Annotated in this window: 96 protein-coding genes and 2 pseudogenes (2 of these 98 cut by a window edge); 67 read left to right on the forward strand and 31 right to left on the reverse strand. The window is 66.6% G+C overall.

All coding sequences use genetic code 11. The features are described 5' to 3' along the window. Together BKG60_RS11340 and BKG60_RS32445 are read left to right on the forward strand one after the other, a co-directional pair. Positions 1-835, forward strand: partial view of an ABC-F family ATP-binding cassette domain-containing protein gene (locus BKG60_RS11340; RefSeq protein ID WP_070943675.1) — the 3' portion only. Its footprint begins 794 nt before the window's first position; only the last 835 of its 1,629 coding nucleotides appear in the window; its start codon lies beyond the left edge, outside the window; it ends in the stop codon at positions 833-835. A 141-nt stretch (positions 836-976) separates the two neighbouring features. Further along, positions 977-1,162: a helix-turn-helix domain-containing protein gene (locus BKG60_RS32445; RefSeq protein WP_371725685.1), complete on the forward strand. Its 186-nt coding sequence runs from the start codon at positions 977-979 to the stop codon at positions 1,160-1,162. Between the two features lie 29 nt (positions 1,163-1,191). Here BKG60_RS32445 and BKG60_RS11350 read toward each other — a convergent pair whose 3' ends face one another. Next, a complete protein-coding gene (locus tag BKG60_RS11350) occupies positions 1,192-1,770 on the reverse strand; it encodes a TetR/AcrR family transcriptional regulator (RefSeq protein ID WP_070185999.1) in 579 nt (192 codons plus the stop codon). Between the two features lie 68 nt (positions 1,771-1,838). Next, a complete protein-coding gene (locus BKG60_RS11355) occupies positions 1,839-4,667 on the reverse strand; it encodes an aconitate hydratase (protein WP_070943676.1) in 2,829 nt (942 codons plus the stop codon). A 305-nt stretch (positions 4,668-4,972) separates the two neighbouring features. Between BKG60_RS11355 and BKG60_RS11360 the strand changes: the two genes are divergently transcribed. The 9 genes from BKG60_RS11360 (at position 4,973) to BKG60_RS11400 (ending at position 14,131) form a co-directional block, all read left to right on the forward strand. Further along, positions 4,973-5,557, forward strand: coding sequence for an Rv1476 family membrane protein (locus tag BKG60_RS11360; protein ID WP_070943677.1), 585 nt, complete (start codon positions 4,973-4,975; stop codon positions 5,555-5,557). A 278-nt stretch (positions 5,558-5,835) separates the two neighbouring features. Further along, a complete protein-coding gene (ripA, locus tag BKG60_RS11365; RefSeq protein WP_070186002.1) occupies positions 5,836-7,257 on the forward strand; it encodes an NlpC/P60 family peptidoglycan endopeptidase RipA in 1,422 nt (473 codons plus the stop codon). 10 nt (positions 7,258-7,267) lie between these two features. After that, entirely contained in the window at positions 7,268-7,963 is a 696-nt protein-coding gene (ripB, locus tag BKG60_RS11370) for an NlpC/P60 family peptidoglycan endopeptidase RipB (RefSeq protein WP_070186003.1), read from the forward strand. Between the two features lie 135 nt (positions 7,964-8,098). Then, positions 8,099-9,262 carry a chaperone MoxR1 gene (gene moxR1 / locus BKG60_RS11375; RefSeq protein WP_070186004.1) on the forward strand — a complete coding sequence of 388 codons (1,164 nt, stop codon included), beginning with the start codon at positions 8,099-8,101 and terminating at the stop codon, positions 9,260-9,262. Then, positions 9,259-10,206: a DUF58 domain-containing protein gene (locus BKG60_RS11380; protein WP_070186005.1), complete on the forward strand. Its 948-nt coding sequence runs from the start codon at positions 9,259-9,261 to the stop codon at positions 10,204-10,206. Before moxR1 ends, BKG60_RS11380 begins: the two co-directional genes overlap by 4 nt. A 41-nt stretch (positions 10,207-10,247) precedes the next feature. Then, positions 10,248-11,255 carry a VWA domain-containing protein gene (locus BKG60_RS11385; protein WP_070186006.1) on the forward strand — a complete coding sequence of 336 codons (1,008 nt, stop codon included), beginning with the start codon at positions 10,248-10,250 and terminating at the stop codon, positions 11,253-11,255. 85 nt (positions 11,256-11,340) lie between these two features. Then, positions 11,341-12,117 carry a 3-oxoacyl-ACP reductase FabG1 gene (fabG1, locus tag BKG60_RS11390; RefSeq protein WP_070186007.1) on the forward strand — a complete coding sequence of 259 codons (777 nt, stop codon included), beginning with the start codon at positions 11,341-11,343 and terminating at the stop codon, positions 12,115-12,117. 61 nt (positions 12,118-12,178) lie between these two features. Further along, a complete protein-coding gene (inhA, locus tag BKG60_RS11395; RefSeq protein ID WP_070186008.1) occupies positions 12,179-12,988 on the forward strand; it encodes an NADH-dependent enoyl-ACP reductase InhA in 810 nt (269 codons plus the stop codon). An 87-nt stretch (positions 12,989-13,075) separates the two neighbouring features. Next, the gene (locus BKG60_RS11400; RefSeq protein WP_070943678.1) at positions 13,076-14,131 is read left to right on the forward strand and encodes a ferrochelatase; all 1,056 of its coding nucleotides are present in this window, start codon (positions 13,076-13,078) and stop codon (positions 14,129-14,131) included. Here the strand turns inward: BKG60_RS11400 and BKG60_RS11405 are convergent. Next, on the reverse strand, positions 14,128-14,985 hold the full coding sequence (locus BKG60_RS11405; RefSeq protein ID WP_070186010.1) for a hypothetical protein: 858 nt from the start codon (positions 14,983-14,985) through the stop codon (positions 14,128-14,130). The genes BKG60_RS11400 and BKG60_RS11405 overlap by 4 nt on opposite strands. 57 nt (positions 14,986-15,042) lie before the next feature. Between BKG60_RS11405 and BKG60_RS11410 the strand changes: the two genes are divergently transcribed. Next, complete coding sequence (locus tag BKG60_RS11410) at positions 15,043-15,477, forward strand: NfeD family protein (protein WP_070186011.1); 435 nt, start codon at positions 15,043-15,045, stop codon at positions 15,475-15,477. 36 nt (positions 15,478-15,513) lie between these two features. Further along, the gene (locus tag BKG60_RS11415) at positions 15,514-16,704 is read left to right on the forward strand and encodes an SPFH domain-containing protein (RefSeq protein WP_070186012.1); all 1,191 of its coding nucleotides are present in this window, start codon (positions 15,514-15,516) and stop codon (positions 16,702-16,704) included. Between the two features lie 31 nt (positions 16,705-16,735). On the opposite strand, the gene BKG60_RS11420 is transcribed toward BKG60_RS11415, so the two are convergent. Beyond that, a complete protein-coding gene (locus tag BKG60_RS11420; RefSeq protein ID WP_200806100.1) occupies positions 16,736-17,497 on the reverse strand; it encodes a TVP38/TMEM64 family protein in 762 nt (253 codons plus the stop codon). Between the two features lie 138 nt (positions 17,498-17,635). Here BKG60_RS11420 and mutA point away from each other — a divergent pair, with 138 nt between their 5' ends. The 11 genes and pseudogenes from mutA (at position 17,636) to BKG60_RS11475 (ending at position 39,012) form a co-directional block, all read left to right on the forward strand. Further along, a complete protein-coding gene (gene mutA, locus BKG60_RS11425; protein WP_165617730.1) occupies positions 17,636-19,534 on the forward strand; it encodes a methylmalonyl-CoA mutase small subunit in 1,899 nt (632 codons plus the stop codon). Position 19,535: 1 nt separating this feature from the next. After that, on the forward strand, positions 19,536-21,791 hold the full coding sequence (gene scpA / locus BKG60_RS11430; protein WP_070186014.1) for a methylmalonyl-CoA mutase: 2,256 nt from the start codon (positions 19,536-19,538) through the stop codon (positions 21,789-21,791). Continuing rightward, positions 21,791-22,765, forward strand: coding sequence for a methylmalonyl Co-A mutase-associated GTPase MeaB (meaB, locus tag BKG60_RS11435; protein WP_070186015.1), 975 nt, complete (start codon positions 21,791-21,793; stop codon positions 22,763-22,765). The genes scpA and meaB overlap by 1 nt, the downstream gene beginning before the upstream one ends. 66 nt (positions 22,766-22,831) lie before the next feature. Beyond that, positions 22,832-23,173 carry a DUF4333 domain-containing protein gene (locus BKG60_RS11440; RefSeq protein WP_070186016.1) on the forward strand — a complete coding sequence of 114 codons (342 nt, stop codon included), beginning with the start codon at positions 22,832-22,834 and terminating at the stop codon, positions 23,171-23,173. A gap of 76 nt (positions 23,174-23,249) precedes the next feature. Continuing rightward, positions 23,250-24,515, forward strand: coding sequence for an esterase/beta-lactamase LipL (gene lipL, locus BKG60_RS11445; RefSeq protein WP_070943679.1), 1,266 nt, complete (start codon positions 23,250-23,252; stop codon positions 24,513-24,515). A 994-nt stretch (positions 24,516-25,509) separates the two neighbouring features. After that, positions 25,510-31,614 (forward strand): annotated as a pseudogene (gene pks2 / locus BKG60_RS11450) (sulfolipid-1 biosynthesis phthioceranic/hydroxyphthioceranic acid synthase). A 52-nt stretch (positions 31,615-31,666) separates the two neighbouring features. After that, entirely contained in the window at positions 31,667-33,115 is a 1,449-nt protein-coding gene (locus BKG60_RS11455) for a condensation domain-containing protein (RefSeq protein ID WP_083284083.1), read from the forward strand. A gap of 28 nt (positions 33,116-33,143) precedes the next feature. After that, positions 33,144-34,505, forward strand: coding sequence for a wax ester/triacylglycerol synthase domain-containing protein (locus BKG60_RS11460; protein ID WP_070943680.1), 1,362 nt, complete (start codon positions 33,144-33,146; stop codon positions 34,503-34,505). A 4-nt stretch (positions 34,506-34,509) separates the two neighbouring features. After that, complete coding sequence (locus tag BKG60_RS11465) at positions 34,510-35,901, forward strand: hypothetical protein (protein ID WP_070943681.1); 1,392 nt, start codon at positions 34,510-34,512, stop codon at positions 35,899-35,901. Between the two features lie 14 nt (positions 35,902-35,915). Further along, complete coding sequence (locus BKG60_RS11470; protein ID WP_070943682.1) at positions 35,916-37,667, forward strand: AMP-binding protein; 1,752 nt, start codon at positions 35,916-35,918, stop codon at positions 37,665-37,667. Between the two features lie 88 nt (positions 37,668-37,755). Continuing rightward, the gene (locus BKG60_RS11475) at positions 37,756-39,012 is read left to right on the forward strand and encodes a hypothetical protein (RefSeq protein WP_239253188.1); all 1,257 of its coding nucleotides are present in this window, start codon (positions 37,756-37,758) and stop codon (positions 39,010-39,012) included. A 3-nt stretch (positions 39,013-39,015) separates the two neighbouring features. Here BKG60_RS11475 and BKG60_RS11480 read toward each other — a convergent pair whose 3' ends face one another. Both BKG60_RS11480 and BKG60_RS11485 read right to left on the reverse strand, forming a co-directional pair. Further along, the gene (locus BKG60_RS11480; RefSeq protein ID WP_070186024.1) at positions 39,016-39,720 is read right to left on the reverse strand and encodes a GAP family protein; all 705 of its coding nucleotides are present in this window, start codon (positions 39,718-39,720) and stop codon (positions 39,016-39,018) included. An 11-nt stretch (positions 39,721-39,731) separates the two neighbouring features. Further along, a complete protein-coding gene (locus BKG60_RS11485; protein ID WP_070943684.1) occupies positions 39,732-40,973 on the reverse strand; it encodes a glycosyltransferase in 1,242 nt (413 codons plus the stop codon). 161 nt (positions 40,974-41,134) lie between these two features. Between BKG60_RS11485 and BKG60_RS11490 the strand changes: the two genes are divergently transcribed. Beyond that, positions 41,135-44,236, forward strand: coding sequence for an MMPL/RND family transporter (locus BKG60_RS11490; protein WP_070943685.1), 3,102 nt, complete (start codon positions 41,135-41,137; stop codon positions 44,234-44,236). A 25-nt stretch (positions 44,237-44,261) separates the two neighbouring features. On the opposite strand, the gene BKG60_RS11495 is transcribed toward BKG60_RS11490, so the two are convergent. Both BKG60_RS11495 and BKG60_RS11500 read right to left on the reverse strand, forming a co-directional pair. Continuing rightward, positions 44,262-44,996, reverse strand: a complete 735-nt coding sequence (locus BKG60_RS11495; protein WP_070186027.1) for a hypothetical protein — start codon at positions 44,994-44,996, stop codon at positions 44,262-44,264. A 46-nt stretch (positions 44,997-45,042) separates the two neighbouring features. Beyond that, positions 45,043-45,411 (reverse strand): transcriptional regulator, encoded by a 369-nt coding sequence (locus BKG60_RS11500; protein ID WP_070943749.1) that lies wholly within the window; start codon positions 45,409-45,411, stop codon positions 45,043-45,045. Between the two features lie 136 nt (positions 45,412-45,547). On the opposite strand from BKG60_RS11500, the gene BKG60_RS31450 reads away from it, so the two are divergent. Both BKG60_RS31450 and ileS read left to right on the forward strand, forming a co-directional pair. Beyond that, positions 45,548-46,114, forward strand: a complete 567-nt coding sequence (locus BKG60_RS31450; RefSeq protein WP_070943686.1) for a hypothetical protein — start codon at positions 45,548-45,550, stop codon at positions 46,112-46,114. 242 nt (positions 46,115-46,356) lie between these two features. Beyond that, positions 46,357-49,545: an isoleucine--tRNA ligase gene (gene ileS, locus BKG60_RS11510; protein WP_165617731.1), complete on the forward strand. Its 3,189-nt coding sequence runs from the start codon at positions 46,357-46,359 to the stop codon at positions 49,543-49,545. Between the two features lie 10 nt (positions 49,546-49,555). On the opposite strand, the gene BKG60_RS11515 is transcribed toward ileS, so the two are convergent. Next, complete coding sequence (locus tag BKG60_RS11515; protein ID WP_070943688.1) at positions 49,556-49,774, reverse strand: RNA-binding S4 domain-containing protein; 219 nt, start codon at positions 49,772-49,774, stop codon at positions 49,556-49,558. 33 nt (positions 49,775-49,807) lie between these two features. Here BKG60_RS11515 and BKG60_RS11520 point away from each other — a divergent pair, with 33 nt between their 5' ends. Beyond that, complete coding sequence (locus BKG60_RS11520) at positions 49,808-51,190, forward strand: DNA polymerase IV (RefSeq protein WP_070188860.1); 1,383 nt, start codon at positions 49,808-49,810, stop codon at positions 51,188-51,190. Here BKG60_RS11520 and BKG60_RS11525 read toward each other — a convergent pair. The 3 genes from BKG60_RS11525 to BKG60_RS11535 are packed head-to-tail and all read right to left on the reverse strand — an operon-like array spanning position 51,172 to position 53,122. Next, a complete protein-coding gene (locus BKG60_RS11525) occupies positions 51,172-51,630 on the reverse strand; it encodes a hypothetical protein (protein WP_110765182.1) in 459 nt (152 codons plus the stop codon). The two genes, BKG60_RS11520 and BKG60_RS11525, sit on opposite strands and share 19 nt — an antisense overlap. Before the next feature lie 38 nt (positions 51,631-51,668). Further along, on the reverse strand, positions 51,669-52,139 hold the full coding sequence (locus BKG60_RS11530; protein ID WP_070943690.1) for a hypothetical protein: 471 nt from the start codon (positions 52,137-52,139) through the stop codon (positions 51,669-51,671). 23 nt (positions 52,140-52,162) lie between these two features. Beyond that, positions 52,163-53,122, reverse strand: coding sequence for an asparaginase (locus BKG60_RS11535; protein ID WP_070943691.1), 960 nt, complete (start codon positions 53,120-53,122; stop codon positions 52,163-52,165). Positions 53,123-53,164: 42 nt separating this feature from the next. Between BKG60_RS11535 and lspA the strand changes: the two genes are divergently transcribed. The 5 genes from lspA (at position 53,165) to dnaE (ending at position 60,249) form a co-directional block, all read left to right on the forward strand. After that, positions 53,165-53,848 (forward strand): signal peptidase II, encoded by a 684-nt coding sequence (lspA, locus tag BKG60_RS11540; protein WP_075909644.1) that lies wholly within the window; start codon positions 53,165-53,167, stop codon positions 53,846-53,848. Next, positions 53,848-54,771: an RluA family pseudouridine synthase gene (locus BKG60_RS11545; RefSeq protein ID WP_070188856.1), complete on the forward strand. Its 924-nt coding sequence runs from the start codon at positions 53,848-53,850 to the stop codon at positions 54,769-54,771. Before lspA ends, BKG60_RS11545 begins: the two co-directional genes overlap by 1 nt. Positions 54,772-54,821: 50 nt before the next feature. Further along, complete coding sequence (rarD, locus tag BKG60_RS11550; protein WP_070943750.1) at positions 54,822-55,721, forward strand: EamA family transporter RarD; 900 nt, start codon at positions 54,822-54,824, stop codon at positions 55,719-55,721. Between the two features lie 316 nt (positions 55,722-56,037). Beyond that, positions 56,038-56,691: a TetR/AcrR family transcriptional regulator gene (locus BKG60_RS11555; RefSeq protein WP_165617732.1), complete on the forward strand. Its 654-nt coding sequence runs from the start codon at positions 56,038-56,040 to the stop codon at positions 56,689-56,691. Between the two features lie 12 nt (positions 56,692-56,703). After that, positions 56,704-60,249: a DNA polymerase III subunit alpha gene (dnaE, locus tag BKG60_RS11560; protein ID WP_070943693.1), complete on the forward strand. Its 3,546-nt coding sequence runs from the start codon at positions 56,704-56,706 to the stop codon at positions 60,247-60,249. Here dnaE and BKG60_RS11565 read toward each other — a convergent pair. Further along, positions 60,215-60,697 (reverse strand): PPOX class F420-dependent oxidoreductase, encoded by a 483-nt coding sequence (locus BKG60_RS11565; protein WP_070943694.1) that lies wholly within the window; start codon positions 60,695-60,697, stop codon positions 60,215-60,217. The two genes, dnaE and BKG60_RS11565, sit on opposite strands and share 35 nt — an antisense overlap. 56 nt (positions 60,698-60,753) lie before the next feature. Here BKG60_RS11565 and BKG60_RS11570 point away from each other — a divergent pair, with 56 nt between their 5' ends. Continuing rightward, a complete protein-coding gene (locus BKG60_RS11570) occupies positions 60,754-61,143 on the forward strand; it encodes a MerR family transcriptional regulator (RefSeq protein WP_070943695.1) in 390 nt (129 codons plus the stop codon). Positions 61,144-61,154: 11 nt separating this feature from the next. Here BKG60_RS11570 and BKG60_RS11575 read toward each other — a convergent pair whose 3' ends face one another. Further along, positions 61,155-61,988: a class I SAM-dependent methyltransferase gene (locus BKG60_RS11575; protein WP_070943696.1), complete on the reverse strand. Its 834-nt coding sequence runs from the start codon at positions 61,986-61,988 to the stop codon at positions 61,155-61,157. 137 nt (positions 61,989-62,125) lie between these two features. Between BKG60_RS11575 and BKG60_RS11580 the strand changes: the two genes are divergently transcribed. Continuing rightward, on the forward strand, positions 62,126-62,530 hold the full coding sequence (locus tag BKG60_RS11580) for an SRPBCC family protein (RefSeq protein ID WP_070943751.1): 405 nt from the start codon (positions 62,126-62,128) through the stop codon (positions 62,528-62,530). Here BKG60_RS11580 and BKG60_RS11585 read toward each other — a convergent pair. Both BKG60_RS11585 and BKG60_RS11590 read right to left on the reverse strand, forming a co-directional pair. Beyond that, entirely contained in the window at positions 62,524-62,754 is a 231-nt protein-coding gene (locus tag BKG60_RS11585) for a hypothetical protein (protein WP_070943697.1), read from the reverse strand. The two genes, BKG60_RS11580 and BKG60_RS11585, sit on opposite strands and share 7 nt — an antisense overlap. A 74-nt stretch (positions 62,755-62,828) precedes the next feature. Next, positions 62,829-63,266, reverse strand: a complete 438-nt coding sequence (locus BKG60_RS11590) for a lipoprotein LpqH (RefSeq protein ID WP_070188849.1) — start codon at positions 63,264-63,266, stop codon at positions 62,829-62,831. 137 nt (positions 63,267-63,403) lie between these two features. On the opposite strand from BKG60_RS11590, the gene ilvA reads away from it, so the two are divergent. Then, positions 63,404-64,696, forward strand: coding sequence for a threonine ammonia-lyase IlvA (gene ilvA, locus BKG60_RS11595; RefSeq protein WP_070188848.1), 1,293 nt, complete (start codon positions 63,404-63,406; stop codon positions 64,694-64,696). 226 nt (positions 64,697-64,922) lie between these two features. Here ilvA and BKG60_RS11600 read toward each other — a convergent pair. Then, positions 64,923-65,885: pseudogene (locus tag BKG60_RS11600) on the reverse strand (MFS transporter); the annotation flags it as partial. A gap of 51 nt (positions 65,886-65,936) precedes the next feature. Here BKG60_RS11600 and BKG60_RS11605 point away from each other — a divergent pair. Beyond that, positions 65,937-66,425, forward strand: coding sequence for a winged helix-turn-helix transcriptional regulator (locus BKG60_RS11605; RefSeq protein ID WP_374244031.1), 489 nt, complete (start codon positions 65,937-65,939; stop codon positions 66,423-66,425). A gap of 4 nt (positions 66,426-66,429) precedes the next feature. On the opposite strand, the gene treZ is transcribed toward BKG60_RS11605, so the two are convergent. The 4 genes from treZ to BKG60_RS11625 are packed head-to-tail and all read right to left on the reverse strand — an operon-like array spanning position 66,430 to position 74,763. After that, positions 66,430-68,154, reverse strand: coding sequence for a malto-oligosyltrehalose trehalohydrolase (gene treZ, locus BKG60_RS11610; RefSeq protein ID WP_070943698.1), 1,725 nt, complete (start codon positions 68,152-68,154; stop codon positions 66,430-66,432). Continuing rightward, positions 68,147-70,414 (reverse strand): malto-oligosyltrehalose synthase, encoded by a 2,268-nt coding sequence (treY, locus tag BKG60_RS11615; RefSeq protein WP_070943699.1) that lies wholly within the window; start codon positions 70,412-70,414, stop codon positions 68,147-68,149. The genes treZ and treY overlap by 8 nt, the downstream gene beginning before the upstream one ends. A 1-nt stretch (position 70,415) precedes the next feature. After that, positions 70,416-72,581, reverse strand: coding sequence for a glycogen debranching protein GlgX (glgX, locus tag BKG60_RS11620; RefSeq protein ID WP_070188844.1), 2,166 nt, complete (start codon positions 72,579-72,581; stop codon positions 70,416-70,418). A 4-nt stretch (positions 72,582-72,585) separates the two neighbouring features. Further along, positions 72,586-74,763 carry an acyltransferase family protein gene (locus BKG60_RS11625; RefSeq protein WP_070943700.1) on the reverse strand — a complete coding sequence of 726 codons (2,178 nt, stop codon included), beginning with the start codon at positions 74,761-74,763 and terminating at the stop codon, positions 72,586-72,588. Between the two features lie 91 nt (positions 74,764-74,854). Here BKG60_RS11625 and BKG60_RS11630 point away from each other — a divergent pair, with 91 nt between their 5' ends. The 4 genes from BKG60_RS11630 to BKG60_RS11645 are packed head-to-tail and all read left to right on the forward strand — an operon-like array spanning position 74,855 to position 78,540. Beyond that, positions 74,855-76,153 carry an adenosylmethionine--8-amino-7-oxononanoate transaminase gene (locus tag BKG60_RS11630; protein ID WP_070943701.1) on the forward strand — a complete coding sequence of 433 codons (1,299 nt, stop codon included), beginning with the start codon at positions 74,855-74,857 and terminating at the stop codon, positions 76,151-76,153. A gap of 53 nt (positions 76,154-76,206) precedes the next feature. Then, on the forward strand, positions 76,207-77,355 hold the full coding sequence (locus BKG60_RS11635; protein WP_070943702.1) for an 8-amino-7-oxononanoate synthase: 1,149 nt from the start codon (positions 76,207-76,209) through the stop codon (positions 77,353-77,355). Next, a complete protein-coding gene (gene bioD / locus BKG60_RS11640; protein ID WP_070943703.1) occupies positions 77,352-78,029 on the forward strand; it encodes a dethiobiotin synthase in 678 nt (225 codons plus the stop codon). Before BKG60_RS11635 ends, bioD begins: the two co-directional genes overlap by 4 nt. 1 nt (position 78,030) lies before the next feature. Beyond that, positions 78,031-78,540 (forward strand): 2'-5' RNA ligase family protein, encoded by a 510-nt coding sequence (locus tag BKG60_RS11645; protein WP_070943704.1) that lies wholly within the window; start codon positions 78,031-78,033, stop codon positions 78,538-78,540. Positions 78,541-78,551: 11 nt separating this feature from the next. On the opposite strand, the gene BKG60_RS11650 is transcribed toward BKG60_RS11645, so the two are convergent. Next, on the reverse strand, positions 78,552-79,169 hold the full coding sequence (locus tag BKG60_RS11650; RefSeq protein WP_070188838.1) for a TetR family transcriptional regulator: 618 nt from the start codon (positions 79,167-79,169) through the stop codon (positions 78,552-78,554). A gap of 95 nt (positions 79,170-79,264) precedes the next feature. Here BKG60_RS11650 and bioB point away from each other — a divergent pair, with 95 nt between their 5' ends. From bioB to BKG60_RS11665, 3 genes are read left to right on the forward strand one after another with little or no spacing between them, the layout of a single operon-like run. Continuing rightward, the gene (bioB, locus tag BKG60_RS11655) at positions 79,265-80,272 is read left to right on the forward strand and encodes a biotin synthase BioB (protein ID WP_070943705.1); all 1,008 of its coding nucleotides are present in this window, start codon (positions 79,265-79,267) and stop codon (positions 80,270-80,272) included. Between the two features lie 13 nt (positions 80,273-80,285). Next, positions 80,286-80,534: a biotin synthase auxiliary protein BsaP gene (gene bsaP, locus BKG60_RS11660; RefSeq protein WP_083284515.1), complete on the forward strand. Its 249-nt coding sequence runs from the start codon at positions 80,286-80,288 to the stop codon at positions 80,532-80,534. Between the two features lie 29 nt (positions 80,535-80,563). Further along, on the forward strand, positions 80,564-81,238 hold the full coding sequence (locus BKG60_RS11665; protein ID WP_070943753.1) for a DUF2567 domain-containing protein: 675 nt from the start codon (positions 80,564-80,566) through the stop codon (positions 81,236-81,238). Here BKG60_RS11665 and BKG60_RS11670 read toward each other — a convergent pair. From BKG60_RS11670 to BKG60_RS11685, 4 genes are read right to left on the reverse strand one after another with little or no spacing between them, the layout of a single operon-like run. Beyond that, positions 81,219-81,629, reverse strand: a complete 411-nt coding sequence (locus tag BKG60_RS11670; RefSeq protein WP_070943706.1) for a VOC family protein — start codon at positions 81,627-81,629, stop codon at positions 81,219-81,221. The genes BKG60_RS11665 and BKG60_RS11670 overlap by 20 nt on opposite strands. Positions 81,630-81,677: 48 nt before the next feature. After that, positions 81,678-82,496 (reverse strand): DUF6597 domain-containing transcriptional factor, encoded by an 819-nt coding sequence (locus tag BKG60_RS11675; protein ID WP_070943707.1) that lies wholly within the window; start codon positions 82,494-82,496, stop codon positions 81,678-81,680. A 29-nt stretch (positions 82,497-82,525) separates the two neighbouring features. Beyond that, the gene (locus BKG60_RS11680; protein WP_070943708.1) at positions 82,526-83,857 is read right to left on the reverse strand and encodes a lipase family protein; all 1,332 of its coding nucleotides are present in this window, start codon (positions 83,855-83,857) and stop codon (positions 82,526-82,528) included. A 42-nt stretch (positions 83,858-83,899) separates the two neighbouring features. Beyond that, positions 83,900-84,592, reverse strand: a complete 693-nt coding sequence (locus tag BKG60_RS11685) for an NUDIX hydrolase (protein WP_070188834.1) — start codon at positions 84,590-84,592, stop codon at positions 83,900-83,902. Between the two features lie 46 nt (positions 84,593-84,638). Between BKG60_RS11685 and nadA the strand changes: the two genes are divergently transcribed. The 3 genes from nadA to nadC are packed head-to-tail and all read left to right on the forward strand — an operon-like array spanning position 84,639 to position 88,137. Next, complete coding sequence (gene nadA, locus BKG60_RS11690; RefSeq protein ID WP_070188865.1) at positions 84,639-85,682, forward strand: quinolinate synthase NadA; 1,044 nt, start codon at positions 84,639-84,641, stop codon at positions 85,680-85,682. Further along, on the forward strand, positions 85,679-87,280 hold the full coding sequence (locus BKG60_RS11695; protein WP_070943709.1) for an L-aspartate oxidase: 1,602 nt from the start codon (positions 85,679-85,681) through the stop codon (positions 87,278-87,280). Before nadA ends, BKG60_RS11695 begins: the two co-directional genes overlap by 4 nt. Then, positions 87,280-88,137 carry a carboxylating nicotinate-nucleotide diphosphorylase gene (gene nadC, locus BKG60_RS11700; protein ID WP_070943754.1) on the forward strand — a complete coding sequence of 286 codons (858 nt, stop codon included), beginning with the start codon at positions 87,280-87,282 and terminating at the stop codon, positions 88,135-88,137. Before BKG60_RS11695 ends, nadC begins: the two co-directional genes overlap by 1 nt. Before the next feature lie 135 nt (positions 88,138-88,272). On the opposite strand, the gene rhtB is transcribed toward nadC, so the two are convergent. Both rhtB and BKG60_RS11710 read right to left on the reverse strand, forming a co-directional pair. Then, complete coding sequence (gene rhtB / locus BKG60_RS11705; protein ID WP_070943710.1) at positions 88,273-88,908, reverse strand: homoserine/homoserine lactone efflux protein; 636 nt, start codon at positions 88,906-88,908, stop codon at positions 88,273-88,275. 21 nt (positions 88,909-88,929) lie between these two features. Then, complete coding sequence (locus tag BKG60_RS11710) at positions 88,930-89,340, reverse strand: nitroreductase family deazaflavin-dependent oxidoreductase (protein ID WP_070188831.1); 411 nt, start codon at positions 89,338-89,340, stop codon at positions 88,930-88,932. 104 nt (positions 89,341-89,444) lie between these two features. On the opposite strand from BKG60_RS11710, the gene hisD reads away from it, so the two are divergent. The 10 genes from hisD (at position 89,445) to BKG60_RS11760 (ending at position 98,689) form a co-directional block, all read left to right on the forward strand. Next, on the forward strand, positions 89,445-90,773 hold the full coding sequence (gene hisD, locus BKG60_RS11715; protein WP_070943711.1) for a histidinol dehydrogenase: 1,329 nt from the start codon (positions 89,445-89,447) through the stop codon (positions 90,771-90,773). After that, positions 90,770-91,909 (forward strand): histidinol-phosphate transaminase, encoded by a 1,140-nt coding sequence (locus tag BKG60_RS11720; protein ID WP_070943712.1) that lies wholly within the window; start codon positions 90,770-90,772, stop codon positions 91,907-91,909. Before hisD ends, BKG60_RS11720 begins: the two co-directional genes overlap by 4 nt. Then, entirely contained in the window at positions 91,906-92,514 is a 609-nt protein-coding gene (gene hisB, locus BKG60_RS11725; RefSeq protein ID WP_070943713.1) for an imidazoleglycerol-phosphate dehydratase HisB, read from the forward strand. The genes BKG60_RS11720 and hisB overlap by 4 nt, the downstream gene beginning before the upstream one ends. Further along, a complete protein-coding gene (gene hisH, locus BKG60_RS11730) occupies positions 92,511-93,140 on the forward strand; it encodes an imidazole glycerol phosphate synthase subunit HisH (protein WP_070943714.1) in 630 nt (209 codons plus the stop codon). The genes hisB and hisH overlap by 4 nt, the downstream gene beginning before the upstream one ends. Next, the gene (gene priA, locus BKG60_RS11735; RefSeq protein ID WP_070943715.1) at positions 93,137-93,871 is read left to right on the forward strand and encodes a bifunctional 1-(5-phosphoribosyl)-5-((5-phosphoribosylamino)methylideneamino)imidazole-4-carboxamide isomerase/phosphoribosylanthranilate isomerase PriA; all 735 of its coding nucleotides are present in this window, start codon (positions 93,137-93,139) and stop codon (positions 93,869-93,871) included. Before hisH ends, priA begins: the two co-directional genes overlap by 4 nt. 5 nt (positions 93,872-93,876) lie before the next feature. Beyond that, on the forward strand, positions 93,877-94,698 hold the full coding sequence (locus BKG60_RS11740; RefSeq protein WP_374243259.1) for an inositol monophosphatase family protein: 822 nt from the start codon (positions 93,877-93,879) through the stop codon (positions 94,696-94,698). After that, positions 94,695-95,480 (forward strand): imidazole glycerol phosphate synthase subunit HisF, encoded by a 786-nt coding sequence (gene hisF / locus BKG60_RS11745; protein ID WP_070188824.1) that lies wholly within the window; start codon positions 94,695-94,697, stop codon positions 95,478-95,480. The genes BKG60_RS11740 and hisF overlap by 4 nt, the downstream gene beginning before the upstream one ends. Beyond that, complete coding sequence (gene hisI / locus BKG60_RS11750; protein ID WP_070943716.1) at positions 95,477-95,824, forward strand: phosphoribosyl-AMP cyclohydrolase; 348 nt, start codon at positions 95,477-95,479, stop codon at positions 95,822-95,824. Before hisF ends, hisI begins: the two co-directional genes overlap by 4 nt. Positions 95,825-96,069: 245 nt before the next feature. Beyond that, positions 96,070-97,692 carry an N-6 DNA methylase gene (locus BKG60_RS11755; RefSeq protein WP_207549537.1) on the forward strand — a complete coding sequence of 541 codons (1,623 nt, stop codon included), beginning with the start codon at positions 96,070-96,072 and terminating at the stop codon, positions 97,690-97,692. Beyond that, positions 97,682-98,689 carry a hypothetical protein gene (locus BKG60_RS11760; RefSeq protein ID WP_070943717.1) on the forward strand — a complete coding sequence of 336 codons (1,008 nt, stop codon included), beginning with the start codon at positions 97,682-97,684 and terminating at the stop codon, positions 98,687-98,689. Before BKG60_RS11755 ends, BKG60_RS11760 begins: the two co-directional genes overlap by 11 nt. Here BKG60_RS11760 and BKG60_RS11765 read toward each other — a convergent pair. Together BKG60_RS11765 and BKG60_RS11770 are read right to left on the reverse strand one after the other, a co-directional pair. Then, positions 98,686-99,483, reverse strand: coding sequence for an ABC transporter ATP-binding protein (locus BKG60_RS11765; protein ID WP_070943718.1), 798 nt, complete (start codon positions 99,481-99,483; stop codon positions 98,686-98,688). The two genes, BKG60_RS11760 and BKG60_RS11765, sit on opposite strands and share 4 nt — an antisense overlap. Beyond that, positions 99,480-100,151 carry a FadR/GntR family transcriptional regulator gene (locus tag BKG60_RS11770; protein ID WP_070943719.1) on the reverse strand — a complete coding sequence of 224 codons (672 nt, stop codon included), beginning with the start codon at positions 100,149-100,151 and terminating at the stop codon, positions 99,480-99,482. The genes BKG60_RS11765 and BKG60_RS11770 overlap by 4 nt, the downstream gene beginning before the upstream one ends. 247 nt (positions 100,152-100,398) lie before the next feature. Between BKG60_RS11770 and BKG60_RS11775 the strand changes: the two genes are divergently transcribed. Further along, complete coding sequence (locus BKG60_RS11775) at positions 100,399-102,057, forward strand: 2-isopropylmalate synthase (RefSeq protein ID WP_070943757.1); 1,659 nt, start codon at positions 100,399-100,401, stop codon at positions 102,055-102,057. Here BKG60_RS11775 and BKG60_RS11780 read toward each other — a convergent pair. After that, a complete protein-coding gene (locus BKG60_RS11780) occupies positions 102,044-102,499 on the reverse strand; it encodes a peroxiredoxin (RefSeq protein ID WP_165617741.1) in 456 nt (151 codons plus the stop codon). The genes BKG60_RS11775 and BKG60_RS11780 overlap by 14 nt on opposite strands. Before the next feature lie 72 nt (positions 102,500-102,571). On the opposite strand from BKG60_RS11780, the gene BKG60_RS11785 reads away from it, so the two are divergent. From BKG60_RS11785 to gltB, 9 genes are all read left to right on the forward strand, one after another. Further along, on the forward strand, positions 102,572-104,131 hold the full coding sequence (locus BKG60_RS11785) for an anthranilate synthase component I (RefSeq protein WP_070943720.1): 1,560 nt from the start codon (positions 102,572-102,574) through the stop codon (positions 104,129-104,131). Then, positions 104,128-104,736, forward strand: a complete 609-nt coding sequence (locus BKG60_RS11790; RefSeq protein WP_070188816.1) for a TIGR02234 family membrane protein — start codon at positions 104,128-104,130, stop codon at positions 104,734-104,736. Before BKG60_RS11785 ends, BKG60_RS11790 begins: the two co-directional genes overlap by 4 nt. Positions 104,737-104,819: 83 nt before the next feature. Further along, positions 104,820-105,638, forward strand: coding sequence for an indole-3-glycerol phosphate synthase TrpC (gene trpC / locus BKG60_RS11795; protein ID WP_070943721.1), 819 nt, complete (start codon positions 104,820-104,822; stop codon positions 105,636-105,638). Positions 105,639-105,675: 37 nt separating this feature from the next. Continuing rightward, positions 105,676-106,941, forward strand: coding sequence for a tryptophan synthase subunit beta (gene trpB / locus BKG60_RS11800; protein ID WP_070188814.1), 1,266 nt, complete (start codon positions 105,676-105,678; stop codon positions 106,939-106,941). Next, positions 106,938-107,726 carry a tryptophan synthase subunit alpha gene (trpA, locus tag BKG60_RS11805; RefSeq protein WP_070188813.1) on the forward strand — a complete coding sequence of 263 codons (789 nt, stop codon included), beginning with the start codon at positions 106,938-106,940 and terminating at the stop codon, positions 107,724-107,726. The genes trpB and trpA overlap by 4 nt, the downstream gene beginning before the upstream one ends. Then, complete coding sequence (gene lgt / locus BKG60_RS11810) at positions 107,723-110,209, forward strand: prolipoprotein diacylglyceryl transferase (protein WP_070943722.1); 2,487 nt, start codon at positions 107,723-107,725, stop codon at positions 110,207-110,209. The genes trpA and lgt overlap by 4 nt, the downstream gene beginning before the upstream one ends. 27 nt (positions 110,210-110,236) lie before the next feature. Next, positions 110,237-110,650, forward strand: a complete 414-nt coding sequence (locus tag BKG60_RS11815; protein WP_070943723.1) for an NINE protein — start codon at positions 110,237-110,239, stop codon at positions 110,648-110,650. After that, on the forward strand, positions 110,640-111,053 hold the full coding sequence (locus tag BKG60_RS11820) for a DUF2752 domain-containing protein (RefSeq protein ID WP_070943724.1): 414 nt from the start codon (positions 110,640-110,642) through the stop codon (positions 111,051-111,053). The genes BKG60_RS11815 and BKG60_RS11820 overlap by 11 nt, the downstream gene beginning before the upstream one ends. 85 nt (positions 111,054-111,138) lie before the next feature. Further along, on the forward strand, positions 111,139-115,343 hold the 5' portion of the coding sequence (gltB, locus tag BKG60_RS11825; RefSeq protein ID WP_070943725.1) for a glutamate synthase large subunit. Its footprint extends 364 nt past the window's final position; only the first 4,205 of its 4,569 coding nucleotides appear in the window; its start codon is at positions 111,139-111,141; its stop codon lies off the right edge, out of view.

Consider the following 115,343-nt stretch of genomic DNA (forward strand, 5'->3'; position numbering starts at 1 on the left):
TCGCCGCCGCGAACGTGCCAATGCCGAGAAGAAGGCAGGTGCGTTGCGGGCTCAGGCCGCCAAAATGGGCGCCAAGGCCACCAAAGCCGTTGCCGCACAGAACATGTTGCGTCGTGCCGAGCGCATGATCGCTGAGCTCGATGCCGAGCGGGTGGCCGACAAGGTAGCCCGCATCAAGTTCCCCACCCCGGCCGCGTGCGGCAAAACCCCGCTGGTGGCCAAAGGGCTGACCAAGACGTACGGATCGTTGGAGATCTTCACGGGCGTGGATCTGGCCATCGACCGCGGTTCTCGGGTGGTGGTTCTCGGCCTCAACGGTGCGGGTAAGACGACCCTGCTGCGGCTGCTTGCAGGTGCCGAGAGCGCCGACGCCGGAGTTTTGGAACCCGGCCACGGCTGCAAGATCGGGTACTTCGCCCAGGAACACGACACCCTCGACAATGAGTCGACGGTGTGGGAGAACATCCGCCACGCCGCGCCCGACACCGGCGAACAGGATCTTCGAGGCCTGTTGGGCGCGTTCATGTTCACCGGCCCGCAGTTGGAACAGCCCGCGGGCACCCTGTCCGGTGGCGAGAAGACCCGCCTGGCGCTGGCCGGTCTGGTTGCGTCGACGGCCAATGTGTTGTTGCTCGACGAGCCGACCAACAACCTCGATCCAGCCTCGCGAGAGCAGGTTCTCGACGCGTTGCGCAGCTATCAGGGCGCCGTGGTGTTGGTCACCCACGATCCGGGTGCGGCCGAGGCTCTCGATCCCCAGCGTGTCGTGCTGCTTCCGGACGGCACAGAGGACTTCTGGTCCACCGAGTACCGGGACCTCATCGAGCTCGCCTGATCGCGAATTCCCAAGAACCGTCGCATCTTCGAGAACGTCAATTTAAGACGTTGGACAAATCGCCCCGGCGGTGTGTGGGCGCTTCCTACTCTGGGTATGCGTCGGGGCATCACAAGCGGGGAGATGTCGATGAGGGAAACTATGAACAAGAATCGCGGCGAACTGCTGGCTGAACTTCGCAAGGAGTACGAGGGGGGTGCCAGCATTCGATCGCTTGTGGCGAAGACCGGACGTTCGTACGGCTCGATTCACAGCTTGTTGCGGGAGTCAGGCACGACTATGCGCAGTCGCGGCGGCCCCAATCACCGCACCCGGTCAAGGGTGTGACGGGCACAACCGCTGCGCGGTAGCCGAATTCAACCGTCAGCCGCCGCCTGCTGGCGCACGCTGTCCTCGACGAGGTCCAGTACGGCCGTGAGGTTCTTCGGGTCCTCGCCGGAGGCGATCCTGGCCACCAGGCCATCGAGGACCAGATCGAGATAGATGTGCAGGACCGCACTCGGCACATCGTCGCGGAGCCGTCCGGCCTGCTTCTGCCGGCGTAGGCGTTCGGTGATCGCGGCGTCCAACTCGGCCGACCGTTCCGCCCAACCTTGATGAAAGGCCGGATCGTTGCGTAACTTTCGGGCGATTTCGAGCCGGGTGGCCAGCCAGTCGAACTGTTCGGGTGCTGCGAGCATGTTCCGCATCACCTGGATCAAGCCTTCGCGGGCGGCCACGTCGGCCATCCGTTCGGCGTCCTCGCGAGCCAGCTCGAAGAACAAGGTGTCCTTGTCCTTGAAGTGGTGAAAGATTGCGCCGCGCGACAGCCCGATGGTTTCTTCGAGCCGCCGCACGGTCGCACTCTCGTAGCCGTACTGGCCGAAGCAGCGCCTGGCGCCGTCGAGAATCTGACGGCGCCGGGCGGCGAGATGGTCGTCGGTTACCCGCGGCATTCAGACCACTCCTCGCGCGAGCGCCGGTTGGCGCTGTCCCTTACCTGCTTCGGTCAGTCTGGACAGAATTACTTCGACTTCAGCATGTTGCGCAGCACGTACTGCAGGATGCCGCCGTTGCGGTAGTAGTCGGCCTCGCCGGGGGTGTCGATGCGGACCACCGCGTCGAACTCCACCTTGGAACCATCTTCCTTGGTGGCGGTCACCTTCACCGTCTTCGGCGTCTTGCCCTCGTTGAGCGCCTCGATGCCGGTGATGTCGTAGGTCTCGGTGCCGTCGAGCTTGAGGCTCGCGGCCGACTCACCCGCCGGGAACTGCAGCGGGATCACGCCCATGCCGATCAGGTTCGAGCGGTGGATGCGCTCGAAGGACTCGGTGATGACGGCCTTCACGCCGAGCAGCACGGTGCCCTTGGCCGCCCAGTCACGCGACGATCCGGAGCCATATTCCTTGCCACCCAGGACGACCAGCGGGATGCCGGCTTCCTTGTAGTTGACCGAGGCGTCGTAGATGAACGCCTGCGGCCCACCATCCTGGGTGAAGTCGCGGGTGTAGCCGCCGGAGACATCGTCGAGCAGCTGGTTGCGCAGCCGGATGTTGGCGAAGGTGCCGCGGATCATCACCTCGTGGTTGCCGCGTCGCGACCCCAGCGAGTTGTAGTCCTTGCGCTCGACGCCATTGGCGTCGAGGTACTGCGCGGCCGGGGTGCCGGGCTTGATCGAGCCGGCCGGGCTGATGTGGTCGGTGGTCACCGAATCGCCAAGCAGGGCAAGGACTCTGGCGCCCTTGATGTCGCCGACCGGCTCCGGCTCGGCGGGCATGCCGTCGAAGTACGGGGCCTTGCGCACATAGGTGGAGGCGTCGTCCCACTCGAAGGTGTTGCCCTCCGGCGTGGCCAACGAGCGCCAGCGGTCGTCGCCCTTGAACACGTCGGCGTAGGAATCGGTGAACATCTCCCGGTTGATCGAGGACGCGATGGTCTCCTCGATTTCCTGGGCAGACGGCCAGATGTCCTTGAGGAAGACGTCGTTGCCGTCCTGATCCTGGCCGAGCGGGTCGGTCTCGAAATCGAAGTCCATGGTTCCCGCGATGCCGTAGGCGATCACCAGCGGCGGGGACGCCAGGTAGTTCATCTTGACGTCGGGCGAGATGCGGCCCTCGAAGTTGCGGTTACCCGAGAGCACCGCGGTCACCGACAGGTCGTTGTCGTTGATGGCCTTGCTGATCTCGTCGGGCAGGGGCCCGGTGTTGCCGATGCACGTGGTGCAGCCGTAGCCGCCCAGGTAGTAGCCCAGCTTCTCCAGGTACGGCCAGAGATTGGCCTTGTTGTAGTAGTCGGTGACGACCTGTGAGCCCGGCGCCATGTTGGTCTTGACCCACGGCTTGGTGCTCAGGCCCTTCTCGACGGCCTTCTTGGCGAGCAGCGCCGCACCGAGCATGACCGACGGGTTGGAAGTGTTGGTGCAGGAGGTGATTCCGGCAACGACGACCGCGCCGTGGTCCAGCACGAAGTCGCCGCGTTCGTCGGAGCGCACGGTGACGGGCTTGGTCGGCCGGCCCTCGGCACCGTTGGCGGCGGACGGACGGACGTCCACCGCGCCGTCGTCGGCGAACGACAGTTTGGCCGGGTCGGAAGCCGGGAACGACTCCTCGACCGCCTCGTCGAGCTGCGTGTGCGGGGTCGGCAGGTTCTCCTCGACGTAGTTGTGGATGTCCTTGCGGAACGCGTTCTTGGCGTCGGTCAGCTCGATGCGGTCCTGGGGGCGCTTCGGGCCGGAGATCGACGGCACGACGGTGGACAGGTCCAGCTCCAGGTACTCGGAGAAGACCGGCTCCTTGTCCGGGTTGTGCCACATGCCCTGCGCCTTGGCATAGGCCTCGACGAGCGCCAGCTGCTGTTCGCTGCGCCCGGTCAGCCGCAGGTAGTTGATGGTCTCTTCGTCGATCGGGAAGATCGCTGCGGTGGAACCGAATTCGGGGCTCATGTTGCCCAGGGTGGCGCGGTTGGCCAGCGGCACCTCGGCCACGCCCTTGCCGTAGAACTCGACGAACTTGCCGACCACGCCGTGCTTGCGGAGCATGTCGGTGACGGTGAGCACGACGTCGGTGGCGGTGACGCCGGGCTTGATCTCACCGGTCAGCTTGAAGCCGACGACGCGGGGGATGAGCATCGAGACGGGCTGGCCCAGCATGGCGGCCTCGGCCTCGATACCGCCGACGCCCCAGCCCAGCACGCCCAGACCGTTCTCCATGGTGGTGTGGCTGTCGGTGCCCACGCAGGTGTCCGGGTAAGCCTTGCCGTCGCGGACCATGACAACGCGGGCGAGGTACTCGATGTTGACCTGGTGCACGATGCCGGTGCCCGGGGGGACGACCTTGAAGTCGTCGAACGCGCCCTGGCCCCAGCGCAGGAACTGGTAGCGCTCGGAGTTGCGCTCGTATTCGAGTTCGACGTTGCGCTCGAAGGCGCCGGCGTTGCCGAAGACGTCGAGGATGACGGAGTGGTCGATGACCATCTCGGCGGGGGACAGCGGGTTGACCTTGTTCGGGTCGCCGCCGAGGGCGGCCACGGCCTCGCGCATGGTGGCCAGGTCGACGATGCACGGCACACCGGTGAAGTCCTGCATCAGCACGCGGGCCGGGGTGAACTGGATCTCGATGCTGGGCTCGGCCGAGGGATCCCAGTTGGCGATGGCCTGGATGTGATCCTTGGTGATGTTGGCGCCGTCCTCGGTGCGCAACAGGTTCTCCGCAAGCACCTTGAGGCTGTACGGAAGCTTCTCGGTACCGGGTACCGCGTCGAGTCGATAGATCTCGTAGTTCTGGTCCCCGACAGTCAATGTGTCGCGGGCATCAAATGAGTTAAGGGACGAATTTTCCGTATTCTCGCTGCTCACATCAACTCCCGGCTAGATCTCACCGCGACGGGCTGTGTCGGCGGCGTTCCGATGTTAACAGTACGCTTGTCCTGCAAGCCCGAGTGGGCCGGGGTCCAGTCTTCCCTTGTCGGATGCGCGTTTCTACCCAGTCAGCCTGATCTGTCCCATCTCGCCGCCTCGCTGCGGCCGCGCCGGTCTCCCGTTGTCACGTTGGAGTGGCTCCGCACGGCGGGCGTCACGCTGGTGTGACGCACGGCAGTCGATGCGGTGTCGATTCCTGTGTCGCTTCGCGGCGCAGCCCAGGCTCGGCGTACCGTGCCCCTGTGACCGGACCTCATGTCATCCCGTTCCTGCCGGCCTACATCCCGGTCGAGGTATGCGACACAGTCGGCATGGATCCGGCGCAACCCGACGGCGTGACCAAGTGCATGGCGGCCGTGCAGGCCGACGTGCGCGACGACGGGGTGAGCGCACCGCAGGCCGATGTCGAGGGCCTCCGGCAGGTCGTCAACGATGCCCGCCAGGAAGGCGTCGACCTCAAGGTCGTGGTGCTGCCGGCCAACCCCGCGATCGATACGCCGTTGCGTGACATCGCTACCGAGGTCGGTGAGGCCAATCCGGGCGCGACCGTGCTCGCGTTGAGTCCGTCGTTCGCCGGTACCTACAGTCCGACCATCGACCGGGTGACTTTGGAAGCCGGACAAGACGTGGCCAAGACCGGTAATGCGGTTTTGTCGGCGAAGAATTTCGTGGGGGAGATTTCGACCCCGGACTTTCCCTGGACTGCGCTCGCAATCGTGCTGACGCTCGGCGTCGCCGCGGCGGCCGTGCTCACTCGCGTTCTTCAGGTGCGCAGCAAACGATTGGCCGGGTCAGGGGCCTCGAGCGTCGACTCTGCGGAGTCCTGAAAATCCTGTCGAACATTCGTTCGTAATACCGCTCAATATCACCAATTGGTCACACTATTCGCAATTACATTCTTGTAATTTGTGACTAAAGTTTCTTTGGCGTCAGATGTGACGTACGGTGCAATCGGTACCCATTGTTGCAGTTGTGCTTCATGTGACTTCTGTGCAAAGGCCCGGAGCAAACGCCGGTACGCCGACGTTGAGCCATAGGAGACTTGAGTCGAATGAGACGCACCGTTGGCGTCCCGCGTACGCGAGGAGCAGATCGGGTTCCGCGCATGCGAGGAGCAGGCCGCGACGCGAAGTGGCGTCGCAGCGGCCGGTTCTGGGCGCTGCCGCTGACCGCGGCGATGCTGTTGGGTACGGCGTTGTCCGGTGGAGTCCCGGCCGCGGCGGAACCCGGTGCGCCCGATCAGATCGCCACACTCGTGGCTGCGGTGGCCACCGCAGACCAGAAGCTGCAGGAGCTCGGCGCCGCCATCCAGACCCAGCAGGAAGCCGTCAACAAGGCCATCGTCGGAGTACAAGACGCCCGCGACGCGGCCGCGACGGCGCAGCAGGAGGTCGAGGCCAGCCGGCAAGGCATCGCTGACGCCAATCGCGCCATCGCCGAGGCACAGAAACGCTTCGACACCTTCGCGGCGGCCACTTACGTCAGCGGACCGTCGGACTCGTATCTGACCGCGTCCGACCCCGCCGACATCGCGCGCACCGCGGCGACCGGTCAGACCCTGGCCGCAAGCACCGACAAGGTGATCGCCGATCTGCAGCGGGCCCGCACCGAGCAGGTCAACCGCGAGTCGGCGGCCCGGCTGGCCAAACAGAACGCCGACCAGGCCGCGGCCAACGCTCAGTCCAGTCAGGACAATGCGGTCGCGGCGCTGCAACAGGCGCAGCAGACATTCAACGCGCAGCGGGGTGAGCTGGACCGGCTGACCGCCGAGCGGAAAGCCGCCGCGGCCCAACTCGCTCAGGTTCACAAGGCATCGGCATCAAGTGCGCCGGCAGCGCCGGCACAGGGACAGACGCCGCAGGTCGCGGCGGGGGACTGGGATCGTGCGCCGGGCGCACCGGTGCAAGCGGGTCAGAAGTGGGACACCGCATGGGATCCCACGCTCCCGGCGATCCCCAGCGCGTTCGTCAGCGGTGACCCGGTCGCGATCATCAACACCGTGCTGGGGATCTCGGCGACCTCCGCCCAAGTCACCCAGAACATGGGGCGGCAGTTCCTGCAGAAGCTGGGCATCCTGCCCACCCCGACCGGCTACACCAACGGAGCGATCCCGCGGGTGTACGGCAGGCAGGCATCCGAGTACGTCATCCAGCGGGCCGGATCGCAGATGGGCGTTCCGTATTCCTGGGGCGGTGGCAACGCCGCCGGGCCGAGCCGCGGTATCGATTCGGGCGCCAACACCGTCGGGTTCGACTGTTCGGGCCTGATCCTCTACGCGTTCGCCGGTGTCGGCATCAAATTGCCGCACTACTCGGGCTCCCAGTACAACGCCGGCCGCAAGATCCCGTCCTCGCAGATGCGTCGCGGCGACGTGATCTTCTACGGCCCCGGTGGCAGCCAGCACGTGACGCTCTACCTAGGCAACGGTCAGATGCTCGAAGCGCCCTACACGGGTTCGCACGTCAAGATCTCGCCGGTCCGCACCAGCGGGATGACCCCGTACGTCGTTCGCTACATCGAATACTGATGGGAAAACATTGCGCTCCTTCGCCTTACGGTGCCTGACCCTGATCGCCGCAACTTTGTTCGCGGCGATCAGCCTGGTGACGCCGGCCAACGCCGCACCCGACGACGGGCAATGGGATCCCACCCTCCCGAAGATCGTCAGCTCCGGGGCGCCCGGCGACCCGGTGGCCATCGCCAACGCTTCGTTCCAGGTGAGCCAGATCGCGCTGCAGACCACCCAGAACCTCGGTCAGCAGTTCCTGCAATCCATCGGCCTGGCCCCCAAACAGGCCGCCTCGACATTCCCGGGCGGTCGCGTCCGCGGCCCACAAGCCATCGAATACGTGATCCGGCGCGGAGGCTCGCAGATGGGGGTGCCCTACTCGTGGGGCGGTGGCACGCTGACCGGTCCCGGCCCCGGCGTGGATTACGACGCCGGCAAGGTCGGCTACGACTGCTCGGGCTTCACCCGGTACGCGTTCGCCGGCGTGGGTGTGCAGATTCCGAAGTATTCGGGTGATCAGTACAAGACCGGCCGCCGGGTGCCGGTGGCTCAGGCGAAGCGCGGTGACCTGCTGTTCTGGGGCCCCGGCGGTAGCCAGCACGTGGCGATGTACCTCGGCGGCGGCAAGATGCTGGAGGCATCGGGCAGTGCTGAGCGCGTCACGGTGAGCCCGGTCCGCACCGCGGGCATCCAGCCCTATGCGGCCCGCATCATCGAATCCTGAGGGGAACCTGAACTCTTCCGGGCAGCGTCGACGGATCTCGAAGTGCCTGGAATAGTTGTCGGCGGGCACCCGATTGCCCGCTAGAACAATGAGCTAGACCAGCGTTTTGTAGTCGAACACCGTGGGAGGAAGTTGATGACGTCACCGAGTGGACCGCCGCAGGGCGCCGGAGGTTATCCCGGTTCGAGCCCGGCGCCGGGCTTCCCGCCCGGGTCGACCGGCTCCCACGCCGCGCCGGCTGCCCCGCAGGCCGCGCCCAACGGCAGCCTGCAGGCCGAGGTGCACACCCTCGAACGCGCCGTCTTCGAGGTCAAGCGGATCATCGTCGGCCAGGACCAGCTCGTCGAGCGGATGCTCGTCGGCCTGCTCGCCAAGGGGCATGTGCTGCTCGAAGGCGTGCCCGGGGTGGCCAAGACGCTGGCCGTCGAGACGTTCGCCAAGGTGGTCGGCGGCACGTTCGCCCGCATCCAGTTCACCCCGGACCTGGTGCCCACCGACATCATCGGTACCCGCATCTACCGGCAGGGCAAGGAAGACTTCGACATCGAGTTGGGCCCGGTGGTGGTCAACTTCCTGCTCGCCGACGAGATCAACCGCGCGCCGGCCAAGGTGCAGTCCGCACTGCTGGAGGTGATGGCCGAGCGCAAGATCTCGATCGGCGGCAAGACCTTCCCGTTGCCCAGCCCGTTCTTGGTGATGGCCACCCAGAACCCGATCGAGCAGGAAGGCGTCTACGCGCTTCCCGAGGCCCAGCGGGACCGCTTCCTGTTCAAGCTCAACGTCGACTACCCGACGCCGGAGGAAGAGCGCGAGATCATCTACCGGATGGGTGTCAAGCCCCCGGAGCCCAAGCAGATCCTGAACACCGGTGACCTGCTGCGCTTGCAGGAGCTGGCCGCCAACACCTTCGTGCACCACGCGTTGGTGGACTATGTGGTGCGCATCGTCACCGCCACGCGTGAACCCGAGAAGTTCGGCATGCCCGACGCGAAGGCGTGGATCGCCTACGGCGCATCGCCGCGTGCCTCGCTCGGCATCATCTCGGCGGCCCGCGCGCTGGCGTTGGTGCGCGGCCGTGACTACGTCATCCCGCAGGATGTCGTCGAGGTGATTCCGGATGTGTTGCGTCACCGCCTGGTGCTGACCTACGACGCGCTGGCCGACGAGGTCTCGGCAGAGACCGTGGTCAACCGGATCTTGCAGACGGTGGCCCTGCCCCAGGTGAATGCACTTCCGCAGCAAGGGCATTCGGTTGCGCCCGCCGTTCCCGCCGGGGCCGGCGCGGCGGGTGGTCGGTGACCACTTCCCGACGCACCGTAGACCTGCCGTCCCTGAAGCGCGGGGAGATCCGGGACCCCGCCTTGACGGCGGCGTTGCGCAAGCTCGAGTTGACGGTGCGGCGCAAGCTCGACGGGGTTCTGCACGGCGACCACCTCGGTCTGATCCCGGGTCCGGGATCAGAGCCGGGGGACTCGCGGATCTACCAGCCCGGTGACGACGTGCGCCGGATGGACTGGTCGGTGACGGCGCGGACCCAGACGCCGCACGTGCGACAGATGATCGCCGACCGCGAACTGGAGACCTGGCTGGTCGTGGACATGTCGGCCAGCCTGGACTTCGGTACCACGACCTGTGAGAAGCGGGATCTGGCAGTGGCCGCCGCGGCGGCGATCGCGTTTCTCAACAGCGGTGGCGGCAACCGGATCGGCGCGATCATCGCCAACGGTGACACCGTGCGCCGGGTTCCGGCATTGAGCGGGCGGGTGCACGAGCAGGAGTTGCTGCGGGCGATCGCCACCACGCCCAAGGCCCCGACCGGGGTGCGCGGGGATCTGGCGGCCGCCATCGATGCCTTGCGTCGTCCCGAGCGCCGGCGCGGCATGGCGGTGATCATCAGCGACTTCCTCGGGCCGATCAACTGGATGCGCCCGTTGCGGGCCATCGCTGGGCGCCACGAGGTGCTGGGCATCGAGATCCTCGATCCGCGCGACGTCGAGTTGCCCCCTGTCGGCGATGTGGTGCTGCAGGACACCGAGACCGGTGTCACCCGGGAGTTCACCATCGACGAACAACTTCGCAGCGATTTCGAGCGGGCGGCCGCGGCACACCGCGAGGAGGTGGCCCGCACCTTGCGCCGTTGTGACGCACCGCTGCTGAGTCTGCGCACCGACCGGGACTGGATCGCCGACGTGGTGCGGTTCGTGGCGAACCGGCGGCGCGGCGCCCTGGCCGGCCAGCGGTAGAGAAAGCTTGATCAGCAATCAACCGAAATGACTTCTAGCACATGACATTACCGATTCTCGGTCCGATGAGCCTGACGGGCTTTGCGCACGCGTGGTGGTTCCTGTTCCTGTTCGTCGTGCTCGGTCTGATCGCGTACTACGTATTCGTCCAGCGCGCACGCAAGCAGCGGATCCTGCGGTTCGCCAACATGGAGTTGCTCGAAAGCGTGGCGCCCAAGCAACCCACCCGCTGGCGGCATCTGCCCGCGGCCCTGCTGGCGGTGTCGCTCGTTCTCCTGACGGTGGCGATGGCCGGACCCACCCACGATGTGCGGATTCCGCGCAACCGCGCAGTGGTGATGCTGGTGGTCGACGTGTCGCAGTCGATGCGTGCGACCGACGTCGCGCCCAGCCGGTTGGCCGCCGCGCAGGAAGCTGCCAAACAGTTCGCCGACCAGCTCACGCCGGGGATCAACCTCGGCCTCATCGCCTACGCCGGCACCGCGACCGTGCTGGTGCAGCCGACCACCAACCGTGAGGCCACCAAGAACGGTCTGGACAAGCTGCAGCTGGCCGACCGGACCGCCACCGGTGAGGGCATCTTCACGGCGCTGCAGGCGATCGCCACCGTCGGTGCCGTGATCGGAGGCGGTGACGAGAGGCCGCCCGCGCGCATCGTGCTGATGTCCGACGGCAAGGAGACCGTGCCGTCGAACCCGGACAACCCCAAGGGCGCATACACCGCGGCGCGCACCGCCAAGGACCAGGGAGTTCCGATCTCCACGGTGTCCTTCGGCACTCCCTACGGCTACGTCGAGATCAACGACCAGCGCCAGCCGGTGCCGGTCGACGACGAGATGCTCGGCAAGATCGCCAAGCTGTCGGGCGGCGACGCGTTCACCGCGTCCAGCCTCGAACAGCTCAAGCAGGTGTTCACGTCCCTGCAGCAGCAGATCGGCTACGAGACCATCAAGGGTGACGCCAGCCTCGGCTGGCTGCGGCTCGGCGCGTTGGTGCTCGCCGTCGCCGGTGTGGCAGCCCTGTTGATCAACCGCAGACTGCCTGGCTAGGTGGCCCGTCCCGTCCCCGCGCATCGCGCTCAACGCGGGTGATGCGATTTTCAGACGCTGCCGGTGAGGAGATAAGTTGACGGGCATGAGTGACGCTGCTGTCTCGAACGCCGACACCGAAGCCACCACCGCTGAATCCGGCGGTCGACCGGCTTTCGTTCCCCGTTCCGTATTGGTCACCGGTGGAAACCGGGGGATCGGCCTGGCGATCGCGCAGCGCCTGGCCGCCGATGGGCACAAGGTCGCCGTCACCCACCGTGGATCGGGAGCGCCCGAGGGGCTGTTCGGCGTCGTGTGCGACGTGACCGACAACGCAGCCGTGGACCGGGCCTTCAAAGAGGTCGAAGAGCACCAAGGGCCGGTCGAGGTGCTGGTGTCCAACGCCGGCATCTCCCAGGATGCGTTCCTCATGCGGATGACCGAGGAGCGCTTCGAGAACGTCATCAACGCCAACCTCACCGGGGCGTTCCGGGTGGCCCAGCGCGCGTCGCGCAGCATGCAGCGCAAGCGCTTCGGCCGGATCATCTTCATCGGCTCGGTTTCGGGGATGTGGGGAATCGGCAACCAGGCCAACTATGCGGCCGCCAAGGCCGGCCTGATCGGGATGGCCCGGTCGATCTCCCGGGAGCTGTCGAAGGCCGGTGTCACCGCGAACGTGGTGGCGCCCGGCTATATCGACACCGAGATGACCCGAGCCCTGGATGAGCGCATCCAGGCCGGCGCCCTGGATTTCATCCCGGCCAAGCGGGTCGGCACTGCCGAGGAGGTCGCCGGGGCGGTCAGCTTCCTGGCTTCCGAGGATGCCGGCTACATCGCCGGTGCGGTGATCCCCGTCGACGGCGGTATGGGTATGGGGCACTGATCCAAAACCCCTGGATCGCAAAAACTTTCAACAACTCTTCACCGAAGTAGGAGTCAGGACAATGGCAGGTTTGCTCGAAGGCAAGCGCATTCTGGTCACCGGGATCATCACGGACTCGTCGATCGCGTTCCACATCGCCAAGGTGGCCCAGGAGGCCGGCGCTGAACTGGTGCTCACCGGGTTCGACCGGATGAAACTGATCCAGCGCATCTGTGACAGACTTCCGAGCTCGGCTCCCTTATTGGAACTCGACGTGCAGAACGAGGAGCACCTGGCGAGCCTGGCGGACCGGGTCACCGAAGCCATCGGCGCGGGCAACAAGCTCGACGGCGTGGTGCACTCGATCGGCTTCATGCCGCAGAGCGGCATGGGCGTCAACCCGTTCTTCGATGCTCCCTACGAGGACGTCGCCAAGGGCATCCACATCTCGGCTTACTCGTACGCCTCGCTGGCCAAGGCCCTGCTTCCGGTCATGAATTCCGGTGGCGGCATCGTCGGCATGGACTTCGACCCGACCCGGGCGATGCCGGCCTACAACTGGATGACGGTGGCCAAGAGTGCCCTGGAGTCGGTCAACCGGTTCGTGGCGCGCGAGGCCGGTCCGTTCGGCGTGCGGTCGAACCTTGTCGCGGCGGGTCCGATCCGGACGCTGGCCATGAGCGCGATCGTCGGTGGCGCCCTGGGCGACGAGGCCGGTCAGCAGATGCAGCTCCTCGAAGAGGGCTGGGATCAGCGCGCTCCGATCGGCTGGAACATGAAGGACCCGACCCCGGTGGCCAAGACGGTGTGTGCGTTGCTGTCCGACTGGCTGCCCGCCACCACCGGATCGATCATCTACGCCGACGGCGGCGCCAGCACCCAGCTGCTCTGATGAGCTCTGCCGAAACCGCATTCCGGCACACGTGCACTCGCACAAACCCGGCCGGAATGCGGTTTCGCCGTCTAGAGAGGCGCAATCATGGCGATCGATGAACCAGGCTTCGACGCCGTTCTGCTGTTGTCTTTCGGGGGGCCGGAGGCGCCCGATGAGGTGATGCCGTTCTTGGAGAACGTCACCCGTGGCCGCGGTATCCCGGCCGAGCGGTTGGTCGACGTCGCCGAGCACTACCTGCATTTCGGCGGGGTGTCACCGATCAACGGGATCAACCGGGCCCTGATCGAGCAATTGCGGGTGCAGTTGCCCGACCTGCCGGTGTACTTCGGTAACCGGAACTGGCAGCCGTATGTCGAAGACACGGTTGTGGCCATGCGGGACAACGGTATTCGACGAGCCGCGGTGTTCACCACATCGGCCTGGGGCGGATACTCCAGCTGTACCCAGTACGTCGAGGACATCGCCCGGGCGCGGGCCGCGGCCGGCGACGATGCCCCGGAGCTGGTCAAGTTGCGGCACTACTTCGACCATCCGCTGCTGGTGGAGATGTTCGCCGAGGCGATCTCGGCAGCGGCCGCCACCCTCCCGGCGGACCTTCGCGATGAGGCACGGCTGGTGTTCACCGCGCACTCGATACCCATCGCGGCCGACGAAAAGCACGGGCCTCGGCTCTACAGCCGGCAGGTCGGCTATGCGACCCGGTTGGTGGCCGCCGCCGCGGGTTATCCGGATTTCGACCAGGTATGGCAGTCGCGATCGGGCCCGGCCCGGATCCCGTGGCTGGAGCCCGACGTGGCCGATCACCTGGCGGCCTTGGGGCAGAAGGGGACTCGCGCGGTCATCGTGTGCCCGATCGGGTTCGTCGCCGACCACATCGAGGTGGTGTGGGATCTCGATTACGAGCTGCGGCTGCAGGCCGAGAACGCGGGAATCGCCTTCGCACGCGCCCGCACACCCAATGCAGACCCGCGTTTCGCCCGGTTGGCCGCAGGCTTGATCCAGGAGTTGCGCACCGGGTCGGAGCCCGCGCGGGTGGTCGGTCCCGATCCGGTTCCCGGCTACGGATGCAGTGTCAACGGTGAGCCCTGCTCACCGCACTGCTGCGGCGCTGCCTCGTTGGGCCGGCAAGCGAAAAGCTAGTCCCGCCAGGCGGATTGCAGGATGGCTTCGAGTGCGGCCAGCCGAGCCGAGCGCACCACCTGGGCCAACGGCCGCATGGCATCGCCGGCGATCTGCACCTCCGAGGAGCTCTGCAGACCGATCGGCATGAGCCCCGAGCTCACCGAGATGATCGCCTCCACGTGGGCGGCGTTCTCCAGCACCCGCACCGCCCGGGCCGGGGCGTGGTCGGGGATCGGATGCATCCGGCCGGCCTCGAGGATGTCTTCCACCATGCCGCGGGGATCATCGACACCGATACCGACGCCGGCCCGCAGCGCGATCAGGGTGTCGGCGGCCGACCGCACCGCCGAGCGCAACTCGTACTCGGCCTCACCCAGGTCGTAGTGCTGCGGTGGCGCCAACAGCGGCAGCGAGTACACGGTCCACGACAGGGCCCGCGGCTCGGGCTCGAAGGTGGATTGGGTTTCGGCGTCATCGAATTCGAAGTACTCGAATTCCGGTACCAGCCCGACGCCGTCCAATTCGTCATGGGTCACCAGCACCGCTTCGCCGACCGTCAACGCATCCCGCTGGAACTGCGAGCCCGCAGGCAATCCGCGGACGTCGCCGGGGACCGGCAAGGCCACCCTGATCGAGGGCCTCGTGCCCGATCTGCCGACGGAAGTACGCAGGGTCTGTAGCAGCGACACTGAACCGGAGTCCTCCAACTCGGGCCAGGGCAGTCCGGTGCGGACCGCGGCCTGCGAGTCGTAGGCGGTCACAGAATGCATTGGTGCCCATTGGGATAACGCGTCGAGGACGTCGTCGGGCGCGGCTGCGCCGGCGAGCCAGGCGTTGGCCCACATCGAAAGCGTTGCACTTGGACACCACATGATCTTGGCAGTGTAATTGTCGGCCGCCGATCAAGCCGGATTCGCTAGGGTGGGCGCATGCCGCTACCGCTGATCTGGCTCATCCTGGCGCTGGGACTCGCCGGGGCAGAAGCGCTGACGGGCGACATGTTCTTGCTGATGCTGGCAGGCGGTGCGCTGGCCGCGAGCGGGTCCAGTTGGCTGTTCGACCTGCCGTTGTGGGCCGACGGTGTGGTGTTCCTGGTGGTTTCGGTGCTCTTGTTGGTGTTGGTGCGGCCGGCGCTGCGCCGCCGGTTCGAGCTCGGCCGAGGGCTTCCCGAGCCGGTCAAGGCACTCGAAGGCAAGTCGGCCCTGGTGCTGGACCGGGTCACCCAGCATGAGGGGCAGGTCAAGCTCGATGGAGAGGTCTGGACGGCGCGCCCTCTCAACGACCACGATGTGTACGAACCCGGTGACCAGGTGACCGTGGTGAGGATCGACGGCGCGACCGCGGTGGTCTTCAAAACGATGTAGCGCTTCAAATCGACGTAGTACCAGAAAGGATTCACCATGGAAGGTGCTGTAGCCGGGCTGGTCTTGCTGCTCGTCCTTGTCGTGTTCGCGATCATCGTCGTGGCCAAATCGGTTGCGCTGATTCCCCAGGCCGAGGCCGCGGTGATCGAGCGCCTCGGCCGCTACAGCCGCACGGTGAGCGGTCAGCTGACGTTGTTGGTGCCGTTCATCGATCGGATCCGGGCCCGGGTGGACCTGCGTGAGCGCGTGGTGTCCTTCCCGCCGCAGCCGGTGATCACCGAGGACAACCTGACGCTCAACATCGACACCGTCGTCTATTTCCAGGTGACCAACCCACAGGCGGCGGTCTACCAGATCAGCAACTACATCGTCGGTGTCGAGCAGTTGACCACCACCACGCTGCGCAACGTGGTCGGTGGCATGACCCTGGAACAGACGCTGACCTCCCGCGACTCGATCAACGCTCAGTTGCGCGGTGTACTCGACGAGGCGACCGGCCGGTGGGGCCTGCGGGTGGCGCGAGTCGAGCTGCGCAGCATCGACCCGCCGCCGTCGATCCAGGAGTCGATGGAAAAGCAGATGAAGGCCGATCGCGACAAGCGGGCCATGATTCTGACCGCCGAGGGTGTGCGGGAGTCGTCGATCAAGCAGGCCGAAGGGCAGAAGCAGTCGCAGATCCTGGCCGCCGAGGGTGCCAAACAGGCCGCGATCCTGGCCGCCGAGGCCGACCGTCAGTCCCGGATGTTGCGCGCCCAGGGCGAGCGGGCCGCACAGTACCTGCAGGCGCAGGGGCAGGCCAAGGCCATCGAGAAGACCTTCGCCGCGATCAAGGCCGGCCGGCCCACCCCGGAGATGCTGGCATACCAGTATCTGCAGACGCTGCCGCAGATGGCCAAGGGCGAGGCCAACAAGGTCTGGCTGGTGCCCAGCGACTTCGGTTCGGCACTGCAGGGTTTCACCAAGATGCTCGGTGCGCCCGGTGAAGACGGCGTGTTCAGGTACACCCCGTCGCCCGTCGACGAGGATCTGCCCAAGCCCGAGGACGACAGCGAGGAGGTCGCCGACTGGTTCTCCACCGAGACCGATCCGGCGATCGCTCAGGCCGTGGCCAAGGCCGAGGCTGAGGCGCGGGCGACCACTCCGCCACTGAATGCCACGCCGACCCTGTCGTCATTGGAGCATCCGGCGCCCAACGAACTCGGCGGTGGCACCCACCGGGCCCCCTAGAACACGGGTCAACTGCTGGTCGAGGACCTGTTCACGGTTCGGTGAGCGTGGGTGAGATTCCCACCGACGGCAGCGCATCGGCATCGGCCTGCAGCCGGGCGCGCTCGCGGCGGTGCAGGCGCATCTCATAGACCAGTCCGGCGACGCCGAGTCCGGCAGTGCTCAGCGACACCAGGATCAGCGCCGGGCTGATGTTCCCGGTCAACGCGTCACCCAAGATCACCACGGCAGCCGTGCCCGGGAACAGCCCCACCAGCGTCGCCAGCGTGTAGGGCACGACCCGCACGGCCGACGCCCCGGCCGCGTAGTTCAGTACCGAGAACGGCACCGCCGGGATCAACCGCATGGACAGCACCACCGGCCAGCCGCGGCGGCGCAGCCGGGTATCCAATGAGTCGATCCGGGGATGGGGCACCAGGCGGTTGAGCTGCCAGCCCGCCGCGCGGATCAGGAACAGGGCGAGCACCGCGCTGACCGCACTGGCCACCACGGCGATCACCACCCCCAGCATGGGACCGAACAGCAGGCCGGCGGCCAGGGTGAACGCCGTGCGGGGGAATGGGAAGACGGTCACCAGGATGTGGGCGCCGAGGAACGCCAGCGGGAACCAGGGCCCTACCGAGGTGGCCCAATCCCGCATCTGCATGGCAGTTGGCAACGGAACCAGTACGGCCACTGCGACAAGAATCACAATGCCGGCCAGCAGGCCCACGATCCGCCGGGGCGGCAATTGGGAAGCCGTCGCGATGACCGCGGCGCGCACCATGCGCAGGGTTCTGACGACGGGTTTCACGTTTTACAACAGTACGGGCCGGCGGCCTCGGGCACCGTTGGGTGTAACCGCGAGTCCGCCCACCAGCGGTCAGCGTCGTGATGGCGATCATTTAGCCTGATGGGCAAGTGGGTAGGTCACACGCTGCGATAACAGGAGATGCGGGTGTCGTTACAGGGGAGTAGTGCGGTCGAGTCGGACCGTCAGCAGTGGCGGACGGCCGTCGCCGGTGTGCTGGCCAAGAGCAGTCGGCGCGACGTTGCCGATCTGCCTGCCGAGCCGGAGCGCCTGCTGGATTCGCAGACCTACGAGGGTTTCGCGATCCGGCCGCTTTACACGAGCCTGGACGCACATCCGGAGACCAGTCTGCCGGGTCAGTGGCCGTTCGTGCGCGGGGGCGACGCCCTTCGTGACGTGAAGTCCGGCTGGAGGGTCGTCGAGAGTTTCCCCGCTGTCGCAGGGAGCGCGGCGGGAACGGTCAACGGTGCGGTGCTGGTGGCTTTGACCGAGGGCGCCAGCGCCCTGGCGCTGCGGGTCGGTGGTCAGGGCGGTATCGCCCTGGGCGAGCTGGACCGGCTGCTCGACGGCGTGTTCCTGGATCTGGTGCCGGTGATCTTCGAAGGCGTCGGGGCTGCCGGAGCGGACCTGGCGACCGCTGCCGACGCGGTGTTGCCCCTGCTCGAAGACCTCGATGACGACCAGCGGTCGCGGCTGGCGATCGACCTCGGTGCCGACCCGCTGACCGCGCCGCTGTCCGGGCGGCCCACCGTCGGCGGAGCCGACAATTCAGCTACGGCCGATGACTCGGACTTGCTCGCGACCGTCCCGAAGCTCACCGCGCACGCCGGTGGCGTCCGCGCGATCACCGTCGACGGCCCGGCTTTCCACAACCTGGGCGCCAGTGCGGCCTGGGAGCTCGCCGGTTCGATCGCCGCCGCGGTTGCCTACCTGCGGATCCTCGGCGACGGTGGGGTGGCGACACCGGATGCGTTGCGGCAGATCAGTTTCCGCTACGCCGCCGATGACGATCAGTTCATGACCATCGCCAAGCTGCGCGTGGCGCGGCAGCTGTGGGCGCGGGTCGCCGAGGTGGTCGGCGTGCCCGACGCCGGTGCCGCCCGAATCCATGCGGTGACCTCGCTGCCGATGATGACCCAGCGCGACCCGTGGGTGAACATGCTGCGCACCACGCTGGCGGCGTTCTCCGCGGGCGTCGGGGGAGCCGACACCGTGCAGGTGCATCCGTTCGACGCGGCGATTCCCGAGGGCTTGGACGGGACGTCGACCAGCTTCGCCCGCCGTATCGCCCGCAACACCCAGCTGCTGCTGCTGGAGGAGTCGCACATCGGTCAGGTGCTGGACCCTGCCGGTGGCTCGTGGTTTGTCGAGGACCTGACCGCTGAACTTGCCGAGCAGGCCTGGGCGCACTTCCAGGACATCGAGGCGCGGGGCGGGTTTGTCGCGGCACGCGACTACGTCGCCGCCCAGATCGCCGAGGTCGCGGCGCGACGCAGTGATGACATCGCGCACCGCCGCACCGCCGTCACTGGTGTGAACGAATTCCCGAACTTGGACGAAAAACCGCTACCGCAGGGCGTTTCGGCCCCGTCGATCGCTCGGTACGCCGCTGGGTTCGAGGCCCTGCGCGACCGCTCGGATGCGTTCCTGGCCGCCACCGGTTCCCGCCCCAAGGTTCTGCTACTGCCGTTGGGGCCGTTGGCCGAGCACAACATCCGCACCACATTCGCGTCGAACCTGCTGGCTTCCGGCGGGATCGAGGCGATCAATCCGGGCACCGTCGACACCGCCGCGATCGCGGGAGTCGTCGCTGAAGCCGGATCGCCGACGGTGGCGGTGCTCTGCGGCACCGACGCGCGCTATGGCGCCGAGGCCTCCGGTGCAGTGGCGGCCGCCCACGCCGCCGGTGTCCGCGAGGTGTTGCTGGCCGGCCCGGAAAAGGCCGTGGCCGAAGCCGATTCGAAACCTGACGGGTACCTGACCGCCAAAATCGATGCCGTCCAAGCTTTGTCGAACCTGCTCACCGGACTGGGGGCCTGAGATGACTGCCACAACAGGATCAGAGATCCGTAGTTTCGCCGACGTCCCACTGCACGGGGATGCCCCGGCCCAGCCGGCGACCCCGGAGGCCGTCGAGAAGCATGTCGCGGCGGCCGCGGCGGCGCACGGCTACACCCCCGACCAGTTGACCTGGGCGACACCCGAGGGCATCGACGTCAAGCCCGTGTACATCGCTGCCGACCGCGACGAGGTTGCCGAGGCCGGTTATCCGCTCGACAGTTTCCCCGGCGCGCCGCCTTTCGTGCGCGGGCCGTACCCGACCATGTACGTCAACCAGCCGTGGACCATCCGGCAGTACGCCGGGTTCTCCACCGCTGCCGAATCCAACGCGTTCTACCGGCGCAACCTGGCCGCCGGTCAGAAGGGGTTGTCGGTGGCTTTCGACCTGGCCACCCACCGCGGGTACGACTCGGACCATCCGCGCGTTCAGGGTGACGTCGGAATGGCCGGTGTGGCAATCGATTCCATCCTCGACATGCGGCAGTTGTTCGACGGCATCGACCTGTCCACAGTCAGTGTGTCGATGACGATGAACGGCGCGGTGCTGCCCATCCTGGCGCTTTACGTCGTCGCCGCTGAGGAACAGGGTGTGCCGCCGGAGAAGCTCGCCGGGACCATCCAGAACGACATCCTCAAAGAGTTCATGGTCCGCAACACCTACATCTATCCGCCCAAGGCGTCGATGCGGATCATCTCGGATATCTTCGGCTACACCAGCGCCAAGATGCCGAAGTTCAACTCGATTTCGATTTCGGGCTACCACATCCAAGAGGCCGGGGCGACAGCCGATCTGGAGCTGGCCTACACGCTGGCCGACGGTGTCGAGTACATCAAGGCGGGCCTGGACGCCGGCCTGGACATCGACAAATTCGCACCCCGGCTGAGCTTCTTCTGGGGTATCGGGATGAACTTCTTCATGGAGGTGGCCAAGCTGCGTGCCGGCCGCCTGCTGTGGAGTGAACTGGTAGCCCAGTTCGACCCCAAGAACGACAAGTCGCTGTCGCTGCGGACCCATTCACAGACCTCGGGATGGTCGCTGACCGCGCAGGACGTGTTCAACAACGTGGCGCGCACCTGCATCGAGGCGATGGCCGCCACCCAGGGCCACACCCAGTCGCTGCACACCAACGCCCTGGATGAGGCGCTGGCACTGCCCACCGACTTCTCGGCCCGCATCGCACGCAACACGCAGTTGTTGCTGCAGCAGGAATCGGGCACTACGCGGCCCATCGACCCGTGGGGCGGTTCGTATTACGTCGAGTGGCTGACGCATCAGTTGGCCGACCGCGCGCGGGCCCACATCAAGGAGGTCGCCGAACACGGCGGGATGGCGCAGGCCATCAGCGATGGCATCCCCAAGCTTCGTATCGAAGAGGCTGCCGCCCGCACCCAGGCCCGGATCGATTCCGGTGCGCAGCCGCTGATCGGCGTCAACAAGTACCAGGTGGAAGAGGACCAAGAGATCGAGGTCCTCAAGGTCGAGAACAGCCGTGTGCGGGCCGAACAGCTGGCCAAGTTGCAGCAGCTGCGGGCCGAGCGCGACGAGTCGGCGACCCAGGCTGCGCTGGCGGAGCTGACCCGGGCCGCCGAGGCCAGCGGCACGGCGGGTGAGGACGGGCTGGGTAACAACCTGCTGGCGCTGGCCATCGACGCCGCCCGCGCCAAGGCCACTCTCGGTGAGATCTCGGATGCTCTGGAGAAGGTGTACGGACGCCACCAGGCCGAGATCCGTACGATTTCGGGCGTCTACCGCGACGAGGTTGGAAAGGGCAGCAACATCGCTACCGCGACGGACCTGGTGGGTAAGTTCGCCGAGGCCGACGGCCGACGGCCACGCATCCTGGTGGCCAAGATGGGCCAGGACGGGCACGACCGCGGGCAGAAGGTGATCGCAACGGCCTTTGCCGACATCGGCTTCGACGTCGACGTGGGCTCGCTGTTCTCCACCCCCGAGGAGGTGGCCCGTCAGGCCGCCGACAACGACGTGCACGTGGTCGGGGTGTCCTCGCTGGCCGCGGGGCATCTCACCCTGGTGCCCGCGCTGCGTGACGCGTTGGCCGAGGTGGGCCGCCCCGACATCATGATCGTCGTCGGCGGGGTCATCCCGCCCGGGGATTTCGACGAGCTGTACGAGGCCGGGGCGACCGCGATCTTCCCGCCGGGCACCGTGATCGCCGAAGCGGCGATCGGTTTGCTTCAGAAACTGGCGGACCGGCTCGGGTACCAGCTGGGCTAGTGGCTGTCTCAGTTCAGGAACTGGCCGCGGCCATCCGCAGTGGTGACCGCGCGGCCCTGGCACGGGCCATCACCATGGTCGAGTCCACTCGGTCAGACCATCGTGACCAGGCTCAGCAGCTGTTGCTGGAGCTGATGCCGGACGCAGGCAATGCCCACCACGTGGGCATCACCGGGGTGCCCGGCGTCGGCAAGTCGACGACCATCGAGGCGCTCGGGATGTACCTCATCGACGCGGGGCACCGGGTTGCGGTCCTGGCGGTCGATCCGTCGTCGACACGGACCGGCGGCTCGATCCTGGGTGACAAGACCCGGATGGCCCGTCTGGCCGTGCATCCCGATGCCTACATACGGCCGTCGCCGACCTCGGGAACGCTCGGCGGGGTGGCCAAGGCCACCCGGGAGACCATTGTGCTGCTGGAGGCGGCGGGCTACGACGTCATCCTGGTCGAGACCGTTGGGGTGGGGCAGTCCGAGGTCACGGTGTCGAACATGGTCGACACCTTCGTGTTTCTCACCCTGGCCCGCACCGGCGACCAGTTGCAGGGCATCAAAAAGGGCGTGCTCGAGCTGGCCGATGTGATCGTGGTGAACAAGGCCGACGGCGAGCACGCGATCGAGGCCAAGGCTGCTGCTCGGGAACTGACAGGTGCCATCCGGCTGATCTACCCGCGTGAAACACTTTGGCGTCCACCGGTTCTCACGATGAGTGCACTCGAAGGTCAAGGACTGGCGCAGCTGTGGGACACGGTGCTCAAACACCGTGAGGTGCTGACCGAGGCGGGTGAGTTCGAGGCGAGGCGTCGCGCGCAACAGGTTGACTGGACCTGGTCCATGGTGCGTGACACGGTGCTGGACCGCGTGATGTCGCATCCGGGCGTGCGCAGCATCCGTGACGAGGTGGAGCGCCGGGTACGAGAGGGCGAAGTGACGCCGGCGCTGGCCGCCCAGCAGATTATCGACGCGGCCGGCTGACACCCTGGCGGCCGCACCTACGCTGTTCGCAGCGACACGAAAGCGAAAGGCTGGGCTGACCCGGAGATGAGGGACGTGAAGGCGAAACTGCGTGTGCTCGTGGCGGCCGCGACGGTCGGTGGTGCGGTGTTGACCGGGTGTGGTGACGGCGGTTCCCCCGGTGCCGCGCCCACGGTGTCCAAGACCAAGCTGCAATCCATGGCGAAGGAGAAGCTGGAGGCGGCGGCCAAGCGCAAGGCGAAGTCTGTGACCTGCGACGATGGAATCGTCGGGAGGGTGGGGACCACCCAGCATTGTGTGCTGACAGCCAAGGACGGCACCAAGTACGGCGTTACGGCTACGGTCAAAGCTGTCGAGTCCGGCAAGGTCAACGTGGACTTCAAGGTGGACGACAAGCCGAGTTCGTGACCGGTTGGCCCGGGTCGGGGCTAACAGGTGGGTAACGCATCTGGAATTTGCCGGGGGTCCAGGTAAATTCAATTGTGTGACCGATCACAACGGTGAGCGCGACGAGGCGCTCCCACATGGTGTCCAGGGCGCGGCGGACAGGAATTTCGCCTGTACGGTCCGCGGGTTCTCGAAGCTGTTTCCCGGCCGGAAGTACGGCGGCGGAGCGCTGGTGGTCGTTCAGGACGGCGAGCCCGTCGTCGATGTCTGGACCGGCTACTCGGATCGCGCGGGTGAGCAGCACTGGACAGCCGATACCGGCGCGATGGTGTTTTCCGCGACGAAGGGGATGGCCTCGACCGTCATCCACCGACTGGTCGACCGCGGACTGCTCGAATACGACGTCCCGGTGAGTGCGTACTGGCCTGATTTCGCGGCCAACGGCAAATCCACCATCACCGTGCGGCAGGTGATGGCGCACGAAGCGGGGCTGTCCCAGCTCAATGGGGTCAGCAAAGCGGATCTGCTGGACCACCTGGTGATGGAGAGCCGGATTGCCGCTGCACCGGTGAACTCCCTGCTCTATGGCAGGCAGGCCTATCACGCGCTGACCTATGGCTGGCTGTTGTCGGGTCTGGCCCGCGCGGTGACCGGGAAGGGCATGCGCGAGCTGTTCCGTGTCGAACTGGCCGAGCCGTTGGGAACCGACGGTGTGCACCTGGGTCGTCCACCGCTGGAGGCCCCCACCCGTGCCGCGCAGATCCTGGGACCGCAACGGCGCTGGCCCAACCACTTCTTCGATTTCGTGGCACCCCGGGTCGCCGCATTGAACTTCTCCGGCGCTTTCGGCTCGATGTATTTCCCCGGCGTGATGTCGCTGGTTCAGGGGCAGACCCCGTTCCTGGACTCCGAGGCGCCCGCGGTCAACGGCGTGGCCACGGCGCGCGGCCTGGCCAGGATGTACGGCGCAATCGCCAACCGAGGCCGACTCAACGGCCTGGAATTCCTGTCTGAACCGACGGTGGACAGTCTGACCGGTTCATCTGGCATCCGCGCAGACCGGAACCTGGGGGTGCCGCTCGGCTTTCACCTCGGGTACCACTCGGTGCCGTTCGGGATCATGCCCGGATTCGGGCACGTCGGGCTCGGCGGTTCGGTCGGCTGGGCGGACCAGGCCAGCGGCCTGGCGGTCGGCTTCGTGCACAACCGCTTGTTGACCCCGATGGTGCTCGACATGGCCGCTTTCGTGGGTCTGAATGCACTCATTCGCAAGGATGTGGCTCGCGCCCGCGAGCGCGGGTATGCCGCCGTACCGGACCTCGGGGCTGCGCCATACGAGGTGTCCAAGCCCGCGGCCGGATAGGCCCGCCTTCTCGATGTCGGCCGGCCTGGCGGGCACCGTCGGGCCGGTCTTTCGTTGCGGGGGGGGGGGGGGGGGGGGGGGGGGGGGGGGGCGGCGGCGGTCTGAGGCCGACGGTGTTCCACCCCGTCATAGGCAGTGATATGCATCACATGTGTCCCACTATTGGGATAGTCGACCCGGTACTGCAGCGCATGTCCGCCGTTAACCTGGGCGAATTTGCCTTGACGGGCCGGCAGTGGGTTCTGTCACGCGTTGCGCTCAGCCGTGGTCTGGATCTCAATCGCGCCGAGCCTCGATCCCCGAAATTGGTACGTCCACGTCCCAGGGTTGCGATACTTTCCCGCCGATTCATGATCACTGCAGGTTGCGAGGTTGCATAGTCAACAAACGCCATTAGCTGATGGGCTGGCTGGGTACACTTTCGTACCAATATGGCGCCCTTGCCGGGTGAAACGTGAATTCGGTTCAGCTACGGTTTCGGTAGTTTGCGTGCCGTTGTCCAGCTAACTAAAGCCAGGACGCCTGTGGATTAACTGTGAGGCTCGAATCGAACACCGATTCCACAACATGGACAACCTGCGAAATGGTCTACCGAATCTTGAAAGTTGCGATTCATTAGTTAACGAGATAAATATCCCAGCGTGCAGAGGATCTGGCAGTTGGCTGCTGATTGCGTTGTGCCGCAACGTAAGTCATGAAAAACACAACGAAGCGGTGCGCCGTGTCGCCGTCTCGCCGGGCGAATTGACCGCCTCTGCCACTTTTCGGTAATCGCTTCCGTCAGCGAACGTGCGAGCATTTTTGCGATCAGATGTTTCCAACATGTAGGTGACGGCGCACGCTAGGCTACGGACCTTCGTTGGCAACGACTCGAACCGGATATGCGGATTCGGTACGGTGCGTCGATGACGACGTGGCACACATTCTTATGCGCAGTCTTAGTACGTTGATCGCAGCTTTGCTCGCAGATCACATCGAGAGAGGTTGAGCCGACTTGGCCGAGACTCCAGTAACCCCGATTGCCGTCATCGGCATGGGCTGCCGGCTCCCGGGCCAGATCGAATCGCCCGAACAGTTGTGGGCGGCACTTCTGCAAGGCGACGACCTGGTCACCGAGGTGCCCGCCGCGCGGTGGGACGCTCAGGAGTTCTACGACCCAGAACCGGGTGTGCCGGGCCGGTCGGTGTCGAAGTGGGGAGCGTTCCTCGACGACGTGGCCGGTTTCGACGCCGGATTCTTCGGGATCAGCGAGCGCGAGGCCACTGCGATCGACCCACAGCACCGCCTGCTCCTGGAGACCGCCTGGGAAGCCGTCGAACATGCCGGCACCGACCCGGCAACCCTGTCCGGCTCGCTGACCGGGGTGTTCATGGGATTGACCCACGGCGACTATCAACTGCTCGCTGCCGACGCCCACTCGATCGAGGGTCCCTACGGCTTCACCGGCAACAACTTCAGCCTGGCGTCTGGCCGGATCGCCTATCACTTGGGTGGCACTGCCATGCGTTCGACGAGGCGGCCGACGGATTCGTGGCCGGAGAAGCCGCCGCGGTTGTGATGGCTCAAGAGGTTGACCGACGCAGAACGCGACGGAGATCGGGTTCTGGCCGTCATTCGCGGTTCCGCGGTGAATCAGGACGGTCGCACCGTCAACATCGCCACCCCGTCGCGAGATGCCCAGGAAGCTGTCTACCGGGCGGCGCTGTCGGCAGCCGGGGTGGACCCGGCTACCGTCGGACTGGTCGAGGCGCACGGCACCGGCACTCCGGTCGGCGATCCGATCGAGTTCGCGAGTCTGGCGTCGGTTTACGGGACAGCCGCACCGTGCGCGCTGGGCTCGTCGAAAACCAACTTCGGTCACAGTCAATCGGCATCGGGTGTGGTCGGCCTGATGAAGGCGGTGCTGGCGCTGCAGCACGGCATCGTTCCGCCCAACCTGCACTTCACCCGCCTGCCCGAAGACATGGCGCGCATCGACACAGATCTGTTCGTCCCGCAGGAAACCGTCGAGTGGCCGGTCACCGGGGAGCATCCGCGCCGGGCCGCGGTGTCGTCGTACGGCTTGTCGGGGACCAACGTGCACGCCGTGTTGGAGCAGGCGCCGGCCACCGAAGGGGTCGCCGGGTCGCGGGGCCGCACCGGTTCCGCACTGTTCGCGCTCTCGGCGACGTCTGCGGAGGCGCTACGGCAGACTGCGGGGCGGATGGCCGACTGGTTGGCCGACCGGGCCGACGTCGACCTGACCGATCTGGCCTCCACGCTGGCGCGCCGACGTGCGCACCGGCCCGTGCGTACCGCAGTGCTCGCCGACGACCGGGTGAGCCTCATCGCGGGCCTGCGTGAGATCGCCGACGGCGAGGTGCCCTACGAGCCCGCCGTGGCGCAGGACGATCGTGGTCCGGTCTGGGTGTTCTCCGGTCAGGGATCGCAGTGGGCCGCCATGGGAGCCGGGCTGCTGGCGTCCGAGCCTGCGTTCGCCGCGGCCGTCGCCGAGATCGAACCACTCATCGCAGGTGAGTCCGGATTCTCCGTCACCGAGGCGATGACGGGAGCCGACGTGGTGACCGGAATCGACCGGGTACAGCCCACGGTGTTCGCCGTCCAGATCGGTTTGGCGGCAACTCTGCGCTCCCGCGGCGCCGAACCCGGTGCCGTGATCGGACACTCGATGGGCGAGGTCGCCGCCGCGGTCGTGTCAGGGGTGTTGTCGCTCGACGACGGTGTGAAGGTGATCTGCCGGCGCTCGCGGTTGATGGCAACACTGTCCGGTGCCGGTGCGATGGCCTCGGTTGAGCTGCCGGCCCAGCAGGTGTTGTCCGAGCTGGCCGCCCGCGGCATCAACGACGTCGTGCTGGCGGTGGTGGCCTCGCCGAAGTCGACCGTGGTCGGTGGCGCGACGGAGTCGATCCGCACTCTCATCGCCGAGTGGGAGAGCCGCGACATCATGGCCCGCGAGGTTGCCGTCGACGTGGCATCCCACACGCCTCAGGTCGACCCGATCCTCGACGAACTTGCCGACGAGCTCACCGATCTCGACCCGGCTGAACCGACCATTCCGTACTACTCCGCCACCTTGTACGACCCACGGGATCTGGCTGAATGGGACGCGGACTACTGGGTGGACAACCTCCGGCACACCGTCCGATTCGCCGCCGCGGTGCAGGCGGCACTCGAAGACGGGTTCCGGGTGTTCACCGAGCTCGCGCCCCATCCGCTGCTGACCCACGCCGTGGACCAAACGGCGCGCACGCTCGACATCCCGCACGTGGCCCTGGCCACGATGCGACGCGATCAAGAACTTTCCGGCGGGTTGCTCGGCGTGGTGGCCGAATTGCACAGTGCCGGAGCCCAGGTCGACCTCGCGGCGGTGTGCCCGGACAGCCGGCTCGTCGACGCACCGTTGCCCACCTGGAATCGCCAGCAGTTGATGCTTGTCCGCGATCCCAACGAGCTTGCCCCCGGCGGCGCCGTCCTCGCGGTGCATCCGCTGCTCGGCGCGCACGTGCGGCTCGCGGAAGAACCCGAACGCCATGTGTGGCAGGCAGATGTCGGCACCGACACACAGCCGTGGCTGGGTGATCACCAAGTGCACAACGTCGCAGCCTTGCCGGGTGCGGTCTACTGCGAGATGGCGTTGGCGGCCGGGCGCGCTGTCTTCGGTGACGCCGCAGAGCTTCGCGACATCACGTTCGATCAGATGCTGCTGCTCGAGGAGCAGAGTCTGGTGTCGGCGTCGGCGTCCGTAACCGGCGATGGGGCCGCCGATTTCGTGGTGGAAACGCTGAATGACGGCGAGCGCGTGCGACGTGCCACTGCACGGCTTCAGCGCAACGACGACCCAGCGGTACCGGCCGTTCACGACATCGCCGCGCTGTTCGACAGCCACCCGCAGCGGTTGGAAGGTGCCGAGACGCGGGCCGGCTTCGCCGAGCGGGGAATCCAGTACGGCCCTGCCTTCTCCGGTCTGGTCGCCGCGTATGTCGGTGCGCCGGAGGGGGAGACCGCCGATACGGTGCTCGCCGAGGTCGCGCTGCCCGGTTCGATTCGTTCGCAACAGGGCATGTACGGCATCCACCCGGCGCTGCTGGATGCCTGCTTCCAGGCCGTCGGCGTCCACCCCCGCTTGCGTGGTGACCTCACCGGCACGCTGATGTTGCCGCTGGGAGTGCGGCACCTTCGCGCTCATGGATCGACCCGCAATGTGCAGTATTGCCTGGCGCGGGTGACCGAGTTCACCCCGACGGGCGTCGCGGTCGACATCGAGCTGCTCGACGAGCAGGGAATCGTGCTGTTGAGTGTCGGCGGATTACGTTTGGGCACCGGCGTTTCGGCCAGTGGACAGCGTGAGCGCACGCTTGGCGACCGGCTGCTGGCGATCGAGTGGCGCCAACAGGAGCTGCCTGAACCGGACTTTCGCGATCCGGGCCGCTGGTTGCTGATCAGCACGTCCGATGCGGCGGACCTGATGGCGACCAGGCTGGCCGACACACTGAAGGCACACGAGGTTGCCGTCACGACGATGGCTTGGCCGCAGCGGTCCGATCACACCGCGCGAGCCGCGCGGCTGCGTGAACACCTGGCCGCCCGGCCGTTCAGCGACGTGCTCGTGGTGACCGCGCCGCGCAACGGCATCACCGACGACCAGGCCGGCAGCCGGGGCGGTGACAACGTGCGGCACCTGGTGCACATCGCACGGGAGTTGCCCGAGGTTCACGGCGAACCACCACGGTTGCACGTGTTGACCCGCAACGCCCAAACGGTGTTGGCCGAGGACTCCGCCAACCTGGAGGAAGCGGGTCTGCGCGGCCTCATCCGGGTGATCGGGATGGAGCATCCGCGGCTGCGGGCCAGCCAGATCGACGTCGACGACTACACCGACCCGGCGCGTGTCGTGGCGCAACTGCTGGTCGGCTCCGACGAGGACGAGACCGCCTGGCGCGGCGGCAATTGGTATGTGGCACGGCTGATTCCGGGCCCGCTTCGGCCGGAGGAACGTCAGACCACTGTGGTCAACCCGGCCCGCGAGGGCATGCGGCTGCAGATCCGGACCCCTGGCGACATCCAGTCACTGGAACTGGCGGCGTTCGAACGGGTGGCTCCGGGGCCCGGGCAGATCGAGGTATCGGTCACCGCATCGAACCTGAACTTCGCTGATGTGCTGGTGGCGTTCGGCAAGTACCCCAGCTTCGAAGGAAAGCTGCCGAAACTGGGCGCGGACTTCGCCGGTGTGGTCACCGCGGTGGGTGCCGGTGTGGTCACCCACCAGGTCGGTGATCAAGTGGGTGGCATCTCGGCCGACGGTGCCTGGTCGACGTTCGTCACATGTGACGCGAACATGGCCGTGACGCTCCCGGCGGGAGTGCCGGTGAACCGCGCCGCGGCGGTGCCGAGCGCGCATGCCACCGCCTGGTACGGCCTGCACGACCTGGCCAGGATCTCGGCGGGCGACAAGGTGTTGATCCATTCCGCCACCGGCGGTGTGGGGCAGGCGGCGATAGCCATCGCCCGCGCTGCGGGTGCCCAGATTTTCGCCACCGCGGGCAGTGAAGCGCGCCGGGATTTGCTGCGCGACATGGGTATCGAGCATGTCTACGATTCGCGGAGCACTGATTTCGCCGATGAGATCCGCCGGGACACCGACGGTTACGGCGTCGACATCGTGCTGAACTCGCTCACCGGAGCGGCTCAGCGGGCCGGACTGGAACTGCTGTCCTTCGGCGGCCGGTTCGTCGAGATCGGCAAGCGTGACATCTACGGCGACACCCGGATGGGGCTCTTTCCGTTCCGCCGCAACCTGTCGTTCTATGCGGTTGACCTGGCCTTGCTGGCCTTGACCGAACCAGATACCGTCCGGCGTCTGATGGAGGTCTGCTACGGCCACATCGCAGACGGAACCCTGCCGCTACCGCAGACCACTCACTACCCCCTGCAGGACGGTGCCACCGCCATTCGCGTGATGGGAGCGGCCGAGCACACGGGCAAGCTGGTGCTCGACATCCCCGAAGGCGGCCAGATCCCGGCGGTGGTCCCGCCGGAAGAAGCGCCCGCCTTCCGGTCGGACGGTGCCTACATCGTCACGGGCGGCCTGGGCGGGCTCGGGTTGTTCCTCGCCGAGACGCTCGCGTCGGCTGGCTGCGGCCGCCTGGTGCTCAACGGGCGATCCGCGCCGTCCCCGGACGCCCTGGCTGTCATCGACCGGATACGCAGTGGCGGAACCGAAATCGCCGTGGAGCTGGGCGACATCGCCGAACCCGATACCGCTGTCCGACTTGTGGAAGTGGCGTGCGCGACGGGGCTGCCGTTGTGTGGGGTGTTACACGGGGCGGCCGTGATCGAAGACGCCGTACTGGCCAACATCACCGATGATCTCGTCGAAAGAGACTGGGCACCAAAGGTATACGGTGCATGGAATCTGCATCAGGCCACCATCGGTCAGTCCTTGGACTGGTTCTGCTCATTCTCCTCGGCAGCGGCCCTGGTCGGCTCGCCGGGGCAGGGCGCGTACGCCGCGGCCAACAGTTGGCTGGATGCGTTCACCCATTGGCGGCGCAGCCAGGGGTTGCCCGCGCTGGCGATCGCATGGGGCCCGTGGTCGGAGATCGGCCGCGGCACCGGTCTGGCCGATGGTTCTAGTGCGGCGATCTCGCCTGACGAAGGGGCCTACGCCTTCACGACGTTGCTGCGCCACAACCGTGCGTACAGCGGGTACGCGCCGGTGCTGGGCACGCCGTGGCTCACCGCGTTCGCGCAGACGAGCCGGTTCGCCGAAGCGTTCGCATCGTCGGCGGGCGCACGTGGCGGCGCCGGCGGCAGCGCGTTCCTCTCCGAGTTGCGCGCCCTTCCCCCGGCCGAGTGGCAGGCCCGGATGCGGAAGATGATCGCCGAGCAGATCAGCACGATCCTGCGCCGCTCCGTCGACCCGGACCGCCCGCTGGCCGAATACGGTCTCGACTCGCTCGGAACCCTGGAGGTCCGCACCCGGATCGAGGCCGAGACGGGCATTCGTGTCGGCGCGACCGATATCAGCACCATCCGGGTTCTGGCCGAACGCCTCTGCGACGCACTGGCCCCGGATTCTCCCGTGTCGGTTCCGTCGTGACGGCGGGGAACGCGGCGCTGTCCAGCGTGGTCATCAAGACAGGAGATACGCATTGGTTGCGATGAAACCCATTCACGATTGGTCGGGCGAGCCCGGCGAAGTGGTGTCGTGGAATCCATCGCAGGCGTCGGTGGCCAAGGTGGCCGGAGCTCCGGTCAGTGATGTGCCGGTGAGCTATCAGCAGGAGCAGCACCTGCTGGCGTTCCGTAGGCACGTGTCGCAGGGCACCGACATGGCCAGGCTCAACATCCCGGCCTGGGATGTCCCGGGCCGCTGCGATATCCGCGCGATGTCTCATGTGATCAACGCGTACCTGCGCCGGCACGACACCTTCCACAGCTGGTTCGAGTACGTCGAGGATGGTTCGATTCGCCGGCGCACCGTCAGCAACCCTCGCGATATCAAGTTCGTGCCCACCAAGCACGGCGAGATGTCGGCCGACCAATGGCGTGAGCACATCCTGGCCACGCCGGACCCCTGGCAGTGGGATTGCTTCCGATTCGGAATCATCCAGCGGGACAACCATTTCACGATGTACATCAGTGTCGACCACGTCCACACCGATGCGATGTTCATGGGACTGGCTTTCGTCGAGATCCACATGATGTACCAGGCACTGGTCCAGGGCGCGGCGCCGCTGCAACTGCCCGACGCCGGTAGCTATGACCGGTACTGCCTGGAACAACGGAAGTACACAGCGGCACTCGATCTGAACTCGCCTGAAGTGCGGGACTGGATCACCTTCCTGAAGGCCAACAACGGAACCCTGCCGCGGTTCCCGTTTCCGCTCGGGGACCCGTCGCTGCCTCACACCGGCGACGTCATCACCGTCGAACTGCTCGACAAGGAACAAGCTGACCGGTTCGAGAAGGCCTGCATCGCGGCGGGAGCGCGGTTCAGTGGTGGCGTATTCGCCTGTGGCGCACTAGCGCAATATGCGTTGACCGGTGAGGACACCTACCGGGTCATCACCCCGACCACGACGCGACGCAGTGAGAACGAGTTCATGACGACTGGTTGGTTTACCGGTCTGGTGCCGATCACGGTCGAGTTGCCCACCCCGTCGTTCAGCGCCGCGGCCCGTGTCGCCCAGCAGTCCTTCGACGGCGGCATGGACCTGGCCCACGTCCCGTTCGAACGCGTCTTGGAATTGGCGGATCCCGACAGCGGCATCCGCAGCCCGGATCCGGGTGTCCCGATGTTGTCGTATCTGGATGCAGGTCTGCTCTCGCCCGCGGTGATCGCGGAATGGCAGCGACTCAATGGCACCCTCTACAGCGATTCCCGGTCGGCCTTCCAGGTCGGTATGTGGGTGAACCGGGTCCAGGATTGCACAACCGTCACCGCCGCGTTCCCCAGCAACCCGGTCGCGCGGGAGTCGGTGCTCCGGTACCTCGAAGCGATGAAGGCTGCCTACCTGCGGGTGGTGGAGGGGCATGACGAAGTGGTTCACGCCGACGAGGTCGGCGGTGCAGCGGCACTCGGACTGAAGACGGCGTGAGCACGGACATGCTGGAGGTTTCTGCGCGATGACGGGTTCCGCCACGCGATCTGAGGATCGGCTGTCGTTCACCGACCAGGCGATGTTTCTGGGCCTGCGCGCCACGGGCCAGGAAGCCGTCATGCAGTGTGTATGGATCTACGAACGACCGATCGACTACGACGGGGTCCGGCGCTTCTACGAGGGCATCGGCCACGGCGTTTTCGGTCGGCGAATCGAACGCTCGCCATTGCCTTTCGGTCGTCATCGGTGGGTTTCGGCACCGGGACCTCAGGCAGAACTGGACATCGCCCGTCCCCGCAGCCGCGGCGAACTCGGCGCGTGGGTGGACGAGCGGGCCGCCATGCCCCTCGACCCCGAGCACGGTCCGGGCTGGCACATGGGCGTACTTCCGATGACCGACGGCTCGACTGCGATCTGCCTGGTCGGCTCGCACTGCCTGGGAGACGGTGGCGGCGGGATCCTCACGATCCTGAATGCGGTGTACGGCAACAAGACTGATTTCAATCATCCTGCGCCGTTGACGCGGACCCGGTGGCGCGCAGTGCGATCCGATCTGGGTGAGACTCTGCGCGGAGTTCCCGAGGTGGCCCGCACCGTGGTCGGGGCGGCCAAACTGGCCCGGCGGCGACGTGGTGACATCTCGCGTTCAGGCGCGGCCCGGCCGCGCCAGGTGAGCGGCGCCGACGACCGCGTGTACATGCCGGCCGTCACCGCCTACATCAATGCCGAGGATTGGGGCCTCCGGGCGAAAACCCTGGGTGGAAACAGCTATTCGTTGGTGGCCGGCGTGGCGGCCAGGCTTGCCGCGGCGATGGGGCGAGTGCGCGACGAGGATGGTGCGGTCACGCTGAACATTCCGCAGAACGACCGCACCCTGGACTGCGTCGACACCCGGGCGAACGCTGTGCTGCTGGTCAATGTCGCCATCGACCCCGAGACGGTGACCACCGATCTGTCCGGCGCTCGGGCCGCGATCAAAGCCGGACTGGCCACCGCACGCGATGTCCCCGACGAGACCCTGCAGTTGCTTCCGCTGACGCCATTTATCCCGAAACGGGTGGTGCGCAAGATGGCTGACATGGTCTTCGGATTCGCCGCCGATCGGCCGGTGTCGTGTTCGAACATGGGGGAGGTCCCGGCGGCGGTGGCTCTGGCCGACGGTACCGAAGCCGATTACCTCTATTTCCGGGGGATCGACCGGTACGCCACCCGCGGAGCCCTCGAACAGCGTCGTGGGCTGCTCACCGTGGTCGCCTGCCAGGTCGACGCCAAGGTCTCGTTGAGCATCGTCGCCTATGAGCCGGGTTCGGAGAATTCCACGCCGTGGCTGTACGAACTGGTGGCCAACACCCTGGCCGACTTTGAACTCACCGGCGTGATCGAGTAGTTCGATGTCCCGATCACATTCTCTGCCAGGGCGATTCACGTCGTCGACTGATCTGCCGGACAACCGGCTGGCGCTGTGGGACGAGGCCGCGGTGCGGATGATGCGTGCCACGGGCCGCGTACAGGTCATGCAGTGCTCCTGGGTCTACGACCATCCGATCGACTTCGACGGGCTCCGGCGCTTCCACCGGAATTTCGGCGGCGGCTTGTTCGGTCGCCGCATCGAGCGTTCCCCGCTGCCTTTCGGACGGTTTCGCTGGGTTTCGGCACCCGGGCCTCAAGCGCCACTTGATGTCGACGAGCCGCGCCCTCGCACCGAGATCAGCGACTGGCTCGATGAGCGTGCACAACTACCGATCGATCCCGAGCACGGTCCGGGGTGGCACATGGGTGTGCTGCCGGTCAGCGACGGGTCGACCGCAGTGACCGTGGTGGTTTCTCACTGCCTTGGTGACGGGGTCGGCGGCGTGATGGTGATTGCCGACGCGATCGCCGGCCGGCAGCCCGATCTGGGCTACCCGCCGCCGAAGTCGCGCGGCAGGCTGCGCGCGATGGTGCGCGACATCCGCCAAACAGTGTCGGACCTGCCGGAGGCGGCCCGCACGGCCGCCGCCGCCGTGCGGCTCCTCCGCCAGCCGAACCCCGATGCGCCCGCGGAGCGGGTCGGCCCGCCGACGCGGGTGGTGCCCGACGGTGACAAGGCAACGGTGCTGCCCGCGATCTCGGTGTTCGTCGACGTTGCGGATTGGAATGTGCGCGCGGAAGCAGTTGGTGGCAACAGCTATTCGATGCTCGCTGCTTTCGCGGCGAAACTCGGGGAGTGCATGGGGCGGTGCGGACCCGACGGCGACGTCACACTCCTGATCGCGGTCAACGACCGCACGGACGGCGATACCCGGGCCAACGCCATGTCCCTGGCGACCGCGCGGGTGGACCCGATGACGGTGACCACCGATCAGTCCGGCGCCCGTGGCGTCATCCGTCAAGCGTTCAAAACGCTGCGCGACCAACCCGACGAGACCCTGCAACTCCTACCGCTGACCCCGCTGGTGCCCAAGGGATTCCTGAAACAAGTTGCCGACGGCTTCATCGGAAATGGGGACCTTCCGGTGTCCTGCTCGAACCTCGGCGACCTCACATCGGACGTGACCCGGGTGGACGGTACGGAAGCCGAATACATCGTGTTCCGCGGCGTCGACCAGGGAACCACCCGCCAGGAACTGGAGGATGCCGACGGCCAGTTGGTTCTGGTGTCCTCCCGGGTCGGCGGCAAGGTCTCCATCGGGATCACCGGATATCAAGCAGGCGAACAGAATTCGAAGGCCAGGTTGTCCGAATTGGCGGCGAAAACCCTGGCCGAGTTCGATCTCACCGGCGAGATTGACTGGAACGGCTGAGAAAGGCTGAATCGATGATCGACACGACGCTGATCGGGGTGCTGCAGGAGCGTGCCAGCCTGCAACCCGACGACAACGCCTACACCTACATGGATTTCGACAACGATCCCGATGGCGTGCCCGTCACCCTGACCTGGTCGCAGCTGTACCGCAAGGTGCGGGTGGCAGCACACGTGCTTCGGCAGAACGGAACGGTCGGCGACCGCGCGGTGATCCTGGCTCCGCAGGGGCTGGAGTACGTCATCGCATTCCTCGCCGCGCTGCAGGCTGGGTTCATCGCCGTGCCGCTTTCGGTGCCGATGGGCGGAGTCCACGACGAGCGGGTGTCCGCTGTGCTCAGCGATTGCCGCCCTTCGGTCATTCTCACCACCTCACCGTCCACCGCGGTGGTCACTGAATACGCCGTCGAGCAGGGTGATTCGGCCGCACCCGCGGTGATCGCGGTCGACACGATCGATTTCGATGCGCGGGTGAAGGCGATCAGCAGTCGCGAGGCCCGGCCGGCGACCGCCTATCTGCAGTACACCTCGGGATCCACCCGGACCCCGGCCGGGGTGATGGTCACCAACCGCAACCTCACCACCAACTTCGGGCAGATGATGTGCGACTTCTTCCCACACTTCGGCAAAGTTCCGCCTCCGGGCACCAACGTGGTCTCGTGGCTGCCGTTCTACCACGATATGGGCCTGATGCTCGGCGTGGTGGCTCCGATCCTCGGCGGCTGGCACACCGTTTTCACCACGCCGTTCGCCTTCCTGGCCCGGCCGGCCCGCTGGATCCAGATGATGGGGAGCTACCCACGGGTCGTCACCGCCGGACCGAACTTCGCGTTCGAGTTGGCAGTCGGACGCACCACGGACGAGGACCTCACCGGTATCGACCTCGTCGGTGTGATCGCGGTGTGGAGCGGTGCCGAACGTGTGCACGAGGCGACCCTGAAGCGTTTCGCGCAGCGGTTCGGAAAGTTCAACTTCTCCGAGGACGTGCTGCGCCCGTCCTACGGCCTGGCCGAGGCGACGCTGTATGTCGCCACTGGTGAGCCCGGTCCGCCCAGCGTGGTGGCCTTCGAAACGGAGAAGCTGTCTGCCGGGCACGCCGAGCGGTGCGAAACCGGCTCCGGAACTCAGCTGGTCGGATACGGCACCCCAGAATCGCCGGTGGTGCGCATCGTGGATCCCGAGACGCGCGTGGAGGTTCAGGCTGGAGCCGTCGGTGAGATCTGGTCTCACGGCGACAACAACTGCCTCGGTTACTGGGAGAAGCCGGAGCAGACCGAGCACACCTTCGGTGCCACCTTGGCCAGTCCGTCGCCTGGTACGCCCGAAGGTCCGTGGCTGCGCACCGGAGACCTCGGCTTCATGTCCGACGGCGAGCTGTTCATCATCGGGCGCATGAAGGATCTGCTGATCGTGCGGGGCCGCAACCACTATCCCGACGACATCGAGGCCACCATCGGCGAGATCACCGGCGGTCGTGTCGCGGCGATCGGGGTGGAGGAGGACCGCACCGAGCAGCTGGTCGCGATCATCGAGGTCAAGAAGCGTGGCGATACCGAAGAAGCGGTCGCGGAAAATCTGCTCACCATCAAACGGGATGTGGCGTCTGCGATTTCGCAGGCGTACGGGCTGAGCGCCGCCGACCTGGTGCTGGTGCCTCGGGGTGCCATACCGATCACCACCAGCGGCAAGATCCGGCGTGCTTCGTGTGTGGAGCAGTACCAGAACGGTCAGTTCCACCGGCTCGACGGCGCCCTGCAACCGGCGTAGCGCGCGAAGCCGACACGTGGATCCCAGACTCGCCTATATCGACCAGGCATCGTTTTTGAGCCTGCGCGCCCTGAATCGTGGACCTCTCATGCAGTACACGTGGATCTACGATCGCCCGGTCGATCTGGACGGGATCCGCAGATTCCAGCGCAATTTGGCCGACGGCCTGCTCGGTCGGCGCATCGAGCGGTCACCATTGCCGTTCGGGCGGCACCGATGGGTCGCGTCGCCGACACAGGCCGATGTCGAAGTCTCGGTGAGGAATTGCCCACGCGCTGACGTGTGGGCGTGGGCCGATGACCGGATCCGGCGGCCGATCGATCCAGAGCACGGACCGGCGTGGCACCTCGGGGTACAGCCGTTCAGTGACGGGGGCGCAGCGGTGTCCCTGGTGGCCTCGCATTCGGTGGTCGACGGTCAGGCCATGACGATGTCGGTCGCCGAGGCAGTGACGGGTGCCGACCGCCGATTGGGCTATCCCGGGCCGGGATCGCGGTCGCGCAGGCAGGCGCTGGCCGAGGATGCTCGAGCCGCGTTCGGGTCGGTGCCCGAAATCGGCCGGGCCGCGGTCGCCGCCGTGCGGGTGGCGCGGGCCGAGCGTGAGGACCTGGCATCCTCGTTCAAGACCGCCGCCGAGCTGCCGCCGGCAGGGGACGACATTCCGGTGCTCGCCCCGACCGTTGCGGTGTTCATCGACCTTGAGCAGTGGGACGACCGGGCGAGACGGCTTGGCGGCACCAGCAATTCGTTGTTCGCCGGTTTGGCGGCGCGGCTGGGTCAGAAGCTGGGTCGCGCCGGCGCCGACGGGACAGTCGCGTTGTCGTGGCCGGTCAGCGAGCGCACCCCCGCTGATACGCGCGCCAACGCATTGATCGCCGCAAAGATGCGGGCCGATCCCGACACGGTGACCACTGACCTGGGTGCGGTCCGTAGCGCGATGAAATCGGCCCTGGCCGAGTCCGAGGAGCTTTCGGCTCGGCTGCTCGCGCCGTTGCCGCTGACGCCGCTCACACCGAAGGCGTTGGTTCGCAGACTTGAAGCGATGGTGGTGTCCGTCGACAGCCCGATCGGCTGTTCCAACATCGGCGAACTGGATCCTGCGATGAATCGTCCCGACGGAACCGACGCGGACCTCGTCTCGCTGCGGCTCCTGGAACCCCAGATCACGACCCGCGTGCTCAACCGGATCGGCGGGTACCTGTCGCTGGTGTCGGGACGGGTCAACGGCCGGATCTTCATCAGCGTCGGTGCGTGGACAGTCGGTGCCGTCAACACCAAAGATGCCTTGCGCGCGACGGTGCGTGCGGGTTTGGAAGACTTCGGCTTGTCCGGCGTCGTCGAATAGCGCTCAGCGCCCGGCGAATCCGAGCGCGATCAGCACACCGCCCGCGGCGGCGAGCACCAGGGCGAAATCGCGGCGGCGGCGAGCGCGGATCCACCGCTGGAACGATGCCAGGGTCGATTGCGTTCGGTCCGGCGAGACGGCATAGCTGACCAGGGGCACCGCCGACACGATATTGGCGACCAGAAGATAGCCTCCGATGGTCAGTGCTTTCGCCCAGGCCGAGACGCTCGACGCCGCGATGACCACCAGCAGCGCCATGTACTCGACCGAAGGCAGCGCGGTGCTGACTCCCATCACTCCTGACACCCAGGGCGAAGTCCCCAGCGTCCTGCCTTTGAGCCGGCCGGGGGTGCCTGCGGCGGCCGGGCTGAGCTCCCCGCCTTCTGGCTCCACAGCGCCGACCGGGACTGCTTTGCGGGACCGGCTCCCGACCGAGATGTTGGTGGCCAAGAATGCCGCGAGCAGCACTGCCAGCAGACCCACGACGAGTTGCACTGTGGCACCGTCGATCTCGGGGATGCTGAACAACCCGCGGTGGACCACGAACACCACGAGAACCGCGACCGCGGTGCTCATCAACACGCCGCCGCAGAGGTAGGCCGCGAGTTGGAGGATCGGCCGAGGCCGGCTCAGCACGACGAGGATGAAACCGATTCGGGTCGGGTCGAAGTTCACCGCGATGGCAAGCGCCAGAACGGTGGTCCACATGGCTGACGACCTTACCGGCCGGCCGCGGCCGACTGTTCGAGCAGCGTTGCCGTGGTCTCGACACTGACGTCCGGGGTGGTCATCCCGGCGCCGAGTGCCCGCGCGCGCGAGGCGTATTCCGGCCGCAGGATCGTCTGCAGCCGAGTTCGGAGCGACTTGGCCGTGACGCTGGAGAAACGCTGTGCCGATCCGACTTTTAGCCGCTTGATCTGACGGGCGAAGATCGGCTGATCGGCCGCGACCCACAGAATCAGGGCGGGCACTCCCGCGCGCAGACCCGCAGCCGTGGTGCCCGAGCCGCCATGATGTACGACGGCACGGCAGAGCGGGAAGATCGCGGCGTGGTTGACCGCGCCTACCACCTTGACGTGATCGGGTTGCCGCGTGTCGGGTAGGTTCCACACACCTGAGCTGATCAGCGCGCGCTGCCCCAGTGCGGCACACACATCGGAGATCATGTTCACCGCCGCGGCAGGGTGCTCGACCGGCATGCTGCCGAATCCGAAATAGATCGGCGGCTTCCCGGCGCCGATCCACGATGTCACCTCATCGTCGTTGTCGGTGCCCAGTCCCATGGTGATCGTGCCGACCAAGGGCCGGGTTTCACCCCACTCCGCTGACAAACCCGGGAAGAGCAGCTTGTCGTAAGCCTGAATCTCCAGTGCACCGCTCTCGACGACGCGCCGGGCCGAGCGGACTCGTGCCGGCGGCAGGCCCAGCTCTCGTCGTTGAGTGTCCTCGGCTTTCTTGGACAGGCGCCACAGTGCCCATTCGAGACCGGCGAATCCCGAATCGATCAGCCACTTCGGTGCGGGCACCGGGACGATCTGAGTGTTGGGGCGGGCCGGAAAATAGTGCAGGGCGGCCAACGGAATGCCGTGGTGCTCGGCGACATTGGCGGCAACTTCTTGGTAGGTGGTCCCGGTCAGGATCAGGTCCGCACCGCGGGCCAGCGGCGTCAGTGCAGCGTTCATGTCCGCCCAGCCTTCGGCGATGTAGGCGATGCCTTCCCGAAGAGCGGTGACGGGGTTCTGCGGTTTCCAGAAGTTGCGGAACACGTCGTTGTCGAGCTGTTTCTGGGAATCGACCCCGTAGGCCGTCGCCGGTGCCAGCCCCACTTTCTCGACGAACTCGACGAGATTCGGCGGCACGGCCATCCGAACCTCGTGGCCGCGGTCGCGCAGGGCCAGACCGACGGCAGCGCACGGTTCGACATCGCCTCGGGTCCCGTGGACTGCGACGACAAACTTCACTGGCCACTCCGCTGTCGGTTCAAGGCGCCGGACGCCTGGATTTCGCTACACGCTAGCGGTTGGAGTGTGTTCATGGCCTGCCAGGTTCACATCGTTTTGTTGCTGTGCCACCTGGCATTCGTAGTCGTTGTTTGCCTGTATGGGCCGTGTAGCCTGTTGGGATGTTGAGCCGCGCCAAGGTCAGCGGCGCGTTCGCTCGCGTGAGTTTCTCCGGCATTGGTCAACTCGTTGTTCGACATCCCGTGGCCGTCATTGCCACATGGTTGCTGCTGGCTGTGTCGCTGTTTCTGGCCATCTCACCGCTGACCGAGGTGGCGCAACGGAACCCGCCTGATTTCTTGCCGGCGAGCGCACCGGTGCTGGTGGCCGGTCAGAAGATGAAGGACGCGTTTCACGAGGCGGACGCGGGCAATTTCGCCGTTGTCGTACTGAGCAACGAGAACGGCTTGTCCAAGGCCGACGAAGCCACGTATCGGCACCTGGTCGAGCAACTGAAGGCCAACAGCGCCAGCGTGACGTCCACGCAGAACTTCGTCGACATTCCCGAGCTACGCCAGGCCATGACGAGCAAGGACCAGAAGGCCTGGACCTTACCGCTGAGCCTGGCCGGAACGATGGGGACCGGGCCGGGGCAGGAGGCGTATCGGAGCGCAATCAAGACGGTCGAACAGGCCACCCAGAATTCGACACTGTCGGTCAATGTCGTGGGCGCTGCGGCCACCTTCGACGACATCGACAAGATCGGCGCGCGGGATCAGCACATCATCGAGATCACCACTGTGCTGATGGTGCTGACGATCTTGATCATCGTCTACCGCAATCTGGTGGCGATGCTCATCCCGCTGATCACCATCGGGGTGTCGATGGTCGTGGCACAACAGGTGGTGGCCGGGCTCGGCGAATTGGGACTGGGGCTGGGCCCGCAGACGATCGTGCTGATGACCGGCATGCTGATGGGCGCGGGGACGGACTACGCGGTATTCCTGTTCAGCCGGTATCAGGAACTGCTTCGGTCCGGGATGAGCTCCGACGTGGCCGTCGTCAGCGCGTTGACCTCGATCGGTGAGGTGATCGCCGGATCGGCGGCCACCGTCGCGATCACGTTCCTGGGCTTGATGTTCACCACCTTGGGTGCCTTCTCGACGGTCGGTCCGGCCCTGGCGGTGACGGTGTTCATCGGCTTCCTGGCATCGGTGACGTTGCTGCCCTCGTTGATCACCTTGGCCGGACGCCGCGGATGGGTCAAACCTCGCCGCGACGTGACCGGCAGGTTCTGGCGCAGGTCGGGCATCCACGTGGTGCGCCGGCCGTTCGCGCACCTGGCCGGCAGCCTGGTGATTCTGTTCGCGCTGGCCGCGTGTGCAACCATGGTCAAGTTCAACTACGACGACCGCAAAGCGCTGCCGGCCGATTCCGCGAGCAACCGCGGCTACGAGGCGATGGACAAGCATTTCCCCATCAGCCAGACCTTGCAGCAGTTCATCCTGATCGAGTCGCCGCAGGATCTACGCACCCCCAAGGCGCTTGCCGACATGGAGCAGATGGCCCAGCGGGTCAGCCAGCTCCCCGACATCGACGTGGTGCGTGGTATCACCAGGCCGACGGGTGAGGTGCTCGAACAGGCGAAGGCCACCTACCAGGCCGGCGAGGTCGGCGGCAAGCTACGCGACGCGTCCAACCTGATCGAGAGCAACAACGACAATCTCGACAAGCTGAGCGGGGGAGCGCATCAACTCGCCGACGTGTTGGGCCAGGTGCGGACCCAGGTGGTCGGCGCGATCGGCTCGGTTCGCGGTCTCGTGGGCGCGCTCGAAGACATGCAGACGCGCTTCGGCGGATCGAAGACCCTCACCTCTGTCGACACCACGTCGAGTCTGGTCGGCAACATGCGATCACTCGGGGATGCGCTGAGGAAGAACCTGAGTCAGGCCAAGGCCATCCGCGACTGGGCGAAGCCCGCCGTCGATGCCCTCAACGTCAGTCCTGCCTGCAACATCGACCCGGCCTGCGTGTCGTCGCGCGCTGACCTGCAGCGGGTCGTCGCCGCGTACGACGACGGCACCGCGAGCACCATCGCCGACCTCAGCCGCCAGCTCGAGGCCACCGACGGGAGTTCGACCCTCGACGACACGATCCGCGACCTCGAGGCGACGATGGGCAAGGCCACCAGCGCACTTCAACAGCTGGGGATGGATGATCCCAAAGGATTGCAGCAGCAGATCAACACCGCGGTCGAGGGAGCCAACCTGCTGGCGGATTCGAGCCGGCAGCTCGCCGATGGTGTGCAGTTGCTCGTCGACCAGACCCGCACGATGGGTGGTGGCCTCGACCAGGCATCTGGGTTTCTGCTGGGGATGAAGCGGGACGCGGCGAATCCGCCGATGTCGGGCTTCTACATACCGCCGGAGATCCTCACCCAGGCGGAGTTCGAGAAGGCGGCGAAGCTGTTCGTCTCCGATGACGGCCACACGGTGCGCTACCTCGTCCAGACGGCGCTCAACCCGTTCGGCAGCGAGGCGATGGATCAGATCGATCAGATCGTCGCGACCGCCAACAGTGCCAAGCCCAACACGACACTGTCGGACGCCGAGATCTCGATGGTCGGTTTCTCTGCGGTCAACCGTGACATCCGCGGCTATTACAACGCCGACATCCGCTACATCGTGTGCATCACGTTGATCGTGGTGTTCGTGATCTTGGTGGCGCTGCTGCGGGCGGTGGTGGCGCCGCTGTATCTCGTGCTCTCGGTTGTGGTGTCCTACTTGTCGGCGCTGGGCATCGGGGTGGTGGTGTTCCAGTTCATCCTGGGACGCGAGTTGTCGTGGAGTGTGCCGGGAATGGCGTTCCTGGTCTTGGTCGCAGTGGGCGCCGACTACAACCTGCTGCTCATTTCGCGGATCCGTGACGAATCCCGGCTGGGCATCAGGTCGGGGGTGATCCGAACCGTAGGGGCGACAGGCGGGGTGATCACCTCGGCAGGTCTGATCTTCGCCGCCTCGATGCTGGCCCTGACGGTGAGCAGCATCGCCAGCATTGTCGAGATCGGTTTCATCATCGGTGTCGGGCTCCTGCTCGACACGTTCCTGGTCCGCACGATCACCGTGCCCGCCGCGGCCGTACTGATCGGCAAGCTCAACTGGTGGCCGTCGAAACCCCGCGCCGATCAGGGCCGGCAGGAAGACGCGGACCACCATCGGACTCGCGACGCCGATCTCGGGGAAGCGGAGGCATCCGATGCGCGGGATGCCGACGTTTCGGTTTAGCGGCCGCGGAAGGATCGCTCGGCTGTCAGTGCCGACTCGATGTCAGCCACCGCGTCTTGATCCGCCACGAGTGCGCGGATGCCAGCGCGAAGATCGCACCGCAGCCGCAGGCGAATACCCACACCAGCCGGCCGTTTTCGATCGGCTGCAGGGCCGGCACCAGCGAGGTGACGATCCGGGTCGCGCAGGCGAGCATTCCGCTGACCGAGGCGAACAGGTAGATGTTGGCGATCCGGCGGGACTGCGGGTCCTTGCGGAGCACCAGCATCGCGCGGGCCCCGTAGCCCAGCAGGTAGAGCAATGTGCCGCAGAGCAGGATCCAGTACGCGCTGAGCCAGAAATCGGTCGGCACCTGGAAAAAGTCGGCCGCGTACACCGTGGCGCCGTTGCCCATCGAGAAGGTGGCGAGCAGGACGGGGATGCAGATGGTGGCCGGCCGCTCCACGTTCTGCTTGAAGGAGCGCTGCATGGCGTTGTCGTCCTGCAGGCGGCCCAGGGAGTTGTAGACGATGGCCGACGCGGCCACGATGTAGGCGTCGTGGCCGAGGTAGTCCTCGACGTTCCACTTTCCGGTCAGCTCGTACAGAACGTGCCCGATGGTCTCCGAGGCCCACGGTGACATCAGCAGCACTGCCACACCCTGGAGCGCGATGTTCAGGGTGGCGGCCACTTCCCACCGGCAGGACCAGGTGACCCTTCGGATCCACAGGCTCCATGCGATGCAGGCCAGTGTGATGACGATGAGCGTGGCGACGGACATAACAATTGCCTCGGGAGATGGTGCGGACAGCCGACGTGCCGGCTGGTTAGAACGGGGGCGCGTCGGGGCGGGGGGTCAGTTCGGACAGTTTCTTGGGCCGGTGGACGGCCGGACGGACGCGGGTGGCGGTGTCCACCGGAGCCACCGTCACCGGCGAGGACTCCATGTAGTGCCACACTTCCTGTCGACTCATCAGCCCGAACCGGATCTGCAGGTCGGGATAGCTGAGGTGGAAGCGGTCGGCTACCTGCCGCAATTCCTCGGCGTTGGGGTAGTCGGCCTCTTTCACCCGCCGGTAGTACGTGCTGCTGGAGATGCCCAGCGCGCTGTACACCGCCTTGGCGTCGACTTCGCCGTCCAGCAGATAGTCGAGCAGGGCCTTGAGCTGCCTGCCGTTCTCGTCGGTTCGCGGCATCAGAACACCATAGACCTCGAGCCCGCATTTGGTCACAGCGAACCACGGCGAAGCCAGCAATCGCGTAATTGACAACAGTGTCCGACTTTTGGCACAGCTCTCCCATTTTTGGGAATTGCTGGCTAACGTTGTCCGCATGTCTGTTTCTGTCCTGCCCGACTCGTACGGCACCGGCTCCTGGATCGCCGATTACGGCACGGTCGGGCCACCCGTTGCCGCCGATATCGTCACCGTGTCCAGCGCGCTGGACACGGTGTTGTCCGCCGAGCTCCACGGAGCCGCGATCGCCATGGACTGCAGCGCCGAGGAGCTGCTGCTGGCCGCGCTGGGCCGGACGGTGGCCCGCACGATCGGCGAAGGCACGCTGGTGGTCGATGTGGTGAGCGGGCCCGAGCGGGCCGGTTTCCGGCGGGTCGCGGTGCCCTGCCTGGGGTCTCGTGGTCTGTCGGGGGTCGAACTGCTCGCAGCGGCACAGCGGGGCGTCGACGGCGCCAACCATCGTTCGGCGGACGTGAGCCTGGCCTACGGTGGCGGGTCCAGGTCGGGTCAGTCCGGGCACGCGCTGGCGGTGCAGCTAGATGATGGCACCGAGGACACGATGACCTTGCAGTGGCGCTTCGACAGCCGCAGTTTCGATGACGCCACGGTCCAGGAATTGGCCGAGCAGTTCCCGCTGGCCCTGATCGAGGTCACCTCCGGGTAGGTGTGATTTTTTCACGATTTGCGGTGCTCATTAGACTGGGCGCATCGGCGCTGATCCGGCCATCACCGGGGAGCCTTCGGAAGAACAGCTTCTCCGATTCGAACCTCGGATTGGGCACAGCTCAGTAGAACCGGACGGGTGGGCCCGTGATCGCCTGAAAGTTGAGCGGCGCGCTGCAGTGCAGCGCGCAAGCGGGGTGGTACCGCGGCGCTTGCACACCCGTGCGACGTCGTCCCCGTGCCATGAGTGTGTTGAGCTGCCGAGCTCGACAACGGCACAGGAGACGAGACGTGAGCGCCTACCCCAAGCCGGCTGCACCCAACTTCCCCGAGCGGGAACTTGAGGTGCTCGACTACTGGGCAGCCGACGACACCTTCCGGGCCAGCATCGCCCGACGCGAGGATGCCGAAGAGTACGTCTTCTACGACGGCCCGCCGTTCGCCAACGGTCTGCCGCACTACGGCCATCTCCTGACCGGCTACGTCAAGGACATCGTTCCGCGCTACCGCACCATGCGGGGCTACAAGGTGGAGCGCCGGTTCGGCTGGGACACCCATGGCCTGCCTGCCGAACTCGAGGTGCAGCGCCAGCTCGGCATCGCCGACAAAGCCCAGATCGAAGAGATGGGCATCGAGAAGTTCAACGCGGCGTGCCGCGCGTCGGTATTGAAGTACACCGACGAATGGCGTGCCTATGTCACGCGGCAGGCGCGCTGGGTTGACTTCGACAACGACTACAAGACCCTGGACCCGACCTTCATGGAATCGGTGATCTGGGCCTTCAAACAGCTCTGGGACAAGGGCCTGGCCTACGAGGGCAACCGGGTCCTGCCGTACTGCTGGAACGACGAGACGCCGTTGTCCAACCATGAGTTGCGGATGGACGACGACGTTTACCAGAGCCGCCAGGATCCGGCGCTGACGGTCGGTTTCACCGTGACCGACGGCCCGTTCAAGGGCGCCCACCTGTTGATCTGGACGACCACCCCGTGGACCTTGCCGTCCAACCAGGCGGTCGCGGTCAACCCCGACATCGACTACGTCCTGGTGGGGGGCTCCGACGGGCGCCGCTACCTGTTGGCCCAGGCGCGGCTGGCGGCATACGCACGTGAGCTCGGCGAGGAGCCCGAGGTGCTGGGGAGCTACAGCGGGCGGGATCTCATCGGGACGCATTACCTGCCTCCCTTTGCCTACTTCATGGACGCGCCCAACTCGTTCCAGGTGCTCGCCGCGGACTTCGTCAGTACCGAGGACGGCACCGGCATCGTGCACATGGCCCCCGCCTACGGCGAGGACGACAAGGCCACCGCGGATACCGCCGACATCGTCGCGGTCACCCCGGTCGACTCGAAGGGCCGATTCGACGCGACCGTGCCCGATTACGCCGGGCAGCATGTCTTCGAGGCCAACTCCCAGATCATCCGCGATCTCAAGAACGGCGACGGGCCCGCGGCAGCCAACGGTGCGGTGCTGCTGCGCCACGAAACCTATGAGCACTCCTACCCGCACTGCTGGCGGTGCCGTAATCCGCTGATCTACCGCGCGGTCTCGTCGTGGTTCATCAAGGTAACCGATTTCCGGGACCGGATGGTCGAGCTCAACCAGCAGATCACCTGGTACCCCGAGCACGTCAAGGATGGGCAGTTCGGCAAATGGCTCTCCAATGCGCGCGACTGGTCGGTGTCGCGAAACCGCTACTGGGGCAGCCCGATTCCGGTGTGGAAGTCCGATGACCCGGCCTATCCGCGGATCGACGTCTACGGCAGCCTCGACGAGCTGGAGCGTGATTTCGGGGTGCGTCCCACGGATCTGCACCGGCCGTTCATCGACCAGCTGACCAGGCCCAATCCGGACGATCCGACCGGCAAGTCCACCATGCGCCGCATCGAGGACGTATTCGACGTCTGGTTCGACTCCGGGTCGATGCCTTACGCCCAGGTGCACTACCCGTTCGAGAACCAAGAGTGGTTCGACGGCAGCGGCGGTGAGGACGCCCATTTCCCGGGCGATTTCATCGTCGAGTACATCGGCCAGACCCGTGGCTGGTTCTACACCATGCACGTGCTGGCCACTGCGCTGTTCGACAAGCCCGCGTTCAAAACCTGTGTGGCGCACGGGATCGTCCTGGGCAACGACGGCCAGAAGATGAGCAAGTCGTTGCGCAATTACCCCGATGTCAGTGAGGTGTTCGACCGCGACGGCTCCGACGCCATGCGCTGGTTCCTGATGGCCTCGCCGATCCTGCGGGGCGGCAACCTCATCGTCACCGAGCAGGGCATCCGCGAAGGCGTACGTCAGGTGCTGTTGCCGTTGTGGAATGCCTACAGCTTCCTGGCGCTGTACGCGCCGCAGAAGGGCGCCTGGCGGACCGATTCCGACAACGTGCTCGACCGCTACATCCTGGCCAAGTTGGCGCAACTGCGTGACGATCTGACCTCCGCCCTGGACATGTGTGACATCTCCGGGGCGTGCGACGAGCTGCGCCAGTTCACCGAGGCTTTGACGAATTGGTATGTCCGCCGGTCACGTTCGCGCTTCTGGGAGGAGGACGCCGACGCCATCGACACGCTCCACACCATCCTTGAGGTGACGTGCAGGCTGGCCGCGCCCCTGTTGCCGCTGGCAACCGAGGTGATCTGGCGCGGCTTGACCGGTGAGCGTTCGGTGCATCTGACCGACTGGCCGGATGCCGATGTGCTGCCGAAGGACCCCGATCTGGTGGCTGCGATGGACCAGGTGCGCGAAGTGTGCTCGGTGGGCTCTTCGCTGCGCAAGTCCAAAAAGCTTCGTGTGCGGCTTCCGTTGCCGAAACTGACTGTGGCCCTGGATAAGTCGGTTGATCCATCGGCGCTGGCGCCGTTCGCCGAGCTGATCGCGGACGAACTCAATGTCAAGGCCGTCGAGTTGACCGACGACATCGACACTTACGGCAAGTTCGATCTGGCCGTCAACGCCCGCGTCGCCGGCCCCCGGATCGGCAAGGACGTGCAGGCGGCAATCAAAGCAGTCAAGGCGGGGGAAGGCGTGGTCAATCCCGACGGCACCCTGACGGCCGGGCCCGTGGTGCTGCAGCCCGAGGAGTACACCGTGAAACTGGTTGCCGCCGACCCGGAGTGGACCGCGGCCCTGCCCGACGGCGCGGGACTGGTGGTGCTCGACGGCACGGTCACCGAGGATCTCGAGGCCGAGGGCTGGGCCAAGGACCGTATCCGCGAGCTTCAGGAGCTGCGCAAGTCGACCGGCCTGGAGGTGTCCGACCGCATCTCGGTAAAGATGTCGGTTCCGGCCCAGTTCGCGCCGTGGGCAAGCACCCACCGGGATCTCATCGCCGGTGAGATCCTGGCCACCAGTTTCGAGTTCGTTGGCACGGACGCGGTGCTGGAGGGTACAGCGATCGGCGACGGGGTGCGGGTCGCGATCGCCAAGGCGTGACCCGTCCGGATCAGCTGCCGGTGACCCGGGCCGCTTGGTCGCCGAGTGTGACGGTGTCGCCAGGGTGTAGCTGGCGGCCGCGGCGGATCTCGACCTGGCCGTTGACGCTGACCAGGCCGTCGGCGATGACGACCTTGGCGTCGGCGCCGCTGTCGATGAGCGATGCCAGCTTGAGGAACTGCCCCAGGCGGATCGAGTCGTCCCTGATCGGTACGTCAACCGGCTCCATGAACGTCAGGCTAGCGCCATAGCATCTGCAGGTATGAACGGCGCCGAGGTCACGGGCGCGGGCGGACGCTGGGTTCTACACCTCGACATGGATGCGTTTTTCGCATCCGTCGAGCAGTTGACCCGTCCCACCCTGCGCGGTCGGCCGGTGCTCGTAGGTGGTCTGGGCGGGCGCGGCGTGGTTGCCGGGGCCAGCTATGAGGCACGCCGCTACGGCGCACGCTCGGCGATGCCGATGCATCAGGCTCGCCGGCTCGTCGGCGCGCCCGCGGTGGTGCTGCCGCCACGCGGGGCGGTCTACGGCGTGGCCAGCCGCCGTGCGCTGGACACGGTGCGCGGCGTGATCCCGGTACTGGAGCAGTTGTCCTTCGACGAGGCGTTCGGAGAACCGGCCGAACTGGCCGGCGCCACCGCGCCCGACGTCGAGGAGTTCTGCCAGCGGTTGCGCGCCAAGGTGCTCGAGCAGACGGGGCTGGTGGCCTCCGTGGGAGCCGGTTCCGGGAAACAGATCGCCAAGATCGCCTCCGGGTTGGCCAAACCCGATGGGATTCGAGTGGTCCGGCGGGACGAGGAAGGGCGGCTGCTCGACGGCCTTCCGGTGCGCAAGCTGTGGGGGATCGGGCCGGTGGCCGAGGAGAAGCTGCACCGGTTGGGTATCGAGACGGTGGGCGCTCTGGCTGCGCTGTCGGATGCCGAGGCCGCGAGTGTGCTCGGTACCGCGGTGGGCGCTGCGTTGCATCGCCTGGCTCGCGGTATCGATGATCGCCCGGTTGCCGAGCGGGCCGAAGCCAAACAGATCAGCGCCGAGTCGACATTTCCCGAGGATCTCACCACGTTGCGTCAGCTGCAGGACGCGATCGGCCCGATCGGGGAACACGCGCACCGGCGTCTGGAGAAGGACGGCCGCGGCGCCCGTACGGTGACCGTCAAGCTGAAGAAGTCGGACATGAGCACGCTGACCCGGTCGGCCACCCTGGCCTACGCCACCACCGAGGCCGCCACCCTGATCGGCACTGCCCGCCGGTTGTTGCTCGATCCGGTTGAGATCGGGCCGATCCGCCTTGTTGGCGTGGGATTTTCGGGATTGTCGGACAGTAGGCAGGAGTCATTGTTCCCCGACCTGGAGCAGCCGGAGGAAAGCTTCGACTCTCACCACCAAGTCGCCGACGCGGCTCAGGTCACCGAAACCGGTTGGCGTGTCGGCGACGACGTGGTGCATCCCGACCACGGGCACGGCTGGGTCCAGGGCGCCGGACACGGCGTGATGACCGTGCGTTTCGAGACCCGTGCCACCGGACCGGGCCCGGCCCGGACATTTCCCGACGACACACCGGGTTTTCGTCGGGCCGATCCGATCGCGAGCCTGGACTGGGGCGAGTATCTCAGCGGATTGGCCGACTACCAGAGCACACCGTAGGTGGCGTTCAGGATGAAGCCGTGTTCGCCGTAGGTCTTGCACGTCACCGTGCCCTGATAACCGACACCGCAACTGGCGCCCCAGTTCTCCAGTCGGTGGCCTTCGGGCAGCACGTCGACATCGCGGGTGAACGATGCGGTGTCGGAATGCCGGTACGAGGCGGGTACGCCACTGTTGACGTAGATCTGGTTGCTGCCTTCCGGTGCGTCCATCGGCACGGCGTCACAACCCACCGGGCCGCCGTTGGGGCCGATCCCGCAGTGACGGCCGTCCGGAGTCCGGAAGAACACGCCGTAGAAGTCGGTGGGTGAGCTGTAGTGACCCTCGGCGATCGGATAGCTGTCGATGTCGTCGGCGCCCGGCGGTGGCTCGGCCGTGGCGGTCGGGGCAGCGCCGAGCGCCAGGAAGCCGAGCGTGGCGATCGCCGCGATGTGGCGCATAGGTTCCATTGAACCGGCGCCGTCAACCACGTGGCCGGCTACCAGAGCACGCCGGAAGCCGCGCCGAGGGAAAAGCCGTGCCGGCCAGAAGTTTTGCAGATCACTGTGCCCTCGTGAGTGACAGCGCAGGCGGCTTCCCAGTTCTCCAGCCGATAGCCCGCAGGCAGCACGTCGACATCTCGGGTGAACAGCTTGGTCCCCGAAGAACGGTAGGAAGCCGGTGCTCCGGCCTCGACGAAGGTCTGGTTCATTCCCGCGGGCGCATCCGCGGGCACCGCGTCGCAACCGACCGGACCGCGGTTGGGCAGGATTCCGCAGAACCGGCCGTCCGGGGTCTGGAAATACAGCCCGTAGAAATCGGTGGGCGAGCTGTAGTGACCCTCGGCGATTGGGTAGACGTCGATGTCCTCGATTCCAGGTGGCGGCGGCCACGGCCAAGCCTGCGCGGGCGGAAGCGGGCCGAACACCGATAGGCCGACGGCAGCCGCCGCCGCAATGTGGAAACGCACGTTCGCTATTTAACCCCAGCCCGTCAACCCCACGTTGCGATGACCTCGACAACCGGCCGGGCGGTGGCCAACGCGGCCATCAGCAGGACCCTGGCCTGGGACGGACGCAATGTGGGAACCACGATCGCGCCGGCGTCGACCAGCTGGCGGCCCGGGCCGTACTGCGCGGCAACCGGGCCGTCGGGCACCCGGCTCGAGACCGCGACCACCAGGCCGTCACTGCAGTGCCTGCGGACGCCGTCGATCAGTGCGGCGCCCGCGTTGCCCGAGCCCATCGCCTCGAGCACAACAGCACGTGCGCCCGCCGCGACGCAGGCGTCCAGGGCGGCCGCGTCCGCTCCCGGATAGACGGCGATGATGTCGACCCGCGGCGTCGACGCAGCGGACAACTCACCGACGAACGCGCGAGCCTTCGTCGCCGTGATCGCGTACCCGCCGTCGCCGACCGTTCCGAGTGCCGTTCCGGTGAAGGCATTCAACTCTTGGGTGTGTTGCTTGCGCAGCCCCAGTGGCTGCCACACGCTGCCGGCGAAGCTCACCACCACCCCGAGATGCCGGGCTCGGGGACTGGCCGCGACCGTGATCGCGTCCCGCAGATTGCGCGGGCCATCGCTGTCCGCAGTGTCTGAGCTGCGTTGCGACCCGGTGAGCACTACGGGCACATCACCGCCGTAAGTGAGGTCGAGCCAGAGCGCGGTCTCCTCCATGGTGTCGGTGCCATGGGTGATCACGATTCCGTCGGCGCCGGCCGCGGCGACCCGGACCGAGCCGGAGATCCGGTCCCAGTCGGCGGGTGTCAGCAGCGCGCTGTCGGTCGCCATCGCGTCGACGATGTCGACCTGCGCCGCAACGGTCAGCCCGGCCGTCAGCTCTGCGCCGGTGCGGGTCGGGTGCCGGATGCCGGCCTCGTCGGTGCTGGTCGAGATGGTGCCGCCGGTGGTGATGACGATGATGCGCCTGGGCGGCTCAGCGGGCTCCGTCACGGTGCAGATTGTCCCGCATCGACTGTTTGGGATGATGGGAGAGTGACTGATGAAACGTCAGGCCCGGCCGAGCCGGTGACCGACGCTACCGGGGACGCGAAAACGTCCTCTGCAAACTCCGCTGCGCCTCGGCGGCGTCTGCGCCTGCTGCTCACCGTTGCTGCCGTGGTGCTGCTCGTCGACGTGGTGACCAAGGTGCTCGCGGTGCGGCTACTGACACCGGGCCAACCGGTGTCGATCATCGGTGACACAGTGACCTGGACGCTGGTGCGCAACTCTGGCGCGGCGTTCTCGATGGCAACCGGCTACACCTGGGTACTGACCCTCATCGCGACCGGCGTGGTGATCGGCATCGTGTGGATGGGCCGCCGGCTGGTGTCCCCGTGGTGGGCGATCGGTCTGGGCATGATCCTGGGCGGCGCGACCGGAAACTTGATCGACCGCTTCTTCCGGGCGCCCGGACCGCTGCGCGGGCACGTGGTCGATTTCTTCTCGGTGGGCTGGTGGCCGGTGTTCAACGTGGCCGATCCGGCCGTGGTGGGCGGTGCGATCCTGCTGGTGGCACTGTCGTTGTTCGGCTTCGACTTCGACACCGTGGGCCGTCGGCGCCTGGATGATCCGGCACCTGATGACGCCGAACCCGAACCGGCGGCTTCCGATGCCCCGGCCGGCGACACTGAGTCCGACGAGTCGAGCGCAGTCGGTCGCCAGGCCGAGACGTCATAGTGACCACCCGGTCGATGCCGGTGCCCGAGGGCCTGGCGGGGATGCGAGTCGACGCCGGCCTGGCCCGGCTGCTCGGGTTGTCGCGCACGGCCGTGGCCGCCATGGCCGAGGACGGCGGTGTCGACATCGACGGCGTTCCGGCGGCGAAATCGGACAAACTCGTCGCAGGAGCCTGGCTGGAGGTCCGGCTGCCCGAGGCCCCAGCCCCTGTCGAGAACACCCCGGTCGACATCGAAGGCATGGACATCCTCTATGCCGATGACGACATCGTGGCGGTGGACAAGCCGCCCGGAGTGGCGGCACACGCCACGGTCGGCTGGCACGGGCCGACTGTGCTGGGCGGCTTGGCCGCCGCCGGGTTCCGCATCAGCACCTCGGGGATCCACGAACGCCAAGGCATCGTGCACCGGCTCGATGTGGGCACCTCCGGCGTCATGGTGGTTGCCCTGTCCGAGCGCGCGTACACGGTTCTCAAGCGCGCGTTCAAGCAACGCACCGTCGAGAAGCGCTACCACGCGCTGGTGCAGGGCCACCCGGATCCGTCGAGCGGGACCATCGATGCCCCGATCGGGCGGCACCGGGGTCACGACTGGAAGTTCGCGGTGGTCGAGGGTGGTCGGCACAGCATCACCCACTACGACACACTCGAGGCGTTTCAGGCGGCCAGCCTCCTCGACATCGAGCTGGAGACCGGCCGGACCCATCAGATCCGGGTGCACTTCGCCGCGCTGCACCACCCGTGTTGCGGTGACATGACCTACGGTGCCGATCCCACGTTGGCGAAAAGGCTTGGGCTGGAACGGCAGTGGCTACATGCCCGGTCCCTGGCCTTCGCTCATCCGGCTGACGGCCGGCGCATCGAGATCACCAGCCCGTACCCGGCCGATCTACAGGCCGCCCTCGACGTCTTGCGCCGCCACTAGCTGTGAGCGTGCAGGCCGCTCCGCGCCGAGCCGCGTCGGGCCGCTCCGGGGTGCTGTTCGGCGCGGGCGCCTACATCTGGTGGGGACTGTGCCCCGGCTTCTTCCTGCTGTTACTGCCCGCAGGCGCGCTGGAGGTGCTGGCCCACCGCATCATCTGGAGTGCAGTGTTTCTGCTCCTGGTGCTGGCTGTGGCCCGCCGTCTCGGCGATCTGCGTCGCCTGACGCTGCGGACCTGGCTGCAACTACTGGTGGCGGCAGCCCTGATATCGATCAACTGGGGGACCTACATCTACGCCGTCACCACCGGCCATGTCGTGGATGCGGCGCTCGGATATTTCATCAATCCCTTGGTGAGCGTCCTGTTGGGTGTGCTGGTGTTCCGCGAGCGGATCAACCGGTGGCAGGCGGTGGCATTGGGCCTGGCCGTCGTCGCGGTGGTGATCCTGACCGTCGAGTTGGGTGCACCGCCCTATATTGCGATCGTCCTGGCGCTGTCTTTCGGGGTGTACGGCCTGGTCAAGAAGGTGGTGCAGGCCGATCCGCGGGTGAGCGTGGCCGTGGAAACGCTGGTGGCGCTTCCTATCGCGGCCGGCTATGTGATCACGCTCGAGGTCTTGGGGCGGGGGAACTTTCTCGACCACGGTCCCTGGCATGCGGTGCTGCTGTTGCTCGCCGGACCGGTTACCGCCGTGCCGCTGCTGCTGTTCGCCGCCGCCGCGCAGCGACTTCCGATGGTGACGCTGGGCCTGCTCTTCTACCTCAACCCAGGCCTGCAGATGGCCTGGGGCGTGTTCATCGGTCACGAACCCATGCCGCCGGGCCGCTGGGTCGGCTTCGGGCTGATCTGGCTGGCATTGGTGATCATGACGGTGAGTGCGCTGCGGGGAAAGCCCGCAGATTCGGTCGCCGAGATTGTCGATCAGGTGGCGCCGGAATCGTCGTCACGGTGACAAGCTGGAATCGAGAGTCGGACCGTTCGCCAACATCAGGGAACGGTTGGTACACGCCGCGGTGCGGGTCTATCTGACCGAGCGCCTGCAGCGCCTGGCGTCGACCGGTGGCTCTCGTCCGGTGAAGGGGTGACGGCCGCGGCCAACACCGGCGCGAGCCCGCTTGTCTGGGTGGTTCCACTCGTCCGGTTGTTGCCCGCCGGGACAGTCGTATTTGCGACATGACCTTTTGACCTTGATTCAGCAATGGCATAGGGTTTGCCAGATGACTCCGCGGGGCAGGCCCAGAGGCGGCCGTCGAGGGCCGGGTCGTCCGGTGGGTGCTGATGCTGAGCAAACGCGCGAGCGCATTGTGCAAGCGGCATACGAGGTGGTCAACGAACGCGGTTACGCGGCGACCACATTCCAGGAGATCGCCAAGCGCACCGGCCTGAGCCGCCCCACGCTGAACTATTACTTCGCCAGTCGCGAGGATCTCTACCGGGCACTGCTGCAGCGGGCGCACGAGGTCGTCACCTCATGCATTCGGATCGCGAAACAGCATGACACAACGCTGGATCGGCTCCGGGCCTATATCGATGCGGTCGTAGCGGTGTGGCAGCGTGACGGAGCCGTGGTGGGGTTCCTGGTGAATGCGCGGCTCGAGTCATACCGTCATCCCGATCTACCCGCCGCCACTGTCGCGGCAACCCGCGGTTTTCTCGGCGAACTGATCACCGGGGCAGTGGACCGAGGTGAACTGCCGCCCCACACCGACCAGGCGAGTTTGGTCGAACTGCTGTACGCGATGCTGTGGGGGATGGGTGCCTACTGCGGTTGGCAGCGTCGGCCCGTCGATGTAGAGGTGATAGCTAAGCAACTGCAATCGGTGATCGGCGATGGGTTGCTGCCGGTCGTCGACCGGGATCACCGGCTCGGCGGCCGAGACACGCGTGGCGACACGCGCGGCGGTGTCGGTGGGGCGCCATAGACTGGCATCCCTATGAGCGGTTCATCTTCGGGCTTCGTCCACCTGCACAACCACACCGAGTACTCGATGCTGGACGGCGCCGCGAAGATCACCCCGATGCTGGCGGAGGCGCAGCGTCTGGACATGCCCGCCATCGGCATGACCGACCACGGCAACATGTTCGGCGCCAGCGAGTTCTACAACTCGGCGACCAAGGCCGGGATCAAACCGATCATCGGCATCGAGGCATACATCGCGCCGGCTTCCCGGTTCGAAACCAAGCGTGTCCAGTGGGGCGATCCGAGCCAGAAGAGCGACGACGTCTCGGGTAGCGGTGCCTACACCCACATGACGATGGTCGCCGAAACTGCGACCGGGCTGCGCAACCTGTTCAAGCTGTCGTCGTTGGCGTCCTTCGAGGGGCAGCTCGGCAAGTGGGCTCGCATGGATGCCGAGATCATCGCCGAGCACGCCGAAGGCATCATCGCGACCACCGGTTGTCCGTCGGGTGAGGTGCAGACCAGGCTGCGGCTCGGACACCGGCAGGAAGCGCTGGAGGCGGCCGCCAAATGGCGCGAGATCTTCGGCCCTGACAACTTCTTCCTCGAGCTCATGGATCACGGCCTCGACATCGAGCGCCGGGTCCGCGAGGGCCTGCTGGAGATCGGGCAGAAGCTCAACATCCCGCCCCTGGCCACCAACGATTGTCACTACGTGACGCGCGACGCCTCGCAGAACCACGAGGCCCTGCTGTGCATCCAGACCGGCAAGACCCTGTCGGACCCGAACCGCTTCAGATTCGACGGCGACGGCTACTACCTCAAATCGGCCGAGGAGATGCGCGCGCTCTGGGACTCCCAGGTGCCCGGTGCGTGCGATTCCACGGTGCTCATCGGCGAGCGGGTGCAGTCCTACGCCGAGGTCTGGACGCCCACTGACCGCATGCCGGTGTTCCCGGTCCCCGACGGGCATGATCAGGCCTCTTGGCTGGCTCGTGAGGTGCAGGCCGGTCTGGAGCGGCGGTTCCGCGGGGCGTCCGTGCCCACCGAGTACACAGACCGGGCGTCCTACGAGATCAAGGTCATCTGCGAGAAGGGTTTCCCGTCCTACTTCCTGATCGTTGCCGACCTGATCAACTACGCGCGCTCGGTCGGTATCCGGGTGGGGCCGGGCCGTGGCTCGGCCGCCGGGTCACTGGTGGCGTATGCGCTCGGTATCACCAACATCGACCCCATCCCGCACGGTCTGCTGTTCGAGCGCTTCCTCAACCCGGAGCGCCCGTCCGCCCCCGATATCGACATCGACTTCGACGACCGCCGCCGCGGCGAGATGCTGCGGTACGCGGCCAACAAGTGGGGCAGCGACCGGGTGGCCCAGGTGATCACCTTCGGCACCATCAAAACCAAAGCGGCGCTGAAGGATTCGGCCCGCGTGCATTACGGGCAGCCGGGCTTTGCCATCGCCGACCGGATCACCAAGGCGCTGCCGCCGCCCATCATGGCCAAGGACATCCCGGTCTCGGGGATCACCGATCCCAACCATGAGCGGTACAAAGAGGCCGCCGAGGTTCGCACCCTGATCGACACCGATCCGGATGTGCGGACCATCTTCGAGACGGCACGCGGCCTGGAAGGCCTGGTTCGCAACGCGGGTGTGCACGCCTGTGCGGTGATCATGAGTTCCGAGCCGCTCATCGACGCAATCCCGTTGTGGAAGCGGCCGCAGGACGGCGCGGTCATCACCGGTTGGGACTATCCGTCGTGTGAGGCCATCGGCCTGCTGAAGATGGATTTCCTGGGTCTGCGGAACTTGACGATCATCGGTGACTGCCTGGAGAACATCAAGGCCAACCGGGGGATCGACCTGGATCTGGACACGCTGCCGTTCGACGACCCAGCGGCCTACGAGCTCCTCGGCCGCGGTGACACGCTGGGCGTGTTCCAGCTCGACGGCAGTGCGATGCGTGACCTGCTGCGGCGCATGCAGCCCACCGGATTCAACGACATCGTGGCGGTGCTCGCGTTGTATCGTCCCGGCCCGATGGGCATGAACGCCCACAACGACTACGCGGACCGCAAGAACGGCCGGCAGGCAATCAAGCCCATCCATCCCGAGCTCGAGGAACCACTCAAAGACATTCTCGCCGAGACCTACGGCCTGATCGTCTACCAAGAGCAGATCATGTTCATCGCGCAGAAGGTCGCCTCCTACACCATGGGTAAGGCCGATGCGCTCCGTAAGGCCATGGGTAAGAAGAAGCTTGAGGTGCTCGAGGCCGAGTACAAGGGCTTCAAGGAAGGCATGACCGCCAACGGGTTCTCCGAGGGTGCGGTGAAAGCCTTGTGGGACACGATCCTTCCCTTCGCCGGCTACGCGTTCAACAAGTCACACGCGGCCGGTTATGGCCTGGTGTCGTACTGGACGGCTTACCTGAAGGCGAACTACCCCGCCGAGTACATGGCCGGTCTGCTCACCTCGGTCGGTGACGACAAGGACAAGGCCGCGGTCTACCTGGCGGACTGCCGGCGGCTCGGCATCACCGTCCTGCCACCCGACGTCAACGAGTCGGTGCAGAACTTCGCCTCGGTGGGCGACGACATCCGGTTCGGTCTGGGCGCGATCCGCAATGTCGGCGCGAATGTCGTCGCGTCGCTGATCAGTACCCGTACCGAGAAGGGTAAGTACGCCGACTTCTCCGACTACCTCAACAAGATCGACATCGCGGCCTGCAACAAGAAGGTCACCGAATCCTTGGTGAAGGCAGGCGCATTCGATTCGCTCGGGCACCCCCGCAAGGGGCTGTTCCTGGTGCACACCGACGCCGTCGACTCGGTGCTCGGCACCAAGAAGGCCGAGGCGATGGGCCAGTTCGACCTGTTCGGCGGCGCCGACGACGGGGGCGGCACCGATGCGGTCTTCACCATCAAGGTGCCGGACGAGGAGTGGGAGGACAAGCACAAGCTCGCACTCGAGCGCGAGATGCTGGGCCTGTACGTGTCCGGTCACCCGCTCAACGGGATCGCCCACCTCCTCGCCAACCAGGTGGACACGCAGATCCCGGCGATCCTCGACGGCGACATCGCCAACGACGCGCAGGTGGTGGTCGGCGGCATCCTGGCCTCGGTCAACCGTCGCGTGAACAAGAACGGCCTGCCTTGGGCCTCAGCCCAATTGGAAGACCTCGCCGGTGGTATCGAGGTGCTGTTCTTCCCGCAGACCTACTCGCTGTTCGGTCACGAGATCGCCGATGACGTCGTGGTGCTGGTGAAGGCTAAGGTGGCTGCGCGCGACGACCGTATCTCGCTGATCGCCCACGAGTTGGTCGTGCCCGACTTCAGCAGCGCCCAGGCCGACCGCCCGCTGGCGGTGAGCTTGCCCACGCGCCAGTGCACCATCGACAAGGTGAGTGCGCTCAAGCAGGTGCTGGCCAACCACCCTGGCACAGCTCAGGTGCATCTGCGGCTGATCAGCGGTGAGCGCATCACCACGCTGGAGTTGGATCAGTCACTGCGGGTGACGCCGTCGTCGGCTCTGATGGGTGACCTCAAGGCGCTGCTCGGCCCGGGCTGTCTGGGGTAGGGGCCAGGTCGATCTTCACGATCGCGCTGTCAGGCCACAGTGTCCGGTCACGGGTTCGCCGAAGTTTCTCCCGCAACGGGAGGTCGCTGTGCACGTTGGTGACACCCGGGACCTTCATCAGCGGCATGATGTTCCACTGCCATCCGTAGCGGCGGTGCAGGGCGCGGTTGGCCCGTTGGGCCTCTTCGCCGCCCAGGATGCTGGCGCGGCCGCCGATCCAGGAGGTGCCCGTGATTCGGCCTCTGTAGTCGCAGACCACCAGTTCGACGTCGGGCCGGGCGGCGAGCCTGCGGGTTTTCGGGCCGATCTTGGTGCGGAACAACACCGTTGGGCCGTCGATGACGAACCAGATCGGGGTGTCGACGGCGGTGCCGTCGCGGCGTGAGCTGCGAAGCAATGCGTACTGGGAGCGGCCGAGGGTCTGGAGTGCGGTGTCGGTATGCGGCATGCAACCAGTCAACGACTTAGAGTTAACTCTAAGTCAAGCGTGTTGGAGGTGGGTAGATGGGCGCATCGCTGACGATCGGAGACGTCACGCAGCGGTCCGGGGTCGCCCAGACCGCGCTGCGTTACTACGAGCAGGTGGGTCTGTTGCCCTCGCCGCAGCGGGTGGGCGGGCAGCGGCGTTATCAGGAGTCGATCCTGATGCGGCTGGAAGTGATCCGGTTGTGCAAAGCGGCCGGGTTCTCGTTGACCGAGATCGGGCTGCTGCTCAAGGACGACTCACCGGGCCGGCCGGTGGCCCGCGAGCTCGCCCAGGCCAAGTTGGCCGAGATCGACGAGCAACTGGAGGCACTCGCGCGGGCACGGGCCATCGTCGAGTGGGGTATGCGGTGTACGTGTCCGTCAATCGAGCTGTGCACCTGCGGGATTCATCACGAGCTGCCGCTCTGACGCGGGAGCGGTCAGAACTGGTACCGCAGGATGCGCGCCTTGCGGGCTGTGGCCTTGCTTAGGCCGCTGGCGCGCGTCGCGATCCGCAGCACGCGGGGAAAGAGGTCGACTTCGGGTTGCCGGGTCAGGCTCGACTCCTCGATGAGGCGCAGTCGCGGGTTCCAAGTTTCGGGATGGTGGGCGTCCTTGAAACCCGGGTAACCCCACTGACTTCCGACGTCTTTGAACATCTTGGCCGGAAAGAACTTCAGGGCCGCGCGGCTCATCCAGCCGATGCGGCCATAGTCGTTGAATGCGAGTTCCCCGGAATCGAAATGCTCGGTCACGGCCCGGAAGATGCCTGCGATCACCGGTTCCGTGAGGAAGGCGAAGAGCCCGTCGGCCACCAGCATGGTCGGTCGATCGGATGGCATCGGGTCGGTCCAATCCGGATCGGCCGGCGACGCGGCGACGGTATGGGCCTGCGGGAGCGGCGGGATCACCTTTTCGCGCAGTTCACTGATCCCCGGTAGGTCCACGCTGTACCAGTCGACAGTGGCCGGAGGGGAAACGCGGTGCACACCGCTGTCGAGTCCGCCACCGAGATCCACCACAACCGCGTCGGGATGTTTGGTCACGAAAGCCCGGACCCGATCATCGAGCATCTTGGCCCGCAGGGCCGTCTGGCACACCACACTGGTCTGAACCCCGAGGCCGGCGAAGTCGTAGTCGAGTTGCTCGGCTGCCTGCGCGGCCATGGTGTCACCCAGGATCGGGTGGGCCCACCGGCTGTCGAGCGCCCTGGCGTAGAGCGTCAGGAATGCGGTTTCCTCAATCGGGCTGAGGCCCGTCGTCGCAATACCCACAAGCCCGACCGTACACCCCGGTCAGCGGCTGAACAGTTCGGCGAAATCGTTTACCGCCCTTGTGATCCCGGATGCACGCAGCGGTTGCACGGCCTGCCCGGATGCGCGGTGAGTGCCCGGCGGCCTACGGTGGAACCATGCGCAGCAGGCATGTGAGCGTCTGGATCGAGGTTGCCCCCGACGCCGTGTACGCCTATGCCTCCGATCCGCGGCAATTGGCCACGTGGGCGGCGGGACTGGCTGAGGGCGGATTGCGCCTCACTCCGCAAGGATGGGTGGCGGATTCCCCGATGGGTGAGGTCACCGTCGAATTCACGCCGACCAACACGCTGGGCGTGCTGGATCACGTGGTGTACCTGCCCTCGGGCGCGGCGGTCTACAACCCGATGCGGGTCGTACCGGCCGGGGTGGACGCAACGGCGTGTGAGGTTGTGTTCACGGTCCGGCAGCGACCCGGCATGACCGATGAGGAGTTCGAGGCGGATGTCGCCGCGGTGGCGGCCGATCTGGAGACGTTGCGCGGGCTACTGGAACGTCACTGACCGGAAGACCAGAACTGGCGAAGCCCCAGCCACACCGCGAGGGTGGCTGCAGCGGCAGAGAGCACGGCCGGTGCCGCGTCCATCGTGGCCACGCCGACGACCATCAACACCAACGCACCGACCGCCAGGGCGATCAGCTTGTAGGTCGGCCAGGGCACCCCGGCGATATCGACCTGGTGATCGGCCCGGGAGGTAAGGCTACGAAAGTTCCCGGCGGTGGTCATACGTTGACGATAGCTCGTAACAATGATTTCGGCCAGCCGAAACCTCGGATCGGGCGTGTCGATTCACCGCCTGATCAGCAGTGGGCGTCCATACGGTAGTGAACTTCGGCCGGTTTGGTCGGGCGATCGGCGAAGGAGCCGTGCGCCGTGCCGCTGAAGTGGAACACGGTGCCGTCGATACTGGCCTTGGTGTCGGTCGCCTCGGCCTGGGCGGCACCGGTAAATCCCGTCAGATCCCGGATCCGCATGACCTTGGGCTCGACCGTGGCCCCGGTCTGGACGATGGCGGTGAATCCGGGTTCTTTCGGCAGCGTCTCGATCGTCCACAACCAGGACAGTTGCTTGCAGTCAACGGTGAAGTCGGTCGGGATCTCCTGATCGTTGATGAAGACGCGCGCGGTGTTGGCATCGGCCGGACTTCCGGTGGTCGTCGCACATGCCGACGCTGCCAGCGCCAAGATCGCCACGGTGAGTGCCGCCGCCCGCTTTCTCCGTCGCTGAATGTGCCGCATACGGTTGTTTTCCCAGTTGGGAACCGGATCAACCCCATCTTGCGGATTTCTGCGATTCGGTGGCGCCGATACCGGGATTACTGCGTGCGCACCTACCCAGATGCGGTGAAACCGCTGGCCAGTGGCACCATTGAACGGTGACTGCCGATCTGAGCAAAAGCTCCCGAGTGTCCCCGCTGGCCGCGCCGCTGACCGCGGCCGACATCGACGAGGCTGCCAAGCGAATTTCCGGGGTGGTCACCCGCAGCCCGCTGCAATTCAACGAGCGTCTTTCGGAGGCGACCGGGGCCGACGTCTACCTCAAACGCGAGGACCTGCAGGCCGTGCGGTCCTACAAGGTGCGCGGCGCCTTCAATCTGATGGCCCAGCTGCCGCCTGACGAGTTGGCCGCCGGTGTGGTGTGTTCGTCGGCGGGAAACCACGCTCAGGGTTTCGCCATGGCGTGCCGGTCGATGGGGATTCATGGACGCGTGTATGTGCCGGCCAAGACACCGAAGCAGAAGCGGGACCGGATTCGGTACCACGGCCGTGAGTTCATCGAGCTGATCGCGGTCGGATCGACCTACGATCTGGCCGCAGCGGCGGCGCTGGAGGACGTTGCGCGCACCGGGGCCACGCTGGTGCCTCCCTACGACGACGTTCGCACGATGGCCGGCCAGGGCACCATCGCCGCTGAAATTCTCGAGCAGCTCGACGAAGAGCCCGACTTGGTGATCGTTCCCGTAGGTGGCGGCGGTTGCATCGCCGGGATCACCACCTATCTCGCCGAGCGTGCTTCGGACACGTCGGTACTCGGTGTCGAGCCCGCCGGCGCGGCGTCGATGATCGCGGCCCTCGCCGCGGGCGAACCGGTGACTCTCGAGCACGTCGATCAGTTCGTCGACGGTGCGGCAGTGGCGCGCGCCGGTGCGCTGCCGTACGCCGCCCTGGCTGCCGCCGGGGACATGGTCGCGCTCACCGCGGTTGACGAGGGCGCGGTGTGTACCGCGATGCTCGACCTGTACCAGAACGACGGAATCATCGCCGAGCCCGCCGGTGCGCTGTCGGTGGCCGCGTTGCTGGAGGCCGAAATCGAGCCAGGTTCCACCGTGGTCTGCCTGGTCTCCGGCGGCAACAACGACGTTTCCCGCTACAACGAAGTGGTTGAACGGTCGCTGGTGCACCTGGGGCTCAAGCATTACTTCCTGGTCGATTTTCCGCAGGAACCCGGGGCGCTGCGCCGGTTCCTCGATGAGGTTCTCGGACCGGGTGACGACATCACCCTGTTCGAGTACGTCAAGCGCAACAACCGGGAGACCGGCGAGGCGTTGTGCGGCGTCGAGTTGAGCGCGGCGACCGATCTGGACCCGCTGCTGGCGCGGATGCAGGATTCCGATATCCACGTCGAACTGCTCGAGCCGGGGACGCCGACATACCGGTACCTGACCTGAGTGCCGGCCGCACACTTTTCCCGGTTCCAGCTGCCGGGGTCGGGTTTTCGGTGACTGCCCAGACGACGAGTGCGCCGGCCGCGAAGGCTGCGCCGAGGAAGCTGGAGCCGGTCCAACCCGCGATCGAGTACACCGAGGTGGTGGCGGTGGCCCCGACGGCGGAGCCGAGTGAGTAGAAGAGCATGTAGCCGCCGATGACACTGCTGGTGCGCTGCGGATGGGTCATGGTGAGCGCATGCTGGTTGCTTACGTGCACCGCTTGCACCGCGAAGTCGAGCAGGATCACGCCCCCGACGACCAGCACCAGCGACCATGATGCTTGCCCGATCGCCGGCCATGACGCGGTGAGCAGCACGAGTGATGCGCCGGTGACGGCCCGCCCGAGCCCGGCGTCGGCCCAGCGTCCTGCCCTGGCCGCTCCGATCGCGCCGGCAAGGCCGGCGATTCCGAACAAGCCGATCTGTGCGGTGCTCAGATGCCAGGGAGCCGCCGTGAGCGGTAGCGCCAGGCCGCTCCACAGCGTTCCGAAGGATGCGAACAAGAAGAACGCGATGAGCCCGCGCGAGACGAAGAGACGTTCCTGAAAAAGCCGGACCGACGACGTCATCACCTCGAGGTAGCGGGCTCGACCGTGCCGTGGGTCAGGCGGCAGGGTTTTCAGGGACAGACAGGCCAGCGCGACCAGTAACACCGCCAGCCCGGTATAGACGCTTCGCCACCCCCACACTGCGGCGATGGCGCCGGCCACCACGCGTGAACCCAGGATGCCGATCACGACTCCGGAGGTCACCACGCCGAGGGTGCGCCCGCGTTGTTCGGCGGTGGACAGCGCGGCGGCGTAGGCGACAGTGGTTTGGACGACGACGGCGAACAGCCCGGCGACCGCCAGTCCGGTGAGCAGGAGCCAGGTCTGCGCCGCGGTCGCTGCCAATGCCACACCCATCGCGGCGAGGAGAAGGTGCGCACTGATGAGCCGCGGGCGGTCGAGGCGGTCCCCGAATGGGACGAGGACCGCCAGCCCGACCAGGTAGCCGAGTTGGCCGGCCGTCACGATCCAGCCCAGATCGGCCTTCGGAATACCCAGATCGTGTCCGATCTGGGCCAGCAGGGGCTGTGCCGCGTAGATCGTTGCGACGGCCACTGCGCACACAGTGGCGAAGAACAGGCGCAGGCCGGTGGTCAGTGTCATGCACCCTCCGCGATCAGTTGCATATTGCTGCCAATTGGAGGTTACGGCAGAATGGTTTCGTTCAGCAACTCTTCAGGGGGAGTGATGGCCGAGTCGGTGCCGTGCCGAGGCGATGTGACCTGGACCGATCCCAGCTGTCCGGTCGCACGCACTCTCGATCTGGTGGGAGATCGCTGGAGTCTGCTCATCGTCCGCGACGCCATGGACGGTGCGCGGGCCTTCACCGACTTTCAGCAGCGCACCGGGATCGCGCGCAATATCCTCACCGATCGGCTGCGCCGCCTTGTGGAGCGCGGCATTCTCGACCGGGAGACGGCCGCATCAGGCCGGCGGCAGGTGTACACGCTCACACAGGGCGGGCGTGACCTCTTCGCGGTCGTGGTGGCATTGCGTCAGTGGGGCGAGCGGCACGCGTTCGCGCCGGACGAGCATCACTCCGAACTGGTCGACGAGCACGGTTTCGCGCTGGCTGAACTGCGGCCGACGAATTCGCTTGGCACCCCGGTGGATTCGTCCACCACGTCGGTGCGCCGAAACTGAGCAGTCAGTGCCTGCGCAGTATGGCGAAGGAGTGGCCGGCCAATGTGGTAGCGGCCGAACCGATCTCGGGGTCCTCCCAGGCGGCGACGACTTCACCGGCCACCGGCACCGATACGGCGTCGGTGCCCAGGTTGCAGGCAATGGCCAGGCTGCCCCGGTGTAGGACGATCCAGCGCTGCCGTTCGTCGAAGTCGATCGACATGTGATCCAGCCAGGGGTCGCCGAGATCGGGTTCACTGCGCCGCAACGCGATCAGCTCCCGATAGGTCTTGTGCAGACTCGCATGATCGCCGACGGCGACCTCACTCCAGTTCAACTTGGACCGCAGAAATGTCTGCGGGTCCTGTGGATCTGGTACCTCGTCCGCATCCCACCCGTGCTCGGCGAATTCGGCCTTGCGTCCCTCGGCGGTGGCCCGGGCAAGTTCGGGTTCGGGATGCGAACTGAAGAATTGGAACGGTGAGGAGGATCCCCACTCTTCGCCCATGAAAAGCATGGCTGTGTAGGGGGATCCGAGTGCCAGCGCGGCCTTGACCGCCAACTGGCCGAAGGTCAGTAGCTGTGACGGTCGGTCACCGACGGCGCGATTGCCCACCTGATCATGGGTAAGGGTGTAGGCCAGTAACCGAGTGCCCGGAACGGTGGCGGTGTCCAACGGACGGCCATGCCTGCGGTGGCGGAACGATGAGTAGGTACCGGCGTGGAAGTACCCGTGTTTCAAGGTCTGCGCCAAAGTCGCCAGCGATCCGAAATCCGCGTAGTAGCCCTGCCTTTCGCCCGAGACGGCACTATGGATTGCATGGTGGATGTCGTCGTCCCACTGTGCGGTCAGTCCGTAGCCGCCACGATCGCGAGGGGTGATCAGCCGCGGGTCGTTCAGGTCGCTCTCGGCGATCAGCGAAAGCGGCCGGCCCAGTTCTTCGGCCAGGCCATCGGTATCGGCCGCGAGTTCCTCGAGCAGATGGATCGCGGTGTTGTCCACCAATGCGTGTACCGCATCCAGCCGCAGGCCGTCGGCGTGGAAGTCGCGCATCCAGCGCAGCGCGCAGTCGATGATGTAGCCGCGAACCTCGTCGGCATCGGCGTCGGACAAGTTGATCGAGCTGCCCCATGGATTGCTGCCACCGGACAGATACGGGCCGAACCGCGGCAGGTAATTGCCCGACGGGCCGAGGTGGTTGAACACCGCGTCGATCACCACGCCGAGTCCGCGCGCGTGGCAGGCATCGATGAGCCGGATCAGGCCGTCCGGCCCCCCGTAAGGCTCGTGCACGGCGTACCAGAGCACGCCGTCATAACCCCAGCCGTGGACGCCGTTGAAGGCGTTGACCGGCATCAGCTCCACGAAATCGACGCCGAGATCTACCAGATGGTCGAGCTTGCCGATAGCGGCATCGAATGTGCCTTCGGGAGTGAAGGTTCCGGTGTGAAGCTCGTAGATCACCCCGCCGCAGATGGAGCGACCCGTCCAGCCGCCATCGGTCCAGGCGTCGGGCGTGGGCTGCCACAGCTGGGAACGTTCGTGTACGCCGTCAGGTTGGCGCGCTGAGCGGGGATCCGGCAGAACCGTCGGGTCGTCGTCGAGAACGAATCCGTACCGGGCATCGGCGCGGCAGCTCACCTCAGCCCGCCACCAGCCGCCCCCGGTGCACGCCATCTCGTGCAGATCTTCGTCCACGTCGAGCCGCACGCGGTCGGCGTTGGGGGCCCACACGGTGAATTCAGCCATCGGTGCGCTCCAACAGGGCCACCGGCGAATCGGCGAGTAGTTCGGTCAGCGGCACCAGGCCGGACCAGAGCCGGCCGCTGAGCAGATCCCGCCAACAGCCTTCGGGCAGCGGCAATGCCGTGTCGGTCCAACCTGTTTCGGCGAGCTCGACGGTCCACCGGCATACGGCCACCAAAACATCCTGACCGCGCAGATACGACACCAGATGTTTGGCCGCGCTTCCGGTCGCGGCCAGTGGGGTGTAGCCGCCGGTCAAAAAGGTCTGTGGCCGGGCACGGCGGAGCCCCAGCGCCGCCCTGGCCACATTCAGCTTGTCGTCGTCGCCGTGCTCCATCGCGTCCCGCAACGCGGCATGGTCGACCGGACGCCGGTTGTCGGGATCGACCAGACTGTCCTCAGTCGTTTCGGTGCCCTGGTAGACGTCGGGAATACCGGGTGCGGTGAGCTGGATGAGTTTCTGGCCCAGGCTGTCATTGTGGGCATGCGCCTCAAGCTGACTCACCAGCGCCGTCAGTTCGGCTGCGACCGGCCCGTCGATCACCCGGTCCAGCCACGCGTGTACTTCGTTCTCGAAAACTGTGCTCGGGTCATGCCAGGAGGTTCGGGTGGCAGCTTCCCGGACCGCCTTCTCGGCATAGGAGTGCAGCCGGCTGCGAAGGTCGCCGGTGATGGTGCCGTCGACCGGCCAGACGCCGAAGATGTTCTGGTACAGGAACAACGCGCTGTCGCGGTCGGGGGGAGTGGACAGTTCCATCCACCGTTCGACCGAATCTGCCCACGTCGCGGGCACCTGCGAGAGCAACCCGATACGGGTACGGACATCCTCGCCACGCTTGGTGTCATGGGTCGACAACGTGGTCATCGTCGTCGGCCACGCGCGCATCCGCGTCGTCGCCCGCTGATGGAACTCCGCCGTCGACACCCCGAACAAATCCGGTGCGCCGCCGACTTCGTTGAGCGAGACCAATCGGGCATCGCGGTAGAACAGACAATCCTCCACTGCCTTGGCGGTGGCCGCCCCGCACAATTGGTTGAACCGGGCCACCAGCTCGGGGCTGAGGGAAAGAGCCATCGAGATGATGGACAGTGCCTCGGTGAGTTCCGGTGTGGCACAGGATGTCTCCTGTAGCGCGACGGGGAGGATCGCATCGAGTGCCGGATAGTCGCTGCGGTATACACCGATCCTGCTGATCACCGCTGCGACCGCGGCAGGCAGGTGTGGGTCCGACTGTGCGGTGACCGCTGTGATGACCCGGCACAGCCGGCTCAGTTCGCCGGCCAGGGTGTCGGTGACGGCGGCGGCTTTGAGCCGGTGTTCGGCCTCAGGGTCTCTGGGCCCACTCACCGCGGTGAGCGAGGCTTCCGCGGACGGGGCGATGAACAGCCCGCCGACCTCGCGCAGCGCGTCGTATCCAGTGGTGCCGTCGACCGGCAGCGACGCATCGAGGGCTTCGTCGGGGGCCAGGATCTTCTCGACCACGATCCAGGCATCGGGGCCGGTGAGCTCGCGCAACCATCGCAGATAGCCTGCCGGGTCGGACAATCCGTCTGGATGGTCGATGCGCAGACCGTCCACCAGACCTTCGTCGAACCAGCGCTTGATCTCGACGTGGCTCGCGTCGAAGACAGCTCGGTCCTCCTGGCGCAGCGCGGCCAGTGAGGTGATCGAGAAGAAGCGACGGTAACCGCAGATTCCTGTGCGCCAACCGGTCAGCCGGTAGTGCTGGCGCTCGTGCACCTGGCGTCCGGTACCGGTGCCGGTTCCCGGGGCGATAGGGAAGGCGAGGTCACCCAGGCGCAGCAGTTCACCATCGACCACCAGATCGTTCACATCGTCGTCGGAACCCAAGACCGGCAACACGATCCGGCCGCCATCGAGATCCCAGTCGATGTCGAAATAGCCGGCGAAGGCCGAGGCGCGGCCGTACCGAAGCAGATCCCACCACCAGGGGTTCTGTTCAGGGTGCGCGACGCCGACATGGTTGGGCACGATGTCCACGATCAGACCCATGCCGCGGGACCGGGCAGCCTCGGACAGTCGCCTGAGCCCGTCCGGACCGCCGAGTGCGGCCGACACCGTCGTGGGGTCCGTGACGTCGTATCCGTGGGTGGACCCCTGCGCAGCAGTCAGGATCGGCGACAGATACAGATGCGAGACGCCCAGCCGGTCGAGGTAGTCGAGCAGATGCAACGCATCGTCGAATGTGCAACAGTCCGCACGCATCTGGAGTCGGTACGTGGACAGGACCGGGCGGGGCATGTCAGGCCGTCTTGCGTAGTACGACTAGTGAGCGGGCTTGGAGCGTAACCTTTTCGCCGGCAGCCACGAGCAGATCGGAATCACCTGTGGGGCTGGCGGTATCGAGGTCGCCGGTCCATTCGGCGGCGTAGTCGCCGTTCGGGGTGACGAAACCCTGCTCGTGGTCATTGGCGTTGAAGCACAACAGGAAGGTGTCGTCGACGACGCGTTCGCCGCGGGAGTTGGGTTCCGGGATGGAATCGCCGTTGAGGAACACCGCGACACAGGTGCCCAGCCCGGTGCCCCAGTCCTCTGGCGTCATCTCGGTGCCCGCCGGGGTGAGCCAGGCGATGTCGCGAACCTGGTCCCCGCTGCGGATCGGTTTTCCTTCGAAGAACCGCCGGCGCCGAAATGCGGGGTGCCGCTTGCGGAATGCCAACACCTTGCGGGTGAATTCCAGGTGGTCGGCGTTGCTCTCGAGCAGCGACCAGTCCATCCAGGACAGTTCGGAATCCTGGCAGTACACGTTGTTGTTGCCCAATTGGGTTCGCCCGATCTCGTCGCCGTGGGCGATCATCGGGGTGCCCTGGGACAGCATCAACGTCCCCATGATGTTGCGCATCTGTTTGGCGCGCAGCGCCAGGATCTCCGGGTCGCCGGTCGGCCCTTCGACACCGCAGTTCCAGGAGCGGTTGTGGCTCTCACCGTCGCGGTTGTCCTCACCGTTGGCCTCGTTGTGCTTTTCGTTGTAGGAGACCAGGTCGTTGAGGGTGAAGCCGTCGTGACACGTGACGAAGTTGATGCTCGCGCTCGGGCGCCGGCCGGTGGCCTCGTACAGGTCTGAGGATCCGGTCAGCCGGGAGGCGAACTCGCCAAGGGTTGCGGGCTCACCCCGCCAGTAGTCGCGCACAGTATCGCGATATTTCCCGTTCCACTCGGTCCACAAACCTGGGAAGTTGCCGACCTGGTAGCCGCCCTCGCCGACATCCCACGGTTCGGCGATCAGCTTCACCTGGCTGACCACAGGGTCTTGCTGGACCAGGTCGAAGAATGCCGAAAGCCGGTCCACGTCATAGAATTCGCGCGCCAGGGTCGAGGCCAGGTCGAACCGGAAGCCATCGACGTGCATTTCCAGGACCCAGTAACGCAACGAGTCCATGATCAGTTGGAGCGTGTGCGGGTGCCGGGCATTGAGGCTGTTGCCGGTTCCGGTGAAATCCTTGTAGTACTCGGGTTGTCCGTCGAGCAACCGGTAGTAGGCGGCGTTGTCGATGCCGCGGAAGTTGATGGTCGGACCGAGGTGGTTGCCCTCGGCAGTGTGGTTGTAGACCACGTCCAAGATCACTTCGATGCCGGCGTCGTGGAATGCCTTGACCATCGTCTTGAACTCGGCGACCGCACCGCCGGCGTGCCGGGTGGCCGCGTACTGGAAGTGTGGGGCGAAGAATCCGACGGTGTTGTAGCCCCAATAGTTTCGCAGCCCGAGGTCCAGTAGTCGGTGATCATGCATGAACTGGTGTACCGGCATGAGTTCGATCGCGGTGATGTTCAGCGACTGGAGGTACTCGATGACCACCGGGTGGCTCAGCCCCGCGTATGTACCCCGGAGTTCCTCGGGGATCCCGGGGTGGGTCTGGGTCATCCCCTTGACGTGCGCCTCGTAGATCACGGTGTCGTGATAGGCCGTTTTGGGTGCGCGGTCGGAGCCCCATTGGAAAAACGGATTGATCACCACACTGGTCATGGTGTGCCCCAGCGAGTCGATCTGCGGCGGGGTCCCGGTGCCGGGCGGTTCGGCCGTCAGATCGTAGGAGAACAGCGCCTGGCTGAAATCGAAGTCGCCGTGGAACGACTTGCCGTAGGGGTCGAGCAGCAGCTTGCTGGGGTCACACCGATGTCCGCCGGCGGGGTCCCAGGGGCCGTACACCCGATACCCATACCGCTGGCCCGGCGTGACGGTCGGAAGGTAGGCGTGCCAGACGTAGCCGTCGACCTCTTCGAGGTTGATCCGGTGCTCGGTGCCGTCCTTGGCGATCAGACACAGCTCGACGCGTTCGGCGACTTCGGAGAACAACGAGAAGTTGGTGCCCGCACCGTCATAGGTTGCGCCCAACGGGTAGGACTCGCCGGGCCAGACAGTCGACATCGGCGTGGGAGCCGGCGACGGCGGCACTGATGACGACGTCATGGCTTCACCACCAACCGGTGGCGGCCGCCATCTGACGGCCAAGTTCACCTGTCATCGTGCGCATGTACGTCGTGGAGATGTGGTGAGAATCGTGATAGATCAACACATTTCCCTCCACCGCGCGGCAATAGTCCTTACGGCACACCGCATCGCTCATGTCGAGTGGCTTGAGCAGGGGGAACCTCCCGACGAAGTCCAGTGTGGGGTTGTGGTCGGAGAGTACCTTGGACCGGTCGATGCCGCACGAAATGGAATCGCCGCCGTTGGCCAGGCAGTCATACGGAAAGTAGGGCTGGCCATTTCGGGTGAGCCACGGTGTGTCGCGCATCGCAAGGACCGGAATGTTGTTCTGGGAGAGGGATTCCCAGATGCCGATGTAGGTGCCGGGCATGACATCGCCATCTTTGATGTTCCACGGCCGGGTCGAAGTGGTGAACACATATTGAGGGCGATCGGCGATGAGCTTGGCCATCACCTTCTCGTTCCACTCGTGGCATTTCGGGTACGGGCGGTTGTCGCCCATCACCAGCGGTGTCTCCTGGGTGGTCAGCGGACAGCCCATCTTGAGGTACGTGACCACTTTGAAGTTGTGCATACGCCCCAGCAGGTCCAGCGCGGTCAACCAGTGTTCGGCGTGCGATCCGCCCGCCACGGCGACGGTGCGGGACGCGCCTTTGTCGCCGTACGTGCAGTTGATGACGTCGATGTTGGCGAAATCGCTGATGCAACCGTCGTTGGTCGAGGCGGGTAGGTCGTCCTTGGCTTCGAGCACCGTCGGGCGCATCGGCAGCTTGGGCACCCTCGTGTGATTGATCAGCGCGCGTGCGCCCGGATAGTCGCGGGCCGACAGCCCCGACAGCTCCTTGCCGTTGGCCCGCTGCACGGTCACATGCTCACGCCAGGTGAACGAGGTGGCGGTCAGCGCGACACCGAGCAGACCGACGATGGAGCCGAGGACGATCGTCTGCCGGCGCAGGCGGACCCGCAGCGGCACGGCCGGCAGGGCGGCGGTCTGTGTGGTGTTCTTGGATTTCTGCGAACGCAGCGGTTCCTCGATGTAGCGTGTGGTGAGCCAGGCCAGAACGCCCGAAACCAGCAGAATGATCGTGCCCTCGAGGAAGTTGGCGTGGGTGTGGCCGGAGTAGGACAGCCAGAAGATCAGCAACGGCCAGTGCCACAGATAGAGCGAGTAGGCCATCGAGCCCAGCGACACGAACGGCTTTGTCGCCAGCATCCGGTTGGGCGCGGGCAGCCGCTGGCCCGCGCTCGGATCGTCGATCTGATTGGCCGCGGTCAGGATGAAGATGACGGTGGCGCCGACCGGAACCAGGGTCCACGGTCCGGGAAACTCTTTGACCCCGTCGATCCACCAGCCGCACGACACGATCGCGGCCAGCGAGATGGTGGCCAGGAGGGTGCGTAGCCACATCGGCCACCGCACCGCCGGGACCAGCGCTCCGGCAAGGGCACCGACCAGCAGTTCCCAGCCGCGGGCGAAGCTGTTGTAGTAGGCGGTGGCCTGGTCGGTGTTGTGCGCGATGATCGCGTAGACGAAAGAGGCGATGGTCAGCGCGCTCAGCAAGACGATCAACGCGATGCGCAGGTGCCGCCCGAACAACCGGCGGCCGAGGAAGGCGAACCCGAAGATCAACAGCAGGAACGCCAGATAGAACTGTCCCTGGACCGACATCGACCAGATGTGCTGCAGCGGACTGACCGCCTCACCGGCGCGGAGGTAGTTCGCGGCGGTGTTGGCCAGCTCCCAGTTCTGGTAGTAGCCCAGGCTTGCCAGACTCTGGTCAGCAAATGTTTCCCAGCGGGTTTCGGGCTGGACGAGGATTGTCAGCACGGCGGCCGCGGCAAGCACCACGACCAGTGCCGGAAGCAGTCGCCGAATCAACCGGACTATTTCGGGAACGGGCCACAGCGGCGCCGCGGGGTCGAGTGCCAGGCGCAGGATCTTGCCGCCGAAGAAGAATCCGGAAAGTGCGAGGAAGACATCGACACCACCGGAAACCCGACCGAACCAGATGTGGAACATCGCCACGAGGGCGATCGCGATTCCGCGCAGGCCGTCAAGATCGTGGCGGTAGAAACCCGATGCGCGAGTACCCATGACGGCGCGTGGAGCGGAACCGGATTCGGCGCCGGGCTCCGTCCGGGGGGCATCAAGGGTTCTCATGGTCGAGGCCAATTTACCTAACATCGGTCTGCCGCTCATATTTCGGATGCGTGCGTCACAATCTGTGAGCAAAGGGCTAGGCTGCCCCACTGTGCCTGAGCTGACCCCAGCGCAGATCAATGCCATCGACGCGGCCCATATCTGGCACCCGTACAGCGCCATGGGCTCCGACAACCTTCCGCCGGTGGTGGCGGTGGGTGCCAAAGGCGCGTGGCTGACTGTGATCGACCCTTCTGACGGCGCACCGATCGAGGTGATCGACGCGATGGCGTCGTGGTGGACCGCGGTGCACGGACACGGGCACCCGGTGCTGGACCGTGCCATCTCTGACCAGCTCGCCACGATGAACCACGTCATGTTCGGCGGCCTTACCCACGAGCCGGCCGCACGGCTGGCCCAGCTGCTGGTCGACCTGACCCCCGAGGGCCTGGAGACGGTTTTCTTCAGTGATTCCGGTTCGGTGTCCGTCGAGGTGGCGGTGAAGATGGCGCTGCAGTACTGGCGCAGTGTCGGCAGGGGTGCCAAACATCGCTTGATGACGTGGCGCGGCGGCTATCACGGGGACACGTTCACCCCGATGAGCGTGTGCGATCCCGACGGTGGCATGCACTCGCTGTGGACCGATGTTCTGGTCGCGCAGGAGTTCGCACCGCCCGTGCCCGGCGACTACCAACCGGCGTACAGCGAGGCCTTCGAGCGGCAGCTGGCCGAACATGCCGACGAGCTGGCCGCGGTGATCGTCGAACCCGTCGTCCAGGGTGCGGGCGGGATGCGCTTCCACGATCCCCGCTACCTGACGGATCTGCGGGCGATCTGCGATCGCCACGATGTGCTGCTGATCTTCGACGAGATCGCCACGGGCTTCGGCCGCACCGGAAAGTTGTTCGCCGCGGAGCATGCCGGTGTCACCCCGGACATCATGTGTGTGGGCAAGGCACTGACCGGCGGATACATCACCCTCGCGGCCACGTTGTGCACTGGGGAGATCGCCCGGACGATCAGCGCGGGGGAGCCCGGCGCCCTCATGCACGGACCGACGTTCATGGCCAACGCGCTGGCCTGTGCGGTCGGTGTCGCCGCGGTGGAACTGCTGGTCAGCGGCGACTGGCCGGCGCGGGTAGCCGAGATCGAGGCCGGGCTGCGGGAAGGGCTGGAACCGGCCCGCGCACTGCGTGGAGTCGCCGATGTGCGGGTGCTCGGCGCGATCGGTGTGATCGAGATGAGCGAGCCGGTGGACATGAGGGTGGCGACCTTGGCGGCCTTGCACCACCGGGTCTGGCTGCGCCCGTTCGGCAAGTTGATCTATGCCATGCCGCCCTTCGTATGCACGCGGGCAGAGGTGGAACAGATCACCGCGGGCATGGTCGGTGTGGCGCGTGCACTAACCTGAACGGTGTTCAACAGTCGGCTCGGCCGACGTGTTCACCGGCACTGAGGAGCACCGTGACGCGCACCGACCTTTCTCCGCTGGCCTGGCTCGCCGGCGTCGAGCAGCAGCGTCGGCAGGCCGGGCTGCGTCGTGAGCTGCGCACTCGTCCGGCCGTGGCCACCGAACTGGACCTTGCCTCCAACGACTACCTGGGCTTGTCGCAGCATCCGGACGTGCTCGACGGCGGCGTTGAAGCGCTGCGGACCTGGGGCGCGGGAGCCGGAGGCTCACGGCTGGTCACCGGCAATACCGAATTGCACGAAGGATTCGAGGCCGCCCTGGCGTCGTTCGTCGGTGCCGAGTCGGCACTGGTCTTTTCGTCGGGTTACACCGCCAACCTCGGCGCCGTCGTGGCCCTGTCCGGGCCGGGCTCGCTACTGGTCTCCGACGCTCTCACGCACGCCTCCCTGGTCGACGCGTGTCGGCTGTCGCGCGCCCGGGTGACCGTCACGCCGCACCGCGACGTCGACGCGGTCGATGCCGCACTGTCGACGCGTGGCGAGGAACGCGCGGTGGTGCTGACCGAATCCGTGTTCAGCACCGACGGTGCACTGGCGCCGCTACGGGAGCTCCATGCGGTCTGCCGTCGCCATGGCGCACTGCTGCTCGTCGATGAGGCGCACGGGCTCGGTGTGCGCGGCCCCGGCGGGCAGGGCCTGCTCTACGAGGCCGGCCTGGCCGGATCGCCAGACGTGGTGATGACGACGACATTGTCGAAGGCGCTGGGCAGCCAGGGCGGCGTCGTCCTCGGCCCGGAGCCGGTCCGCGCACACCTGATCGATGCGGCCCGCCCGTTCATCTTCGACACCGGGTTGGCTCCGGCGGCTGTCGGAGCGGCGTGGGCTGCCCTGCGGGTCCTGATGGCCGAACCGCAGCGAGCGCAAGCCGTGTTGGACCACGCCGCCGAGCTCGCCCGGATATCCGGGGACACCGCGGTGCCGGACTCCGCGGTCGTCTCGGTCATCCTGGGCGAGCCTGAAGTGGCGGTGGCCGCGGCGGCCGCCTGCCTGGAGCGTGGCGTGCGGGTCGGCTGCTTCCGTCCGCCGACAGTGCCCGAGGGGACCTCGCGGCTGCGCCTGACCGCACGGGCCTCGCTGACCGCTGACGAGATGGACCTGGCCCGCCAGGTGCTGACCGAGGTGCTGTCGAAGGCCCGGTTGTGAGCACGCTGGTCGTCACCGGCACCGACACCGGCGTCGGGAAGACCGTGACGACGGCTGCGCTCGCGTGCGCGGCCCGCCTGGCCGGCCTCGACGTCGCGGTGTGCAAACCCGTGCAGACCGGAACCGTTGACGGCGACAACGACCTCGGTGAGGTACACCGGTTGTCCGGGGTGGCGAAATTGCATGGCGGCTGGCGTTATCCGGAGCCGCTGGCCCCGGTTGCCGCTGCGCAGCGGGCCGGATGTGCATTGCCGACCCGCGCGGAGTTGGTGGACGCGGTGCGTGGCGCCGAACTTCCCGGCGGCTTGACGCTGGTCGAAGGTGCCGGCGGCCTACTGGTAGAACTGGGGGCCGCCGGTGTCACGGTCCGTGACCTGGCGGCGGATCTGTCCGCAGCTGTCCTGGTGGTGGTTTCCGCCGGGTTGGGAACGCTCAACCACACCGCGTTGACGTTGGAATCCCTTGCCGGGCAAGGGATTGCATGCGCCGGCCTGGTGATCGGGGCATGGCCGGAGAATCCGGGTGTGGCGGAGTCGGGCAACCGGGAGTCGTTGGCACAGCTGGCGCCCGTGCGTGCGGTGCTGCCTGCCGGCCTGGGCAGCGCCGGCGCGGAGGAGTTCGAAAAGGTGTGTGTTGACGCGTTCGATCGGGATTGGCTCATCGGTCTGATCTGACATGGTGCATTCCGTTGAGCTGGTCTTCGACGCCGATACCGAGGCCGTGGTGCGCGGCATCTGGGATGCGCTGCGTGACAAGGATATTCCGAGTCAGGCGCCGGCCAGTCGGCCGCACGCGACGCTGACGGTGGCGCAGCGCATCGATGCCGAGGCGGATACGGTGCTGGCTGAACTCGTGGACCGATTCCCGCTGCCCTGCCGGCTCGGCGCGACCCTGATCTTCGGGCGATCCGCCGGGGTCCTGGCGCGACTGCTGGTCCCCACCGATGAGCTGCTCGGGGTGCAGGCCGATGCCTACCGGCTGTGTCTGCCGTTCATGGACCCGGCGCCGATGCCGCACGCCGAACCGGAGAACTGGACCCCGCATGTGACGTTGGCCCGGCGGGTGGCTCCGGCCAGGTTGGCCACGGCGGTGCGGATCGCCGGGCGTCCCGCCGAGATCGTCGGACAGGTGACAGGGCTACGGCATTGGGATGGCGACAAGCGCGTCGAACACCCGATCGGCTGAACAGCCGGCGCTCAATCCTGGCTCGGCTGCGAGATGTTGCGCCCGGAGCTGAGCGTGCTGGCACCCCGCACGGCCAACCCGTCGACGAGCAATTGCAGGCCGAACGCGAACTGCCGCGACGTGTCCCGGGTGAGCACCGACTGCTCGTCGGCCAGCGCGCCGGCCGCGTCCCATTGCAGTCGGGATTGTTCGTCGGCGGTGAAGCCCAGCACGTAGTACAGGACCGCGCGGGCGGCCAACTCGTCGTCGGGAGGCAACACCCCGGCGTGCTGGGCGGCGTCGGCGAGGTGCGCCACGATTTCGCCGACGCTCTCGGACTGGCCGGCGGCGAAGCTGGCCGAGACCAGCTCGGCCCCATCGGTGTGCGACAGCAGTGCGTCGCGCAGGGCCACACACATCTGGTGGATTCGGCTTGGCCAGGCTGTTGCGGTGGCTTCGGTCCGGACGGGTTGCAGGATGCGGTCGGCTACAGCGCCGAGCAGTTCCTGTTTGTTGGCGAAATGCCAGTACAGTGCGCCCGGGCTGACGTTGAGTTCGCGTGCGAGGCGCCGCATCGTCAGATCGGCGATGCCGTAGTTGTCCAGGATGGCCGTCGCCGCATCCACCACGTCGGGTTTGTGGAGTTGCACACCATTACCCTAGCCTGAACGGTGTTCAAGTGTCGGCTCGCCGACGTGTTCAAGTGTCGGCTCGACCGGCCACACGATCCACAGGAGGACTTTCGGTGAGGCAGGCAGCCGTAGACGTACTGGGCGTAGCTCGCGAGCAGGTTCTGGAACGTGGCGTCGGCCTCGACCAGGACCAGACGCTGCAGGTGCTGCAGCTGCCCGACGACAAGCTCGAGGAGCTGCTGGCGCTGGCGCACGAGGTCCGGATGAAGTGGTGCGGCCCCGAGGTCGAGGTCGAGGGCATCATCAGCCTCAAGACCGGTGGCTGCCCGGAAGACTGCCACTTCTGTTCCCAATCGGGTCTGTTCGCCTCCCCGGTGCGTAGCGCCTGGCTGGACGTCCCGAGCCTGGTAGAGGCGGCCAAGCAGACCGCCAAGACCGGCGCCACCGAGTTCTGCATCGTGGCTGCGGTGCGCGGCCCCGACGAGCGGCTGCTGGCCCAGGTGGCCGCCGGCATCGAGGCGATCCGCAACGAGGTCGACATTCAGATCGCCTGCTCGCTGGGCATGCTCACCCAGGAGCAGGTGGACCGCCTCAAGGAGATGGGCGTGCACCGCTACAACCACAATCTGGAGACCGCGCAGTCGTTCTTCCCGAACGTGGTCACCACCCACTCGTGGGAAGAGCGCTGGGGCACCCTGGAGATGGTGCGTGAGGCCGGTATGGAGGTCTGCTGCGGCGGCATCCTCGGCATGGGGGAGACGCTGGAGCAGCGTGCGGAGTTCGCCGCCAACCTGGCCCAGCTGAACCCGCACGAGGTGCCGCTGAACTTCCTCAACCCGCGCCCGGGCACCCCTTTCGGCGATCTTGAGGTCCTGCCGGCGGCTGAGGCGCTCAAGGCGGTGGCGGCATTCCGGCTGGCGTTGCCGCGCACCATGCTGCGGTTCGCCGGTGGTCGCGAGATCACCCTGGGCGACCTTGGTGCCAAGCAGGGCATCCTGGGCGGCATCAACGCCGTCATCGTCGGCAACTACCTGACCACCTTGGGGCGCCCGGCCGAGTCGGACCTCGAATTGCTCGACGATCTGCAGATGCCGATCAAGGCTCTCAACGCCAGCCTGTAGAACTTAGGTGGTGATGATCGAGGAAACGCCGGCTCTGCCCGCCCCCGTCGGCGCCGGCCTCTACAACGTCTACACCGGGGTCCAGGCTGACGCGGCCGATGGGACGGTGGTTCCCACCGCTGCCCAGCTCGGCTTGGAGCCGCCTCGGTTCTGTGCCGAGTGTGGCCGCCGGATGATCGTCCAGGTGCGCCCGACCGGGTGGTGGGCCAAGTGTTCGCGGCATGGGCAGGTGGATTCGATGGACCTGGATACGCGGCGATGAGCCTCTCGGGCGAAGAGCAGAGGGCACAGATGAGCCTCTCGGGCGAAGAGCAGAGGGCACAGGTTGGTCCTGCTCCCGCCAATATCCCTGGTGCGCCGCGTGTTTCGCGTGAGCGGGCGGTGGTGACGGTCATCGGAGCTCTGGCAGTGGTCGGTGCCGTACTCGGAGCGCTGTGGGCTTTCCTGGCCCCCGGCGTCCACGGTGTGGTGGCATTGACTCGTAGCGGTGAGCGGGTGCATGCCTATCTGGGCGGTGAGTCCGACCATTTCTTCACGTCGGCGTTCATGTTCGTCGGTTTGCTCGTCGTGATGGCGGTCGTGGCTGCGGTGGCGCTGTGGCAGTGGGCCGCACATCGCGGGCCGGTTCTGGTCGCCGCGTTGGCCGTCGGGTGTTCGGTGGCCACGGCGGTGGCCGCCGGTGTCGGTGCGGCAATTGCCCATTGGCGGTTCGGTTCGCTTGACATCGCCGGTGCACCGGTCACCCCCGAACACCGTGTCCACTATGTGGTGGAAGCTGCGTCTGTGTTTTTCGGGCACGGCCCGCTGCAGATCGCCGGGACGCTGTTGTTCCCGGCGGCCGCGGCGGCCATGGTGTACGCGCTGATCGCGGTGTCCACGGTGCGTGATGATCTGGGCGCCTGGCCCCCGGTTCAGACGCCGACGTATCCGGTCATCCCGCCGGTGGTCAGTCCTCCGGGCGCCTGACGGCTGCCGCCTCGAAAAGTTCGACGGGATTGCCGTCCGGGTCGGTGATCTGGATCTGCCGGCCGCCCGGACCCGTCTCCACCGAATTGCGGAACGCGACGCCGGCTCGGCGCAACTCGGTGATGGCTGCGTCGAGGTCGTCGACCTCGAGCACGAACCGGTTGTGGCCTCCGGGCGTCTGTGGGGTGCCGTCGGGCAGCTGACGTGCCCCTGAGCTGCCCGGGCCGCTGAGGAACAGGGTGAGGTTGCCGTTTGCGATGGCCGCGAACGCAGGCCCGCCGCGCAGAGCGACGTCGAATCCCAGGTGGTTGGTGTAGAAGGCGATTGCGCGCTCGACGTCGGTGACCTGGTAGCGGACCGCGCCGGTGCGGTAGGTGAGATGTCCAGACATGACCGCAGTGTGCCGATTTTCGCAGTGAATGTATTGAAGAAAATTGACCTATGGTTCGAGCGCGATGTGGTCGTCCTTCGCGACGTACCCACTGTGGCGTAGCTGTTGGGCCGGCGTCATCCCGGAGAACTCCTGGAACTCCCGGATCATGTGCGACTGGTCGGCATATCCGTGCTCGACGGCGAAGATCGGCCAGTGCGGTGGTGTCGGGGCCGAGGAGATGGCGTCGTGCGCGTGCCGGAACCGCTGCAGGCGGGCGAACCGTTTGGGGGGCATGCCGACCTGGGTGGTGAACAGCTGGATGAGCCTGCGGTGGCTGAAACCGACTTCGCGCGCGAGATTCTCGATTGCGGCTGGCCGGCGGCTGAGGCTGAGTGCATTCACGGCGAACGCCACTTCACGGGTCAATTCACGGTCGCTGTGAAAACGGGTGAGCAGTGCGCTCTCGATGATCTGCAGACGTTTCCCGACCGACTCCGCCTCGCAGATCTGGGAGCGAAGATCGGCGGCTCCGCGGTTCCACACGGCGGCGAGATCGACGTGGGAACCGCCAAGTTCGCGCGGTGGTATTCCGAGGATGGCGCGTACACCCCCCGGCCTGAAATGCACGCCCACCATCGTGGTGTGCGCGCGGGCGTCGATGTCGAATGCCCGGCTGTACGGTCCGCAGACCGTTGCTCCCGAGAATCGTTGTGGGCCTTGTTGGTTGGTGATGGCGATGGTGTCAGCATCCAGGTTGATGACGAGCTCGGTGGTGCCGGTGGGCAGGATTCGCTCGGCGGAATACCTGGGTCCGTCCGCAATGCACCACAGGTGGTCGACGCTGTTGCGCAGGGCCACCGCCGGGAGCTGACGGAAATATCGCATCTAGCCCCATTCTGCCAGCGATCGGCAGATCAGAGCGGGCGTCGCCGAACCGTCCTGCCCAAAGCGACCTTGGTCGCGATTCCGGCCAGTCGTGCCATGCCCATGTAGGTGATGGGATTGAGCAGCGTCGGCCACTTGGATCGCACCAGGTTGGCGGTCAGCGGGCGCTCGGCGAACCTGTCGTTCAGCCAGCGCAGCGCCATCGGCGCCGAGAACGGGTGCAACAGCAGGTGCTCGCTGAACATGTCGCGGTGGTAGGTCACGTCGGCGCCACCGGCCAGATACGTGTCGGCGAGTTCGTCGATGTCGTCGACCGAGATGATCTCGTCGTGCACGGCTTGAACGATCAGTACGGGCGGAATCGGCACGGCCACCCCGAGTTTGGTGTCCTGGAACACTTCGCTGACTTCGGGGCCGTCGAGGATCTCCTCCAGCGGCATGTCGACCAGGTCGGCCATGTCGGTGCGGAACATCCGCAGCACGGCCTCCACGGTGCTCATCCGGTGCAGGCGATCGAGGATTTTGCGTCCCTCGACCGTGGCGTGCTCGGCGATGACCCGATTGAGGTTGGGATAGATGTCGGCGAGCGCGGCCACCACGAGTGCAGGCAGGCCTGAGAACACGGTGCCGTTGAGCCGGCGGAACGTGTTTCCGAGGTTGCCGACGGGGGAGCCGAGGACGGCGCCGACGATGTTGAGTTCGGGCGCGTAGCTGCCGGCCATCTCGGCGGCCCAGGCGCTGGCCAGGCCACCGCCGGAGTAGCCCCAGAGGCCGATGTGGGCAGCTGGCGACAGCGACAGCTGCTCGGCATTGATCGCCGCACGCAAGCCGTCGAGCACTCGGTATCCGGGCTCGTACGGCGCGCCCCAGATGCCGTTGATGCCCTCGTGGTCGGGAACCGAGACCGCCCAGCCCTCGGCCAGCGCGGCCGAGATCAGCAGGAACTCCAGCTGGGCCAGCGAGCCGGTGGCCTTGGCGTGGTGGCGTAGCGCGTAGGACGGGAAGCAGCGGGCCGAGATGGCGTCGATGGCGCACTGATAGGACACGACGGGACAGTCCGGAGCGGCGTCAGCCGGGACGATGACGGTGGTGGCTGCCGCTTCGGGGAGGCCGTTGCGGTCGGTGGAGCGGTAGAGGAGTTGCGTGGCCTGCACATGCTGCGGGATCAGGCCGAGAAAGGCCAGTTCGACGTCGCGGCTACGCAGGACGGTGCCAGGTGCGGCGTGTTGGAAACCAGCGGGCGGTGCGTAGAACGCGTCTTTGTGGGGGAGCACGGGTCGAGCGGCCGGGGCGAGCTCCTCGTGAGGTGCTCGTCCGATCCATTCGGCCGCCGAGACGCTGGCCGCGCTGCCCAAGTCCATCCCGGCATTCTTACTTAAGAAGGGTCTAAGAAGCCACTCGACTCACCCGGGCGGGCGCAACGCGGCGAATTCGTCGGTGACGCGGTATCGGGAATCGGTGAATCGGAACAGCGCAGCGGGACGTCCGCCGCTGCGGCCGGATCGCGCGGTGGTGCCGGTGCGGGTGATGACCTTGCGACGTTCCAGTACTCGTTGCAGGTTCGTCGCATCGACCTGATGGTCGAGCGCGGAGCTGTAGATGTCCCGCAGCGTGGAGAGTGCGAATTCTTTTGGGGCCAAGGCGAATCCGATGTTGGTGTACGACAGTTTGGCGGCCAGCCGGTTCCTGGCGTGCTCGACCATCGGCGCGTGGTCGAAGGCCATCGGGGGTAGGTCGCTGACGGGGTGCCACCGGGTGTCCGGCGGCAGGGCCGGGGTGGACGGGGAGGGCACCAGGCCCAGGAATGTCGACGCGATGGTGCGCGTGCCGGGGACCCGCTGCGGGTCCGAAAACACCGCCAATTGCTCCAGGTGGGCGAGCTCACGCAGGTCGACCTTCTCGGCGAGCTGTCGCCTCACCGAGCTGATCAGGTCCTCGTCGTCCTCCAGCCGGCCGCCGGGCAGGGACCATTTGCCCCGCTCAGGATCTAGTGCGCGCTGCCACAGCAGCACGTGGAGTGCGGGTTGCCGGGTGTCGAGGCCGCGAACCTGGAACACGACGGCGAGCACTTCGTGCGCGGTGTTACCATGAGGCATGTTTTCGATTATAAGTCGAAAACCTGACGCAGTGGAGGAGGTCGGCGTGACCGCTCTCAATGGCACCCTCGCGGGGGGCTTGGCCGATCAGATTGTCGATGGTCCCGGTGGCTATTCCGGCGTCGACGGCGACCAGAAATGGGCTGCTGAGATCCGCCGGTTGGTCGATCAGCGCGGCGCGACGCTGCTGGCGCACAACTACCAGTTGCCGGCCATCCAGGACGTCGCCGACCACGTGGGTGACTCCCTGGCGCTCTCGCGAATCGCCGCCGAGGCCCCCGAGGACACCATCGTGTTCTGCGGTGTGCACTTCATGGCGGAGACGGCCAAGATCCTCAGCCCGGACAAGACGGTGCTGATCCCCGATCAGCGGGCCGGTTGCTCGCTGGCCGATTCGATCACCGCCGACGAGCTGCGGGCCTGGAAGGACGAGCACCCCGGCGCGGTCGTCGTCTCCTACGTCAACACCACCGCCGCGGTGAAGGCGCTGACCGACATCTGCTGCACGTCGTCGAACGCCGTCGAGGTGGTGGCCTCGATACCCGAGGACCGCGAGGTGCTGTTCTGCCCGGATCAGTTCCTCGGCGCGCACGTCCGGCGGGTCACCGGCCGCAAGAACCTGCACGTCTGGGCCGGTGAATGCCACGTACATGCCGGGATCAACGGCGACGAGCTGGCCGACCAGGCGCGGTCACACCCGGACGCCGAACTGTTCGTGCACCCTGAATGTGGATGTGCCACTTCGGCGCTGTACCTCGCGGGCGAGGGTGCGGTTCCCGAGGAGCGGGTGAAGATCCTGTCCACGGGCGGCATGCTCGACGCGGCCCGCGAGACCCGGGCGCGGCAGGTCCTCGTCGCCACCGAGGTGGGCATGTTGCACCAGCTGCGCAGGGCTGCACCCGAAGTCGACTTCCTGGCGGTCAACGACCGCGCGTCGTGCACCTACATGAAGATGATCACTCCGGCCGCGCTGCTGCGTTGCCTGATCGAGGGTGCCGACGAGGTGCATGTCGATCCCGAAACCGCCGCCCTGGGTCGTGCCAGCGTGCAGCGGATGATCGCGATTGGCCAGCCCGGCGGCGGCGAATGACCCCGACGGGCAGCGCCCGGGGATCAAGCCGCTTCGCCTGCGGCAGTTCGACGCTGTGGCAACAGCGCGCTGACGTCGTCGTGGTCGGTACCGGTGTCGCTGGTCTGGTGGCGGCCCTGGCTGCTCATCGCCGGGGTCGTCGGGTGGTCGTGCTGAGCAAGGCCCGGGAGACCGCGACCTTCTACGCCCAGGGTGGCATCGCCGTCGTCCTGCCGGACACCGAGGACTCGGTCGAGGCGCATGTCGCCGACACGGTCGCGGCCGGCGGCGGGCTGTGCGATGCGGACGCGGTGCGCTCCATCGTCGCGGCCGGTTACGACGCCGTCGCCGATCTGGTGGCCGACGGCGCGCGATTCGACGAGACCGCCCCGGGGCGGTGGGCACTGACCCGCGAGGGCGGACACACCCGGCGCCGGATCATTCACGCAGGCGGCGACGCCACCGGGGCCGAGGTCCAGCGTGCGCTCGATTCTGCGGCAGCCAATCTCGACATCCGCCGAGGCCACGTGGCGCTGCAGGTCCTGCGTGACGATGACACCGTCACCGGGGTACTGGTCCGCAATGAGGACGGCGTGGGCATCATCCACGCGCCGTCGGTCATTCTGGCCACCGGGGGACTCGGCCACGTCTACGCGGCCACCACCAACCCCAGCGGCTCGACCGGTGACGGCATCGCCCTGGCCCTGTGGGCTGGTGTGGCGGTCCGCGACATCGAGTTCGTCCAGTTCCACCCGACCATGCTGTACGCCGAGAACGGCGGTGGGCGGCGCCCGCTCATCACCGAAGCGCTGCGCGGTGAAGGCGCCATACTCGTTGACTCGCAAGGCAACTCGGTAACCGAAGGCGTTCACCCGATGGGCGATCTGGCCCCCCGCGATGTGGTCGCTGCGGCCATCAACGCCAGGCTGACCGCTACCGGCGACCCGTGCGTATACCTCGACGCCCGCGGTATCGCAGAGTTCTCCGACCGGTTTCCCACGGTGGCGGCGGCCTGCCTGGCGGCCGGGATCGACCCGACCCGCCAACCCATCCCGGTGGTGCCCGGCGCCCATTACAGCTGCGGCGGCGTCGTCACCGACGTGTACGGACGTACCGAACTGCCCGGGCTCTTCGCCGCTGGAGAAGTGGCCCGCACCGGGATGCACGGGGCCAACCGGTTGGCTTCCAACAGCTTGCTCGAAGGGCTGGTCGTCGGTGGCCGGGCCGGTCGGCTGGCGGCTGACCATGTGGGCGCGGTGGGCTCGGTGCGTGCACAAGCACCGCAGGACCGACGCCAGGACTGTGTTGACCGAAACATCTTGCAGCACAGCATGTCCGAGCATGCCTCAGTGGTCCGTGACGCTGACGGTCTGCATCGGCTCGATACCGTTCTGGCCGATGCGCGCTCGGTGCAGCCCGCCCATCGGCAGAGCTTCGAAGACGCAGCGCTCACCGTGACTGCCCGCGCCATCGCGGTCGCGGCCCTGGCCCGCACCGAAAGCCGTGGCTGCCACCATCGCGGCGACCATCCCGAAACCGACCCTGCTCAGGAGCATTCCGTGACGATTCGTGCCGTAGCCGGCCGGCCCGCCCTCGACGCCCCGACGGCGGTGTGCTGATGGCACTTTCGGATGTCGAGCTGGCCGAGGCGCAGACCACCATCGCGCGAGCACTCGAAGAAGACCTTCGCTACGGCCCGGACGTGACAACCATCGCCACCGTCGGCGCCGACGCGATGACCACCGCCAAAGTGGTCAACCGAGAGCCCGGGGTGGCTGCCGGTGTCGATATTGCGCTGCTGGTCCTCGACGAGGTGCTCGGTGCCGACGGCTACCGCGTGATCGACCGCGTCGAGGACGGTGCCCGGCTGGACGCCGGCTCGTCGATCCTGACGGTCGAGGCGCCGACCCGGGGTCTGCTGACCGCCGAACGGACCATGCTGAACCTGATGTGTCACCTGTCGGGGATCGCCACGGCGACCGCAGCCTGGGTGGACGCGGTGGCCGGCACCCACGCCAAGATCCGCGATACCCGCAAGACACTGCCGGGCCTGCGGGCGCTGCAGAAGTACGCGGTGCGTGTCGGCGGCGGGGTCAATCACCGCATGGGGCTGGGCGACGCCGCCCTGATCAAAGACAACCACGTCGCCGCGGCCGGGTCGGTGCTGGCCGCGCTCAAAGCCGTTCGGGCCGAGGCCCCGGACCTGCCGTGCGAGGTCGAGGTGGATTCCCTCGAACAACTCGACGACGTGCTTTCCGCCGATGTCGAGCTGGTGCTACTCGACAACTTCCCGGTGTGGCAGACCCAGATCGCGGTTCAGCGCCGGGATACCCGTTCGCCCAAGACCTTGCTCGAATCCTCGGGCGGTCTGTCACTGGACAGTGCCGGTGATTACGCCGGCACCGGGGTCGACTATCTCGCGATCGGCGCCCTCACGCATTCGGTGCGGGTGCTCGACATCGGTCTTGACACCTAGGCAGTACGCCATAACCGCATGGGTCTGGGATAGGTGCGCCGGCGGTCGTCAACAAGGTGGCGGATTGCTGCTTGATAGTGACTGCAATCCGCCACGTAGTGTGCCCATGCGCCGTGCGGCCCGGCTCATGGCCACTCAAGCCGTCGCGCCGCGACGCACCAACGACAACGCCACCGCAGCGGTGGCGAACAGCCCGGAGAACACCCGGCCGAGCACGGTCTGCTGACGCGGTGTGTGCAGCCAGCTGAGTAGCCGGGCGGCTAGACCGGCGTAGAGACTCATCACGACGACGTCGACGGCGACCATGGTCGCGCCGATCGCCAGATACTGCGGCAGCAGGGGCGCGGTTGGCATCACGAACTGCGGCAGCACCGCGACCAGGAACACCAAGCCTTTCGGATTGGTGGTGTTCACCAGGAAACCGCGCATCACCAACGCCAGGCGGCCCGGATCGGCCGTGCCGCCCATCCGATCGCGCAGATCCTGCGAGGCGCTGCGCCATTGCTGAACCGCCAGGTAGATCAGGTATGTCACCCCGATCCACTTGACGACGTGGAACGCCAGGATCGACTTGGCGACGACAGCGCCAAGGCCGACGGCTACCAGCACCAGTTGGGCAAGCAGCCCGATCTGCAGACCCAGCACGCTCCAAGACCCTCGGCGCACACCGTGGGTCAGGCCGGTCGCCATCGACTGGATCGCCCCGGCGCCGGGGGACAGGCTGATAACGATCGACGCGCCGAGAAACGCGAGCCAGATCTGCCAGGTCATGCATGCAGTCTGGCCAGCGTGTCAAACGATATCTGCGACGAAGACGCCCATCCGCCGGGCGGCGTTTCGGGGGATGCGGGGGAGTGTCGGATCGTCGGTGCCCGCCGGCACCACGCGGGGATTGGTGATCTTGATGTCGCCGCGGAACAGGTGCACGTCCGCCCCGCCTGCTGCAATCACGTTTTTCACCCAGTTGGTCTTTCCGTGCAGCAGCGTCACCGCGAACACATTGTCCTTGCGGTAACTGGTGACGATTGTCTCGTACGGCGTTCCCGAGGTGCGGCCCCGATGCTTGATCACCGTGAACCCGGGCAGGCGCTTGGAAAACGGTTTCACCAGGGGGTTGATGTACTTGATCTGGAAGCGTTCCAGCGCGGGCGGCATGAGCATCGGTACGCCGGGGGCGTTGTTGGGGTGGTCTTTCGCGGACATCTAGGGCTCCATTCGGCAGTCTGGAACCACCCTACGGCGCGTGGTGCCGGCGACAGCGGGTGACGGATTTTTATCAACTGGACTGATCAGGGACAATTGAACCGATGGCCGAGTTTCAGATGTCCCGTATCGACCTGCGTAACCGTGTGCTGAACGCCGCGCAGTTGCGATCCGCGCTGCCCCGCGGCGGAGTCGACGTGGACGCAGTGGTGCCCAAGGTCCGCCCGATCGTGGAGGCCGTCGCCGAGCATGGCGCCAAGGCCGCCCTCGATTACGGCCAGTCGTTCGACGGCATCCGGCCCGACGTCGTGCGAGTCCCGGCGGCCCGCCTGGCGGCCGCCCTGAACGAACTCGACCCCGACGTACGCGCCGCCCTCCAGGTCGCGATCGACCGGGCTCGCGCGGTGCACGCCGATCAACGTCGCACCGACACCACCACCACGCTGGCTCCCGGCGCCACCGTCACCGAGCGCTGGGTACCTGTTGAGCGGGTGGGGCTGTACGTACCGGGCGGCAATGCGGTCTACCCGTCGAGTGTCGTGATGAACGTTGTCCCGGCCCAGACCGCCGGTGTCGATTCGCTGGTGATCGCCAGCCCGCCGCAGGCGGAGTTCGACGGACTGCCGCACCCGACCATCCTGGCCGCGGCAGCGCTTCTGGGCGTCGATGAGGTGTGGGCCGTCGGCGGTGCGCAGGCGGTCGCGCTGCTGGCTTACGGCGGCACCGATACCGATGGTGCCGAACTCGCCCCGGTCGACATGATCACCGGGCCCGGCAACATCTATGTGACTGCCGCCAAACGGATCTGCCGTTCGCAGGTGGGTATTGACGCCGAGGCCGGCCCGACGGAGATCGCGATCCTGGCCGACGGCATCGCCGATCCGGTGCACGTCGCCGCGGACCTGATCAGCCAGGCCGAGCACGACGAGATGGCCGCCAGTGTGCTGGTCACCGACAGTGAAGCTCTCGCCGAGGCCACCGACCGGGAGCTCACCCGCCAGCTGGCGACCACCGTGCACGTGGATCGGGTCCGCGCAGCGCTGTCGGGCAAGCAGTCCGCGATCGTGCTCGTCGACGACATCGACGCCGGAGTGCGGGTGGTGAACGCTTACGCGGCCGAGCACCTGGAGATCCAGACCGAGGATGCGCCCGCGGTGGCCGGCCGGATTCGTTCGGCGGGAGCCATTTTCGTGGGTGCATGGTCTCCGGTCAGCCTTGGTGACTACTGCGCCGGCTCCAATCACGTGCTGCCGACGGCGGGCTGCGCCCGGCATTCCAGCGGTCTGTCCGTGCAGACGTTCCTGCGCGGCATCCACGTCGTCGAGTACGACGAGGCCGCGCTAAAAGACGTTTCCGGACACGTGATCACGTTGTCCAAGGCGGAAAACCTGCCCTCGCACGGCGAGGCGGTACGACGGAGGTTCGAGCGGTGAGCGCGCGGGACGTGACGTTGGCTGATCTGCCGCTGCGCGAAAACTTGCGCGGAAAGTCGCCTTACGGCGCCCCGCAGTTGGTGGTTCCGGTGCGGTTGAACACCAACGAGAACCCACATCCGCCGACTCAGGCCCTGATCGACGACGTCGCGGCCTCGGTCCGCGACGCGGCCGCCGAACTGCACCGTTATCCCGATCGTGACTCGGTGCAGCTGCGAACCGACCTGGCCGCCTACCTCACCGCGGCCACCGGAGTGCATCTGACCGTCGACAATCTGTGGGCGGCAAACGGTTCCAACGAGATCCTGCAGCAGCTGCTGCAGGCCTTCGGCGGGCCGGGACGCAGCGCGATCGGGTTCGTGCCGTCGTACTCGATGCACCCGATCATCTCCGATGGCACCCAGACCGAGTGGTTGCAGGCGGCACGTGCGGCCGATTTCGGACTCGACATCGACGTGGCGGTGGCCGCCGTGCAGGCACGCACGCCCGACGTGGTGTTCGTGGCGAGCCCCAACAACCCGTCGGGGCAGAGTGTTTCGGCTGACGACCTGCGCCGGCTGTTGCAAGCGATGCCGGGCGGCATCCTGATCGTCGACGAGGCGTATGGCGAGTTCTCCTCGCAACCCAGCGCGGTCACTCTGATCGACGAGTTCCCGACCAAGTTGATCGTCACCCGCACGATGAGCAAGGCGTTCGCGTTCGCCGGTGGCCGGCTGGGTTATCTGGCCGCCGCGCCCGCGGTGATCGATGCCCTGCTGCTGGTGCGTCTGCCGTATCACCTGTCGGTGCTCACCCAGGCCGCCGCGTGTGCCGCATTGCGCCATGCTGACGACACCCTGGCCAGCGTGGCGACCCTGGCTGCCGAACGTGACCGCGTCAGCGCCGAACTGACCCGACTCGGCTATCGCGTGATCCCCAGCGACGCGAACTTCGTGTTGTTCGGCGAGTTCACCGACGCACCCGCGGCGTGGCAGCGGTACCTGGACAAGGGCATCCTGATCCGCGATGTCGGCATCCCTGGATTCCTGCGCACCACAATCGGTCTGACCGAGGAGAACGACGCATTCCTGGCCGCCAGCGCCGGTCTGGCCGCCACCGAGATTCAGCCCGCAAACAGCCCGGTAGGAGCATCGTGACCCGTCGCGCGAAGGTCGAACGAAAGACCAGGGAATCCGACATCACCGTCGAGATCGACCTCGACGGCACCGGTGTCGTCGACATCGACACCGGTGTTCCGTTCTTCGATCACATGCTGACTTCGCTGGGCACCCACGCCAGCTTCGATCTGACGGTGCACGCCAAGGGCGACATCGAGATCGAGGGCCACCACACGGTCGAGGACACCGCGATCGTGCTGGGCCAGGCGCTCGGAGAGGCCCTCGGTGACAAGAAGGGCATCCGCCGGTTCGGTGACGCGTTCATACCGATGGACGAGACCCTGGCGCATGCCGCGGTCGACGTGTCCGGGCGGCCGTACTTCGTGCACACCGGCGAGCCCGAGTTCATGGTGGAGTTCACCATCGCGGGGTCCAGCGCGCCGTACCACACCGTGATCAACCGGCACGTGTTCGAATCACTGGCGTTCAACGCCCGCATCGCATTGCACGTGCGCACGCTCTACGGCAGGGACCCGCACCACATGACCGAGGCCCAGTACAAGGCGGTGGCGCGCGCCCTGCGGCAGGCCGTGGAATACGACGCCCGGGTCACCGGCGTCCCGTCGACCAAAGGCACGCTGTGACTGCTGGCAAGAAGAGGCAAGTCGTCGTATTGGACTACGGATCGGGCAATCTGCGCTCAGCCCAACGCGCGCTGGAGCGGGTCGGTGCCGACGTCGAAGTGACCGCTGATCCGGGTGCTGCCGCGGCGGCTGACGGCCTCGTGGTGCCGGGTGTCGGTGCATTCGAGGCCTGCATGACCGGGCTGCGTGCGATCGGTGGCGAGAAGATCATCGCCGACCGTCTGCAGCACGCTCGTCCGGTGCTGGGCGTCTGCGTCGGGATGCAGATCCTGTTCGCACGCGGGGTGGAGTTCGGGACGGAGTCCACCGGGTGCGGGCAGTGGCCCGGTTCGGTGACCCGGCTGGAGGCACCGGTGATCCCGCACATGGGCTGGAATGTCGTCGACGCCGCGGCCGGCAGCACCCTGTTCAAGGGACTCGACGCCACCACTCGCTTCTATTTCGTGCATTCGTACGCCGCGCAGGAGTGGTCCGGTAATCCGGACGCGCTGGTTACCTGGGCGACGCATCACGTGCCGTTCATCGCTGCCGTCGAAGACGGGGCGTTGTCGGCCACGCAATTTCATCCGGAGAAGAGCGGCGACGCCGGTGCGACGCTACTCGCGAATTGGGTTGAGGGACTGTGAGTTTGATTCTGTTGCCGGCTGTCGACGTGGTGGACGGCAAGGCGGTGCGTCTGGTGCAGGGCAAGGCGGGCAGTGAGACCGATTACGGTTCGGCGCTGGAGGCAGCGCAAGCCTGGCAGCGCGACGGCGCCGAGTGGATCCACCTGGTGGACCTGGACGCGGCCTTCGGCCGTGGCAGCAACCGTGATCTGCTGGCCGAGCTGGTCGGCAAGCTCGACGTGAAAGTCGAACTGTCCGGCGGCATCCGCGATGACGAGTCGTTGAAGGCCGCCATGGGCACCGGCTGCGCCCGGGTGAACATCGGCACTGCGGCCCTGGAAAGCCCCGAGTGGTGTCGTGGTGCCATCGCCGAGTACGGCGACCGGGTCGCCGTGGGGCTGGACGTGCAACTCGAGAACGGGAATTGGCGGCTGCGCGGCCGTGGCTGGGAGACCGACGGCGGTGACCTGTGGGAGGTGCTGGATCGCCTTGACCGCGAAGGGTGCTCGCGCTACGTCGTCACCGACGTCACCAAGGACGGCACCTTGACCGGGCCCAACCTAGAGCTGCTCGCAGCGGTGGCCGATCGCACCGATGCCCCGGTGATCGCCTCGGGCGGGGTGTCCAGCCTCGACGATCTGCGGGCGATCGCCACGCTGACCAGCCACGGTGTCGAGGGCGCGATTGTCGGGAAAGCGCTCTACGCCGAACGATTCACTTTGCCGCAGGCGTTGGCCGCGGTCAGCGGATAAGCGGGGTGGCTGCCCTGGACCCGTCGAAGTTGGCCGCACTCGTCGATGCGGCATCCGAGATCCTCGACGCTGCGTCGGTGCCGTTCGTCGCCGGGCACCGCGCCGACTCCGCGGTGAGCAAGCAGGGCAACGACTTCGCCACCGAGGTCGACCTCGCGATCGAACGGCAAGTGGTGCGGGCATTGACCGAGGCCACCGGGATCGGCGTGCACGGTGAGGAATTCGGCGGGGAGCCGATCGATTCCCCGCTGGTGTGGGTGCTCGACCCGATCGACGGCACGTTCAACTACGCGGCCGGGTCGCCGATGGCGGCCATCCTGCTCGGGTTGCTGGCCGACGGCGAGCCGGTGGCCGGCCTGACCTGGCTGCCGTTCACCGGACAGCGCTACTCGGCGCTCGCCGGAGGGCCGGTGCGAGACAACGGCACCGCCCTGCCGGCGCTGGGCTCGCCGACGCTGACCGACTCGATCGTCGGGATTCAAACTTTCAACATCGACTCCCGTGGCCGCTTTCCGGGCCGCTACCGGGTCGAGGTGTTGTCCAACCTCAGCCGGGTGTGCTCGCGCGTGCGGATGCACGGCGCCACCGGGGTGGACCTGGCCTATGTGGCGGCCGGCGTCCTGGGCGGGGCCATCAGTTTCGGTCACCACATCTGGGATCACGCCGCGGGTGTGGCGCTGGTGCGTGCGGCCGGTGGGATCGTGACCGACCTGGCCGGCGATCCTTGGACGGCGGAGTCGAAGTCGGCGCTGGCCGCGGCGCCCGGTGTGCACGAGCGCATGTTGGAAATCGTGAAATCCGCTGGCAATCCGGAGGACTACCTGTGAGCACCATCAGTGATGTGGCAACGAGGGTGATCCCGTGCCTCGACGTCGACGCCGGTCGAGTGGTCAAGGGCGTCAACTTCGAGAACCTCCGGGACGCAGGCGATCCCGTCGAACTCGCAGCCGCCTATGACGCCGAGGGCGCCGACGAGCTGACGTTCCTCGACGTGACCGCGTCCTCGTCCGGACGCGCCACCATGCTCGAAGTGGTCAAGCGCACCGCCGAGCAGATTTTCATCCCGCTGACCGTCGGTGGCGGGGTGCGCGCTGTCGAGGACGTCGACGTGCTGTTGCGGGCCGGCGCCGACAAGGTGTCGGTCAACACCGCTGCGATCGCTCGGCCGGAACTGCTGGCCGAGATGGCCCGCCAGTTCGGTTCGCAGTGCATCGTGCTCAGTGTCGATGCCCGCACCGTGCCGGCCGGTGAGCAGTCCACCCCGTCGGGGTGGGAAGTGACGACCCATGGCGGCCGCCGCGGCACCGGCATCGACGCCGTCGAATGGGCCGTCCGAGGCGCGGAACTCGGGGTCGGTGAGATACTGCTCAACTCGATGGACCGCGACGGCACCAAGGCCGGGTTCGACCTGCCGATGTTGCGCGCGGTGCGTGCCGCCGTGGGCGTGCCGGTGATCGCCAGCGGCGGGGCCGGTGCAGTGGCCGACTTCGCGCCCGCCGTGCAGGCCGGGGCCGACGCCGTGCTGGCGGCGAGTGTGTTCCATTTCCGGGAGATGACCATCGGCCAGGTCAAGGCCGCGATGGCGGCGGAAGGGATTGTGGTCAGATGAGCCTCGATCCCGGCATCGCCAAGCGCCTCAAGCGCAACGCCGAGGGGTTGTTCAGCGCGGTGGCGCAGGAGCGCTCCACCGGCCAGGTGCTGATGGTCGCCTGGATGGACGACGACGCACTGGCCCGCACCCTGGAAACCCGTGAGGCCACCTATTTTTCACGGTCCCGCGGCGAGCAATGGGTCAAAGGCCTGACCTCGGGGCACACGCAGTACGTGCACTCGGTCCGCCTGGACTGCGACGGCGACACAGTGTTGCTCGAGGTCGACCAGACCGGGGCAGCCTGCCACACCGGTGCGCACACCTGCTTCGACGCGGACGTGCTCTTGCCGCGCGTGGACTGACTGATCCGCGCGGTTTGCCAGGAGGACACGTCGCGTCGTGGGGGGCTGGTGCTGTGCATCGGTGACTCGGTGTCGGAGTGGATCAACGAAGCGCCCGAGCCCGAGAATCTGCCGGAGGATTGGCGGCCTGCGCCTCCACCGGACCCCGGTCCAGACGAGCCGCCGTTCTGAGAGCGGCCCGTCGTATTACCCACGATCGCGCGTTGCGGTGCGGAGTTGTCGGTGTCGTCGGCAACAATGACGGGGTGACTGACACCGCCGCGACCCGCAAAGCGCGCGGTGCGTTCTTCACCCCATCCGAGATCACGCGCTACCTCACCAGGTGGGCCATCCGGTCTGGCGATGATGCGGTATTCGAACCCGCGGCGGGGGAGGCGGCATTCGTGGTCGAGGCGGTCGCCCGGCTGGCCGAATTGGGTGCTCCCCACCCGAGGGTCGACGGGGTGGAACTCCACGCAGCCAGTGCGGCCGCCGCCCGCAAGCGTGTCGCGGCGGCCGGCGGCACAGCCCGTATCAGAACGGCCGACTTCTTCACGATCGAACCGCGTGCCGAATACACCGCGGTGATCGGTAACCCGCCCTACATCCGCTATCAGGATTTTCGGGGTGCCACCCGGGCCCAGTCGCGCCGCGCCGCCCTCAAAGCAGGCGTCACGCTGTCCGGGTTGGCCTCGAGCTGGGCGGCATTCACCGTGCACGCCGCGCTGTTTCTCAAACCGGGCGGTCGCCTGGCACTCGTGTTGCCCGCCGAGTTGCTCAGCGTCAACTACGCGGCGGCGGTCCGGAAGTTCTTGTTCGACCAGTTCGCCAGCGTCGAGCTGGTGATGTTCGACGAGCAGGTGTTTCCCGAAGCCGAGGCCGACGTGGTGCTGCTGCTGGCCGACGGCTACGGCGGCGGGCCCACCGGTCACGCTGTGATCCATCGCGCCCGCAATGCGGCATCTCTGACATCTGAACTCGCACAACGTCGTTGGTCCCCGCGCGATCCCTCCGACAAATGGGTCAGCGGCTTGATCGGCAGCGCGCCGGTGGATGCGCTCCACGGTCTGCACGACGCTGGACAGTTCGGCACGCTGGAGACCTGGGGCGACACGACACTCGGCATGGTGACCGGCAACAACAGCTTCTTTGCGCTGTCCCCGCAACGAGTGCGTGAACTGGGCCTGCGGCGCACTGACCTACTGCCGCTGTCGCCACCCGGCAGTGCGCACCTGCGTGGTCTGACGTTGTCGGGTGACCAGCTGGCGAGGCTGGGGGAGGAAGGGCGGTCCATCCACCTGTTCCGGCCGGCCGGCTCTCCATCTGGTGCTGCGCAGCGCTACATCGACGCCGGTCACGCCGCTGGTGTGCATCTGGCCTACAAGTGCCGGGTGCGGCGGCCCTGGTATCAGGTGCCGTTGGTGACTCCCGCGGACTTGCTACTGACGTGCATGAATGCCGATACACCGCGGCTGGTCAGCAATCGGGCCAAGGCACACCACCTCAACTCGGTGCACGGCGTGTACCTGCGCAACGATGTGCGGACGCTGGGCCGTGACCTGCTCGGGCTGGCCGCACTGAACTCGGTGACGGTGCTGCACGCCGAGATAGTCGGCCGCTCCTACGGCGGCGGCATCCTCAAAATCGAACCCCGCGAGGCGGACCGTTGGCTCGTCCCGTCACCCGATCTGGTGGCTACCCGCGCTGCCGAATTGCGGGCGGTTCGCCGACGCATCGGGACGTTATTGGAGCGCGGGAACCTCCTCGATGCAACCCGCCTCGTCGACGAGGCGCTGGGGCTCGAGACCTGGGTCGCCTTGGAACCCGTTCGGGCCGCACGCGATTCATTGGCCACCCGCCGGACGGTAAGGTCTCGGCGTGCCCGCTGAACCGTCGACCAAAGCCACCGCGTGGGCCATCTTCGACCGCATCGTGGCCGACGCGGCGCCCGGCGGCGTGCACACCAATCCTTGGGCGCGGGTGGCCGGTGAGCTGACCTACGTTCCCGATTTCCGGGTACTGCGCAAGCTGCTCGGAGTGCCGTTGTACCTTGATGCGCCGTCGACCACCGGGGTCCCCGCGTTGGCGCTCGATGTGTGGCTGGCCTACGAGCTGCGCCGCGCCGGATTCGACCCGGATGCGGTGTGGCCGCGCCCGACGGATCCGCGCATCATGCCCAGTGCCATCGCGAGTCTGCTTGAAGCGCTGCCGCAAAAAGAACGTCACCTGATCGAGCAACGGCTGAAGCGGTCGATGAAGGGCGTTGCCGCGTCGAGTGCCAGTGTGCTGGGCAAGCACTATATGAAACAGGTCGACGTGGTGATGTCGGACTGGGACACCGGGCCGGAATTGCTGATCAGCACCAAACGCATGGATTCCAGTTTCGGCAAGAACGCCGCCAACCGCGTCGAGGAAAGTTACGGCGACGCCAAGAATCTGCGCCTGCGCCACCCGTTGTCTGCGCTGGGATTCGTCTACGGTCTGCGCTCGACGATCCTGAGCACCGAACCGGACAAGGCCGAGTGGCTCATCGACCTGCTGGGCAAGCTCGGTACCGAGGACGACGCGTATCACGCCGTGGCGCTGGTGATGATCGATTACGACTCCGAGGTGGCCGAGTCCGCGGACGAGGAAGTCGACAGCATCGAAAAGGCCGAGCCCGACGCTCTGTTCGAGATCGTCGACGTAGCCACGGCGGCCGTCGACGAGGCGTTGGCGGCCCTACCCGACATCGCGATCCGGCACGACACAGTGCCAGCCGAGCTGCAGCCTTCGCGATTTCTGGCGACCATGGTCAACCGCGTCATCGACACCACACCGGTGACCCGGCACCGGGAGGCGCGCCGGCGGCGCAATACACCGTCGGAGCCTGAGCGTCAGGCCTAGAGCACCCGTGAGCTGGCTTTGGCTCGTGCGCTCCATCGGCCGTCCTCGAACCCCACCATCACAGGGTGGGCGAACGCTTCGCTGACGTGGTCGGTGTTGACCACTTCGTGTGCCAGGCCGCTGGCGACGGTACGTCCCTGCGAGATCAGCAGGGCGTGCGTGGTGCTGGTGGGCAGTTCCTCGAGGTGGTGGGTGACGAGGATCGATGCCATGTCGGGATGCGAATCGTCGAGTGTGTCAAGGGTTTCCAGCAGCTGTTCGCGAGCCGCAACGTCCAGGCCCGTCGTCGGCTCATCCAGCAGGAGCAGTCGCGGATCCGCGATCAGTGCCCGCGCGATCAAGGTGCGGCCGCGCTCACCTTGGGACAAGGTGGGCCAGATGGCGTCGGCGCGGGCCGAGAGCCCCACGGTGTCGATCAGTTCGTCGGCCCGCCGCGCCTCCTCGGGAGTGGGCGTCCAGCGCGCGGCGACGTCGATGGTGGCGGTGATCCCGGTGAGTACCACCTCGCGCACGGTGAGTGGGTACTGCAGGCGGTGCCGGGGATTCACGTGACCGATGGAGCGGCGCAGTACTGCCAAGTCGGTGCGTCCCATCTGACCGCCGAGCACGTGTACGGTCCCGGTCGTCGGAAACGTCACGGCGGCACAGAAACCCAGAAGTGTGCTCTTGCCGGCGCCGTTGGGCCCCAGCAGTGCCCAATGCTCACCGGACTGCACTGTCAGAGAGATGCCGTCGATGATCTGCTTGCCGTCGCGGCGGAACGTCACATCGGCGATGTCGAGGACCGGGGTCATGCGAACGACTCCTTCAAAGAGCTCAAGTGGGTTCTGCTGGCGGCTGCGGCGGCCTCGGGGTTGCGGGCGACGATCGCGTCGGCCAACTGCTGATGCAGGCCGTGATCGCAGGGTTCGTCGGTGATCGGGCGGATCTTGAGCATGTCGATCATGGCCAGCCGCAGTCGTGGCAGGAACGCGTCGAACAACTGGATCAGCACCTCGTTGTGGGCTGCGGCAATCACCGTGCGGTGAAACGCCATATCCGCGTCGACGTGATCGGGTACCGACTGTCCCACCACTCCGCGGGCGGCCAGGGTACGACGGATCGCGCGCAGATCAGCGGGGGTGCGTCGGGCGGCCGCCAGTGCCGCAGCCTCGGCCTCGATGGCGATGCGGGCCTCGATCACGGACACGATGGTGGCGCGTCGCAGCACGGTGTCCCAGTCTTCGGCGGCATCGAGCGAGGTCACGAATACGCCGGCGCCCTGCCGGCTCTCCAGCACACCTTTGCCAGACAGCTCGCGGATTGCTTCGCGCAGCGTGGAACGGCCCACTCCGAGCTGCGCGGCCAGCGTCGTCTCGCCGGGAAGTCGATGGCCCAATGGCCATTCGCCCTGGCGGATGCGCGTCAGGAGGAGCTGGGCGGTCTGGGTCGCCAGCGGGTGACGCTGAACTTGGGAGGTCATCGAAACCTGTCTACTTGTCTGAGGAGTTGTGTAGAGTCTACCCATCATGACGCGCGTCCTCCTGCTTAGCCGCCGCGGCGGGGCCTGAATCGACCGGCCCCCTGCCGTGGGGCTGTGTCGCGCCGGTCGAATTCCCAACCCGACCGAAGGCACCCTCATGACAACGTCCGCATTTCCCACCATCAGCACCCCGGCCGGGAACATCCCGGCGACCGCGCCGGCCTGGAACCGGCAGCGGCACTCTCAAATGTCCTCGCACCGCTACGCCAGTGTCTATGACCGTGTCGAAGTCCCACTGGTCCAACGCGATTGGCCCACGGCGCGCATCGATGCCGCGCCGCTGTGGGTGCCAGTGGACCTGCGCGACGGCAATCAGGCGCTGGCCGAGCCGATGGACCCGGACCGCAAGCGCCGCTTCTTCGAATTGCTGGTCGCTATGGGCTACAAGGAGATCGAGGTCGGATACCCGTCCGCCTCGCAGACCGACTTCGACTTTGTGCGGCTGCTGGCCGAATCCGACATCGCCCCGCCTGATGTCACCATCGTGGTGTTCGTCCCGGCGCGACGCGACTTGATCGAGAGGACCGTGGACTCGGTGCGCGGCATCCGCAACGACGTCGTCATCCACATGTACACCGCCACCGCACCCACCTGGCGCGACGTCGTCCTGGGCAAGGACCGCACCGCATTACGTGACCTGATCCTGGCCGGCGCCGGTGATGTCGTCGAGTGCACCGACGGCATGCCGAATGTGCGGTTCGAGTTCTCCCCAGAAGTGTTCAACCTCACTGAGCCCGACTACGTGCTGGAGCTGTGTGACGCCGTCACCGAGCTGTGGCAGGCCAGCCCGCAACGTCCGGTCATCCTGAACCTGCCGGCCACCGTCGAGATCGCCACGCCGAACGTGTACGCCGATCAGATCGAGTACATGCACCGCAACGTGTCCCGCCGTGACAGCGTGATCCTCTCCGTGCATCCGCACAACGACCGGGGCACCGGCATCGCCTGCGCCGAGCTGGCGGTGCTGGCCGGCGCACAGCGAGTGGAAGGCTGCGTGTTCGGCAACGGGGAACGCACCGGCAATGTCGACATCGCCACACTGGCGCTGAATCTGCATGCGCAGGGCGTCGATCCGATGATCGACTTCTCCGACATCGACGAGATCGCGCGTACGGTCAGCCATTGCACCCGCATGCCGATCCATGAGCGTCATCCCTACGTCGGCGACATGGTGCACACGGCGTTCTCCGGAACGCATCAGGACGCGATCAAGAAGGGTTTCGCCGAGCATCGCGCCAGGGCCGCCGCCACCGGGCAGCCGGAGAACGAAATCGATTGGCGGGTGCCGTATCTGCCGATCGACCCGGCTGACCTCGGCCGCACCTACGACGCGGTGATTCGAGTGAATTCGCAATCCGGCAAGGGCGGTATCGCCTACCTGCTGGCAGCAGAGTACGGATTGGAGCTGCCGCGACGGCTGCAGATCGAGTTCGCCCGCCATGTCCAGGACCACACCGACGAAAGCGGCGCGGAAGTCACCGCTGCCGAGCTCTTCGAGCTGTTCGAGTCGACCTACCTGGAAACGTCGGGGCCGGTGCAGCTCAAAGACTGGCGCACCGGCGGCGATGGTGCCGCCGCGGTCACCGACATCACCCTGGTCTGCGACGGGCGCACCGCGGCCAGCAGCCATCGTGGAATCGGCCCGGTGGACGCGCTGCGTGCCGCACTCGCCGAGATCGGCTATCCGATCGAGGTGCTGAGCCTGACCCAGCAATCCATCGGCAGCGCCGCCGTCAGCTACCTGGAGTACCGCGCGTCTGGTCGCACCGGTTGGGCGTGCGGACGCAGCGACTCGGTGCTCGCGGCGTCGATGGCGGCGGTGCTGCGGGCGGTCAACGCGCCTTGAGCAGCTCGAGCGCTTTGTCGGCGTGGGTGTCCATGCTGATCTCGCTGGAGATCACCCCGAGCAGGGTGCGGTCGGTGTCGATGACGAACGTGGTCCGCTTGACCGGCATGAGCTTGCCGAGGAGGCCACGTTTGACCCCGAATTGCGCGGCCACCTTGCCATCGGCATCTGAGAGCAGCGGGTAGTCGAAGTTCTGGATGTCGGCGAACTTGGCCTGCTTGGCGACCGGGTCGGTGCTGATGCCGACCCGGTTCGCGCCCGCCGCGGCGAACTCGCCGGCCAGATCCCGGAAATGGCAGGCCTCCTTGGTGCATCCCGGAGTCATTGCGGCCGGATAGAAGAACAGCACCACCGGGCCGTCGGCGAGCAGGCTGGTCAGGCTGCGGATCGCACCGGTCTGATCCGGCAGTTCGAACTCGGCAACGGTGTCACCCGTCTTCAGGGATGTCATGGATCGCTACGGTACGCCGTCTGCATGGCAGAGCCGCGGCCCCGATCTGGGAGAATTGTCCGCGTGCACACCACAGCCCCCCACGCGCCCGGAACCTCCGGCGCGGGCATATCGCTTGCGGTAACCACGTCGCGCGAAGATTTCCGGGCGCTGGCAGCCGAGCACCGCGTCGTCCCGGTGACCCGCAAGGTGCTGGCCGACAGCGAGACGCCGTTGTCGGCCTACCGGAAGCTCGCCGCCAACCGTCCGGGTACCTTCCTGCTGGAATCTGCCGAGAACGGTCGCTCGTGGTCGCGCTGGTCGTTCATCGGTGCCGGCGCCCCGTCGGCGCTGACGGTTCGCGACGACGAAGCCGTGTGGCTGGGCACCGCGCCCCAGGACGCGCCCAGCGGCGGCGAACCGCTGGCCGCACTGCGGGCCACGTTGGATCTGCTGCAGACCGAGGCGGTGCCGGACCTGCCGCCGTTGTCGTCGGGGCTGGTGGGGTATTTCGCCTACGACATGGTGCGCCGGCTGGAGCGGCTCCCGGAGCTGGCGGTCGACGACCTCGGCCTGCCCGACATGGTGCTGCTACTGGCCACCGACATCGCCGCCGTCGACCACCACGAGGGCACCATCACCCTGATCGCCAATGCGGTGAATTGGAACGGGACCGACGAGCGCGTCGATGAGGCCTACGACGACGCGGTGGCTCGGCTGGATGTGATGACCGCAGCCCTCGGGCAGCCGCTGCCGTCGACGGTGGCCACGTTCAGCCGGCCCGCGCCCGAGCACCGCGCTCAGCGCACCGTGGAGGAGTACACGGCGATCGTGGAGAAACTGGTCGGCGACATCGAGGCCGGCGAGGCGTTCCAGGTGGTGCCGTCGCAGCGGTTCGAGATGGACACCGCCGCCGATCCCATCGACGTCTACCGGATGTTGCGGGTGACCAACCCCAGCCCGTACATGTACCTGCTGAATGTCCCCGATGCCGATGGCGGGCTTGACTTTTCGGTCATCGGCTCCAGCCCCGAGGCACTCGTCACGGTGAAGGACGGGCGGGCCACCACCCACCCGATCGCCGGAACCCGGTGGCGCGGCGGCACCGAAGAAGAGGACGTGCTGCTGGAAAAGGAACTGCTGGGCGACGAGAAGGAACGCGCCGAGCACCTGATGCTGGTCGATCTGGGCCGCAACGACCTGGGGCGGGTATGCCGCCCGGGCACCGTGCGGGTCGAGGACTACAGCCACATCGAGCGCTACAGCCACGTCATGCACCTGGTGTCCACGGTGACCGGCGAGCTGGCCGAGGGCAAGACCGCGCTCGACGCGGTGACGGCCTGCTTTCCGGCGGGAACCTTGTCGGGGGCGCCGAAGGTGCGGGCCATGGAGTTGATCGAGGAGGTCGAGAAGACCCGACGCGGCCTGTACGGCGGCGTGCTGGGGTACCTCGATTTCGCGGGCAATGCCGACTTCGCGATTGCCATCCGCACGGCTTTGATGCGCGACGGCACGGCCTATGTGCAGGCCGGCGGGGGCGTCGTGGCAGATTCCAACGGGCCCTACGAGTACAACGAATCGGCCAACAAGGCCAAAGCCGTGCTCAACGCCATCGCCGCTGCTGACACATTGGCCGAGCCGTGACACGGGCGGCGCAGGCGCTGTTCGTCGTCTCGGCGGTGGCGCTGTGGGTGGCGTCGCGCATGACCTGGGTTCAGGTGAACTCGGCGGACGGGCTCGGCCAACCCAAAACCACGACGCTGACGGGTGCTTCCTGGTCCACCGCGTTGATCCCGCTGGCGTTGCTGGTACTGGCTGCCGCGGTGGCCGCCCTGGCGGTGCGCGGCTGGGCGTTGCGGTTGCTGGCGCTGCTGATCGCCGTCGCCAGTGCGGGCATGGGCTACCTGGCAATCAGCCTGTGGGTGATCAAGGACGTCGCTGTGCGAGCCGCTGACCTGGCCGAACTGCCGCTCGCGCAGCTGACCGCGACCAGCCGCTCCCACGGGGGTGCAGTGCTGACCCTGGTCGCCGCAGTGTGTGCGCTGGCTGGGGCGGTGCTGCTCATGCGGTCGGCCAACAGTGCGAAGCGCAGCGTTGCAGGGCGTTATGCGGCGCCGGCGGCTCGGCGTGCGGCGGCCAAGAGCACCGACAGTGGCGAGCCGATGTCGGAGCGGATGCTCTGGGATGCGCTGGACGAGGGTCAGGATCCGACCCGCGACGGCGGTGATCCGGACAATAAGGGCCGGTGAATGGTGAAGGTGTGGCGACGGCTACCCTTCGAGGGAGGGCAACCGGGACCGGCCCGGAGGCACCAGAAAGGAACCGACGGGCGATGAGTTCGGCCACAGTGCTCGACTCCATTATCGAGGGAGTCCGCGCCGACGTTGCCGCCCGCGAGGCCGTTATCAGCCTGGCTGATATCAAGGCGCGGGCCCAGGACGCACCTCCGCCGCTCAACGTGATGGCTGCGTTGCGGGAGCCGGGAATTGCCGTGATCGCCGAGGTGAAACGGGCGAGTCCGTCCCGCGGCGAGTTGGCCAACATCGCCGACCCGGCGCAGCTGGCACAGGCTTACGAGGCCGGCGGGGCACGGGTGATCAGCGTGCTCACCGAGCAGCGCAGGTTCAACGGCTCACTGGCCGACTTGGACGCGGTGCGGGCGGCAGTGTCAATTCCGGTGCTGCGCAAGGACTTTATCGTCAAGCCGTACCAAATCCATGAGGCTCGGGCGCACGGCGCCGACCTGTTGCTGCTCATTGTGGCGGCGCTCGAGCAGTCGGTGCTGGAATCGCTGTTGGAGCGCACGGAATCGCTCGGGATGACGGCACTGGTCGAGGTGCATACCGAAGAAGAGGCCGACCGGGCGTTGCAGGCCGGCGCCAAGTTGATCGGTGTCAACGCCCGCGACCTCAAGACCCTGGAAGTTGATCGCGACTGCTTCGCGCGGATCGCGCCGGGCCTGCCCAGCGACGTCATCCGGGTGGCCGAGTCCGGTGTCCGGGGAACCGCTGACCTGCTGGCGTACGCCGGCGCGGGTGCAGATGCCGTGCTGGTCGGTGAGGGCCTGGTGACCAGCGGGGATCCCCGCAGCGCGGTCGCTGATCTGGTCACCGCCGGTACGCACCCGTCCTGCCCGAAACCGGCTCGCTGAACCAGTCAATGAGCCGCTTGCACGAAAAGACACTTTGATGGCGGATCTCGCGGGGCCGGAGTTGCCTCGTACCAGCGCAGGCGTGGCCGAACCCACCGTTCACGATCCCGACGCACGGGGACATTTCGGTTCCTACGGCGGCAGGTTGGTCCCCGAGGCGCTGATGGCGGTGATCGAAGAGGTCACCGCAGCCTATGAGAAAGCCCGCGGCGACCAAGCGTTCCTCGACGAACTCGACCGGTTGCAGCGGCACTACAGCGGTCGGCCGTCCCCGCTGTACGAGGCGACCCGGCTGGCCGAATATGCCGGTGGGGCACGCATCTTCCTCAAGCGAGAAGACCTGAACCACACCGGTTCTCACAAGATCAACAACGTGCTGGGGCAGGCGCTGCTGGCGCGGCAGATGGGCAAGACTCGCGTCATCGCCGAGACTGGCGCCGGCCAGCACGGGGTGGCCACCGCCACCGCGTGCGCCCTGCTGGGTCTGGAATGCATCATTTACATGGGCGCGGTGGATACCGCCCGCCAGGCCCTCAACGTCGCGCGGATGCGGTTGCTAGGCGCCACCGTGGTTTCGGTCGAGGCCGGGTCCAAGACCCTCAAAGACGCGATCAACGAGGCGTTCCGGGATTGGGTCACCAATGCCGACGACACCTATTACTGCTTCGGGACAGCGGCCGGTCCGCATCCGTTCCCCCTGATGGTGCGTGATTTCCAGCGGGTCATCGGCATGGAGGCCAGGGCGCAGATCCTCGATCAGGCCGGTCGGTTACCCGATGCGGTCACCGCGTGTGTCGGCGGCGGTTCGAACGCCATCGGCGTGTTCCACGCCTTCATCGACGATCCGGCCGTGCGCCTGGTCGGCTTCGAGGCCGCGGGCGACGGGGTGGAAACGGGCCGGCACGCAGCGACCTTCACGGGAGGCTCGCCCGGCGCATTCCAGGGATCGTTCTCCTACCTGTTGCAGGACGAGGACGGCCAGACGATCGAATCGCATTCCATCTCGGCCGGTTTGGACTATCCGGGTGTCGGACCTGAGCATGCCTTCCTCAAAGACATCGGCCGTGCCGAGTACCGGCCGGTCACCGATACCGAGGCGATGGACGCGTTCTCGCTGCTGTGCCGTCGAGAGGGCATCATTCCGGCGATCGAGTCGGCTCATGCGGTGGCCGGTGCCCTCAAACTCGGGCCGGAACTGGGCAGCGGGTCGATCATCGTGGTGAACTTGTCCGGACGCGGCGACAAGGACGTCGAGACGGCGGCCAAGTGGTTCGGACTGCTCGATGAGGGGAGTGCGGGATGAGCCGGCTGGCGGAGTTGTTCGACGGCTGCCGCGCCGAGGGCCGTGCCGCACTGATCGGCTACCTTCCGACCGGGTACCCCGACGTGCAGACATCCATCGCGGCGATGACGGCGATGGTCGAATCCGGTTGTGACCTCGTGGAAGTCGGGGTGCCCTACTCAGATCCCGGGATGGATGGGCCGACGATCGCGGCCGCCACCGAGGCTGCTCTGGCCGGCGGCGTGCGGGTCCGCGACACTCTGGCCGCAGTCGAGGCGATCAGCAACGCCGGGGGCCGCGCGGTGGTGATGACGTACTGGAATCCGGTGCTGCGCAAGGGCGTTGACACGTTCGCCCGCGACCTGGCCTCCGCCGGTGGATACGGTCTGATCACCCCGGATCTGATCCCCGAGGAAGCCGTCGACTGGATTGCCGCAGCCGAGGAACACAATCTGGACCGCATCTTTCTGGTCGCCCCGTCTTCGACGCATGAGCGCCTCGCCAACACCGTGAATGCTTCGCGTGGGTTCGTCTACGCCGCATCGACGATGGGCGTCACCGGGGCCCGCGATGTCGTCTCGAATGCGGCGCCGGAGTTGGTGCGCCGCGTCAAGGAAGTCTCCGACATTCCCGTCGGTGTGGGACTGGGTGTGCGCTCCGGTCGGCAGGCCGCGGAGATCGGCGCCTACGCCGACGGCGTCATCGTCGGGTCGGCTCTGGTGTCGGCCCTGAGTGAGGGGTTGGACGCAGTGCGTCGCCTCACCGAAGAACTGGCTACCGGCGTTAGGCAGAGGATTTCAGCTTGACCACTACCGTGCTCGCGTATTTGCCCAGCCCGTCACAGGGTGTCTGGCATCTGGGCCCGGTGCCGCTCCGCGCATACGCGCTCTGCATCATCGTGGGCATCATCGCCGCACTGGTGATCGGCGACCGGCGTTGGCAGGCGCGCGGCGGCCAAGCCGGCGTCATCTATGACATTGCTTTGTGGGCAGTGCCTTTCGGTCTCGTAGGTGGCCGGCTGTACCACGTCATGACGGACTGGCCCACATATTTCGGGCCCGGCGGCAAAGGGCTCGGCGCCGCCTTCCAGGTCTGGCAGGGCGGCCTTGGCATCTGGGGCGCGGTGGCACTGGGTGGCGTCGGAGCCTGGATCGGTTGCCGCACGCGTGGCATTCCACTGCCGGCCTTCGGAGATGCCATCGCACCCGGAATCATCTTGGCGCAGGCCATCGGCCGGCTCGGCAACTACTTCAATCAAGAGCTGTACGGCGGCGACACCACGGTGCCGTGGGGCCTGGTGATCTACAGACGGCTCAACGCTGCCGGCATCCCCGACGACCTCAACGGAGTGTCGACCGGCGAGGTCTTACGCGTGGTCCATCCGACCTTCTTGTACGAATTGCTATGGAACCTCCTGGTATTCGCACTGCTGATCTGGGCTGACCGCAAGTTCAAGCTCGGCCACGGCCGGCTGTTCGCGCTCTACGTGGCCGGCTACTGTGCGGGCCGCTTCATGGTCGAGTTGATGCGCAGCGACCCGGCGACGGAATTCGCCGGTATCCGCGTCAACACCTTCACCTCGACTTTCGTGTTCATCGGTGCCGTCGTTTACATCATGCTGGCGACCAAGGGCCGGGATGATCCGGCGACGTTGGCCGGCAAGAGTGATGAGGACGAGTCGACCGTCGATGAGCTCGGCAAGGAGCTTGTCGGAGCGGCCGCGACCACCGGCGTCGTCGCGGCGGCAGCGGTGGCAGGCCAAGACGATGACGAAGATGCCGACCACATGCATCCGGACGAGGTCGGCGCCAGCGAAGACGATGGAGCCGAGGCCGCTGCGGCGATCGAGCTGAAGGCGATCACCAAGGAGCCTGAGGACGAGGACGCCGAGGTTGTCGAGCCGACTGGCGTAGAAGCCGACGTCACGGAAGAACCGGCCGAAGACGTTGAGGGCGAGTCCGAGGGTGCTGCTGACGAATCTGCCGACGAAGCGGGGGCTGAGGAAGCCGAGGCGGACGTCACGGAAGAAGCGTCAGACGAGGTTGAGGCCGAAGTCGCGGCGGAGCCGGTTGCCGCCGCGGAGGATGACGTCGAAGAGGCGGATGAGCAGGCCGAGTCGGTGACCGACGAGTCGACCGTCGCCGAAGACGAGGCGGAAGTCGACTCCGAGGATGCTGCCAACGAGGCTGAGGACGCCGAGGCGGACGTCCCTGAAGAAGCGTCAGACGGCGTTGAGGCTCTAGCCGAGGCGGAGCCGGTGGCCGCCGCGGAGGATGACGTCGAAGAGGCGGATGAGCAGGCCGAGTCGGTGACCGACGACGAGCCCACCGTCGCCGAAGGTGAGGTGGACGCCGACTCCGAGGGTGCTGCCGACGAATCTGTCGACGAGGCGGAGGACGCCGAGGTCGACGTCACGGAAGAGTCGGGCGGCGAGCCTGAGTCTGACGCCGAAGCCGAGGCCGGCGTCACGGAAGAAGCGTCAGACGGCGTTGAGGCTGAGGCTGTCGATGAGCCCACCGTCGCCGAAGGTGAGGTGGACGCCGACTCCGAGGATGCTGCCAACGAGGCTGAGGACGCCGAGGCGGACGTCCCTGAAGAAGCGTCAGACGGCGTTGAGGCTCTAGCCGAGGCGGAGCCGGTGGCCGCCGCGGAGGATGACGTCGAAGAGGCGGATGAGCAGGCCGAGTCGGTGACCGACGACGAGCCCACCGTCGCCGAAGGTGAGGTGGACGCCGACTCCGAGGGTGCTGCCGACGAGGCTGAGGAAGCCGAGGCCGACGCCACCGAGGAAGCGACAGACGAGGCCCAATCCGAGGCCGACGACGAGTCGATCGAGGCGGAATCTGGAGCCGGCGAGCAAGCCCCGGAAGCGGCGAATGAGGAGGCCGAGTCGGCGACCGTCGAGGAGCCCACGGACGCCGAAGGCGAGGCGGAAGCCGGCTCCGAGGATGCTGCCGACGAGATCGCCGCTGACCAACCCACCGACGAGCCTGAGGCGGACGAAGACGGCGACACCGTCACCGATACTGCCGACGCCGACGCCGACGAGGAGTCTGAGGCTGCTGAGCCGGGCGACACCGATGCCGACAGCGATGACGTGCCAGGTGAATCCGAGGCGGACGAGGCTGAAGCCGACGCCGTTTCAGAGTCGGAGACCGAAACAGCGGAAGACGCCGACGAGGGCGATGCGGTGGACGAGGCAGGAGCCACGTCCCCGGCACCCGCAGAGCAGCCCGAGCAGGCCAAGCGCGGTGGCCGAGTGCGGCGCTGGTTCCGGCGGAACCGTTAATAGCCGGCGCTCTGGCATCCTGGCTGTATGACTGATCCTTCTCAGTCCCCAGATCCGTCCAGCGGCCCGCAGCCGGCCGGCTACCCATCGCCGGGCTACCCGCCGCCTGCGGGGTATCCGCCGCCACCTCCCGGTTACGCGCCGTACCCGTCGCCGTATGGGGATCCGAGTGCGCCGTACGGCCGCCATCCGATCACTGGCGAACCGTTCTCCGACAAGTCCAAGGTGGTCGCAGGTCTGCTGCAGCTGCTCGGGCTTTTCGGTTTGGTCGGAATCGGCCGCATCTACATCGGCCAGACCGGTCTGGGTGTCGCCCAGTTGGTCGTGGGCTTGGTCACCTGCGGTCTGGGCGCCGTCATCTGGGGGATCGTCGACGCCGTCCTGATCCTCACCGACAAAGTCCGCGACCCCTACGGGCGTCCGCTCCGTGATGGAACGTAACGGCTTCGTCGACACGACGGCGGGACGGCTCTCGCTGGTGACCACCGGCGGGCTCGGTGCCGGTGTCCTGGCGTACATCGGGTTGGCCGACCCGCACCGCCCGGGCTTTCTGTTCCCGGCATGCCCGTTCAAGACCCTGACCGGATGGAATTGCCCGGCCTGTGGTGGGTTGCGGATGACCCATGACCTGTTGCACGGCGACGTGGGTGCAGCGATCGTCGACAACGTATTCGCCCTGGTCGGCCTGCCGGCACTGGCTGTGTGGATACTGGTGCGGTGGCGGCTGGGGAAGACACTTTTCCCGTGGCCGGCCGTAGCGACGATCGTGGTGGCGCTGGTGGTCTGGACAGTGGTGCGGAACCTGCCAGGGTTCCCGCTGGTCCCGACGTTAACCGCCCAGTAGTGGCCCATCTCCGCTGATACACTGAAAATTCGGGCCGGTGCAGTCCCGGGACCAGGATGTTCCGGACTTGCGGAGGTGCGATCAAGTGCTGTTTTCGGCATTGCCAGATGCGCAGGGACTCTACGACCCTGCCAATGAGGCCGATTCCTGTGGCGTGGCCATGATCACCGACATCCAGGGCCGCCGCTCCCACGGCATCGTCACTGATGGCCTGACCGCTCTTGAACATCTCGAACACCGCGGTGCTGCCGGGGCCGAACCCAACAGCGGTGACGGCGCCGGCATCCTGCTGCAGCTGCCGGTCGAACTGCTGCGCGACCTGGTCAACTTCGCCCTCCCCGGTCCGGCACCCGACGGCAGCAACACCTTTGCCGCCGGCATCTGTTTTCTGCCGCAGGACGAGGATGCGCGCAGTGTCGCCCGCGCCCGCATCGAGGCTTTGGCCACCGAGGAAGGCCTGGAGGTGCTGGGCTGGCGGGAGGTTCCGGTCGATCCGGAGGGCGCGGAGATCGGTAAGACGGCGCTGGGCTGTATGCCGTACATGGCGCAGCTGTTCGTCGCGGCACCGGAGAACGGTGGGGTCCGGGCCGGCGGGATCGAGCTCGACCGCAAGGTATATCCGCTACGCAAGCGGGCCGAACAAGGCACGGGCGTCGATGCGGTCTACTTTGCGTCGCTGTCGAGCCGGACCATCGTGTACAAGGGCATGCTGACGACAATGCAGCTGCCGCAATACTTTCCGGACTTGCGCGACGAGCGCTGCATGAGCGCGATCGCGATTGTGCACAGTCGTTTCTCGACCAACACCTTCCCGTCCTGGCCGCTGGCGCACCCGTTCCGGTTCGTCGCCCACAATGGCGAGATCAATACCGTGCGCGGCAACCGCAACCGCATGCACGCCCGTGAGGCCCTGCTGGCCAGCGCACGGATTCCCGGTGATCTGAGCCGGCTGTCGCCGATCTGCACCCCCGACGCCTCCGACTCGGCGTCCTTCGACGAGGTGCTCGAACTGTTGCATCTGGGCGGGCGCAGCTTGCCGCATGCGGTGCTGATGATGATCCCGGAGGCGTGGGAGAACGCCACCACCATGGATGCCGCAGAGCGTGCGTTCTGGAAGTTCCACGCCTCATTGATGGAGCCGTGGGACGGGCCGGCCTGTGTTACGTTCACCGACGGCACGGTGGTTGGTGCGGTGTTGGACCGCAACGGTTTACGCCCTGGCCGGTGGTGGCGCACGGTCGACGACCGGATCATTCTGGCCAGCGAGAGCGGTGTGCTCGACGTGCCGTCGGGCGAGATCGTCGCAAAGGGCCGGCTGCAGCCTGGGAAGATGTTCCTGGTCGACACGGCGGCTGGGCGAATCATTCCCGATGACGAGATCAAGGAGCAGCTGGCTGCGGCCGAACCCTACGGTGAGTGGCTGCATGCCGGACTTCTCGATCTGGCCACCTTGCCCGAGCGGTCTCGCAGCCAGCCGAATCATGAGTCGGTGGTGCGTCGGCAGATCGCGTTCGGCTACACCGAAGAGGAGCTGCGGATCCTTTTGACACCGATGGCGGCCTCGGGTGGGGAGCCGCTCGGTTCGATGGGCACCGATACCCCGGTTGCGGTGCTCTCCAAGCGCTCACGGCTGCTCTATGACTACTTCGTCGAACTGTTCGCCCAGGTCACCAACCCGCCTTTGGACGCGATTCGCGAAGAGGTGGTCACCTCGATGGCTCGCGTGATGGGCCCCGAGGAGAACCTGCTGGAACCTTCTGCGGCGTCATGTCGCCAGATCGTCCTGCGCTGGCCGGTTCTCGACAACGACGAGCTCAGCAAGATCGTCCACATCAACGATGACGGCGAGCATCCGGGCCTGCGTACCACCGTGTTGCGCGCGCTCTACGATGTCGAGCGGGGTGGGGAAGGGCTGGCCGAAGCGCTCGACGACCTGCAGATGCGGGCGACCGAGGCGATTGCCAAAGGCGCACACACCCTGGTGATCTCGGATCGGGATTCCGACCACACCCGAGCTCCGGTGCCGTCACTGCTTGCCGTTTCGGCGGTGCACCATCACTTGGTCCGCACCAAGGAACGCACCAAGGTGGCGTTGGTGGTGGAAAGCGGCGATGCCCGGGAAGTCCATCACATCGCGATGCTCATCGGATATGGCGCCGCGGCTGTCAATCCCTATCTGGCCTTCGAGTCGATCGAGGATCTGATCCGCGAGGGTGAGCTGACCGGTATCGAAACCGGCGCCGCTGTGCGCAATTACGTCAAGGCGTTGGGCAAGGGCGTGGTCAAGGTGATGAGCAAAATGGGCATTTCGACGGTCGCGTCCTACACTGCCGCCCAGGTTTTCGAGGCGATCGGGCTGAGCCGCGACGTCGTCGACGAGTACTTCACCGGCACCAGCAGCCAGCTCGGTGGAATCGGCCTCGATGTGCTGGCCGAGGAGGTCAAGCTCCGGCATCGGCGGGCCTACCCGGAGAACCCCACCGAGCGGGTGCACCGTCGCCTCGAGGTCGGTGGTGAGTATGCGTTCCGCCGCGAGGGTGAGCTGCACCTGTTCACTCCGGAAGTGGTTTTCCTGCTCCAGCATTCGACCCGCACCGGACGTCGGGACATCTTCGCCGAATACTCTGCCGAGGTCGACCGGCTGTCCCGGCAAGGTGGGACGCTGCGCGGCCTGTTCGAGTTCAAGAAGGGGCTGCGGCCTCCGGTTCCGCTGGAGGAGGTCGAGCCCGTCGAGTCGATCGTGACGCGGTTCAACACCGGTGCGATGAGCTACGGATCCATCTCGGCGGAGGCCCACGAGACCATGGCGATCGCCATGAACAACCTCGGTGGGCGGTCCAACAGCGGTGAGGGCGGGGAGGATGTAGACCGCCTCTACAATCCGCGCCGGCGCAGCGCAGTGAAGCAGGTTGCCTCGGGCCGCTTCGGTGTCACCAGCGACTACCTGGTCAATGCCACCGACATCCAGATCAAGATGGCGCAGGGGGCCAAACCCGGTGAGGGAGGCCAGCTTCCGGGTTACAAGGTGTACCCCAGTATCGCCAAGACCCGGCACTCCACGCCCGGTGTCGGGTTGATATCGCCGCCTCCGCACCACGACATCTATTCGATCGAGGACCTGGCTCAGCTCATCCACGATCTGAAGAACGCCAATGCCGACGCACGGATCCACGTGAAGCTGGTCAGCAGCGTAGGGGTCGGCACGGTTGCGGCGGGGGTGTCCAAGGCGCACGCCGATGTGGTGTTGATCTCCGGGTATGACGGGGGTACCGGCGCGGCGCCGCTGACGTCGCTCAAGCATGCCGGGGCGCCGTGGGAGATCGGGCTGGCCGACACCCAGCAGACCCTGGTGCTCAACGGTTTGCGTGATCGGATCACGGTGCAGTGCGACGGTGGCATGCGCAGTGCGCGTGACGTGATTGTGGCAGCCCTGCTCGGTGCCGAAGAATTCGGGTTCGCCACTGCGCCGCTGGTGGTGTCGGGCTGCATCATGATGCGCGTGTGCCACCTCGATACCTGTCCGGTCGGTGTGGCCACTCAGAACCCGGAATTGCGGGCACGGTTCAACGGCAAGCCAGAATTCGTGGAGAACTTCTTCACGTTCGTCGCCGAGGACATCCGCCGCTACTTGGCCGAGCTGGGTTTCCGCAGCATCGACGAGGCGGTCGGTCACGCTGAGGTGCTCGATACCGATCCCGGTGTGGCGCACTGGAAGAGCCGTGGACTCGATCTCAGCCCCATCTTCACGTTGCCCGCGGGTTCCGAGGGCAGCGAGCTCACCCAGCGGCGTCGCACGCGCGGCCAAGATCACGGGCTCGATCAGGCGCTCGACCAAACCCTGATCCAGCTTGCCGAGGGGGCTCTGGAAGACGCACACCCGGTGCGGCTTGAGCTTCCGGTACGCAATGTCAACCGCACGGTGGGCACCCTGCTGGGGGCAGAGGTCACCCGACGCTACGGTGCGGCGGGGTTGCCCGACAACACGATTCACGTCACTTTGACGGGGTCGGCGGGCCAGTCCATCGGGGCGTTCCTACCTCCTGGTGTGACATTGGAGCTGGTCGGTGACGCCAACGACTATGTGGGTAAGGGGCTTTCGGGCGGCCGGGTGATCGTGCGGCCCCCTGAGGATGTGCTGTTCCTACCCGAGGACAACGTCATCGCAGGCAACACCCTGCTCTACGGTGCCACCTCGGGTGAGGTGTTCCTGCGCGGCCGGGTGGGGGAGCGGTTCTGCGCCCGCAATTCCGGGGCTCTGGCCGTCGTCGAGGGCGTGGGCGATCACGCGTG

This window comes from Mycobacterium syngnathidarum (assembly GCF_001942625.1).
GTDB lineage: Bacteria > Actinomycetota > Actinomycetes > Mycobacteriales > Mycobacteriaceae > Mycobacterium > Mycobacterium syngnathidarum.

Coding starts and splice junctions, on each gene's coding strand:
- moxR1 (WP_070186004.1), top strand. CDS start 8,099: ATGACGTCACCGAGTGGACCGCCGCAGGGCGCCGGAGGTTATCCCGGT.
- BKG60_RS11415 (WP_070186012.1), top strand. CDS start 15,514: ATGGAAGGTGCTGTAGCCGGGCTGGTCTTGCTGCTCGTCCTTGTCGTG.
- BKG60_RS11470 (WP_070943682.1), top strand. CDS start 35,916: ATGATCGACACGACGCTGATCGGGGTGCTGCAGGAGCGTGCCAGCCTG.
- BKG60_RS11710 (WP_070188831.1), bottom strand. CDS start 89,340: ATGTCCGCGAAAGACCACCCCAACAACGCCCCCGGCGTACCGATGCTC.
- rhtB (WP_070943710.1), bottom strand. CDS start 88,908: ATGACCTGGCAGATCTGGCTCGCGTTTCTCGGCGCGTCGATCGTTATC.
- BKG60_RS11525 (WP_110765182.1), bottom strand. CDS start 51,630: ATGCGCCACATCGCGGCGATCGCCACGCTCGGCTTCCTGGCGCTCGGC.
- BKG60_RS11480 (WP_070186024.1), bottom strand. CDS start 39,720: ATGTGGACCACCGTTCTGGCGCTTGCCATCGCGGTGAACTTCGACCCG.
- BKG60_RS11605 (WP_374244031.1), top strand. CDS start 65,937: ATGGTTTCGTTCAGCAACTCTTCAGGGGGAGTGATGGCCGAGTCGGTG.
- BKG60_RS11625 (WP_070943700.1), bottom strand. CDS start 74,763: ATGAGAACCCTTGATGCCCCCCGGACGGAGCCCGGCGCCGAATCCGGT.
- BKG60_RS11520 (WP_070188860.1), top strand. CDS start 49,808: ATGAACGGCGCCGAGGTCACGGGCGCGGGCGGACGCTGGGTTCTACAC.
- inhA (WP_070186008.1), top strand. CDS start 12,179: ATGGCAGGTTTGCTCGAAGGCAAGCGCATTCTGGTCACCGGGATCATC.
- BKG60_RS11410 (WP_070186011.1), top strand. CDS start 15,043: ATGCCGCTACCGCTGATCTGGCTCATCCTGGCGCTGGGACTCGCCGGG.
- fabG1 (WP_070186007.1), top strand. CDS start 11,341: ATGAGTGACGCTGCTGTCTCGAACGCCGACACCGAAGCCACCACCGCT.
- BKG60_RS11820 (WP_070943724.1), top strand. CDS start 110,640: ATGGAACGTAACGGCTTCGTCGACACGACGGCGGGACGGCTCTCGCTG.
- BKG60_RS11385 (WP_070186006.1), top strand. CDS start 10,248: ATGACATTACCGATTCTCGGTCCGATGAGCCTGACGGGCTTTGCGCAC.
- BKG60_RS11585 (WP_070943697.1), bottom strand. CDS start 62,754: ATGACCACCGCCGGGAACTTTCGTAGCCTTACCTCCCGGGCCGATCAC.
- BKG60_RS31450 (WP_070943686.1), top strand. CDS start 45,548: ATGTCTGTTTCTGTCCTGCCCGACTCGTACGGCACCGGCTCCTGGATC.
- trpA (WP_070188813.1), top strand. CDS start 106,938: ATGAGCCGGCTGGCGGAGTTGTTCGACGGCTGCCGCGCCGAGGGCCGT.
- BKG60_RS11350 (WP_070185999.1), bottom strand. CDS start 1,770: ATGCCGCGGGTAACCGACGACCATCTCGCCGCCCGGCGCCGTCAGATT.
- bsaP (WP_083284515.1), top strand. CDS start 80,286: ATGATCGAGGAAACGCCGGCTCTGCCCGCCCCCGTCGGCGCCGGCCTC.
- BKG60_RS11815 (WP_070943723.1), top strand. CDS start 110,237: ATGACTGATCCTTCTCAGTCCCCAGATCCGTCCAGCGGCCCGCAGCCG.
- BKG60_RS11405 (WP_070186010.1), bottom strand. CDS start 14,985: ATGTGGTGTCCAAGTGCAACGCTTTCGATGTGGGCCAACGCCTGGCTC.
- dnaE (WP_070943693.1), top strand. CDS start 56,704: ATGAGCGGTTCATCTTCGGGCTTCGTCCACCTGCACAACCACACCGAG.
- trpC (WP_070943721.1), top strand. CDS start 104,820: ATGAGTTCGGCCACAGTGCTCGACTCCATTATCGAGGGAGTCCGCGCC.
- BKG60_RS11570 (WP_070943695.1), top strand. CDS start 60,754: ATGGGCGCATCGCTGACGATCGGAGACGTCACGCAGCGGTCCGGGGTC.
- scpA (WP_070186014.1), top strand. CDS start 19,536: ATGACTGCCACAACAGGATCAGAGATCCGTAGTTTCGCCGACGTCCCA.
- BKG60_RS11770 (WP_070943719.1), bottom strand. CDS start 100,151: ATGACCTCCCAAGTTCAGCGTCACCCGCTGGCGACCCAGACCGCCCAG.
- BKG60_RS11775 (WP_070943757.1), top strand. CDS start 100,399: ATGTCCTCGCACCGCTACGCCAGTGTCTATGACCGTGTCGAAGTCCCA.
- ileS (WP_165617731.1), top strand. CDS start 46,357: ATGAGTGTGTTGAGCTGCCGAGCTCGACAACGGCACAGGAGACGAGAC.
- BKG60_RS11675 (WP_070943707.1), bottom strand. CDS start 82,496: ATGCGATATTTCCGTCAGCTCCCGGCGGTGGCCCTGCGCAACAGCGTC.
- BKG60_RS11460 (WP_070943680.1), top strand. CDS start 33,144: ATGACGGGTTCCGCCACGCGATCTGAGGATCGGCTGTCGTTCACCGAC.
- glgX (WP_070188844.1), bottom strand. CDS start 72,581: ATGACGTCGTCATCAGTGCCGCCGTCGCCGGCTCCCACGCCGATGTCG.
- BKG60_RS11565 (WP_070943694.1), bottom strand. CDS start 60,697: ATGCCGCATACCGACACCGCACTCCAGACCCTCGGCCGCTCCCAGTAC.
- BKG60_RS32445 (WP_371725685.1), top strand. CDS start 977: ATGAACAAGAATCGCGGCGAACTGCTGGCTGAACTTCGCAAGGAGTAC.
- treZ (WP_070943698.1), bottom strand. CDS start 68,154: ATGGCTGAATTCACCGTGTGGGCCCCCAACGCCGACCGCGTGCGGCTC.
- trpB (WP_070188814.1), top strand. CDS start 105,676: ATGGCGGATCTCGCGGGGCCGGAGTTGCCTCGTACCAGCGCAGGCGTG.
- BKG60_RS11500 (WP_070943749.1), bottom strand. CDS start 45,411: ATGCCGCGAACCGACGAGAACGGCAGGCAGCTCAAGGCCCTGCTCGAC.
- BKG60_RS11465 (WP_070943681.1), top strand. CDS start 34,510: ATGTCCCGATCACATTCTCTGCCAGGGCGATTCACGTCGTCGACTGAT.
- BKG60_RS11665 (WP_070943753.1), top strand. CDS start 80,564: ATGAGCCTCTCGGGCGAAGAGCAGAGGGCACAGGTTGGTCCTGCTCCC.
- hisI (WP_070943716.1), top strand. CDS start 95,477: ATGAGCCTCGATCCCGGCATCGCCAAGCGCCTCAAGCGCAACGCCGAG.
- BKG60_RS11695 (WP_070943709.1), top strand. CDS start 85,679: ATGACCCCGACGGGCAGCGCCCGGGGATCAAGCCGCTTCGCCTGCGGC.
- ripA (WP_070186002.1), top strand. CDS start 5,836: ATGCGAGGAGCAGGCCGCGACGCGAAGTGGCGTCGCAGCGGCCGGTTC.
- BKG60_RS11440 (WP_070186016.1), top strand. CDS start 22,832: ATGAGGGACGTGAAGGCGAAACTGCGTGTGCTCGTGGCGGCCGCGACG.
- BKG60_RS11685 (WP_070188834.1), bottom strand. CDS start 84,592: ATGCCTCATGGTAACACCGCGCACGAAGTGCTCGCCGTCGTGTTCCAG.
- BKG60_RS11400 (WP_070943678.1), top strand. CDS start 13,076: ATGGCGATCGATGAACCAGGCTTCGACGCCGTTCTGCTGTTGTCTTTC.
- BKG60_RS11590 (WP_070188849.1), bottom strand. CDS start 63,266: ATGCGGCACATTCAGCGACGGAGAAAGCGGGCGGCGGCACTCACCGTG.
- BKG60_RS11670 (WP_070943706.1), bottom strand. CDS start 81,629: ATGTCTGGACATCTCACCTACCGCACCGGCGCGGTCCGCTACCAGGTC.
- hisD (WP_070943711.1), top strand. CDS start 89,445: ATGGCCGAGTTTCAGATGTCCCGTATCGACCTGCGTAACCGTGTGCTG.
- BKG60_RS11680 (WP_070943708.1), bottom strand. CDS start 83,857: ATGGACTTGGGCAGCGCGGCCAGCGTCTCGGCGGCCGAATGGATCGGA.
- BKG60_RS11475 (WP_239253188.1), top strand. CDS start 37,756: ATGCAGTACACGTGGATCTACGATCGCCCGGTCGATCTGGACGGGATC.
- BKG60_RS11495 (WP_070186027.1), bottom strand. CDS start 44,996: ATGTCCGTCGCCACGCTCATCGTCATCACACTGGCCTGCATCGCATGG.
- BKG60_RS11490 (WP_070943685.1), top strand. CDS start 41,135: ATGTTGAGCCGCGCCAAGGTCAGCGGCGCGTTCGCTCGCGTGAGTTTC.
- BKG60_RS11645 (WP_070943704.1), top strand. CDS start 78,031: ATGGTGCATTCCGTTGAGCTGGTCTTCGACGCCGATACCGAGGCCGTG.
- BKG60_RS11515 (WP_070943688.1), bottom strand. CDS start 49,774: ATGGAGCCGGTTGACGTACCGATCAGGGACGACTCGATCCGCCTGGGG.
- treY (WP_070943699.1), bottom strand. CDS start 70,414: ATGCCCCGCCCGGTCCTGTCCACGTACCGACTCCAGATGCGTGCGGAC.
- BKG60_RS11580 (WP_070943751.1), top strand. CDS start 62,126: ATGCGCAGCAGGCATGTGAGCGTCTGGATCGAGGTTGCCCCCGACGCC.
- nadC (WP_070943754.1), top strand. CDS start 87,280: ATGGCACTTTCGGATGTCGAGCTGGCCGAGGCGCAGACCACCATCGCG.
- BKG60_RS11765 (WP_070943718.1), bottom strand. CDS start 99,483: ATGACCCCGGTCCTCGACATCGCCGATGTGACGTTCCGCCGCGACGGC.
- mutA (WP_165617730.1), top strand. CDS start 17,636: ATGCGGGTGTCGTTACAGGGGAGTAGTGCGGTCGAGTCGGACCGTCAG.